This window comes from Streptomyces sp. NPDC034049, from assembly GCF_055575575.1.
Genome location: NZ_JBVISJ010000011.1, coordinates 1 through 115,343 on the forward strand (window position 1 = coordinate 1; position 115,343 = coordinate 115,343).

A 115,343-nucleotide genomic window follows, 5' to 3' on the forward strand; every position below is an offset into this window, starting at 1 on the left:
CGCTGTTGAGTTCTCAAGGAACGGACGCTTCCTTTGTACTCACCCAAGCTACTCTCGGGCTTTCCTCCGGGCAGTTTCCCTTCGGTCTTGCGTTTTCGACTCTATCAGATCCTTTTCCGATCCGATTTCCTCGGTGCTTTCCAGGTTTCCGCTTCCGCGTTTCCCTTTCCGGCGGTTCCGACTTTATCAGAGGTTCTGAGTCGGAATTTCCACCCGGTCCGGAGTGGCTCCTGGCGCATCAGTTGCGCCGGGTTCCCCCCTGGGCGGAGCCGTAAACGTACTGGAGCGGGGCGCCCCGATGCAAATCGAGGAGCCCCGCCCCGGAGCAGGCGCTGACGGTCGGTCAGACCTCAACCACCACAGGCAGGATCATCGGCCTGCGGCGGTAGGTGTCGGAGACCCACTTGCCGAGGGTGCGGCGGATGAGTTGCTGCAGCTGGTGGGGCTCGACGACCCCGTCCTGTGCCGACCGCTCCAGGACCTCGGCGATCTTCGGCGCGACCGCGCTGAACGCGGAGTCGTCGATGCCTGAGCCACGGGCCTGGATGTGCGGACCACCGGTGATCTTGCCTGTGGAGGAGTCCACGACGACGAAGACGGAGATGATGCCCTCGTCTCCCAGGATCTTGCGGTCCTTGAGCGCCGGCTCGCCCACGTCACCGACGGAGAGGCCGTCGACGTACACATATCCGGCCTGGACCTTGCCCGAGATCTTGGCCTTGCCCTCGATGAGGTCGACGACCACGCCGTCCTCGGCGATGACGATGCGGTCGTGCGGGACGCCGGTCAGAGCGCCCAGTTCCGCGTTGGCGCGCAGATGGCGCCATTCGCCGTGCACCGGCATCAGGTTCTTCGGGCGGCAGATGTTGTAGAAGTACAGCAGTTCGCCGGCCGAGGCGTGTCCGGAGACGTGGACCTTGGCGTTGCCCTTGTGGACGACGTTGGCGCCCCAGCGGGTCAGGCCGTTGATGACGCGGTAGACCGCGTTCTCGTTGCCGGGGATCAGCGACGAGGCCAGGATCACCGTGTCGCCCTGGACGATGCGGATCTGGTGGTCCCGGTTGGCCATGCGGGACAGGGCCGCCATCGGCTCACCCTGTGATCCCGTGCAGACGAGGACGATCTCGTGGTCCGGGAGGTCGTCGAGCGTCTTGACGTCCACGACCAGGCCCGGCGGGACCTTCAGATAGCCCAGGTCTCTCGCGATGCCCATGTTCCGGACCATCGAGCGGCCGACGAAGGCGACCCGGCGGCCGTACTCGTGGGCGGCGTCGAGGATCTGCTGGATGCGGTGGATGTGGCTGGCGAAGCTGGCCACGATGATCCGCTTCCGGGCGCCGCCGAACACCTGCCGCAGGACGTTGGAGATGTCGCGCTCGGGAGGAACGAACCCCGGCACCTCCGCGTTCGTGGAGTCGGAGAGAAGGAGGTCGATGCCCTCTTCGCTCAGCCGTGCGAACGCGTGGAGATCGGTGAGGCGGTTGTCCAGCGGGAGCTGGTCCATCTTGAAGTCGCCCGTGTGGACCACCATGCCCGCGGGGGTGCGGATGGCCACGGCGAGGGCGTCCGGGATGGAGTGGTTGACCGCGACGAACTCGCAGTCGAAGGGGCCGATGCGCTCGCGGTTCCCCTCGGCCACCTCCAGGGTGTACGGGCGGATGCGGTGCTCCTGGAGCTTCGCCTCGATCAGGGCGAGGGTCAGCTTGGAGCCGATCAGCGGGATGTCGGGCTTCTCGCGCAGCAGATACGGGACAGCGCCGATGTGGTCCTCGTGGCCGTGCGTGAGGACGATGCCCTCGATGTCGTCGAGGCGGTCCCTGACGGACGAGAAGTCCGGCAGGATCAGGTCGATTCCGGGCTGCTCCTCCTCGGGGAAGAGCACCCCGCAGTCGACGATCAGCAGCCGGCCGCCGTATTCGAAGACGGTCATGTTCCGGCCGATCTCGCCCAGGCCCCCCAGGGGGGTGACCCGGAGGCCACCTTCCGGGAGCGGCGGCGGCGGGCCGAGTTCAGGATGCGGATGACTCAAAAGACTCTCCTCACCACGCACGCCACGTACCTCTGTGGCACGTGGCGCGCATGACGTTCGTGCAAAAGCAGTTGTGGATGTGGATGCAGGAGCTTTCGTCCTGCCTATTCAGTTGTGAAGTCTGGTTGTCGCGCGTGGCGAAGTCCGGTGTTAGAGCTGTACCCCGCCGGCACCAAGATCGATCTTGAGCTGGGCCGTCTCCTCGGGCGAAAGTTCCACCATGGGGGCGCGCAGCGGTCCGGCGGGCAGGCCCTGGAGGGTGAGCGCTGCCTTGGTGGTCATCACGCCCTGGGTGCGGAACATGCCGGTGAAGACCGGGAGCAGCTTCTGGTGGATCTCGGTGGCCTTCTGGACGTCACCGGAGGCGTACGCCTCGACGAGGGCGCGCAGCTCGGGGGTGACGACGTGGCCGACGACGGAGACGAAGCCGACCGCGCCGACCGAGAGCAGCGGGAGGTTCAGCATGTCGTCGCCGGAGTACCAGGCGAGGCCGGAGCGGGCGATGGCCCAGCTGGCCCGGCCGAGGTCGCCCTTGGCGTCCTTGTTGGCGACGACGCGCGGGTGCTCGGCGAGCCGGACGATCGTCTCCGTGTCGATCGGGACACCGCTGCGGCCCGGGATGTCGTAGAGCATGACCGGGAGGTTGGCGGCGTCGGCGATCGCCTTGAAGTGGCGGTACAGGCCCTCCTGCGGGGGCTTGTTGTAGTACGGCGTGACGACGAGGAGGCCGTGGGCGCCGACCTTCTCTGCGGCGCGGGCCAGCCCCATGCTGTGGTGGGTGTCGTTGGTGCCGACGCCGGCGATGATGTGGGCGCGGTCGCCGACGGCTTCGAGGACGGCTCGTACCAGGTCCGATTTCTCCGCGTCACTGGTGGTGGGGGACTCGCCGGTGGTGCCGTTGACCACCAGGCCGTCGTTGCCTGCGTCCACCAGATGGGTGGCGAGCCGCTGCGCGCCGTCGAGGTCGAGTGCGCCGTCCGCCGTGAAGGGCGTGACCATGGCGGTGAGGACCCGCCCGAAGGGGGTCTGCGGAGTCGAGGTCGGAGCCATGGGTAACACGCTACTCGCTGCTCAGGACGCGGTCTGCCCTCGGGGGGCAGGAAAAGTCCGGACAAATGCGGAGCCCGGCACTGCCTGCTCGGGGGTTCAAGCAGTGCCGGGTCCGTTTGATCAGGCTAGATGAACTTCTCGAAATGCCGCAATACGGACACTTCGCTCGGCTGACCCGCACATCTGTGCCTGGCCGAAAGTCGACGGTTCGCTACGGCGCGACCCTGCCGTTCGCGTTGAACGCCGCGTGGGTGAGCGGCATGAGCCTCGCCCACTCGGTCTCCATCCGCTCCCCCACCATCTCGATCTCGCGCTGCGGGAAGGACGGGACCCTGGCGAGCTCGTGCTGGGTGCGCAGGCCGAGGAAGTGCATCAGCGAGCGGGCGTTGCAGGTGGCGTACATCGAGGAGAAGAGCCCGACCGGGAGGACCGAGCGGGCCACCTCGCGGGCGACCCCGGCGGCCAGCATCTCCTGGTACGCCTCGTACGCGTAGACGTACGAGTCCTCCATGACCCGCCCGACCAGCTCCTGCTGGGCCTGGGTGCCCTCCACGAAGACGTACTTGCCGGGACGGCCCTCCTGGACGAGCTTGCGGGCCTCGTCCGGGACGTAGAAGACGGGCTGGAGCTCCCGGTACCTCCCGGACTCCTCGTTGTACGACCAGCCCACCCGGTGGCGCATGAACTCGCGGAAGACGAAGATCGGGGCGCTGATGAAGAAGGTCATCGAGTTGTGCTCGAAGGGGCTGCCGTGCCGGTCCCGCATGAGGTAGTTGATGAGGCCCTTGGAGCGCTCGGGGTCCTTCTGCAGCTCCTCCAGGGACTGCTCGCCGGCGGTGGAGACGCGGGCGGCCCAGAGCACGTCCGAGTCGGCGGCGCTGTGCTTCACCAACTCGACGGTGACATCGCTGCGGAAGCTGGGCTTGAGATCGTCGACGGGGGTGTCGGTCACGGCTCGGAGGGTCCTTCCCATGGCTGCTCTCGGGCGGCGCCCACTCTACGGGCCGACACCGACAAGGGGCCCGGATGCCCCGGGTTGCACCCTCTTGTGCCCCCGTTGGACCCCCGCGAGTGGTGGGGCGGGGTCCGGCTCGGTAGCCTCACCCGGCGATAGCTGTGCGTGGATCGAGTGAGGATCAGCCGTGCCCCTGCCCTTCCTGACCGCCGACCGCGCCTTCGACCAGGTGGTGGACGAGGCGCTGCCGTTCGAGGACCGCGACCGCTGGCGGCGTCCCTACCGGCCCGGCCCGTGGCGGGTCGGCGCGGCCGCGCTGCTGCTGCTGCTCGCCTCGTACGTGCTGGTCGCCGCGGTCATCATCGCGGCGGCCGAGACACCGCAGACGGGCGCGATCTGCTTCGGCGGGGCACTGTTCATCATCGGCTGCGCCCTGCGGCTGCTGCGGGTCGGCATCTGGGTGAGCGCACGCGGCGTACGGCAGGTGGGCTTCTTCCGGACCCGTACGGCGTCCTGGGAGGCGAGCGTCTCGGTGCGCACCGTGCAGCAGCCGGTGCGCTGGCTCGGGCTGCCGCGCTCCGTGCAGGGGCAGGCGCTGCTCCTCGTCCGCAGGGACCGTGTGCAGGAGTACGTGACGCCGCTGATGACCACGCACAACGCCGACTTCCTGGCGCGTACGGAGGCCTTCGAGCGGGCGGCCGACATCATCGAGGCGTGGGCTGCGGAGTACGGGCCCGCCGCGTAGTCGCACGCCGAGGTCACCGAAGGGTCGACGACGGCCGTGAGGGGCCGGTCCGCGGGTGCGGACCGGCCCCTCACCGCTGTGCGGAGGTGCGCCGGGTCAGGCGGTCGGCGCCGGTCTGCCGTCGTGGAGGGCGATGGCGCGCTGCATGGCCTTGCGGGCCCGGGGTGTGTCGCGGGCGTCGTGGTAGGCGACGGCGAGCCGGAACCAGGTGCGCCAGTCGTCGGGCGCGTCCTCGGTCTCCGCCTTGCGCTGCGCGAAGACCTCGTCGGCCGAGTCACGGTCGATGCGGCCGCTCGGGGTGCGCTTCAACTCGTCGACGGGGAGGCCCCCTTCGGCGTCGAGTTCGGCGGCGAGCTGGTTGGCCCTGCGGACGAACTGGGTGTTCTTCCAGAGGAACCAGAGACCGATGGCCGGCAGGACGAGCACGGCCACGCCGAAGGCGATCGTGACCGGTGTGCCGGTCTCTATGAGCAGGATCCCGCGGCTGCCGACCAGGACGAAGTAGACGACCAGGACGGCTGCCGTGACGGCGTAGGTGATCTTCGCGCGCATGACGTTCCTTGGTCCTGTCAGCCCAGGTCGAGGAAGTGTTCGAGGCCGAAGGTGAGCCCCGGGGTGGTCACCACGCGGCGGGCGCCGAGCAGGATGCCCGGCATGAAGCTGCTGTGGTGCAGGGAGTCATGACGGACCGTCAGGGTCTCGCCCTCGCCGCCGAGCAGGACCTCCTGGTGGGCGAGGAGGCCCCGGAGACGGACGGCGTGGACGGGGACACCGTCGACGTCGGCGCCCCGCGCGCCCTCCAGGGCCGTGGCCGTGGCGTCCGGCGCCGGGGCGGTGCCGGCCGCGCGGCGGGCCTCGGCGATGAGCTGGGCGGTGCGGGTGGCGGTGCCGCTGGGGGCGTCGACCTTGTTCGGGTGGTGCAGTTCGACGACCTCGACGGACTCGAAGTACGGGGCGGCGATCTGCGCGAACTTCATGGTCAGGACGGCGCCGATGGAGAAGTTGGGCGCGATGAGCACACCGGTCTCCGGAGAGCCGGCCAACCAGCCGTTCAGCTGCGCGAGGCGCTCGTCGGTCCAGCCCGTCGTACCGACGACCGCGTGGATGCCGTGGCGCACGCAGTAGTCGAGGTTGTCCATGACCGAGTCGGGCGTGGTCAGTTCGACGACCACCTGGGCGCCGGTCTCCGCCAGCGTCTCCAGCTTGTCGCCCCGGCTCAGGGCGGCGACCAGCTCCATGTCCTCGGCGGCCTCGACGGCCCGTACGGCCTCGGAGCCGATACGGCCCCGGGCACCGAGGACCGCCACGCGCAGCTTGCTCATTGCTTGGTTCCTTAACTGGGGTTAGGCGACGGCTTCGTGCAGACGGGACGCCTGTTTGTCCTTGAGCGGGCCGATCACCGACAGGGAGGGGCGCCGGCCCAGGATCTCGCGGGCCACGGCACGGATCTCGTCCGGGGTCACCATGGCGATCCGGGTCAGCATCTCGTCGACGGACATCTGCTCGCCCCAGCACAGCTCGCTCTTGCCGATGCGGTTCATGATCGCGCCGGTGTCCTCCAGGCCGAGGACCGTGGAGCCGCGGAGCTGTCCGATGGCGCGCTCGATCTCCTCGTCGGGCAGCCCGTGCTCGGCGACCTGGTCGAGTTCGTCGCGGCAGATCTTGAGCACGTCGTGGACCTGGGACGGGCGGCAGCCGGCGTACACCCCGAAGAGGCCGCAGTCGGCGAAGCCTGACGTGTACGAGTACACGCTGTAGGCGAGGCCGCGCTTCTCCCGGACCTCCTGGAAGAGGCGGGAGGACATGCCGCCGCCCAGTGCGGTGTTGAGGACGCCGAGGGCCCAGCGGCGCTCGTCGGTGCGGGAGAGGCCGGGCATGCCGAGGACGACGTGCGCCTGCTCGGTCTTGCGGCCGATCAGCTCGACACGGCCCGCCGTACGGAGGCTGCGGCTGCCGTGGCGCGGGGCGATCGGGGTGGCGTCGGCGCGGGTGAGGGCGCCGGCGCTCTCGAAGGCGGCACGGACCTGGCGTACGACCTTGTTGTGGTCGATGTTGCCGGCGCAGGCGACCACCAGGTGGGTGGGGTCGTAGTGCTTCTTGTAGAACCGGCGGATGCGGTCGGCGCTGAGGGCGTTGACCGTGTCGACGGTGCCGAGGACCGGGCGGCCGAGCGGGGTGTCGCCGAACATGGTGTGCGCGAACAGGTCGTGCACACAGTCGCCCGGGTCGTCCTCGGTCATCGCGATCTCCTCGAGGATGGCGCCGCGTTCGACGTCGACGTCCTCCTCACGGATGAGCGAGCCGGTGAGCATGTCGCAGACCGTGTCGATGGCCAGCGGCAGGTCGGTGTCGAGCACGCGCGCGTAGTAGCACGTGTACTCCTTTGCCGTGAACGCGTTCATCTCGCCGCCGACCGCGTCGATCGCGGACGATATGTCGAGCGCGCTGCGGCGGGCGGTGCCCTTGAAGAGCAGGTGCTCCAGATAGTGCGTGGCGCCGTTCAGCGCGGGTGTCTCGTCGCGGGAGCCGACGTGCGCCCAGATGCCGAAGGTGGCGGAGCGCACGGACGGCAGGGTCTCGGTGACGATGCGCAGGCCGCCCGGGAGGGTGGTCTTGCGGACCGTGCCGATGCCGTCTCTGCCCTTGATCAGGGTTTGGGTACGGGCGACGGCCCGCGCCTCCGTGGAGGTGCGGGCCGTCGCCTTGGAGCTACGGGACGTCACTTGTCGCCGTCGTCCTTCTTGTCCTCAGAACCGTCCTCGCCCTCGATCACGGGGATCAGGGAGAGCTTGCCGCGGGAGTCGATCTCGGCGATCTCGACCTGGACCTTCGCGCCCACGCCGAGGACGTCCTCGACGTTCTCCACGCGCTTGCCGCCGGCGAGCTTACGGATCTGCGAGATGTGCAGCAGACCGTCCTTGCCCGGGAGTAGCGACACGAACGCACCGAAGGTGGTCGTCTTCACGACCGTGCCCAGGTAGCGCTCGCCGACCTCCGGCATGGTCGGGTTGGCGATGCCGTTGATCGTGGCGCGGGCGGCCTCGGCGGACGGTCCGTCGACCGCGCCGATGTAGATCGTGCCGTCGTCCTCGATCGTGATGTCGGCGCCGGTGTCCTCCTGGATCTGGTTGATCATCTTGCCCTTGGGGCCGATGACCTCGCCGATCTTGTCCACGGGGATCTTGACGGTGATGATCCGCGGGGCGTTCGGGGACATCTCGTCCGGCGTGTCGATCGCTTCCATCATCACGTCGAGGATGTGGAGGCGGGCGTCACGGGCCTGCTTGAGGGCGGCGGCCAGGACGGAGGCCGGGATGCCGTCCAGCTTGGTGTCGAGCTGGAGGGCGGTGACGAACTCCTTGGTGCCGGCGACCTTGAAGTCCATGTCGCCGAAGGCGTCCTCCGCACCGAGGATGTCGGTGAGGGTGACGTAGTGCGTCTCGCCCTCGATCTCCTGGGAGATCAGGCCCATGGCGATACCGGCGACGGGGGCCTTCAGCGGCACACCGGCGTTCAGCAGCGACATGGTGGAGGCGCAGACCGAGCCCATGGAGGTCGAGCCGTTGGAGCTGAGCGCCTCGGACACCTGGCGGATCGCGTAGGGGAACTCCTCGCGCGTCGGCAGGACCGGGACGAGGGCGCGCTCGGCGAGGGCGCCGTGGCCGATCTCGCGGCGCTTCGGGGAGCCGACGCGGCCGGTCTCGCCGGTGGAGTACGGCGGGAAGTTGTAGTTGTGCATGTAGCGCTTGCGGGTCACCGGGGAGAGGGTGTCCAGCTGCTGCTCCATGCGGAGCATGTTGAGGGTGGTGACGCCCAGGATCTGGGTCTCGCCACGCTCGAACACGGCGGAGCCGTGCACACGCGGGATGGCCTCGACCTCGGCGGCGAGCGTACGGATGTCCGTGACGCCGCGGCCGTCGATGCGCTTCTTCTCCTTGATGACGCGCTCACGGACCAGGGACTTGGTCAGCGAGCGGTACGCGGCGGAGATCTCCTTCTCGCGGCCCTCGAACTGCGGGAGCAGCTTCTCGGCGGCGAGCGCCTTGACGCGGTCCAGCTCGGACTCGCGCTCCTGCTTGCCGGCGATGGTGAGCGCCTGGGCGAGCTCGTCCTTGACGGCGGCCGTGAGGGCCTCCAGGACGTCGTCCTGGTAGTCGAGGAAGATCGGGAACTCGCCGGTGGGCTTGGCGGCCTTCGCGGCGAGGTCGGCCTGGGCCTTGCAGAGGACCTTGATGAAGGGCTTCGCGGCGTCCAGACCGGCGGCGACGACCTCCTCGGTCGGCGCCTCGGCGCCGCCCTTGACCAGCTGGATGGTCTTCTCGGTGGCCTCGGCCTCGACCATCATGATCGCGACGTCGCCGTCCTCCAGGGTGCGGCCCGCGACGACCATGTCGAAGACGGCGTCCTCGAGCTCGGAGTGCGTCGGGAAGGCCACCCACTGGCCGTTGATCAGCGCGACGCGGACGCCGCCGATCGGGCCGGAGAAGGGCAGACCCGCCAGCTGCGTGGACGCGGAGGCGGCGTTGATCGCCACGACGTCGTACAGGTGGTCGGGGTTGAGCGCCATGATCGTGGCGACGACCTGGATCTCGTTGCGCAGGCCCTTCTTGAAGGACGGGCGCAGCGGGCGGTCGATGAGGCGGCAGGTGAGGATGGCGTCCTCGGAGGGACGGCCCTCACGGCGGAAGAAGCTGCCGGGGATCTTGCCGGCGGCGTACATCCGCTCCTCGACGTCCACCGTGAGGGGGAAGAAGTCGAGCTGGTCCTTGGGGTTCTTGGAGGCGGTGGTGGCCGACAGCACCATGGTGTCGTCGTCCAGGTACGCGACGGCGGAGCCGGCGGCCTGCTTGGCCAGACGGCCCGTCTCGAAGCGGATGGTGCGGGTGCCGAAGGAACCGTTGTCGATGACGGCCTCGGCGTAGTGGGTCTCGTTCTCCACTAGCAAATTCTCCTCGTCTTCGTCCCTGGTCCCGCCCGTGTGGCAGGGGGACGGTGGCGGAGAAGCGCGCCGTCTGGTGCGGGCCGGTCTTCGATCGAAGCCCTCGGGGGTCGCAATTCCCCGGGGGCCACTACCGAGGACCGGCGGCGGCGAGGTGCGCTTCTCCTCGTTCGGTGTGTGCGTGGAACGCCCGTGCCCGGGCGTCCTCACGCTGTGTCGTGCCTCTTGCGTTGTGCTACCACACTACAAAGGGGTGGTGACACTCCGCACGTTCCCGCCCGTACGTCCCGCGTACGGCGGGGCCGCGCGCCCCCTTCCGGCGTGATCGCGCCGGGGGCCGGCGGGCGCCGTGCGGATGCGTACAGCAAAGGGAGCGGTCCCCATTCTCCCGGGAACCGCTCCCCTGCACGGCGTCCTACTTGGCGCCCGCCGCACCGCGGCGGATGCCGAGGCGGTCGACCAGCGCACGGAAGCGCTGGATGTCCTTCTTGGCGAGGTACTGCAGCAGACGGCGACGCTGACCGACCAGGATCAGCAGACCACGGCGGGAGTGGTGGTCGTGCTTGTGGGTCTTGAGGTGCTCGGTCAGGTCCGAGATACGGCGGGAAAGCATCGCGACCTGGACCTCGGGGGAGCCGGTGTCGCCCTCCTTGGTACCGAACTCGCTGATGATCTGCTTCTTCGTAGCGGCGTCGAGCGACACGCGATACTCCTCATGAGTCTCATTGATGCCACCGAGTGCCCCTGGTCTGCTTCTCAGGGGGGCTTACGTGACTCTGGTGGCGGGATCCGTCGGCGCGGTCTCCGGATCCCCTCAGGGAGCCCGGGTGCGAACACAGACGGCCGCAGCAAGGGTACCAGGCTGGTGGGACGCTCTCGGCCGTGCGGTCGGGCCCCCTCAGCCGGTCAGCGACCGGACCGTCGTGAGGACGCCCAGGACCGCCAGGCACAGCGGGACCAGGGTGAGCAGAACGAACGCCTCGGCGATGTCGAGGAGGCGGCCCCAGAAGGGGGAGAGTCCCTTCTGGGGGATGATCAGGCCGATCGCGGTGAGCAGCGCGGCTCCCGCGGCGACGGCGGCCGTGAGCCAGATGGTGCGGAGGTCCAGGGCCCCCCGGTCGTCGTGGAGCACGAACTCGGTGAGGGCCTCCGCCGGCGGGTTCAGCGCGAGCCCGGCCAGCAGGAGCGCGAGGGCCGCGACACCGGCGACGAGGGCGCAGACCACCTGCGAGGTGTAGCGGAACAGACGGGCCCGGATCAGCATGGCGAGACCGGCGGCGAGGCCCAGCAGCTGACCCCACAGGTCGTCGGAGAAACCGAGCACGGCGGTGGAGGCGACCACCACGACGGACGTGCCGCCGACGAGGCCCAGCAGCATCTCGTGTCCGCGCCGGGCCTGTGCGGCGATGCGCTCGGCGTCGAGGGGTTCGGTGTCCGGGCCCTGGGCAGGGTCCGGGTCGAAGTCCTCGTACGTGGCGGAGCGCGGCGAGGCGTAACCGATCGGCAGCCGCGCGAAGCGGGCGGACAGGCCGGGGAGGAAGGCGACCAGGCCGATGGCGAGCGGGGCGCACACCGCGGCGATGTCGGTGGCGGAACCCCCGGTGACGATCGCGACGAAGGTGGCCACGGCGCCGACCGCCGCCGCGAAGGTGCTGGCCACGAACACGGCGTCGCCGCCCGGGGCGAGCGCGACGAGGGCGACGGACGCGACCAGCACCGCCACGCAGCCGAGCATGAACTGGAGCCTGCCCGGCCCGTGTCCGTCCGCCGGGCCGACGATCGCGGAGCCCGCGAGGAGGAGCAGGGGCAGAGCCGCGAGGCCCATGGCCGCCGCGGCGACGCGATCGCCGTACACCCGTGTGCGTACGGCGGCGAACGCGGTCAGGAGCACGCCGAGGACGCCCGCGACGATGCCGGGCGGGCCGCTCATGTCGTGGCGGACCGGGTCCGCCTGCCGGAGCAGGAAGGCGACGAGCAGCAGGAGCAGGGCGCCGCCGATCAGTCCGGCGACGCGCAGCACGTCGTCGCTCCACAGACGGCGGTCGCGGACGACCGCGGAGGCGACCGCGTCGGAGACGTCGTCGTGGACGGCGGGTGGCAGCGACTCGGCGAAGGGGCGCAGGCTCAGGACCTCGCCGTCGAGCACCCGTTCGTCGGCCAGTGAACGGGCGCCGTCGAGAGCGGTGCCGTCACGGCGCACGAGGTGGTATCCGGTGGGGGTGCCGACCGGCTGTGTCTGGCCCGTCAGCCGCAGGATCTCCGGGTAGATGTCGGCGATGGTGATGTCCACCGGGAGGGCGACGTCGATACGGCTGTCGGGGTGCCACGAGCCGGCGTACGGTCCGCAGGACCGGCCTGAGGCAGCGCGACGCGCAGCTGTATCTGCACCCCTCTCCCGAGCAGTTGTGGTCGGTGGTCGCCGAGGGCAGCCGCGTGTGGGAGCGCCGTGTCGGGGACGCGGACTTCGGGCAGGCGCGGATCGGCCTGGGCCCACAGCAGTTGGCCTCTCCCCTGGTGGCTCCCGAGACCGCACCCGTGGACGAGCTGGAACCCCTGTGCGCCGGCGCCATGCAGCGCTTCCTCGCCGTGCACGGACAGCTGGACGGGCTGCCGGTCGCCGTGTCGATGCGCGCCTTCTACCACGTGACGGTGTCCGGCGAACCGCAGAGCGTTGAGGCCTCGGCGCGCGCCCTGGTCGCCCAGCTCACCACCCTCCACTCCCCCGACGATCTGCTGCTGGCCGTGGTCGCCGCCCCGAACGCGGTCGGCCGCTGGGACTGGACCAAGTGGCTGCCGCACAGCCAGTTGACGGGGCAGTTCGACGGCGCCGGCACCCGGCGGCTGTTCGGTGACGACCTCGGCGAACTGGAGCAGTTGCTGTCGGCCCGCCTCGAAGGCCGCCCCCGCTTCAGCCGGGACGGCCAGCCGGTGCTGGACCAGCCGCACATCGTGGTGGTGCTCGACGGTGGCATCGTTCCGCCGACCTCGGCCTTCGCGGCAGCCGAGGGCCTCCAGGGCGTGACGATCGTCGAGGTGGTCCCGGGCGAGCTCGACCAGCCCCGCGGTGGCCTCTCCATCGTCGTACGACCGGACCGGCTGTTGCTGGACGCCGGTGCCGACGTCGTCTACGAGGGCACGCCCGACGGACTGTCCCTGCCCGCGGCCGAGGCCCTCGCCCGGCAGCTCGCCCCCCTGCGCATGGGCGGCGGGAACGACGACGAACCGCTGCTCGCCAACCTGGACTTCACCGATCTGCTCGGCCTCGGCGACGCCGCCTCCGTGGAGGTCACCCGCACCTGGCGGCCGCGGTCGACGCCGGAGCGGCTGCGGGTGCCCATCGGGGTCGGCGAGGACGGCCGGCCCGGTGATGCTGGACCTCAAGGAGGCAGCGCAGGACGGTATGGGCCCGCACGGCCTGTGCGTGGGCGCGACCGGATCCGGCAAGTCGGAGCTGCTGCGCACCCTGGTGCTGGGTCTCGCGGTCACCCACTCCTCCGAGACACTGAACTTCGTCCTCGCGGACTTCAAGGGCGGCGCCACCTTCGCCGGCATGTCCCAGATGCCGCACGTCGCCGCCGTCATCACCAACCTCTCCGACGACCTGACCCTCGTCGACCGCATGGGCGACGCGATCCGCGGCGAACTCCAGCGCCGTCAGGAACTGCTGCGCTCGGCGGGCAACCACGCGGGCATCCACGGCTACGAGAAGGCGCGGGCCGCCGGCGCGCCGCTGGAGCCGCTGGCCTCGCTCGTCCTCGTGATCGACGAGTTCAGCGAACTCCTCACGGCCAAGCCCGACTTCATCGACATGTTCATCCAGATCGGCCGCATCGGCCGCTCCCTGGGGGTGCATCTGCTGCTCGCCTCGCAGCGCCTGGAGGAGGGCCGGCTGCGCGGGCTGGACACGTACCTGTCGTACCGCATCGGCCTGCGGACCTTCTCTGCCGCGGAGTCGCGGGCCGCGCTGGGGGTTCCGGACGCCTACCACCTGCCGTCCGTGCCCGGTTCCGGGTATCTGAAGTTCGGTACGGACGAGATGACCCGCTTCAAGGCGGCGTATGTGTCCGGTGCGTACCGAGCCGCCGGCCCGGAGGTCTGTCGGACCTGCCGCACGTCGGCGGGGTCGCCTCCCGGCTGGACCCCGAGCGGGTCCGCCGTACGGTCGCGGAGGTGGCGGGCATCCTCAACCGCCGCGAGCAGCTGTTCCGCACGAACGGCATCGACTCCATCGGCACGTACCGTCGCAGGCGCGCGGCGGGCGAACTGCCCGGCGAGGCCTGGGGCGACGTCTTCCTGGTCATCGACGGCTGGGGCCACTTCAAGGGCGACTACGAGGGTCTCGAAGGCATCGTCCACGACATCGCGGGGCGCGGACTCGGCTACGGCATCCATGTCGTCCTCTCCGCCTCGCGCTACATGGAGGTGCGGTCCGCACTCAAGGACCAGATCCTGGGCCGGCTGGAGCTGCGCCTCGGTGATGTCATGGACTCCGAGTTCGACCGCAGGGTGGCGGCGAACGTCCCGGCGGGCGTGCCGGGCCGTGGTCAGGTGGCGGAGAAGTTGCACTTCATGACGGCGCTGCCGCGTATCGACTCCTCCTCGGACGCGGAAGGTCTGTCGGATGCCACGGCCCAGCTGGTGCGGGCGGTCGAGGGCAACTGGCAGGGCCCCGCGGCCCCGACGGTCCGTCTGCTGCCGCGCAGGCTGCCGGCCGATCAGCTGCCCAAGGGCTTCGAGTTCCCGCAGCACGGCATCGCGATCGGCATCGACGAGGCAAACCTCGAACCGGTGTTCATCGACTTCGACACGGACCCCTTCTTCCTGGTCTTCGGGGAGAGCGAGTCCGGCAAGACGAACCTGCTGCGGCTGATCGCGAAGCAGATCGCCGAGCGGTACACGCCCTCGGAGGCCCGGATCGTCGTCGGTGACTACCGCAGGACGATGCTGGAGGCGGTCTCCGAGGACCATTTGCTGGAGTACGCGCCGATGGCGTCCGCGATGGACGTCCACATGGATGCCATTCGGCAGTTCATGGAGATGCACGCGCCCAAGCCCGACATCACCCCGCGGCAGTTGCGTGACCGCAGCTGGTGGAGCGGTCCGCAGCTGTTCGTCATCGTCGACGACTACGAACTGGTCGCCACGAACTCCGGGAACCCGCTGTCGGGCCTCGTGGAGCATCTGCCCTTCGCGCGTGACGTGGGCGTCAAGTTCATCATCGCCCGCAATGCGGCGGGGGCGCCGCGCCGGACACCGGGAAGTCCTTCGACAGCCTGTACGGCGTGAACCCCCAGATGGCACTGGACATCCAGCACGACGCCATGAAGGACTTCAAGAAGCGCGTCGACGACCTGCTGATCGTGCTGGGCAAGTCCGAAGCCTCTCCCGACAAGGTCGGCCAGGACCGCCTCACCCGTGCCCAGCTGGGGTCCGCCGACTTCAAGGAAGCACAGTTCCTCTACGAGTCGTACGCCATCGTCCACGACGAGTTGGAGAACCTCTCGAAGGCGCTCAGCGCGCAGATCGAGGGAGTGGGGCTGGCCGTGCACGCGTCCCGGGTGGGCTTCGAGAATCTGGACGAGGACATCAAGGCGCGGATGTGGGCGGTCAACGCGGAGGTCGACAAGTACTACGACGTCGACCGGGATCCGTACGCGCGGCGCCAGGACAAGCCGGTCGCTGAGATCTCCGAAGAGGAGAAGGGCCTGTAATGAGCGAGCAGCCCGCGCGCAGACAACCCATGCCCCAGCACACCGACTTCGAGTCGATGACCCACGCCCAGCTGGTGGCCATGCTCAACTCGGCGAACTCCGAGAGCGCCTACGATCTCGCCGCCAAGCTCTCCAGGGCCGCCTCGACGATCACCAAGATCGGCGACGACCTGATGACGTACGTCAAGGGCCTGGAGTGGCAGGGCGAGGCCGGCGACACCTTCCGCGAGTAGGGTGGGCAGACGGCGAGCGCCACGCTGCATCTCGGTGAGTACGCCGAGGTGGCCTCCCGGTGGATGGGCATCGTGTCCCAGGCGATCGCGGAGGCGAAGGCGGTCATGCCGGACACCTCCGAGACCACGGCCGCGCAGGCGGACCTGCGGACCGCGGAGAAGTCCCTCGCGGCGACGAAGGAGCCCGGCGCCCGCAACGACCCCGACGCCCGGAAACTGGCCCAGACCGCCCAGTCCGACGCGACAGCGGCACAGGGCCGCATCGACGCGGCCCGGTACGAGGCGGCCCAGCAGATGCGGAAGCTGGCGCAGACTTATCAGCAGTCGGCTGCGCAGGTTAATGGGGTGGAGCCGCCTACGTTTGTGCCGCCAGCAAAGAGCATGAACCGTGGTGAGTGGACGGGCGGTGGTAATCAGTACGAATCGACCACTTCTCTGTCCGGTGGAAGTGGCAACGGAACAGGTTCACCCACTGCTTCTGGTCTCAACGGCCGCGAACGCGAATCCACTTCGCAGTCGACCCCAACTGTGCCGGGCAAGGAACGGATTTCTCGTTCTGAGCCGGTCACCATGGGTCTTGACGGCCTGAACACTCTCCCGAAATCCCCAGGGCCAGACCTCACCCAGCCTCCGGTTATCCCTGGCGGGTCAGAGCGTCCCGACACACGTCTTCCCTCGCAACCGGTCGGGATCCCGCCCTTCAACGACAGGACCGGCACTGGGCCAAATACCCCGGGCCGCGTTCCGTCGGCCACTCGCGCACCGTTCCAGCCGGGTCAGGGCATGGCCAACGGCAGTGCTCGCTTGCCGCGCGAGACCGGAATCGTGGGGGGACGCCCTGTGCCCCCTACCTCAGGCCGTCCGACCGGGGCCCTCCCGAGGGGGACCGTCATCGGCGAAGGCACGCAGGGGCATACGGCGATGGGGCGTGGTCTCACTCCTGGCATGCCTGCCGGAAGCAATTCAGGTGCCAGGCACAGCAATGGTGTATCCACTGGCCGACGTCTGGCGTCGGAGACCGACGGAATGTTCGGCAACCGTCCGAACCAGCCTGGCAATGGCGGATCCCGTCCTTTCACCCCAGGAGAATCGGAGCTCACTCGGCATGCCGGTAATACCTCACCTGCACAGGGGTCCACGCAGCGCCCCAACGGCACAGCTGCGCACGCGGCCAGTTCGTCATCACCACGACGCGACCCCCGTCACAGCGATCGACCCGACTATCTGACCGAGGACGAGGAGACCTGGCAGCGCGGCAATCGTCGCCCGCTGCCACCAGTTGTGGACTGACTTCTCGTTCGGTTGCGACCCTGGAAGGCACATGCGAACCATCAGTAAGCAGATGGCGCGACCCGCGTCGGTAGTCGCAGGTGCCCTCGGACTGCTGCTGGTGGGTATCACCCCAACTCCTGCGCATGCCGACTCAATTCGCTCCCGGCAGTGGCACCTGGATGCCATGCAGGCCGACGAGATGTGGAAGATCAGCACCGGGCGGGGCATAACCGTTGCTGTCATCGACTCCGGAGTCGATGACAGTTTGGCCGACCTCAAAGGCCAGGTCCTTGACGGTAAGAACCACTCGAAGCAGTCCGGAGACGAAAAAACCGACCTTGAAGGGCATGGCACTGGCGTAGCCGCGCTCATCGCGGCCACGGGCGCGCGCGGGGAGCTCAACGGCTCCTACGGCCTCGCACCAGGGGTGCAGATCCTCCCCATCCGCATGAGGTACGCCACCGAAGACTGGGGAAAGGCGGATACAAACGCCGAGTACTCCAGAAAGATGACAGAGGCGATCCGATTCGCGGCAGACTCCAAAGCTCAGATCATCAACATTTCCATGGCCAGTGAAAACAGTCCGGGGACGCAGAACGTCGGGACGCCGGAACTCGCTGCAGCTGTGAAGTACGCCCTCACCAAGGGCAAAATTGATCTTCGCCGGTGTCGGAAACCGCGGAGACAAAGACAACCAGCCTATGTACCCAGCAGCCACACCTGGTGTCATCGGTGTGGGAGCCATCAATGAGGCACTTGACCGCAGCTCTTTCTCCCAGTGGGGATCGCAGGTGGACATCGCTGCCCCTGAGGATGGTCCATGCGTGCCTAGGCGGAACTCAGGTCTGCAACTCCGACGGAACCAGCGACGCCACCGCCATCGCCTCGGCATCCGCCGCCCTCATCTGGTCGAAACACCCGACCTGGACGAACAACCAGGTCCTGCGTGTCCTGATCAACACGATGAAGGGCAACAAGGAGAAGTGGACCTGGAACAACGCGACCGGTTACGGCATGGTTCGTCCTCGTATCGCGCTACAGAACCCTGGCGACCCCGGACCCGCCGACGAGTATCCGCTGCCCGACCTCGCTGCGGCTGCTTCGGCCTCTCCTTCGACCGAGGAAACGACGCCTGACGGCCCCTCTGGGGATAACAAGGCAGAAGAAGTGGCAGATGGCCCTAAGACCACCACAGCTGCCCCAAGCGATGGCAATGCGACCCTATGGATCGGTCTAGGCATAGGAGCCGTTGCTTTGCTAAGCACGGCCATTTCCGTCACCCTGATTCGCGCCCGGCGTAAACACCCAACGGCACCCACGGCACCAACACTGGCACCCATGTACACGCAACCGGCCCAGTTCCCCCACCAGACACACGGAGCTTACGGGCCGCCGCAGCGAACCGCGGACTCCCCCTACGGCTACGGACAACCACCCGGGCAAGGTCCGTCCTCCTGAACTCGTCAGCCCCAAGCAGCCATCAACCGTCCAGTCAACAAGCAACTGCCGTCAGCGAAGAGGTCTCCGCGTCCTTCGAATGCGACGATTGCCCGCTTCACGCCGCAGTGCGGCTGGTCTGGCTTCAGGTTGCCGACTCGGGGCTACGCGGGTTCCAGCACGGGCTTCGTGGGAAGCCCGCCGTTCTTCTCGCAGCGCAGTTCTTTGGCCATGGCCAGCGAGACGGAGTGGGCTACGGTCGCGTAGGCATTCCTCAACGCCTTGATGTCACCCTCGGGTTCATGAAATGGATCCCGGTGCTCCACGCCGATCTCGATGTGGGCCTCATCGGACGAGCCACCCAGCTTGTCGCTCTTGCACGCGAACTGGACGTACGCCTTGTCCGCCGCTGTCAGGGCCCGCTCCCCCATCTTCAGCACGGTGAACTCCGAGGCGGGGGTGCCCGTCGCAGCGGTGTCGACCCGCCTCCAAGTGATTCTGAGGTCGAAATCCGGCGTGTCGGTTGGCGTGTAAACACGGCAGACGTCCCCGCGATACTCGTTGGGGTCATAGAACGTCTCGACAATGGTCGTCGCGGCTCGCGCGATGGTGTACCTCTCTGCCGAGGCCTCGAACCGCGACGACCCCGTGATCACCTTCAGTGCCTTGGACGCGTCGGCGGACATGGCGTCGCCACCGCAGAGTTGTGTCCCCGCAACGACCTTGTAATCGTCCGGAACTCCGTTCTCGTCCCCGTCCCCTCCACAACCCGTGACCCCGAGAAACAACGAGCCGGCCACGGCCGCGGAGAGGATTCCCCCGCGTACTGACCTACGACTGATCACTGTCCGCATCCTTAGGTGTCCTCGGCCCTCCACAGGCCTCAACCGGTCTCCGGGTCGTGGCCTTGCTGGTTCTCCCGGTCGTTGCCGACTGCGTAACCGAGCAGCATCGATTCGCGGAGGTCCTGTGCGACATCGCTGTGGGGGTCCACGCTGTTGTGCCGCAGGAAAGCATCCATCGGGACCTCCGCCATACTCTCACCGGCGGAGTAGATCTCGTCTTTCTCGTCGTCGGTGAGGTCCTCCATCTTCCCCTTGTGCTCATCCACCGATTTCTCGGACATGTCGCCGACCACCTGACCGATGACCTGTTCGGCAGCGCCGGCGGCGGTATCCGTCGCCAGCGGGATGAGCACAGCGGCCGTGCCCACGGCCGCCGTCGCGGGCAGGAAGGCGACGCCCGCCGCGATGCCCACCGCGGCCCCGAACTGGACCCAGCCCGCTCGCTTGGCGACCGCCTTCTCGTAGTCCTCGTGGGTCTTGAGGTTCGTCGCCTCCACCTGGTCCGCCCGGGACTGGTCGAGCATTCCCTGCACCTCGGCACCCACGCGCACGGTCGCCCTGGCAGCGCCCTCCTTGATCCCGTCCGAACCCACTGTCCCTTCCAGCACACTGCGGGTGTAGACCTGCTCCGCGGCCGAGACCGTCGCGTAGGCATCCGGATGCTGACCCAGGGTGCTGAGGAATCCCCGGACGATACTCCGCCCGTGACCGTCCACAGTGTCCGCGAAGTTGAGGTGGCCCTCCGGGTTCTTGCCCGGGGCGAACACACTCTCCGGGTCGTTCTTGTCCAAGGCCCAGTTGATGTCGTCGATGTAGCCGCCGCCCATCACGCCCAGGCTGTCGGCCAACGCCTCGTGGTGCTCCTTCAGCAGGCCGGGGTCCGCACCGTACTTCTCCATGACCTTCTGCATGACCGCGGCGTTGTCCGCGTCCCGCACCACGCCGGCGTCCGGGTGTCCGGCCGGATAGCCGAGGGTCGCTGCCTCCAAGGCGTGGACAAGGGCGTCAGGCATCTGGTCGAGAGACGCCTTGTGCTCGTCAACCGAGTTGACGTCGGGGAAGGACTCCCACTTCTCATTGCCGAAGAAGTCGAAGTAGTTGTCGATCGCCTGGCCGTCCTTGTCCTTCCCGAGGTCGGCCGTGGCACCGTGGTTGACCGTGCCGTCCTCGTTGTACGCGGTCGGGGTGTCGGTGAAGAACTTTTTCGCCGCGTCCGGACTGTTGCCGAGCGCTTCCAGCATGGCGGTGGCCGGATCGTAGCCCGCCCCGTTCACTCCGGAGGGGTTGAACGGGTTCTTGAACGGACTGTTCACCACCTTGTTCTCGGCGAACATGTACGGGTCCTTCGCGTGCAACTGCGCCACGTGTTCGGCGATCGGGTTGAGGAACTTCGCGTCGTAGTTCCCGTACCGCATGATCCCGCCGAGCAGCTGGTATCCGAACGGACCGCCGTAGTCGTGCTTGGACAGCGGAATGCGCTCGGTACCCATCTTGCGGAGTTCCGGCCCCCACTTGTCGGTGAATTCCTTGTCGTGGGAGGCGGTGGCCAGGTTGAGGCCGAGGTTCTCCTGGAGCTGCTGGACGTCCTTGAGGCGCTGCGAGTCGACCTTTCCCAACTCGTACGTGTCCGTGGAGAGCTGGCCGAAGAACGCCAGCGACTTCTCGGGGCCGAGCTTCTCGTAGAAGCCCTTGGAGAATTCCAGCGACCTACTGTTGTCCTTCAGCAGTTCGTTGAGCTGCTGAAGTTCGGAGTGTGTGAGGTCCCGGCCCTTGCCCGCCAGAGCGGCGGCGCGGGCGGCTTCCTCCTGGTCCAGCTTCGTGTACGTCGGAGCGCTGAAGTCTTTGCGGTCGGTGACATTGGCCTGAAGGGCGTTTCTGAGGGCGACGTCGGTGTCGTTGCAGTTATCGACAATGAGGTCGATCCTCTCCTGCCACGACTCGATGTTCCGCTGCTCCTCCCGTAGAAGATCGCTGTAGTCGGGGTCGTGCCGCGCCGCGGGGATCTGGGACAACGGGTTTTTCGCCGTGACCTTGCCACTGCCGTCCACCCGGATGCCGGCCGCAGGCCCCTCGTGGTCCCGGATGTTGATCAGGTCGTCCTTGGCCTTCTTGATGGCCGCGTGACCCTCTTCCAGGATCTGCTTCACGCCCTTGGCCTCGGCCGCGGCGTCCGCGAACTCCTTGGCCGCCTTACCGATGAACGCCTTGGTGACCCCTGCGTTGACGCCCGCCCAAGAGGCCTTGTCCGCCTTTGCCTTCATCCCGTCGGTAGCGTCCGTGGCGAGGGTGTCCAGCTTCTTCGCCATCTCCGACCAGTCGTCGACGGCGGCCTTCAGCTTCGCCACCGGGGCGTCGATGATGTCCTCGTACTTCAGCAAAGCGTGCGCTCCCCCGAGCCCTATTTCATGTATTCCGTGAGGGCGGATACCCGGGTCAGATCTCCCACGATCTTCACCTCGTCCTTGGCGTGCTGGGCCTTGCTGTAATCGAGGTGATTCGAGATCTGCGCGCAGGCATCCAGCAGGGTCCTCAGGTGGGTCTGCCAGTAGTCATGCACCTTCAGCACGGCCGAACCGCTCACGAAGTTCCCGTTGGTCAGCGCTATCGCCGCGTCGAACGTGGCGGGACGGGCCATGTCGCCCTCCTTCGCCAGTCGACCCAACAGGTCATACGCGTCATTGCCGATAGCGCCGAGGTCGTCCCGGTTGACCACCAGGTCTTTCCCGCCACCACCTTGGCCGCCTTCGGCCGTAACGCTGTTGATCTGCACGGCGGTCCGCTCGGCCGCCGCCGCGCGCAGCTCGGCCCATTTCTGCTCGAACGTCATGAATTCCTCAACTCCCTACAGGCAGGCCGCCTCGCCGTACTCACACGGCCATCAACACGGGGGAGGCAGCGCATCCCGCTGTCTCCCCCGGCCCTCAGCCGTGTATCAGCCCATCAGCATGCGGATGCGCTTCGCGCCGTCCAGGTCGGTGCCCTGGTAGCCGACGACCGACCTGTCCAAGAGGCTGGCGATCAGGTGGAGTTGCTGGGTCATGGCCTGCATCTCGGTGGTGTTCTTGCGCTGGATGTCTCCGTACGCCGTCTTCGCCTCGCCCTCCCAGGTCTCGGCGACGCGCTTCACCTCCTGCATCAGCGCTTCCAGCTCCTGCGTCAGGTCCGTGGCCGTCTTGCGGACGTCGCTCGCGGCCTGGGTGACCGTGGCGTAGTTGATCGCTGTGCGGTCGAAACCGGTGCTCATCGTGGGACCTCCGTGGCTCAGGCGAGGCTGGTGATGCGGTCGGTGGTGTACGTCTGGCCCCTCGTGCCGGCGTCCGCCTGGGCCTGGGACTCCGCGGAGTTGTCGACCTTCCGGATCTCCGCGATGCGCTCCTGCTCATGCTCGTCGAACCCGTTGACGGCCATGCGCATGACCTCTTCCAGGTCGACGAGGTTGTCCTGGAGCTTCTTCAGGTGCACGTTCACCTCACGCTGCACCTTGTCGTACTCCTGGCTCGCCGCGCCCTGCCAGCCGCCCTGGATCATGTCCACCACGGTGTTGAGCGACGACACACGACGACTCACCTCGACGTGGAAGTTCTGGATCTTGTTGGCCAGCGCTCGGATCTGATCGTTCTCGCGTTTCTGGTCCGGGGTCTCGCTCGCAGGTTCTCCGCCCTCCTCTTGATGTGACGGCGGTACCGGCCGCCGTGACGCGTCCATCGAGGCCGGACGCCCGGATGGTCCAGGTGGGCAAGGATCACCGCGATCACCGCGCGAAGCGCGGCCACAGTGCGACACCGCCCCCGTGCGGTACCACCCACGTGATACCGCGAGCCACTCCAGTCACCTGACATGACGCTTCCAACTGCAAAGTCGTAACGGGGCAGTTCACGCACGGTACGAGGGACGAGCCGTTCTCCTGACCGGAGCCGTAGCGGAGACTCAGGTCGCCGACACCGGGTGACATGAGGATCGCGGGCTGTGACACGGCGCAGTTCCGTTTGTCGGTCACGGGTGTGCCACCGCGCAAGTACTGTGAGTCCGTAGCTCGTTCGTACGTCGGGAAGGGACCTCGCCGTCATGGCCGATGGGCTGGACAGGGATGCCGAGAAGGCACTCAAGGAACGCAAAGAGCGCGAGAAGGACGAGCTGTACGCGCTCGACATCTCGGGGGTGGAGTGGCACAGCGCACCGGGTACCGAGGAGCACGAGGAGCGGGTGGAGATCGCCTATCTGCCCGAGGGCGCCGTGGCCATGAGGTCGTCGCTCGACCCTGACACCGTGCTGCGGTACACCGAGGCCGAATGGCGGGCCTTCGTGCTCGGGGCGCGGGACGGGGAGTTCGATCTGGAGCCGGCGCCGCACGACGGCGGGCTCGATCAGCAAAACGCCGACGCGCCCCACTGAGCCGCGTCGCCCAGGTCCCACGGCTTCATACGTTCTCGCCGCGACGCCTGCGGCGCAGATCGCGCAGGACGACCGCTGTGCCGGCGATGACCGTGACCACGGCCGCGGCGAGGCCGAGGGCGTAGGTGGCGTAGCGCTCGTCGCGTTCCTGGGGGGTCTCGGCGAGCGAGAAGCGGGCGGTGTCGGGGGCCGGAGCCCTGGACACTCCGGGGTCCAGGGTCGGCGACGAGGGCGGGTCGGCCACGTCCGAGTGCTGGACGGCGCGGACCGGGTCGACGACTCCCCAGCCGACGAAGTTGTCGTGGCCGTTGACGGAGCGGTTCGGCCGTCTGCTCGATCCGGGTCACGATCTGCGCGGTCGACCAGTCCCGGTGCTTCTCCTTGAGGAGCGCGGCGACCCCGGCGACGAACGGGGCGGAGAAACTGGTGCCGTTGTCCGTGCACTGGCCGCCGCCCGGGACCGTGGACACGATGTCGACGCCCGGGGCCGCCACGCCCACGAACGCGCCCGCCTGGGAGAAGGACGCCCGCTCGTTGTTGCGGTCGGAGGACGCCACCGCGAGGACGCCGGGGAAGGCGGCCGGGTAGGTGTTCTTGTAGGTGCCGTCGAGGCCGTCGTTGCCCGCGGAGGCGACCACGACGACGTCGCGCTCGATGGCGGCGCGGACCGCCTGTGCGAGCCTGGACGTGCCGGACAGGGGCTTGGTCGTGTCCTGGGAGACGTTGATGACGTCGGCGCCCCGGGAGACGGCGTGGGTGATCGCCTCCGCCATGGAGTCCGAGTCGCCGCTGTTCTCGGCGTCGTTCTGGCGGATCGGGATGATCGTGGCGTTCGGGGCCAGGCCCACGAAGCCCGTGCCGTCGTGCGGCCGCGCCGCGATGATGCCCGCGACCTTCGTCCCGTGTCCCTCCCGGTCGTTCGTGGGGTCGGCGCCCTTGCCCCCGGCGAGGAGGTCACGGCCGGCCGCCTTGTCGACAGCCCCCTTCAGCTGGGGGTTCCGGTCGTCGACTCCGGTGTCGATGACAGCCACCCGGATGCCCTTGCCCTTGTCGGTGTCCTGCCAGAGTTCGTCGAGGAGCGCGCGTTGCAGCGCCCAGGGCGTGCCCTTGATCTGCTCGGCCGGGAACGTGCACGCGCCGCTGCCGTCGAGCCGCACGCCCGCGTCGGACGTACGGCTCGACCGCACGCCCGCGTCGGACGTTCCTCGCGCCTCAGGGCCGGCCGCCTCCGGTCCGGCCCCGGGCGCGGCGGTGCTCAGCACCGTCAGCAGTGCGGCCACGGCCGGCAGAGTGGTCTTCTTCGGCGACACGGTGTACGTCGCTCCCGTCCTTGTGTGCTGTGGAGCCGCTGCGGGTGGGTGGTGCGCAGGCGCTCGCGTTCACGAACCCTGCGGCTGGCGGGCGCTGTTGGTGTCCAGGCGGGGGCCCTTGGCCAGGAACTCCGACCAGACCAGGGGGACCTTCGCCGGCCGGACGTTCTCGTAGCCGAGCTTCACCTGGGCCTCGCTGGGCTCCGGTGTCCCGTCCGACGTCCTCTTCTTGCCGTCCACACCGACGCCGGACCGCTCGCTGTCGCTGTCGCCGTTCGCCTGGACGGCGTACCTCAGCCCGGTGTCCGTCACCAGGAAGAGCGATCCGGAGTCGCTGTCGGTGCCCTGGATCTGGGTGTAGAGCAGTCCCGTACCCGGGGTGACGTACGTGCTCGTGCCGCCTGCGGCGATCTCGGCGGGGTACTCGGTGCCCGTCCAGGTCCGGAGCGTGGTGCCGTTGTCGTCGTCGACGCCGCTCAGGACGTTGCACACGGTGTCGCGACCCGAGTCCGCGGAAGCCGAGTTGACCATGGAGGCGCGCCGCGTCGGCCAGTCCGACGGCTGACCGGCGAAGGGCGTTCCGTCGGCGGTGAAGTCCTGGAGGCCCACCTTGGACGCCTCGCCGTTCATGTCGAGGACGGCGGACTGCGGCGAGTTGATGAGCAGCCAGGCGGTGAACGCGCTGACGGGCTTCACCTCACCCGGCAGCACGACGTAGTACTTCTCGCCCTCGCCCGTCTCCGTCACGAGGACCATGCCGACCCTGTTCTCCTCGGCGGAGAGCTGCCCCCGCACCCCGGCGGGAGAACCGACTCCGGCCGGGAGTCGGGGGAACGAGATCGGGTCGCCCCGGTGCAGGGTCCCGATCCACTCCTTGGTGACGAGCTGTGGCTGCTTGGAGCCGACGAGCGTCTCCGTCAGCTTCTGGTTCTCCTCGTCCGTCGCCTCGCCCGCGACGGGATACGCCTTCCCGGCGGCGTCCACCAGATAGCGTTCCCCGGCGCGGGTCCTGACGTACAGCACCTCGCCGCCGCAGAGACGTTCGGAGCCGTCCGTCCTGCGCACATCCCGGTCGGCTAGGACGAACGTCGCCTCCTGAACCGTGCTGCCCTTGCCGCCGGGCTGCTCGCAGACCGCCCAACGCTTGGCCGTGCCCGCCTCGTCGGGGGTCGGCAGCCGGTCCGGTGCGTAGGGGATGCCGAGGATCGGGCCACGGGGCGGCTTGCCGAGTCGAGGATCTTGTCGCTGATCTGGACGACCTGGTAGTCGGCGCCGTTCATCAGCAGTCGGGCGGAGGCCAGGTTGAGGACCGGGTGGAGGCGGGTGGTCCCGTCCGTCTTGAGGACGACATAGCGCGTCGTGGACTGCTTGCCCACGATGACCCGGGTGCCCGGGGTGTTCCAGTCCTTGGGCGCGGTGGGCTGGAACATGCCCCAGGCGCCGAACACTCCCAGCACGAGGGCACCGGCGATCAGACTGGGCACGACCGCCCGCAGCGGTCTGGGGGCGCCCTCCTCCGAGCCCCAGGGCGACTGCTGGAGAAAGGCCGCGAGAGTGCGTCGCTTCGCGAACGTGTAGGCGTTGAGCTCATCCCGCCGTGATGCCATGAGTGCCTGTGTCTCCCCGTACCGCGCCCGGGGGCCGTCACCTCCGCCCTCCGCTGTCAGACCGGCCCCTACTATGCCCGTTGGGCCGTCGCGCGCGTGGGGCGGGTAGGGTGCCTTCCACATCGAGGCCGCTGCGAGTGGGTCGTTTCAGGTGACTACGGTGGGTTTGCAGCAATGGCTTCCGCAAGCCGGGCGCGATCACGATCGCGTGCACCAGCGGCCGATGCGCGTGCCGTTGCCACCGGCTCGCCCCCGTCGCCGTCCGTGCTCTCGCCTACGCCGTCCTCCTCCCCGTCCGCGTCCTCGTCTTCGGTGCTCTCCTCCCCGTCCGCGTCCTCGTCTTCGGTGACGCCGGCGGCCGGTCCGTTCGCACCGCATCTCAAGTCCGGTCGCGCCCGCGGTGGAGTGCGACCCGACATTGCGGACCTACGCGTACGGCGGACGGGACCGGCGGAGCGTCGGGATCATCGGGGACGGGACCTTCGTCAGCGCGGTGTTGCAGGTGGAGGCGGACGCGACGGCGCTACGGGCCGATCGGAGCCGCCAGCCGTTGCCGCTGGGCCTGGTACGGGACGCGCTGGAGGTGGACGGGATCCGGTTGGAGGGGCGCAGATCGTGCTGCACACCCAGCCGGCCCCCGCGATCCACCTGCCCCAGCAGTCGGTGGCCGTCAGCAACTATGCGCCCTTGCAGGCCCGGACGGGCACGCCGGCGATACGGATCACCTGGATCGCGCTGAAGCTCGACCCGGAACTCTGCCCGGAGGCCGTGGCGGCGCGCGGAGGCGGGCTGTCGGGGTCACAGAAGTGTGTGGTGCGGGTCGCGGACCATCTGGCCAGCCGGCTGACCGGTGCCGGGTTCCGCACGACCGTGCTCGACGAGCAGGAACTGATCTCCGCCGTCGCCACCTCGGCCTGCGCCAACCCCCTGGTGACGGCCGAGGCGGGGCGGACGGAGACCCCGCAGCGGCGCACCGAGGAGTCCAGTCGCAACTGGCGGTGCGACAACCGACGGCACACGACGTACTGGGTGCGCCGATGGCCGCAGTTGGGTGGTCGAGGGCCGTCGCTGCCGCAGTTCGTGGGGCAGTTGACGGCGCTGCCGGCGCTCGCCACCACCTTCAGTCTGACCCTGGCGCGCGGAGTGCGGCAGGAGATGGCCGTCACCGGGCACGTACGGGTGACGGGACGCAGCGACGACGAACTCGTCGCCGCCCGGCGGGCGTTGGAGCACGCCGCACGGCAGGCCGGAGCCGGGCTCGCACGGCTCGACCGGGAACAGTTGCCGGGGGTCCTCGCCACACTGCCCCTCGGAGGTGTCCGCCGATGAGCACGACCGGTACGGGCCCGTACGCACCCGACTCCGCCGCCGCGGCCCCCGGTTCGGGTGCCCCGGGGCCAGCCTCCCCTGAACCCTCCGTGGGTGAGCGGGTGCGCGAACGGCTGCGTGCCGGGTCCGGGCTGATCGGGCCCCGGCACGGACGGCACGCCCTGTCGGCCGAGCAGTTCGACTCGCTCGCGCTGCCCGTCGGGGACGACGGCGTCGTCATCGGCGTCGACTCCGAGAACCGGCCCGCCGTCCTCGGGATCAACCGGCCCACTCCCTACGACGTCGTCCTGATCGGCGGACTGTGGACCGCCCAGGTGCTCGCCCTGCGCGCGGCGGCCACGGGGGCACGGGTCGCCGTGGAGACCGGGAGGGCGCAGGCCTGGATGCAGCTGGTGCACGCCATGGGCGGCGGACAGAACGGCCTGGCCGTGTACGACGTCGGGCGGGTTCCGCCGCAGGGTGCGTCGGCCGGCGGTCCCGTGCTCGTCGTGCGTGACTGCGGTATGCGTCCGCCACGCGGCCGGGTCGTCGCCGGCCCCTGGCAGGCCGTGCTGACCCTGCTGCCGTACCTCAGCCCGGTCGCCCCACGGCTCATCCGGCAGGCCCGGCTCGTCGGTGTGCAGCGGGTCTCGCCCGACGAGGCGGCGGAACTGGGGCGCACCATGGCTCTTCCCCGGACGGACGTCGAGGCGCTGCCGACGCTCGCCGACGGTGTCACCCTCTGGTGCGCCGACCGCGACCGGCAGTATGTGATGACCCAGCCGACCGACGCCGAGACAGGCCTGTTGGGCACGCCTCGGCGAATGGACTGACAGCCGCGGCCACGGTTCGGAGACGGACTGTTGTCGGTTTGGTCTCCCTCCCCTTTCGCGCCGTTCACCTTCAATGACCCTTTTGTGCGCACTCGTTGGGGATGTGGCGCCATCTCAGGGCAGGGTGTGACGGAGCGGGCGGGCGCGGAGGGGTGGACGGGCCTGCCGTCGTCGCGCTCGTGGTGATTAGGCTGGGACCGGGGGCGCGCATCACGACGTCACGACGACACGGCTCGAACGACCAGAACGGTCGGCCCCGGCACGCTTTGAGGGCGCTCGACCACACCAGGAGGAATTGTGAACAGCGATCGGGACGGGATCCGCGGGGGCTGGGCCACACCCGGCGATGACCAGTCCGACGCGGAGTCCGCCGTCGAGGCGACGGGCGAGTTCACCATCGACTACGCGCCGCCCGCCTGGTACACGCAGAACGCCTCGCCGTCGGGAGGGCCGGCTTCAGGACCGGATACGGGTACGGATCCCCATGCTGGGGCGGGGACGGAACCCGGGTCCCCGCCGGCCGCGGGGGGCGTTCCGGGTGGTGCGCATCCCGCCCCGCCATGGCCGCCGGTGGCTGCCGCGCCCGAGGCCGGTGCGGAGAGCGGGGACATCGAGAGTGGCGCGACCATGCGGATCTCCGCCGCCGCGTTGAAGCGGGAGATCTCGGGCGCAGGTGCGGTCGAGGGTGGCTCGACCGAGTCTGCGGGTGCGGGTGGTGGTGCTGGTGGCGAGGCCGGTACGACCGCCGCTGTTCCTGAGGTCGCCGGGCAGGGTGTGGGTGCCCCCGCGCAGCCCGCAGAGGCTTCCGCCGCCGAGGCGGGGCAGGGTGCGCAGGGCGTCGCCGCTCAGGACGGCGACGGTGGCGCTGCCGCCCCTGCGGACGGTACGGCTGCCGTGGCTGCGTCCGGCGAGGCCGGATCCGGGGCCGAGCCGGCTGGGGCCGAACCGTCCGTCGTCGACAGCACCCCGGACTCCGCTCCCGGCGGGAACGAGCCGACGGGAGCGATCCCTCAGGATGCCGTGTCGCAGCAGGGCGCCGCCCCGCAGGAGGCCGATGGGCATGGCCCCGTCTCGCAGGGCGCCGCCCCGCAGAACGCCGCGCCCCAGGGTGATGACGCATCTCAGAACGCCGCAGCGCAGGACGCTTCGCCCCAGAGCGCGACGACCGACGACGTCCCCATCGACGACGCCGCGCCCTCGGTCGCAGTGCCTGAGTCGGGTACGCCTCAGTCCGCGCCGCAGACCGGTGTGCCCCAGGACACCCCGCCCGCTCCGGACGCCCCCGGTGGCGCACCTCAAGGGGCCTCCGCCTGGACTCCCCCGCCGGTGCCCCACAGTGCGATTCCGCCGCTGCCGCCCGAGTTCCAGCTCGCGGCGCCCGTCGCGCCCGCGCCGGCGGCGCAGTGGCCGCCGTCCGTGCCGTCGGCCGAAGCGGCGCAGGTGGCTCCCGGGACGCCGGAACAGCAGGCTGCGCCCGCGCAGGGGGGACAGCCGGCCGTGCCTCCGCAGCAGCCGGTTCACCCGCAGGCTCCGCAGGGTGCCCCTGCGGAGTGGGGCGCGCCGATCGACGCCGCGCCCGGCGCGCCCGTCGGACCGCCCCCCGCAGCTGCCGTTTCTGCGCCCGGCGAGCCCGCCGCCCCTGGCGTGGCCGGTGCGCCGGAGGTGCCCGTCGCCTCACACGCACCCGACGCGCCGGGAACGCCTGGAACGCCCGGCGCCGACAGCACTCCGAGCGTGCCCGTCACAACGGGCACCCCCGACCCCACCGGTACCCCCGGTTCCTCCGCTGCCCCCACGGCGCCCGCGGCACCCCCGGCTCCCATCGTGCCCGCCTCTCCCGACGCGCCCCACGCCCCGGTCTCCCCGGGCCCGACACCTCCGCAGGGGCAACCGGCGGCGCCCCCACAGGACTCCGGCCTCCCCTCCCCGGCCGGTTACGGCTTCCCGCCCGCGGGCGCGCCCGTGCCTCCGCAGGCACCCATCCCCCAGCAGAGCGGCTACGACTTCCCCCAACCCCCGGCCCAGCCCGGCCACCCGGGACAGCCGGTCGCCCCCCAGCCCTCCGCGCCGCAGCCCACCCCCGGTTACGGCTTCCCGCCCGCCGGCGCGCCCGTGCCTCCGCAGGCACCCATCCCCCAGCAGAGCGGCTACGGCTTCCCCCAACCCCCGGCCCAGCCCGGCCACCCGGGACAGGCAGGACAACCGGGACAGCCGGAGCAGCAGGGGGCTCCCGTCGCCCCCGTACCTCAGCAGCAGGGCTACGGCTTTCCTCCAGGGGCGCCCCAGCCCCCAACCCCCCAGCCCGGCTACGGGTTCCCGCCCACCGGAGTCCCGGGCGCTCCGGCGCCGACCCCGCCCGGGCCGCCCAACTTCCCCGCGCCGCAAGGCGGTTACGGATTCCCCCAGCCCCCGGCCCAGCCGGGTCAACCCGGTCAACCCGGTCAGCCGGGCCACCCCGGTCAGCCCCACGCCCCCTTCCCCGGGCAGCCCGGAGGCTCTGGACAGCCCGGAGGCCCCGGGCAGCCCGCACACTCCGGCCAGCCGGAGCACCCCGGTCATCCGGAGTACCCCGGTCACGCCGGCCAGCCCGGCGGGCAACCCCAGCCTCCCGCCCCCGTCGACCCCCGCACCGGCGCCGCCTGGCCGCAGCCCGTGCAGCACGACCACCGTCAGCCCACCAACCCGGGTGTGGCACCGCTCGGTTACACGGCCGCGGTGGAGTTGTCGTCCGACCGGCTGCTGAACAGCAAGAAGCAGAAGGCGAAGAGCAGCCGTCCGGCCTCGGGCGGCGGGCTGTTCAAGCTGGGCGGCAAGAAGGAGGAGGCCGAGCGGCAGCGGAAGCTGGAGCTGATCAGGACGCCGGTGCTGTCCTGCTACCGCATCGCGGTCATCAGCCTCAAGGGCGGCGTCGGCAAGACGACGACCACCACGGCCCTCGGCTCGACCCTCGCCACCGAGCGGCAGGACAAGATCCTCGCGATCGACGCCAACCCGGACGCCGGCACGCTCGGCCGTCGGGTGCGGCGCGAGACCGGGGCGACCATCCGCGACCTCGTCCAGGCGATCCCGTACCTCAACTCGTACATGGACATCCGGCGGTTCACCTCGCAGGCGGCCTCCGGACTGGAGATCATCGCCAACGACGTGGATCCCGCCGTCTCCACGACGTTCAACGACGAGGACTACCGGCGCGCGATCGACATCCTCGGCAAGCAGTACCCGATCATCCTCACGGACTCGGGCACCGGTCTGCTCTACAGCGCGATGCGCGGCGTGCTCGACCTCGCCGATCAGCTGATCATCATCTCGACCCCGTCCGTGGACGGTGCGAGCAGCGCCAGTACGACGCTGGACTGGCTCTCCGCGCACGGCTACCAGGACCTGGTGGCCCGTTCCCTCACGGTCATCTCGGGGGTGCGTGAGACCGGCAAGATGATCAAGGTGGACGACATCGTCTCCCACTTCGAGACGCGCTGCCGGGGTGTCGTCGTCGTTCCGTTCGACGAACACCTCTCCGCGGGCGCCGAGTTGGACCTCGACATGATGCGGCCGAAGGTGCGGGAGGCGTACTTCACGCTCGCCGCGATGGTCGCCGAGGACATCGCCCGTCATCAGCAGTCGCACGGCCTGTGGACGTCGGACGGCAACCCGCCGCCGGTCGTCGCCCCGCCGATGCCGGGTCAGCAGACACCCGGACAGCAGGCACCCGGTCAGCAGCCGTACCAGCCGCACTATCCGCAACAGCAGAATCCGCAACATCCGCAGCAGGGGCAGCAGCCGTACCCCGGTCAGCCCTACCCGGGGCAGCCGACCCCCGGCCAGGCCCCCCAGCTTTACGGCCAGCCCGGCCAGCCCGGCCAGCCCGCACCCGGGCAGCCGTACCCGCCGCAGGGTCCGCCCCAGCAGTAGCCCGCGCGGCAGCCGAGGCAGCCGACGGCACGACCGAGGCCCGTGTCCGTTCACGATTCGTGAACGGACACGGGCCTCGGTCCGGCAGAGCTACCGGGGCCGCTTCCCCTCGTCGCCACCGTCGTACGCGCCGATCAGCTCGCGGCACCTCTTCACGTCCTCGGCCATCGCCACCAGGAGCGCCTCCAGCGAGTCGAACTTCGCCTGGCCGCGCACGAAGGCGAGGAAGTCGACGGCGACATGGAGGCCGTAGAGGTCGAGGCCGACGCGGTCGATGGCGTACGCCTCGACCGTGCGCTCGGTGCCGTCGAACTGCGGGTTCGTGCCGACGGAGATCGCGGCGGGCATGGCCTCGCCCTCGACGTGCAGCCAGCCCGCGTAGACGCCGTCGGCGGGGATCGCGGTGTGCGGGAGGGTCTCGACGTTGGCCGTCGGGAAGCCCAGTTCGCGGCCGCGCTGGGCGCCGCGCACGACGACGCCCTCGACGCGGTGGGGGCGGCCGAGGATCTCGCGCGCACCCTCGACATCGCCCTCGCCGACCAGCTGCCGGGTCAGGGTCGAGGAGAACGGCTGGCCGCCGCCCGCCTCGCCGGTGACGAACAGGTCGACGACCTCGACCTCGAAGTCGTACGTCTTGCCCTGCTCGGCCAGGAACGCCACGTCCCCGGCGGCCTTGTGGCCGAAGCGGAAGTTGGGGCCCTCGACGACGGCCTTGGCGTGCAGCTTGTCCACCAGCACCTTGACGACGAAGTCGGCCGGAGAGAGCCGCGAGAACTCCGTCGTGAAGGGCAGGATCAGGACAGCGTCCACACCCAGCTCGGCCATCAGTTCGGCGCGGCGGTGGTGCGGCGCGAGCAGCGGAGGGTGCGTACCGGGGCGCACGACCTCGCTGGGGTGCGGGTCGAACGTGACGGCGACGGTGGGAACACCCAGCTCACGCGCGCGTTCCACGGCGTGGCTGAGGATCAGCTGGTGCCCGCGGTGCACCCCGTCGTAGGAACCGATGGTGACGACGCTGCGCCCCCAGTCCTCGGGGATGTCCTCCAAGCCACGCCAGCGCTGCACTGTGACCGCTCCTCGTCGAACCCGTGTCCGTATTGACGCCTTACCTTGCGCAGGTCTAAGGGTGCCATGCCCGATGCTCTCCGCCCGCATCGGCATCCGGGCTGTGACCCGGAGCACGGATCCCGACCCGCGCCCCCGGTGCGCGCCTCCCTCCTCACGCGGGCACCCGCACCCCCGGCACACCCGCCAGGTTCTCGATCATCCGGCGGGTACTGGGACCCACCACCGCCGCCCACTCCTGGGGCGTACCGGTGAGCCAGCCGGCCACCAGCTCCGCGAAACCGGGCACGTGACGGGCCAGATCGACGAGCGCCCAGTCGAATCGGGTGGCCCCTTCGGGTGTGCGGACGAGCAGCAGACCGATGCGGTGGACGAGCAACCGGACGGCCGTGCCCTCCCTCGGATCCGCCGTACGGACGGTGCCTGCGGTGCTTGCGGCGCCTACGGCGGCTGGGGTGCCCGCTGTGCCTGCCGTATGCGCGACGACCGCTCGCAGCAGCGCGTCGAGGACGGACGGGTCCCGCTCGGTCGCCATCAGCAGGTCGAGCAGTTCGCGCCGCAGCGGGCCGGAGACGGAGGTGCCGGGCTCGGCGAAGACCGCCGCGAGGGCCGCGCGCACCTGGACGGGGCCATCGACGATAAGGCCGCTGACCAGCGGGAACAGTACGGCGCGGGTGCCTGGGCCGTGTTCCAGTCGGCGGTCGACGTACACGGCGACGTGCCCGGCCACCTCGGGGCGCAGTGCGACGACCTCCCGTACGAGGGTGGTGACGCGGCGGGCGAGGCCGGGGGTGGTGACCTCGGCGAGCGTACGCAGGGCCTCCCCGTCCGGGCCCTCGGCGCCCTCCGCTCTTTCCGCGCCCGGCGAGCGCAGCCGTGCGCGGAAGGCGTCCAGGACCGGATCGGGGTGGGTGGCGAGAGCGGTGACGACGGCGCTCGCGGGCAGCTGCGGGTCACCGGCCGCGAACCGTTCCAGCGCTTGCGGCAGATACCGCGACCTGGTCAGCGGATCCCGTACGAGCAGGGCGAGGGCGCCGCTGTGCAGGGTGACGTCGCAGGGGCGGCCCAACAGGGCGAACGCCGCGTGGCGCAGGAGCGCGCGGTCGGCCTCCGTGCGCACGTGCGGCGCGGTCCGCAGCCCGTACGCGAGCGCCGCGACGCGCCGGGCCGGACGCTCGTCGTGCGCCCATCGGCCGACGGCCCGGCACACCGCCGAGGGCTCCTCCTCGGACAGCACGGCGAGGAGTTCGTCGCCGCGGCGGTGTGCGCTGTCGACGAGCGCCTCGGTCAGGTCGTCCAGGGCGCACCGGCGATGGGTGTGCAGCAGGGCCTGCGCGGCCGTCGCCACGGTGGCGTCCGGGGTCGCGACCAGCGGGGTGTCGTCCAGGAACCAGCGGGTGAGCAGCGGCTGTACGGCGACGGGGGCGGCCGCCAGCAGCCGGGAGACCGCGTCCAGATAGCGAGGTCCCTCGTCGGTGGCCGGGTCGGCGACGACCAGGCGTCGCAGCAGGTCGAACCGTTCCGCCTCGGGCAGGGGCAGCGCGGCCCAGAAGTCCGGGCCGAACTCGGGCGGCACACCCCGGCCCTGGGCACGCCAGGCGCCGATCCGCTCGGTGAGGAACCGCAGCACCCGGGTGTACGGCGTCGCGTCGGGCACCTGGAGCAGGACCTCGGACAGGAGGCGGGTGCCCCACCAGGTGGGGTCGTCCGGGGCGGGGGCGCCCGGGGGCAGCAGGGCGTCCAGCGCGTCGAGCAACTCCTCCAGGCGTCCGGCGAGTTCGGTGGGGCCCTGTTGCCCGCCGAGGAGGAGCAGGGCGTGGACGACGGGGCCGATGCGGTGGCGGGGCACCGGGAGGTTGCGGGTGGCGCGGCGGGCCTGCCTGCGGACGCGGGCCTCCGAGGGCATGGTGCCCCAGCCGCGCCGTGACTCGGCCTGGGCGACCCAGCCGCGGTGCACGAGGGCGTGCAGGGCTGCGTCGAGGTCCAGGTGTGCGCCCTGGATCCAGTCGGCGAGTTCCTCGTGGGCGAAGCGGTAGCCGTCGCCGGCCGGGACGAGGAGGCCCTCGGTGAGCACGGCCGAAGCCCAGCCGGTGGTGCCGCCGAGCCGCCGACCCGGCACGGGTCCCCACGGGAACACGGCCTCGAACGCCGCCCGGTCCAGTTCCCCCTGCCCGGGGCCGAGACAGCGCCGGGCAGCCTCGTGCACCTGCCCGGCCACCTGCGCCGCCAGCCGCCGCACGCCGGCCCCTCGCACCCCGTTCACAGCGGCGAGCCGCACGGCGACGCGCAGACACATGAGATCCAGATAGGCCGCCAGCACCTCGTCCCTGCCGGGGCGGGGGGAGGGAGTAGGGGGCGGGGTCGTGCCGGGGGTGCAGGAGGGGGAGGAGGGTCCGGTCGGGTCGGAGGAGTACGGCCCCGGGCCGGTGGGCGGCGCCGTCTGGCCGGACGGGTGGCTACCGGTGCCTGGTCCCCCGGGAGCGGACGGAGCGGAGGCACCGCCCGCTGCGGGGTCGGCCGTGGCGGTGTGCCTGGCCGAAGGGCCCCCGGCGTCTGCGTGCGCGGTACGGACCCAGTGGTTGCCGGGTTCGCCGCCCGGGCCCTGGGCGTCGTCCGGACCCGGGACCACCCGGCCGTACTGTCCCTGCCCCTGCCCCTGGCCCTGCTGCTCCGGCCGCCCCCCACCGTCCGGCCACTCCGTGTGCGGCGCCCAGCCGTCCCGGCCCGGACGCTCAGCTCCCCAGCCGTGCCGCCTCTGCTCCTCCTGACCCCCACGACCGCCCGAGACCCCGCCCTCCGGCCCCGGACCGCACCAGCCCCGGCCCTCCGGCTCCCGGCCGCCGGGGCCTTGGTTCTCCTGCCCGGGGCCGCCCGGCACCCGGTTCTCCGGCTCTGTCTCGGGCCGGCTTGACCGAGCGGTCCCTGCCGCGTGCTCCTCGGGTGGGCCGGCGGGGGCGCCATCCTCGCCGGGGTGGCCCTTCGAGGGGTGCGGCAGGGCCGCTCGGATCTCGGACAGGAGGCGCAGGGTGAGGGGGTGCCGGGCGTCCGCGGCGGTGAGCGCGTCCTCCGGGATCCCGTACCGCAGGCGAGCCCGCCGGGCCTCGCTCTCCGTCAGGTCGCCCAGGCGCACACACGCCGGCAGCTGCCCCTCCGCGCCAGGAGCCTCCCCGTACAGCAGCTCCGCAGGAAAGTGCGCCCCGGCCCGCTCCCAGTACTCGGATCGGCAGGCCACCACGAGTCGCGCCCCGTGCGCCCGCAACCACTCGGCCGTCCCCGCGGTCCACTCGGCCAGCCGGTGCGCGAGCGTCGGCGGCATCTCCTCGGGCCCGTCGAGCAGCAACAGCAGCGGCCGCCCCGCCTCCTCCGCGAGCCGCGCGAGCCGCTCCGGCCGGATGTCGCCCAACTCGCCCTGATAGCGCCCGGGCAGACACGGCCGCCCGATCCCGGCCGCCGAATGGACCTGATCCTGGGCATCGCCCGAGGAGCCGTCGCCGCCGCAAGCACCCGCGGAAGCGGCGAAGGCGGCCGAGAAGTCCGACGCGGCGCCCCCGCCCGCCGCTCCGGCACCGGCACCCGCACCCGTCGGCGACCCGACAGACCCCGGCGACCCGACCGCCCCGGCGGCCCAGCTCGCGTCAGCGGGGCCGCCGGGGCGGTCGGCTGCCCGGTCGCCCCCTCCCCACCCGCCGACCTCCTGCGCGTCCGGCGAAGTGGACCCATCCCTCGCCGCCCACTCCGGCACATCCGACGCCTCCCCGCCGCCGACAGGCCCGCCGAGTCCTGCCGTCGACGATGCCGACGCGGACGCCGCCACGATCCGTCCCGCCCGTTCCAGCGCGCGGCAGGCCGCGTCGGCCACGGAGGTGTCGTCGCAGAGGAGGTCGGCGCCTCGGAGCCAGAGGGTCGGGGCGGGGGCCGGGCCCCTGCCCCGACGGGCGGCGAGGGCGGCCAGTTCCGTCGTACGGCCGCTGCCGGGCGGGCCGACGAGGCCGAGAACGGTGGCGGGGCCCTCGGAGAAGGCGGTGAACTCCCGTACGACATCGACTCGTTCGACGGGCTCGGCACCGGCCGCCGCCACTGCCCCCGCACCCGCCCCCGGCCCGTCCGAGCCGACCGTCGTGGCCGTGAGCTCCAGCACCCCCGCCAGGTTCAGATCCGTCCCGTACGCCGGTACGGTCGCCGCGTTGCGTGCGAGCAGCTCGGCCAGCGGCCGCTCGACGCGCCATCCGCGCAGGGGCACGGCGAAGCCGGTCGCCCGGTGCTGTGCCTCCAGGGCCGTGCCGAGGACGCCCACGACGGCGCCCGTGGTCATGTCGAGCACGGGCCCCCCGGCCGCGCCGCCGCCCAGCCTCAGCGCCTCGCTGCCGGCGGTGCCGATCGCCAACTCCAGGGCGCCGCGCAGCAGATGGAAACCGTCGGTCGCGGTGTACGTGACGTCCGTCGTGCCCAGCACCCGTGCCTCGCGCCAGCCGCCGGCCGCGATACGGACGTACGCGCCCGTCTCGACCTCCTCCCGCAGGGCGAAGGGCAGCGGGTCCACGCACAGCCCCTGGGTGCGGATGAGCGCGAGATCGAGGGCGGGCAGGGGGGTGACCTCGTCGGACGTCACCACGCAGACACGGTCGCCGGTGGCGCGCACCACGATGCGGGCCAGGCCGTCCACCGCCTCGTGGCTGGTGACGACCGTGCCGTGGTGGTCGGCGACGAAGCCCGTGCCGCGTGGTCGTCCCGCCAGATCGCCGACCCGCACCAGGACTTCGTCCCGCGCCGCCCGGCGGCCGTCGTCGGTTGCCCGACGGCCCCGTACCGCCATGTCCTGACCTCCCCGTCGTACCTGTGTTCCGACGGTAGGCACGTGAAGATCAGCGGAACAGATCGCGCGGCGAACGCGCCCCCTTCCGCTCCCTCGGTTCACTCCGAGCGCCTGCACGAAGGGGTGAATAGGCCCGGGCGGATGGATACACCTCTGGGTGGGGGAACCGAGGGGGGACCGTGGAGCGGCGGGAACAGCGACCCCGTGACCGCCGCTCCACGCTCCGCTGGGTGGGGCCGTGGGGCGCCGGGCGCCTGCGGCACCGGCCCGGCCAGGGGCTGCGCCCCTGCCCCCCGCCTGACAACTCGGGTGGTTGCGCTGGGTTCGCGGGTGCGGGTCGTGCGTGGCTGATCGCGCAGTTCCCCGCGCCCCTGAAAAACCCGCAGCGCCCCTCGCCCCTGAAGGACCCGCAGTCCCCCGCGCCCCTCAAAAATCCGCAGTTCCCCGCGCCTCTGAAAAGCCCGCAGCCCCCTCACCCGGAAAGCCAGCAGAGCCCCGCGCACTCAAACGCCCGCAGAGCCCCCTGGGACCCAGCCGGAAGTCAGCCGAAGACGGCCAGGCTCTTCGCCTTGCCCTTGTGGCTTTCCACCAGGGCCAGGAAGCGGCCCGTGGGGTCGAAGACCGCTGTCGCGCCGCGGGCCGTGTACTCCTCGGGCATGTCCAGGCGGACGCCGTTCAGCAGGAGTCGGGCGCGCTTGTCGTCCACGTCCCAGCGGGGGAACGCGGCCGCGGCGGCCTCGGCGACCGGCATGACGGTCAGCTCCTGCTGGAGCTGGTCCAGGGTCCGCGCGGAGTCCAGCTTGTACGGGCCCACACGCGTCCGGCGCAGCGCGGTCAGGTGGCCGCCGACGCCCAGGCCGGCGCCCAGATCGCGGGCGAGGGCGCGGATGTACGTCCCGGAGGAGCACACCACCGAGACCACGAGGTCGAGCACCGGGGTGCCGTCCTCGGCGACGGCCTCGCGGACGTCGTACACGGCGAAGGAGGAGACGGTGACGGGCCGGGCGGGGATCTCGAAGTCCTCGCCGTCGCGGGCCCGTTTGTACGACCGGACGCCGTCGATCTTGATGGCGCTGACCTTGGACGGCACCTGCATGATCTGGCCGGTCAGCTCGGCCACACCGGCGTCGACCGCGTCCCGGGTGACCTTCGACGCGTCGACCGACGCCGTGATCTCGCCCTCGGCGTCGTCGGTGACCGTCGTCTGTCCGAGCCGGATGGTGCCGAGGTACTCCTTCTCCGTGAGCGCGAGGTGACCGAGCAGCTTGGTCGCCTTCTCCACCCCTAGGACGAGCACTCCGGTGGCCATCGGGTCGAGCGTCCCCGCGTGCCCGACCCGTCGGGTCCGGGCGATGCCCCGCATCTTGGCGACGACATCGTGCGAAGTGAAGCCCGACGGCTTGTCGACGATGACAAGGCCGTCGGGCGTGGTGTTCTTCTGGCGCTGCTGGGTCATTCGGCGGCGGCATCCTCGTCGGCGTCGTCCTCGGCGTCGTCGCCCGGCTTGCGGTAGGGGTCGGCCTCACCGGCGTACCTGGCGCCCGACGCGCTCTCGCGGACGGCGGCATCCGAGGCCCGCGCCTTGTCGAGGAGGTCGTCGATGGTCTTGGCGGTGTCCGGGAGGGCGTCGGCCACGAAGGTGAGGATGGGCGTGAACTTCACCCCGGCGGCCCGGCCGACCTCGGAACGGAGGATGCCCTTGGCGCTCTCCAGCCCCGCGGCGGCGGCCGCCCGCTCCTCGTCGTCCCCGTACACCGTGTAGAAGACGGTCGCCTCCCGCAGGTCCCCGGTCACCCGGGTGTCCGTGATGGTGACGTGTGAGCCGAGCCGCGGGTCCTTGATCCCGCGCAGCAGCTTCTGGGCCACCACCTCTCGGATGAGGTCCGCCAGCCTCTTGGCACGCGCGTTGTCGGCCACTGGTCCGTCTCCTAGCTCGTTCTGCGTGACTACTGCTTTTCAACTGTCCCCGGGCCGCCGGTTCAGTCGTCGTCGCCGTGCAGGCGGCGTCGTACCGACAGCAGCTCCACCTCGGGACGTCCGGCGACCAGCCGCTCGCAGCGGTCCAGTACGTCGGTCAGGTGCCCCGTGTCACCGGACACCACCGCCAGGCCGATCACGGCCCTGCGGTGCAGATCCATGTGGTCGACCTCCGCCACGCTCACCGCGAACTTGCGGTGCAGCTCGGCCACGATCGGGCGGACGACGGAGCGCTTCTCCTTCAGCGACCGGACGTCGCCGAGGAGGAGATCGAAGGACAGAGTCCCCACGTACATGTGTGTATCCGGTTCACCCGCCGGTACGGGATCGATGGCCCGCCCGTAGCCGGGCGGGAACATCAGAACCGTACAACGAACCTCGCGGGGGCTCGATCGCTTTTAGGGGCGCGGGGAACGGCGCGAAAGGGGCTCTGGGGGGCGAAGCCCCCCAGGAACGGCCACACCGGCCGGGGGCACCGAATGGCACCCCCGGCCGGCATGAACCGGCGGCTGTTACGACCGCGGCTTCTCGCGCATCTCGTACGTCGCGATGACGTCGTCGACCTTGATGTCGTTGAAGTTTCCGAGGTTGATACCACCCTCGAAGCCTTCGCGGATCTCGGTGACGTCGTCCTTGAAGCGACGCAGACCGGAGATGGTGAGGTTCTCCGCGATGACCTTGCCGTCGCGGACCAGGCGCGCCTTGGTGTTGCGCTTGACCTCGCCCGAGCGGACCAGGACACCGGCGATGTTGCCCAGCTTGGACGACTTGAAGACCTCGCGGATCTCCGCCGTGCCGAGCTCGACCTCCTCGTACTCCGGCTTGAGCATGCCCTTGAGGGCCGCCTCGATCTCCTCGATGGCCTGGTAGATCACCGAGTAGTACCGGACGTCCACGCCCTCGCGCTCGGCCATCTGCGCGGCACGACCGGCCGCGCGGACGTTGAAGCCGATCACGATGGCGTCGGAGCCCATCGCCAGGTCGATGTCCGACTCCGTGACCGCACCGACGCCGCGGTGCAGGACGCGGATGTCGACCTCTTCGCCGACGTCGAGCTGGAGCAGCGAGGACTCGAGGGCCTCCACCGAACCGGACGCGTCGCCCTTGATGATGAGGTTGAGTTCCTGCACCAGACCGGCCTTGAGCGCCTCGTCCAGGTTCTCCAGGGAGAACCGGACGCCACGCCGGGCGAAGTTGGCGTTGCGCTCGCGCGCCGCCCGCTTCTCGGCGATCTGACGGGCCGTACGGTCCTCGTCGACGACCAGGAAGTTGTCGCCGGCGCCCGGGACGTTGGTGAGACCCAGGACCAGGACGGGGGTCGACGGACCCGCTTCCTCGACGTTGTTGCCGTTGTCGTCGAGCATCGCCCGGACTCGGCCGTACGCGTCGCCGACCACCATCGTGTCGCCGATGCGCAGCGTGCCGCGCTGGACCAGGACCGTCGAGACGGCACCGCGGCCACGGTCGAGGTGGGACTCGATCGCGATGCCCTGCGCGTCCTGCTCCGGGTTGGCCCGCAGGTCGAGCGAGGCGTCCGCGGTCAGGACCACGGCCTCCAGCAGGGAGTCGATGTTCAGCCCCTGCTTGGCGGAGATGTCGACGAACATCGTGTCGCCGCCGTACTCCTCGGCCACCAGGCCGTACTCGGTCAGCTGACCGCGCACCTTGGTCGGGTCCGCGCCCTCGACGTCGATCTTGTTGACCGCGACGACGATCGGGACGTCGGCCGCCTTGGCGTGGTTGAGCGCCTCGACCGTCTGCGGCATGACGCCGTCGTTGGCCGCGACGACCAGGATCGCGATGTCGGTCGACTTCGCACCGCGGGCACGCATGGCGGTGAACGCCTCGTGACCCGGGGTGTCGATGAAGGTGATCCTGCGCTCTTCGTCGTTGACCTGGGTGGCGACCTGGTACGCACCGATGTGCTGCGTGATACCGCCGGCCTCGCCCGCGACGACGTTCGTCTTGCGGATGGTGTCCAGCAGTCGGGTCTTACCGTGGTCGACGTGACCCATGACGGTCACGACCGGCGGACGCGCGACGAGGAACTCCTCGCCACCCTCGTCCTCGCCGAACTCGATGTCGAAGGACTCGAGCAGCTCGCGGTCCTCCTCCTCCGGGCTGACGATCTCGACGACGTAGTTCATCTCGCCGGCGAGCAGCTGGAGGGTCTCGTCGGAGACGGACTGCGTGGCAGTGACCATCTCGCCGAGGTTCATCATCACGGCGACGAGCGACGCCGGGTTGGCGTTGATCTTCTCCGCGAAGTCGGTGAGGGACGCACCGCGCGACAGGCGGACGGACTGTCCGTTGCCGCGAGGCAGCATCACGCCGCCGACCGACGGGGCCTGCATGGCCTCGTACTCCTGGCGCCTCTGCCGCTTCGACTTGCGACCGCGACGCGCGGGACCGCCGGGACGGCCGAAGGCGCCCTGCGTGCCACCACGGGCACCCGGACCGCCGGGACGGCCACCGAAGCCGGGACGGCCACCGCCGCCGGCACCCGGACCGCCGGGACGACCGGCGAAGCCGCCGCCGCCACCGGGAGCACCGGGACGACCGGCGAAGCCGCCGCCACCGCCGCCACCCGGACGACCGGCGAAGCCGCCGCCACCCGGACGACCGGCGCCGCCACCGGGACGACCGCCGCCACCGGGACCGCGGCCACCGGGGCCACCGCCACCGGGACGCGGGCCGGCAGCCGGACGCTGCGGCATCATGCCGGGGTTCGGACGGGGGCCACCGGGGCCACCGCCGGGACGGGGACCGCCGCCCTGCGGACGGGGCATGCCGCCCGGGGTCGGACGGGCGCCGCCCGGAGCCTGCGGACGGGGACCGCCGCCGGCACCCTGCGGACGGGGCGCCTGGCCGGGAGCCGCGGGACGCGGACCGCCCTGGGCACCGCCGGGACCGCCCTGGCCGCCGGGACGCGGGGCGCCGCCGGGACGGGGGCCCTGCGGGCGACCCATGCCGGTGGAGCCACCGGAGGTGAAGGGGTTGTTACCGGGACGCGGACCCGCGGGGCGGGCACCGCCCGGCTTGGGCGCGCCGGCACCGCCGGGACGCTGGCCGCCGGGGCGCGGGGCCTGGCCGCCACGCTCCTGGCCACGGTCCTGGCCGGGACCACCCGGACGCTGCTGGCCACCCGGACGCGGCGCACCAGGGCCGGGACGAGCGCCCGGACGCGGAGACGACGAGGGGGCGGCCGGAGCCGACGGGGGCGCCGACGGGGGCGCCTGGAACTCGGGCACGCTCGGGGCCGGGGAGGCCGGAGCGGGCTTCGGCGCCGGCGGCTTGGGACCGGGCGTCGGGCGCGGACCCGGGGCCGGAGCGGCGGGCCGCTCGGCGGCGGGCGGCTTCGGCGCGGCCGGGCCGGGACGAGGCGCGGCCGGACGTGCGGCCTGCGCGGGAGAGGGGGCCGCCGGACGGGCCGGGGCGGCCTTGCGCGGCGCGGGCTTGCCGCCGCCGCTGCCCTGCTGGAGGGCGTCTGTCAGTTTACGGACAACGGGCGCCTCGATCGTCGAGGACGCCGAACGGACGAATTCACCGAGTTCTTGGAGCTTGGCCATGACGACCTTGCTCTCAACCCCGAACTCCTTGGCGAGTTCGTATACCCGGACCTTAGCCACTTCGCTCCTTTTTAGGTCCGGGTGTGTCCGGACCGTCGCTACTTCATGGGCGTACTCATCGCGTGCTCATCGAGTGCTCATCGCAATCTCGACCTACTTCCAACTCGCGGGGTACCAGGGCCGCACGGAGGCTCCGTGCGACACGTCTTACGGTGTTGCCTGCTCGGCAACTGTTGTCTGCTCCACGTATCGGCGCAACGCCTTTGTGTCGAGCGCTCCCGGGGCGCGCAGCGCCCGCGTGAACGCCCGGCGGCGTACGCCCAGGTCGAGACAGACCTGAACGGGGTGTACGTACGCACCCCGGCCGGGCAGCGTACCGCGAGGATCGGGGACGCATTCGCCCTCGATCGCCACGACGCGCAGCAGTTCGGTCTTGGCCGCTCGCTGCCTGCACCCCACACAGGTGCGTTCAGGGCATGCGCGGGCACGCGTCCGGCCAGACACTGCTAAGTCTACCTCCCCGCAGCGACCTCACCCCTTTGGGGCAAGAATCGAACAGTTGCCGCGCATATAACTGACGTGATCTAAGCGACCTGCGGCTTGGATCTATTCCCTGCCGACCGCGACGCCTACTGCGGCGCCTGCTCCGACGGCTGTTCGGTGTCCGGCCGGATGTCGATCCGCCAGCCGGTGAGACGGGCGGCGAGGCGGGCGTTCTGGCCCTCCTTGCCGATCGCCAGCGACAGCTGGTAGTCGGGCACCGTCACCCGCGCGGAGCGGGCCGCGAGGTCCACCACGTCGACCTTGGAGACCCGGGCCGGGGAGAGCGCGTTCGCCACCATCTCGGCCGGGTCGTCCGACCAGTCGACGATGTCGATCTTCTCACCGTTCAGCTCGCCCATGACATTGCGCACCCGGCCGCCCATCGGGCCGATGCAGGCGCCCTTGGCGTTCAGGCCGCTGCGGGTGGAGCGGACGGCGATCTTCGTGCGGTGCCCCGCCTCGCGCGCGATGGCGGCGATCTCGACGGACCCGTCGGCGATCTCCGGCACTTCGAGGGCGAAGAGCTTCTTCACCAGATTGGGGTGGGTGCGGGAGAGCGTCACGGACGGACCGCGCACACCCTTCGCCACCCGCACGACGTACGACCTGAGCCGCATGCCGTGCTGGTAGGTCTCGCCGGGGACCTGCTCCTGCACGGGCAGGATGGCCTCCAGCTTGCCGATGTCGACGAGCACGTTCTTCGGGTCGCGGCCCTGCTGGACCACACCGGTGACGATGTCGCCCTCGCGTCCGGCGTACTCGCCGAGCGTGGCGTCGTCCTCGGCGTCCCGCAGTCGCTGCAGGATCACCTGTTTGGCGGTGGTGGCGGCGATGCGCCCGAAGTCCGACGGGGTGTCGTCGAACGCGCGCGCCTCCTGCCCCTCCTCCAGGTCCTCGGGGTCCTCCTTCGCCCACACGGTCACATGGCCGGTCTCCCGGTTGAGCTCCACGCGCGCGTGGCGGCGGCTTCCCTCGGTGCGGTGGTAGGCGATGAGGAGGGCCGCCTCGATCGCCTCGACGAGCAGGTCGAAGGAGATCTCCTTCTCCCGCACCAAGCCCCTGAGGGCACTCATGTCGATGTCCACGGCTACGCCTCCTCCTCTTCCTTCATGTCCTTCTTGTCCTTGCGGTTGAATTCGACCTGGACGCGGGCCCTGTCGATCTCCGCGAAGGCGAGTCGGCGGGTGGTGGCCTTGCGGCCCTTCACGCCGGGCACTTCGAGGTCGAGGCCGTCGTCGTCCACGGTCAGGATCCTGGCGATGAGTTCCCCGTCCTCGCGGAGCGCGAACTTCACCAGACGGTCCACGGCACGGCGGTAGTGACGGTGCTCGGTGAGGGCGCGCTCGGCGCCCGGCGTACCGACTTCCAGGGTGTACTCCGCCTGGCCCATCGCGTCCGTCTCGTCCAGCTTGGCCGAGAGGGCGCGGCTGACGTCGGCGACGGCGTCCAGATCCGCGCCCTCGTCCGAGTCGACGACCACCCGCAGCACCCGCTTGCGTCCGACCGAGTCCACTGCGATCTCTTCGAGATCCAGGCCCTGGGAGCGTACGAGCGGTTCCAGCAGTTCTCGCAGCCTCTCGCTCTGGGTGGTGCTCATCCGGGTGACTCCTCGGCCGCGTGTGCTGTTGTGGGTAGGGCGCGTGTCAGGTCAAAGGGTAGCCGCTCCGCTGGGGTGTTGCCGTCCACGAGTTCCCCGCGCCCCTGGGGCAGGTCCTAGCGGGGTACAGCGCGTTTCACGGGTACGGTGATCGCACCGCTTCTTTGTTCGTACGACCCCTCGAGGACGTCTGCTGTGTCGTTCAGCCTGTCGTCGCGTGCCCTGTCGGGGCCGCGCAGAAGGAGTTTGCTCGTCGGGACCGCCGGTGCGGGGCTGCTCGCGGGGTGCTCGTCCGGGGGTGAGGGGTCCGCCGGCGGGGGCGACGCGTCGCGGGTGGAGCGGGCACGCGCGCGGGTGGCGCGGGACAGCGAGGGGCTCGTGGAGCGGTACGACCGAGCGATCGCCGCCCATCCGGATCTGGCCGCGCTGCTTTCGCCGCTGCGGGCGGAGGTCGTACGGCACGCCGAGGTGTTCGGGGGCGCGAAGGGCGCGGGCAGGGCGGGCGCGGGTGAGGCGAGCCCTTCCTCGTCCGGTTCGCCCTCCTCTCCTTCCTCCTCCCCCTCCGCATCGGCTTCGCCCGACCCGGTGCCGGAGGACCCCGGGGCGGCCCTCACGGAGCTGGCCGCCGCCGAGCGGGCGCTCGCCGACAAGCGGGCCAAGGCGTTGCTGGAGGTGCCGGGCGAGGTGGCACGGCTCATGGCGTCGGTGGCGGCGGCGGGTGCGGGACACGCGTACGTGTTGACGGAGGGTGCGAAGTGAGCAGCGGGGAGCTGAAGGCGGTACAGGCGGCGCTCGGGGCCGAGCACGCCGCCGTGTACGGCTACGGCGTCGTCGGCGGGAAGATCGGCGAGGCGCGCCTGCGCGAGGCGCGGGAGGCGTACGACGCGCACCGGGCCCGCCGGGACACGCTCACCCGGGCCGTGCGGGACCTGGGCGGCAGGCCCGCCGTGGCGTCCGCCGGGTACGCGTTGCCCTTCCAGGTCGTCGATTCCGACTCCGCCGTGCGGCTCGCGGCGGAGCTGGAGGAACGCGTGGCCGGGGTGTACTCGGATCTCGTACGGGCTGCCGAGGGCGACCGGCGTGCCACGGCCGCCGAGGCGCTGCGGGAGGCGGCGGTGCGGGCGGTGCGGTGGCGGGGCACGAGCGTAGCCTTCCCTGGTCTCGCCGAGCGGACGGCCGCGGCCGGCCCGTCGGCGACACCGCACACCTGATCAGCTCCGGAAGGGAAACGACTCGCCCATGGCGCGCATGGCTTTCGAGGACTTCGAACCGCCGCAGCGGCTGGTGCGAGCACTCGCCGAGACCCGACGACCGGACGGCCGTGACGGGATCGGCGAGTGGCTGGAAAGGCTCCCCGAACTGGCCCGACAGGCCGTGGATCTACGCGAGTTGAGCGTCGAACGGGTACAGGCCCCGGGTGGCCGGAGCAGTCTGGTGCTGCTGGTGCGGCTCATCGACGGCACGCCCGCCGTGCTCAAGCTGGCGCCCGAGCGGGCCCGGCCGGAGAGCGAGCGGGCCGCGCTCGCGCACTGGGACGGGCGGGGCGCCGTCCAGTTGCTGAACCCCGGCGACAGTCACGGTGTGCTGCTGCTGGAGCGGCTGCGCCCCGATCTGTCGGTGCGGTCGCTGCCCGAGGCGAAGGCGCTGCTGGAGGCCGCGGCGACCCTGCGACGGCTGTGGATCGAGCCGCCGGAGGCGCATGTCTTCGAGACCGTGGCCGAGCGGACGGGCCGGCAGTCGGAGGCCCTGCGGGCGGGCGCCGAGGCGGACTCCGAGGTGCGGGGGCTGGTCGACGCCGCTCTCGGGGTTCGTGCGGAGCTGCTGGACTCCGCGCCCGAGGAGCGGTTGCTGCACGGGACGTTCCGGCAGAGCAAGGTGCTGGCCGGGGAGCGGCTGCCGTGGCTGGCGGTGGGGCCGGACCCGGTGGTGGGCGAGTGCGCGTTCGACCTGGCCCGGCTGGTCCGGGACCGGGTGGAGGACATGATCGCCTCGCCCTCGGGAGCGGCTATCACTCGGCGGCGGGTGAAGAAGCTGGCCGAGTCGCTGGATGTGGACCAGGAGCGGTTGCGGGGGTGGACGTTGTTCCGGGCCGTGGAGTCGGGGGTGCGGGCCCGGCGGGTGGGACGGCCGCGGGACGCGGAGTTGTTGTTGGAGTTCGCCGGATGGCTCTAGCTCCGCCGAGGACGTGGGCCGCGGGTTGCCGCGACGGCGTCGTGCTCCCCGGTCGTCCTGACCGTTCCCCTCCGTAGTGGCGTGCGGTCACGTCCTACGGTGGGGGAACGGTCCGAGAGAAGTCGGTGAGGCGGCCCGACGCCCCACCGAACTCTCCGAGAGGTTGCTCAAGCCGTCAGGCGGGCGATCGCCTCGTCGACCGTCAGCTCCTCGCGCTCACCGGTACGGCGGTCCTTCAGCTCCAGGACGCCCTCGGCGGAGCGGCGGCCGGCGACCAGGATCTTCGGTACGCCGATCAGTTCGGAGTCGGTGAACTTCACGCCCGGGGAGACACCCGCGCGGTCGTCGACCAGGACGCGGAGGCCGGCGGCCCGCAGCTTCTCGGAGACGTCGAGGGCCAGTTCGGTCTGGAGGGCCTTGCCCGCCGCGACGACGTGGACGTCGGCCGGGGCGACCTCGGCGGGCCAGCACAGGCCCTTGTCGTCGGCGGACTGCTCGGCGAGGGCGGCGACCGCGCGGGAGACCCCGATGCCGTACGAGCCCATGGTGACGCGGACGGGCTTGCCGTTCTGGCCGAGGACGTCGAGCTTGAGGGCGTCGGCGTACTTGCGGCCGAGCTGGAAGATGTGGCCGATCTCGATGGCGCGGTCCAGCTTGAGGCCGGTGCCGCACTTCGGGCAGGGGTCGCCCTCCTGGACCACGACGACGTCGACGTACTCGGCGACCTCGAAGTCCCGGCCCGCGACGACGTTCCTGGCGTGCGTGCCCGGCTTGTTGGCGCCGGTGATCCAGGCGGTGCCGGGGGCGACGCGCGGGTCGGCGATGTACGTGACCTTCTCGCCGAGGCCCTGTGGGCCGACATAGCCGCGGACCAGGTCGGGACGGCCGGCGAAGTCCGCCTCGGTGACCATCTCGACGGCCGCCGGGGCGAAGTGCGCCTCGACCTTGCCCAGGTCGACCTCGCGGTCGCCGGGGACGCCGACGGCGACGATCTCACCGTCGACCTTGACGAGGAGGTTCTTCAGGGTGGCGGAGGCCTCGACGCCGAGGTACGCGGCGAGGCTCTCGATGGTCGGGGTGTCCGGGGTCGGGATCTCCTCCAGGGCGGGCACGCCGTCGGCGTCCACCGGCTTCAGCTCGAAGGTGATGGCCTCGGTGTTGGCCGCGAAGTCGCACGCCGGGCAGTCCGCGAAGGTGTCCTCGCCGGCGCCGGCCGGGGCGAGGAACTCCTCCGACTTCGAGCCGCCCATCGCGCCCGCCGTGGCGGCGCAGATGCGGTAGTCGAGGCCCAGGCGCTCGAACACCTTCTGGTACGCCTGGCGGTGCAGGGCGTACGACTGGGCGAGGCCCTCGTCCTCGGTGTCGAAGGAGTACGAGTCCTTCATCAGGAACTCACGGCCGCGCAGGATGCCGGCCCGGGGACGGGCCTCGTCGCGGAACTTCGTCTGGATCTGGTAGAGGATCACCGGCAGGTCCTTGTAGGAGGACGCCTGGTCCTTCACGATCAGCGTGAAGATCTCCTCGTGAGTGGGGCCGAGGAGGTAGTCGCCGCCCTTGCGGTCCTGGAGACGGAACAGCTCGGGGCCGTACTCGTCCCAGCGGCCGGTCGCCTCGTACGGCTCCTTCGGCAGCAGCGCGGGGAGCAGCACCTCCTGGGCGCCGATCGCGTCCATCTCCTCGCGGACGATGCGCTCCACGTTGGCGAGGACCTTCTTGCCGAGCGGCAGCCAGGTCCACACGCCGGCCGCCGTGCGGCGGACGTATCCGGCGCGGACGAGGAGCTTGTGGCTGAGGACCTCGGCGTCCGCGGGGTCGTCGCGCAGCGTCTTCGCCATCAACTGGGACATGCGCTGGACCGGTGCGTTCGCCATGGTTGTCGTACTCCTGCCGGGGTTTGGTTGATGGCAGGAGGTTAGCCGGGGGGCGGGTGCCCGTGGAAATCCGGTGGTGGCGGTGGGGGTGGCGGGCCGGCTACCGGCGGCGCAGGGGCAGGGGGGCGCCCATCACCGCGTACGGCTTGGGGGCGCTGGGGAAGACGACCCGGCGGGCCAGGTCGGTGTAGCCGAGGGAGTGGTACAGGCCGCGGGCCGGACTGTCGACGTCGATCGCGGAGAGGATCGAACGGGGTTCGACGGCGCTGTCGGTGATGGTGGTGATGAGGGCGCGGCCGACGCCGCGGTTCTGGTGGCGGGGGTGGACGTGCAGTTCGGTGATGACGAAGGAGTCGTCCAGCCAGTGGTCGTGGCCGAGGGCGCGGAGGTAGGGCTCGACGACGGTGGACCACCAGTGGGTGCGGTCGTTGGGCATGCCGTAGACGAAGCCGACGAGACGGCCTCCGACCGTGGCCCCCAGTGCGCGGGCCCCCGGGTACGTCATGTGGCGGAGGACGATCTGGCGGCGGACGGCGACCTCGTCGGGGCCCAGGCCGAAGGCCACGGCTTGGACGGCTAGGGCCTCGTCTACGTGGGCGGAGAGGTCCAGGGGGCCGATGACGAGGCTCATGTTGCGGATGCTACAGGGGGGTTCGGGTTGTCTGCGGGGTGCGGGTTGGATGTGGCCGGCCGCGCCCACGCGGCGGAGCCGCATATCAACACAGCCCCGCGCCCCTTCAGGGCGCGTTCCTGGCCCGGCGCTCAGAATCGAGCCTTCCTCAGCCGATCCCTCAGAACAGGACGCTCATGAAGGCGCCCACCTCTTGGAAGCCCACCCTCTGGTACGTGCGCCGTGCCGCCGTGTTGAAGTCGTTGACGTAGAGGCTGACCAACGGGGCCACGTCGGCGAGGGCGTAGCGGAGGACCGCTGCCATGCCGGGGGCCGCGAGGCCCTGGCCACGGTAGTCGGGGGCGACCCAGACGCCCTGGATCTGGCAGGCCTGGGGGGTGGCGGCGCCGATCTCGGCCTTGAAGACGACGCGGCCGTCGGCGTCGAGGCGGGCGAAGGAGCGGCCGGAGCCGACGAGTTCGGCGACCCGGGCCTGGTAGAGGAGGCCGCCGTCGCCGGCCAGCGGGGAGACGCCCACCTCCTCGGTGAACATCGCGACGCACGCCGGCATGATCGTCTCCATCTCGTCCTTGCGGATCCGGCGGACGTACGGGTCGGGCGTGACCTCGGCGGGGTCGGGCAGCCGGTCGGTGACCATGAGGGGCTGGTGCGAGCGGACCTCGCGGGCCGGGCCCCAGCTGGGTTCGAGGAGGCGCCAGAGCTGGGCGGTGGGTTCGGCGGGGCCGACGACCGAGGAGCAGCGGCGGCCGGCCCGGCGCGCGCGGTCGGCGAAGGCGCGCACGGCGCGGGGGGTGGCGCAGATGGGGACGAGGTTGGCGCCGGCGTAGCAGAGGGAGGTCAGGGCGCCGTCCTCGTACCAGCCCCACATCTCGCCGCCCAGCCGCCATGGGTCCAGCCCGGCGACCTGGACACGGGAGGTCACGAAGGCGTTCGCGACCGGGTCTCGGTCCAGGACGGCGAGTGCGGCGTCCAGGTCACTCGGTTCGAGGACCCTGGTGGTGGTCTGGGTCAACACGTGCGGGGGCCTCACCCTGGGGTCTGCGCTGGTCTCCGCACGATACCCTGCCGGGCTGTACGGGGGCGCCCCGGAACTCGGGGGCTCCTGTGCGCGGGCGGGTGCGGGTGCGTCGTGGCCTGTCGCGCAGGTCCCCGCGCCCCTGAAGACGGCCCTGCCGGGCCGATCTTCAGAAGACGCCGAGTCCTCCTCAGCCCGCCACCGCCACCGTCGGTTCGCCGGAGGTCACTCCGTCCGCTTCCATCTGTTCGGCGATCTTCATCGCCTCCTCGATGAGGGTCTCCACGATCTTGGACTCGGGGACGGTCTTGATGACCTCGCCCTTGACGAAGATCTGGCCCTTGCCGTTGCCGGAGGCGACGCCGAGGTCGGCCTCGCGGGCCTCGCCGGGGCCGTTGACGACGCAGCCCATGACGGCGACGCGGAGGGGGACCTCCATGCCGGTGAGGCCTGCGGTGACCTCTTCGGCGAGCTTGTAGACGTCGACCTGGGCGCGGCCGCAGGAGGGGCAGGAGACGATCTCCAGGCGGCGGGGCTTGAGGTTCAGCGACTCCAGGATCTGGTTGCCGACCTTGATCTCCTCGACCGGCGGGGCCGAGAGGGAGACGCGGATCGTGTCGCCGATGCCCTCGGAGAGGAGCGCGCCGAAGGCGACGGCCGACTTGATGGTGCCCTGGAAGGCGGGGCCCGCCTCGGTGACGCCGAGGTGGAGGGGGTAGTCGCACTGGGCGGCGAGCTGGCGGTAGGCGTTGACCATGACGACCGGGTCGTTGTGCTTGACCGAGATCTTGATGTCGCGGAAGCCGTGCTCCTCGAAGAGGGAGGCCTCCCAGAGGGCGGACTCGACCAGCGCCTCGGGGGTGGCCTTGCCGTACTTCTGCAGGAGGCGGCGGTCCAGGGAGCCGGCGTTGACACCGATCCGGATCGGGGTGCCGTGGTCGTTCGCCGCCTGGGCGATCTCCTTGACCTTGTCGTCGAACTGCTTGATGTTGCCGGGGTTGACGCGGACGGCGGCGCAGCCGGCCTCGATCGCGGCGAAGACGTACTTCGGCTGGAAGTGGATGTCGGCGATGACCGGGATCTGTGACTTCCTGGCGATCACCGGGAGGGCGTCGGCGTCGTCCTGCGTGGGGCAGGCGACGCGGACGATCTGGCAGCCGGAGGCCGTGAGTTCGGCGATCTGCTGGAGCGTGGCGCCGATGTCGGACGTACGGGTGGTGGTCATCGACTGGACCGACACCGGGGCGTCTCCACCGACGGCCACGGACCCGACCTGGATCTGCCGGCTCTTCCGGCGCTCGGCGAGCTTGGTCGGAACGGACGGCATGCCGAGAGAAATCGCAGTCATCTGCTGTGCAACCCCAAGTTGTGGATCAGGATCGGGTCCCGGTACGGGCGGGCTCCAGGCTTCGAGATTACGGCACCGGCAGGCTCCCGAGCACATCACCGTCCCCGGCGGCCGGGCTCCACCGTGTGAGTGTGCCCGGCCGTCGTGAACGTCGGGTGGCTACGAGATGCGCACCGGGTTCACGAGGTCCGCGATCAGGACCAGGAGGGTGAAGCAGACGAAGATGCCGGCCACGACGTAGGCGACGGGCATCAGCTTCGCCACGTCGAACGGGCCGGGGTCGGGCCGGCGGAGCACCTTCGCCGCGGTCCGGCGCAGCGACTCCCACAGGGCGCCCGCGATGTGGCCGCCGTCGAGCGGCAGGAGCGGGAGCATGTTGAACAGGAAGAGGGAGAGGTTGAAGCCGGCCAGCAGGATGAGGAAGCTGGCGAGCTGCTGGGTGGCGGGGATGTCCATGGTGAAGATCTCGCCGCCGACGCGGGCCGCGCCGACCACGCCCATGGGCGAGTCGGCCTCGCGCTCGCCGTCGCCGAAGGTGGCGTCCCACAGGGCGGGGACCTTGGCGGGCAGGGAGAGCAGGGACTCGACGCCGTTCTCCATCATGTCGCCCATGCGGTCGACCGACTCGCCGAAGGAGAGCGGGACGATGCCGGAGGCGGGGGTGAAGCCGAACCAGCCGGCGGAGACGTACTTGTCGGCGACGTAGCCGCCGTTGCCGTCGGTCTTGCTGACCTGGTTCTCCACCAACGTGGCGGTGAGGTCGAGCCGCTTGCCGTCGCGGTCGACGGTGACGGTGACCTGCTTGCCGGGGTTGGAGCGGATGTCGGACTGCAGGGCGGCCCAGTCGTCGACGGGCTCCCCGTCGAAGGCGACGATCTTGTCGCCGGGCTTCAGGCCCGCGGCCTTGGCGGGGGCCTCCTCGTCGCCGGACCGGCACTTGGAGCGGTTCTCGCTGGCCTCGATGACGCAGTCCGAGACCTTGCTGACCGTGGTGGTCTGGGTCTGGGCGCCGAAGGTCATCATCACGCCGACGAAGATCACGACGGCCAGGATCAGGTTCATGAAGGGGCCGGCGAACATGACGATGACGCGCTTCCAAGGCTTGCGCGTGTAGAACAGGCGCTTCTCGTCGCCGGGCTGGAGCTCCTCGAAGGAGGCCGCGCGGGCGTCCTCGATCATCACGCGCCACGGGGAGGTCGAGCGGCTCTCGATGCGGCCGTCCTCGCCGGGCGGGATCATGCCGATCATGCGGATGTAGCCGCCGAGCGGGATCGCCTTGACGCCGTACTCGGTCTCGCCCTTCTTCTTCGACCAGATCGTGGGGCCGAAGCCCACCATGAACTGGGGCACGCGGACGCCGAAGAGCTTGGCGGTCGAGAAGTGGCCCAGCTCGTGCCACGCGATCGAGAACGCCAGGCCGATCACGAAGACCACTATGCCGAGGATGAACATCAGGGTCGTCATGCACGGGCCTCCGCGGTCGTCCGCTCGGTGGGTTTGCCTGTCGAGGTGGTCGAGGTGGTCAGTTCACGGGCCCTGGCGCGCGCCCAGGTCTCCGCTTCGAGGACGTCCGCCACGGTCAGGGAAGTTCCCGCGGCGGGGGTGCCGTGCTCCTCGACGACCCGCGTGACGGTCTCCATGATCGCGTCGAACCGGAGGCCCCCGTGCAGGAACGCGTCGACGCACTCCTCGTTCGCCGCATTGAACACCGCCGGGGCGGTGCCCGCGAGCTCTCCCACGTGCCGGGCGAGCCCGACCGATGGGAACGCCTCGTCGTCGAGGGGGAAGAACTCCCAGGTGTACGCCTTGGTCCAGTCGAAGGCGGGCGCCGCGTCGGGGACGCGCTGCGGCCAGCCGAGGCCGATGGCGATGGGCCCGCGCATGTCGGGGGGCGTCGCCTGGGCCATCGTCGATCCGTCCGTGAACTCAACCATCGAGTGGACATACGACTGGGGGTGCACGACGACCTCAATGCGGTCGAAGGGAATGTCGTAGAGGAGGTGCGCCTCGATGACCTCCAGGCCCTTGTTGACGAGGGTCGCGGAGTTCACGGTGATGACCGGGCCCATGGCCCAGGTGGGGTGCGCGAGCGCCTCGGCGGGCGTCACATCGGCCAGCTCCGCCTTCGTACGGCCGCGGAAGGGGCCCCCGGAGGCGGTGACGACGAGCTTGCGCACATCGGCGCGGGTGCCGGAGGCGAGGGCCTGGAAGAGGGCGGCGTGCTCGGAGTCGACCGGGATGATCTGGCCCGGCTTCGCCACGGCCTTCACCAGCGGGCCGCCGACGATGAGCGACTCCTTGTTGGCGAGCGCGAGGGTGCGTCCCGCCTCCAGGGCGGCGAGGGTCGGGGCGAGGCCGATGGAGCCGGTGATGCCGTTGAGCACGGTGTGGCAGTCGGAGGCGGCGAGGTGGGTGGCGGCGTCCGGGCCGGCGAGGATCTCGGGCAGCGGCTCCCCGGCGCCGTACACCGTGGCCAGGGCCTCACGCAGGGCCGGTACGACGTCCTCGCGGGCGACGGCGACGGTCCGCACGCGCAGGCGGTGTGCCTGCTCGGCCAGCAGCTCCACCCTCCCTCCGGCGGCGGAGAGCCCGGTGACGCGGAAGCGGTCCGGGTTGCGCAGGACGAGGTCGATGGCCTGGGTGCCGATCGATCCGGTCGATCCGAGGATCACTGCGTCCCGTACGCCGTCGACCGGGTCGTAGACAAGATGCGGATCGGCGAGAGGGGCTGGACTGTCGCTCATCCCCCCATTGTGGCCGCATCCGGTCCCCGTCAGGACCGCGCGTCCCCCTGATGACCCGCTTCGTGCCGTCTGTGATTGACGGTGCCGTTTCTCCGTTTGTGAAGCACGCGTGAAGAAGGGGTGATATGACTTCTGACCTGTTGATCCGATTGTCGGATCAACCGACGTGAACGAGGACCCTGGGGGGACCCATGCACAAGCGCATACGCGCTGCCCTGCCCGCGCTCGCCGGAGCGGTGGCCCTGACCGGCACGCTGCTCAGCAGCCCGGCCGAGGCCGCGGGCGGGGTGATCATCTACCGCGTGTACTTCGACAGCCCGGGCAAGGACACGCGGTCCACCACGAGCCTCAACGGCGAGTGGGTGCAGATCAAGAACACGAGCTCCTCGGCGATCTCGCTGAAGGGCTGGGTGCTGAAGGACCTCGACAACCACAAGTACACGTTCCCGAACATCAAGATCGGGGCGAAGAAGTACATCAAGGTCCGCACGGGGTCGGGGACGGACACGAGCGCGACCAAGTACCAGAACCGCAAGGCCTACGTCTGGAACAACACCAGCGACACGGCGAAGCTGACGAAGGCGAACGGGTCGAAGGTGGATTCCTGTTCGTGGACGACGCGGGACGCCAGCGACAAGTACTGCTAGGGACGAGGACAGCATCCGGGCTACTTGACCAGCCGGAAGGCGGGGTGCCCGACCCAGGCCCGGAGGAACTCCGCCGTTCCCAGCGCCATCCAGTCCGCGAGCCCCAACACCCCTGGAAGGCCGGCGACGGCCGACTCCTGCCCGTCCAGCAACTCGGCTTTGGCCACGCCCCCGATGACGTCCATGACAGCGGCGGTCAGCAGGGCGGTGGCCACGTGATCGATCTCGCGATTGCAGCAGGCGCTGACATTGACGGCATGAGTCGGCCTGAAGCCGAGGAGGGCCTCCACCTCTGGCTCCTCCGCGTGCTCAGCCTCGAAGATGCTCTCGTCGCCGACGCCCGGCCCCATGAAGTAGACCAGGAAGGGCCGGTCCCAGTCCTCGCGCTGCGGATTGAACCCCACCAGGGCCGTGAGCTCCGCGTTCGCGCAGGCGTTGCCGAGGAGTGGACGTGAGAACGGCTTTCGCCGGTCCTCCTCTCGCCTGTCCTCGACGCCCAGTCGCCCCGCGGGCACGTTGACGTCGAAGAACCCGGGCCGTTTCTCCGCGAAGCGGGAGGAGAGTCCCACCATCAACGCGCGGAACTCCCGCAGCTGAGCCGGGGAGAGCGGCTCCGCCAAATCGATCACCAACGTCGGACCAGACATGCTGGGAGCCTAGTTCCTGGGGGTACAGCGGACTGTCGTCAGGCAGGGCGGGGCCGGCCGCGCCCGCGCGGCGGAGCCGCATGTCAGCACAGTCCCGCGCCCCTGGAAGGGGCGCGGGGAACTCGTGCGGCAGGTCAGCGGATGCGGCGGTGGACGTTCTCCTTCTCGGTCTCGCCCGGTGTCGCGTCCGCGATCCACGGGCCCTCGCCCGAGGGGTCGATGACGCCCTGCTCCAGCCACTCGTAGGCGCCGCCCAGGACGCCCTTGACCACCTTGTGGTCGATGTCGTCGGTGTTGGTCCACAGACGGCCGAAGAGTTCCTCGACGCGGATGCGGGACTGCCGGCAGAAGGTGTCGGCCAGTTGGTAGGCCTCGCGGCCGTGGTCGGTGGTGGTGCGGAGCAGTTCCGCGCGCACGACGGCCGCGCTCATCGCGAAGAGTTCGGCGCCGATGTCGACGATCCGGCCCAGGAAGCCCTGCTTGGTCTCCATCCGGCCCTGCCAGCGGGACATGGCGTAGAAGGTGGAGCGGGCGAGCTTGCGGGCGCCCCGCTCGACGTAACGCAGGTGGGTGGCGAGGTCGGGGTGGCCCGCCGGGTGGAAGTCGCCATAGGTGCGCGGGAGTTGGCCCGGTCCCGCGACCAGCTTGGGCAGCCACTTGGCGTAGAAGACGCCCGCGTTCGCGCCCGCCTTCGCCTTGTCGGTGAGGGACTTCTCCGGGTCGATGAGGTCGCCGGCCACGGTGAGGTGGGCGTCGACGGCCTCGCGGGCGATCAGCAGGTGCATGATCTCCGTGGAGCCCTCGAAGATCCGGTTGATGCGCAGGTCGCGCAGCATCTGCTCGGCGGGGACGGCCCGTTCGCCGCGGGCCCGCAGGGAGTCGGCGGTCTCGAAGCCGCGGCCGCCGCGGATCTGGACCAGCTCGTCGGCGATCTTCCAGCCCATCTCGGAGGCGAAGAGTTTCGCGAGGGCGCCCTCGATACGGATGTCGTTGCGGTCCTCGTCGGCCATCTGCGAGGACAGGTCCAGCACCGCTTCCAGGGCGAAGGTGGTCGCCGCGATGAAGGAGATCTTCTGACCGACCGCCTCGTGGTGGGCGACCGGCTTGCCCCACTGCTCACGGGCCGCCGACCACTCACGGGCGATCTTCAGGCACCACTTGCCGGCGGCCACGCAGGACGCGGGCAGGGAGAGACGGCCCGTGTTGAGGGTGGTCAGGGCGATCTTCAGGCCCGCTCCCTCGGGGCCGATGCGGTGCGCGGCGGGGACCCGGACCTGGTGGAAGCGGGTGACGCCGTTCTCGATGCCGCGCAGGCCCATGAAGGCGTTGCGGTTCTCGACGGTGACGCCGGGCGAGTCGGTCTCCACGACGAAGGCGGTGATCCCGCCCTTGTGGCCGTCCGACCTGGGCACGCGCGCCATCACGACCAGGAGGTCGGCGACCACCCCGTTGGTGGTCCAGAGCTTCACGCCGTCGAGGATGTAGTCGTCGCCGTCCGGCACCGCCGAGGTGGCCAGCCGGGCCGGGTCGGAGCCGACGTCGGGCTCGGTGAGGAGGAAGGCGCTGATGTCGGTGCGGGCGCAGCGCGGGAGGAACTTCTCCTTCTGCTCGGGGGTGCCGAACAGTTTCAGCGGCTGCGGTACGCCGATCGACTGATGCGCCGAGAGCAGCACACCGATGGCCGGGCTGGCCGAGCCGACCAGGGCCAGGGCCTTGTTGTAGTACACCTGGGTGAGGCCGAGACCGCCGTACTTGGGGTCGATCTTCATGCCGAGGGCGCCGAGTTCCTTGAGACCGTTGATCACCTCGTCGGGGATCCGGGCCTCGCGTTCGATCAGGGCGCCGTCGACCTTCGTCTCGCAGAAGGCGCGGAGCTTGGTCAGGAACTGCTCGCCGCGCCGGACGGCCTCGTCGGTGGGCAGCGGGTGGGGGTGGATCAGGTCGAGGCGGAACCGGCCCAGGAACAGTTCCTTGGCGAAGCTGGGCTTGCGCCAGGCCTGCTCGCGGGCGGCCTCCGCCACCTGGCGGGCCTCACGTTCCGTGACGACGGGCTTCTTGAGGGGTGGGGCGGACATGAGGGTCACCTCGCCGCGAATCGGGATCTTGTACCGGATGGGTACCTGAATGGTTACCGATGGGTGCTACTCGATCGTTGGTACCCGATCCGGACCGACCCCGCCACCCCTCGCGCGGACGATCGGCTCCCTTCCGCGCCCTCCCGCATCCCTTCGCGCCGTCCCCCATACCTGCGAGCCCTCCCGCATCCCTGCGAGCCCCTCCGCGCCCGCGCTCAGCCGATGTTCACCGAGTACGCCTTGGTGTCCAGGCGCCCGGTCCCCTTGAAGACCTCGGTGCCCGCCTCGATGCCGGAGACGTACTTGTCGTCGCTCAGCAGCTTGCGGCGGACGAGGGCCTGGGTGAAGTCGTCCAGGTTCAGGTCCGCCTTGGTGGTGTTGGAGCGGCGGACGAAGGAGAACACCTTCCAGCCGATGTCACCGGTGTAGATGTCCCACATGGCCCCGCCGAGGCTGACGCTCCCGTACTTGGTGCCGAGCGGGCCCGCGCCGCCCTGCCGGTTGAGCCAGATCATGACCTCGTCGGTGGGCTGGTCCTGCCAGTCGGCGGTGTTCTTGGTGTGCAGCCACAGGTCGTAGGCGACGTTCATGGTGCCGGGGTTCGAGCTGACCGAGAACTCCCAGCTGGTCCGCACCGGCTTGCGGTCGCCGACCCGGAGGGGCAGCTGGGTGGCCGCCTTGTCGACCTTCCAGCCCCAGTGCCAGCCGAGCACGCTGCTCGCGTACGACTTGACGTCGTGGTCCTTGCCCGCCCCGCTGTTGGCCAGGCTGTAGCTGGTGCCCCACGAGATCGTCGAGCCCGAGCGGGAGTTGTCCCAGACGCACTGGGTGCCGGTGGCCTTCTCGCGGTTCCAGACGTTGTTGTTCACGTAGTACTTGCCGAGCGTGATCGTGTCGAAGTCCGTGCACTTCCTGGCCTCCTCCCCCGCCATCGCCACGGTCACGGAGGCCCCGACCGCGAGCGCGGTGACGACGGCCGCGCCGATCTTGGCCGTACGGGTCAGGCGAGGACGACGGTGTTGCATGGCGGTTCCTTCCGGGGGCGACGCGGTTACGGGTGCTGGTCGCCGCCGCACCCTCGGAAAGTTGCCTCCGAGTTCTAAACTGGGGGCGACAAGAGCGCCCTGAAGGGGCGCGGGGAACTGCGCGAGATGCCCCACGGACCCGCAGTCGCACCCCACACACCCCCACCACCCCTGAGGCGCCCGGCGAATAATCGAAGCGCTTCGACAACCTATGGACACCCATCCACCGCCGAGCTACTGTCGAGCCACCCTCACTCGCCCTTGTTCAGAGACAGCGCGCTGTCGAAGCGCTTAAACACGCTTGGAGAGCTGGATGGTCACCCTCGCCGAGGTCGCCCAGCACGCCGGAGTCTCGGCGAGCACGGTGAGCTATGTCCTCAGCGGCAAGCGGTCCATCTCCGCCGGCACCCGGCAGCGGGTCGAACGGAGCATCCAGGAGCTCGGCTACCACCCGAACGCGGGGGCCCGCGCCCTGGCGAGCAACAGGTCGAACATCGTCGCCCTGATGGTCCCGCTGCGCACCGACATGTACGTCCCGGTGATGATGGAGATCGCCATCGCGGTGGCCACCACGGCCCGTACGTACGGCTACGACGTGCTGCTGCTCACCGGTGAGGAGGGCCCGGACGCGGTGCGCCGGGTCACGGGCAGCGGGCTCGCCGACGCGATGATCCTGATGGACGTGGAGCTCGACGACGAGCGGCTGCCGCTGCTGCGCGGCACCGACCAGCCGTCGGTGCTCATCGGACTGCCGGCCGACACCAGCGGCCTGACCTGCGTCGACCTCGACTTCGGGGCGACCGGCGCGCTGTGCGTGGAGCATCTGGCGATGCTCGGCCACCGCGACATCGCCGTCATCGGCGAGGCACCCGCGGTGTACGAGCGGCACACCGGGTTCGCCGAGCGCACCCTCGACGGACTGCGTTCGCGCGCCAGGGAGCTGGGCCTGCGCGTGCTGCACCGCCCCTGCGAGGGCGGTTACGACGCGATGGCCGCGACCCTGGCCCGGATCTTCGACGAACGGCCCGGCACCACGGGGGTCGTCGTGCAGAACGAGTCCGCGGTGGAGCCGCTGCTCGCGCTGCTGCGGCAGCAGGGGCGCGCGGTGCCGGAGGACGTCTCGGTGATCGCGGTCTGCCCCGACCAGGTCGCCGTGCAGGCCTCGGTGCGGTTGACGTCCGTCGCCATCCCCGCCCAGGAGATGGGCCGCCGGGCCGTGGAGCAGCTGGTCGCCAAGCTGGAGGGCCGGGACACCGACGAAGTGGTGCTCCTCGCCCCCGAGTTGACGGTCCGCGCGAGCACGGGGCCGCTGTCCCCCACCGGCTGAGCCGACGTCGTAGTTCCCCTTCCGCTTCCTCCTTCGCTCCGCCTGCCTTTCCTCACTCCTCCCTTCCAGGAGACCTCTCGTGAATCAGCCTGCCGAGAACCAGACCCCGACGGGCGCGGTCAGCCTCGCCCAGTCCTCCCCCACCGTCGGCACGTTCCGTGAGCGGGACGGTGCCCTGGAGTGGAGCGGACGTCAGGAGACCCTGCGGATCGAGCCCTGGGGGCCGGACGCGGTCCGGGTCCGCGCCCGCCTCGGCGGCCCGGTCCTCGACGGGCTGCCGGGCGCCCTGCTCGACGAGGCCGAGTCCACCGAGAGCAGCGTCAAGATCGAGGACGGGCTGGGACGGCTGATCGTCGGCGCGCTGACCGTCGAGGTGAACGCGGAGGGCCTGATCCGCTACTGCCGCACGGCCGACGGCGGCGAGCTGCTGTCGGAGGCCCGCGCCCACTTCTGGTGGCCCGGCCCACGCCTCTACACGGCCGTCGGCAACGGCTACCACCGCCTGGAGCAGCGCTTCGCCGCGTACGACGACGAGAAGCTGTACGGCCTCGGTCAGCATCAGCACGGGCGGCTCGACCAGAAGGGGCTGGTGCTGGACCTGGTGCAGCGCAACGCGGAGGTCGGCATCCCGGTGCTCACCTCCAGCCGCGGCTACACCCTGCTGTGGAACAACCCGGCGATCGGCCGCGTCGAGCTGGCCGGCAACGGCACCCGCTGGGTCGCGGACTCGGCCCGGCAGATCGACTACTGGATCACCGCGGGCGATCCGGCCGAGGCGCAGCGCCGCTACAGCGCGGCGACCGGCCGTACGCCGATGTTGCCCCAGTGGGCGGCCGGGTTCTGGCAGTGCAAGCTGCGCTACCGCACCCAGGACGAACTCCTCGCCGTGGCCCGGGAGTACAAGCGGCGGGGCCTGCCCATCGACGTCATCGTGTGCGACTTCTTCCACTGGACGCATCTGGGCGAGTGGAAGTTCGACCTCGCCGAGTGGCCCGATCCGGCGGCCATGGTCCGTGAACTGGACGAGCTGGGCATCAAGTTGGTGGTGTCGGTGTGGCCGTCGGTGTCGCCGCTGAGCGAGAACCACCCCGTGATGGAGCAGCGCGGGTACTTCATCGGGACGCAGTACGGCCCGATGGCGCACGCCGACTGGCCGGACAAGGAGGTCGCGTCCACAGTCCAGGTGGCCTTCTACGACGCGACGAACCCGGAGGCCCGGGAGTTCGTGTGGTCGCGGGTGAAGGAGAACTACCTGGACCGGTACGGCATCAACGCGTTCTGGCTGGACGCCTGCGAGCCGGAGCTCAAGCCGGGCTTCCAGGAGAACCTGCGGTACTGGGCGGGGCCCGGTCTGGAGGTCGGCAACATCTATCCGGCCGAGAGCGCGCGCACCTTCTACGAGGGGCTGCGGGCGGCCGGCGAGGAGGAGATCGTCTCCCTCAACCGTTCGGCGTGGGCGGGCAGTCAGCGGTGGGGGGCCGCCCTGTGGTCCGGTGACATCGGGACGGACTTCCCGACGCTGCGGCGGCAGATCGCGGCGGGGCTCAACACGGCGCTGTCCGGCATCCCGTGGTGGAACACGGACATCGGCGGCTTCCACGGGGGCGACCCCGACGATCCGGCGTACCGCGAGGTGATGGTCCGCTGGTTCCAGTTCGGGGCGTTCTCGCCGCTGATGCGGCTGCACGGGTTCCGGGAGCCCGGGATGCCGCTGGGGCCGGACATGACCGGTGGGCCCAACGAGGTGTGGTCGTACGGTGAGGAGGCCGGGGCGATCCTGGAGGAGTATCTGCGGCTGCGGGAGCGGTTGAAGCCGTATGTGCTGCGGGTGATGCGGGAGGCCCACGAGGAGGGGCTGCCGGTGATGCGGCCGCTGTTCCTGGAGTTCCCCGAGGACGAGCGGGCCTGGTCCGTGGACGACGCGTATCTGTTCGGGCGGGATGTGCTGGTGGCGCCGGTGCTGGAGGCGGGGGCACGGCGGTGGACGGCCTACCTTCCGGCGGGGGCGCGGTGGACGGACGCGTGGACCGGGGAGACGTACGAGGGGGGCACGTCGGTGACCGTCGACGCGCCGCTGGAGCGGATCCCGGTGTTCCTGCGGGACGGGGCGTCCCTGCCGATCGCCGGGTAGCGCGCCTGTGGGGGCGCGGTCGCGTGCGGGGGCGACGCCGGGGACAGCGGCCCGGCGGCCCGGTCTACGCTATGGCGCCACGGCCATCCCATGATCCTCAGGGGGTGTGCGCGACCTCCGAGCGAGTGGAGATGACAGAGGATGAGCAGCCGTACGGGAGACTCCCGCGCAGTACGCGGGGGACGGCCCGGTCGTGGGCGCGGGCCCGCGCGCAGACCGGTTCATCGGACGCGTACGACGATACGGACCACCGGCGGGTACGCCGGGTCCGGCGGGTACGTGGAGGTGCCGAGGGCGGCGCCGGCGCCCTCGGAGCCGGTGGCCCCCCGGGGATTCCTGCCGGGGCCCGCGCGGCACATCGCGGTGTGGAGCGCGCTCACCCTGCTGGTGACGGGTGTCGTCTACGTGGGCGTGTGGATCTGTGTGACGTTCCAGACGGCGGTCACGCCCCTGCTGATCGCGCTGCTCGGCACGGCGCTGCTCGGCCCGTTGTACCGGCGGCTGGTGGCGATGCGGTTCAACAAGTCCCTCGCCGCGGGGCTGACCTGCGCGGCCGTGCTCGTGGTGATGGGCGGGGCCGCGTACATCGTGGTGGCCGCGCTGATCGACACCGGTGACCAGATCATCTCCTCGCTCAGGAACGCGGCGAAGTCGCTCAGCGCCGAGTTCGGGCCGGCCGGGACGTCGTTGGACGATCTCGCGAAGAACGCCAAGGAGCTGCTGTCGAAGTTCGGCGGCACCGCGGCCTCCGGGGTGCTCACCGGGGTCAGCGCGGTCAGTGGGTTCGTGGCCAGCGCGGTCCTGGCGATGCTGTTGATGTTCTTCTTCCTGCGGGACTCCGACCGGGCGGTCGCCTCCCTGCACTCGCTCGCGCCGCGCGGCAGCGGTGACACCCTGGAGGTGATGGCCCGGCGCGCGTTCCGGGCGATCGAGGGCTATATGCGCGGGACGACGCTCATCGCCTTCATCGACGGCGCCCTGATCGCCGTCGGCCTGCTGATCCTCCAGGTGCCGGGGGCCGTGGGGCTCGGCGCGCTGGTGTTCGTCGGCGCGTACATCCCGTATCTCGGCGCGTTCCTCTCCGGCGCGGTGGCGATCCTCGTCGCGTTCGCGGACCGCGGTCTGGTGACGGCGCTGTGGGCGGTCGGGGTCGTCTTCGCGGTGCAGCTGATCGAGGGGAACGTGCTGCAGCCGATGATCCACAGCCGGACCGTGCAGATGCACCCGGCGGCGATCCTGCTGGCCCTGACGGCGGGCGCCTCCATCGCCGGCATCCTCGGCATGCTCCTGGCGGTGCCGCTGGTCGCGGCGGCCACGGGGGTGCTGTCGGAGCTGCGGACACGGTACGGGGACGGGCAGGGGGCGACCGTCCCGGCGGAGTAGGCGTACGCGACGGTCCCGGGGCCCGCGTCGTGCCCCGGGGCCGTCGGCGGACGCACGGCGACACGATCCGGGGACCACTCCCCGTTTCCGATTATGCTGGGGGCCCCAGCCGGTCCGACGAGACGCGCGCCGTCCGTCGCTCCCCCGGAAAGGACACCCCTGTGCCCTCCACGCCGTCGGCCCTCGCCCTGGCCAACCTCTTGCTCCGGCCCACGCTCCGTTCCCGTCGCGATCCGGACCGGGTCCTCGCGCGGATCCTCGACCGGGCCGGGTGGGCGGAGGGCGACGAGGAGTTCGTGGACGGCTTCCGGTTCCTGCTGCGGCAGTGGGCGCGGGACACGGGCCTGTCCCCGGTCGGCTGGCAGTCGGCGCAGGCCCACGCCCGCCGGCATCTCACCAACCGGGCCCGGATCCGGCGGCTGATCGCCGAGAACCCGGCCATCGAGGAGGAGCCCGTCGAGCGCCCGGTGTTCGTGGTGGGGCTGCCGCGCACGGCCACCACGCTCACCCACGGCGTCCTCTCCCTCTCGGACGACCATCGCTGCCCACGGCTGTGGGAGTTGCTCGCTCCCGGTCTCGAACCGTCGCCCGAGCAGCGGCGGAAGGCGATCACGTCGGCGCGCCGGATGCTCGACGGCACCCATCGGCTCGCTCCGCGCTTCCGCGAGATCCACCCCATGACCGCCGAGGGCCCCGAGGAGGACACGTTCCTGCTGCCGCACGCCCTGGTGCCGCTGTCCCAGGCCCAGCTGCCGCGCTACCACGCCTGGCACTTCGAGCGGGACTTCGTCCCCGACTACCGCCACCTCAAGCAGGCCTTCCAGGTGCTCCAGTACGGCCGCCCGCGCCGCCGCTGGATCCTGAAGTCCCCCTTCCACACCGGCAATCTCGACGCCCTGCTCTCCGTGTTCCCGGACGCCACGCTGGTGTGGACGCACCGTGATCCGGTGACCGCCGTCGCCTCGTTCTGCAGCCTGGTCGAGGTGGGCATGGCCCTCTCCCGCCGGACGGTCGACCCGCACCACCTCGGCGCCACCTGGCTCGACCTGCTGAGCCGGTCGGTGCGGCGGGGCCTCGCCGCCCGTGCCGGGCTCCCCCGCGACACGGTGGTCGACGTGCCGTACTCCTCGCTCGGCACCGACCCGGCCGCGGGCGCCCCGAAGCTGTACGAGGCCATCGGCGCCCGCTGGACCGAGGCCGACGCCGCGCGGCTCCCGGCGGCCGCCACCCACTCCAGGGGCAGCCGGCCGCACCACTACGACCTGGCCCGCTACGGTCTGACCCGCGAGGGCGTCGAGGCCGAGTTCACGGAGTACAACGCGCTGCGGGCCGAGGTCGACCGGGCCTGAGGCCCCGGACGCGCCGGACCCCGGCCACCAGGCGGGGGCGGCTCCCCCCACCGGCGGCCGAGGTCGGGTGTGGGTGCTAGCCCACGACCCGGCCGACCTCGATCCGGTCGATGTTCGGCGCCCAGGCGCCCGGGTTGCCGAGGACGACCTTGTTGGCCCCCTTCTTCAGGTCGACGGGGACGCCCACGGTCCAGTAGTCGTCCCAGCCCCAGGTGTTCTTGAAGGTGACCGTGCGCGGTGCGCCGTCCCCGACGGTGATGTCCGCCGTGCGGGACATGATGTCGGTGTTGTAGGCGTGGCCGTTGTCGCGGCGGTCGTTGTGCGCGTAGTGGACGACGAGGACGTAGCGGCCCGGGGTGGGGGCGTCCACCGTGAACTCGGCGGTGGAGTCCGCGCCGTTGCCGAGCCAGCCGATGTACGAACCGGCCGAGGCGTGGGGGGAGTCGACGAGCCTGGCCCCGCCGGCGAGCGTGGCCGTGGCGCCCTCGTAGTTCAGGGTCCCGGTGGTCGAGCCGGCGCCCGTGACGTCGAGGGAGCGGACGGCGGTGTGCTTGGCGGTCGCGGTGATCCGGTTGTTGCCCGCGACCAGGTAGAGCCGCAGCGGCCGGTCGGGCACCGCCGCCACCGACTGGCCGTGCAGGGCGAGCGTCACCGGCGCCGACGCCCGGGGCACCACCCGGTAGTAGCCGTCGCGCGGGGCGTACACGTCGAAGACCGCCTTGTCGCCGGGGCGCAGCACGAGCGCGCCCATGCCGACACCGGCCGAGGAGGAGTAGTCGTACGACGGCTTCCCGCTGATGTCCGCGAGCGTGGCCTCGTAGGAGGCGGCGGGCTCGGCGGTGCGGGCGGTGAGGTCGATCCGGTCGAGGGTGACCTCGGTGTCGCCCTTGGCCAGGGTCAGCCGGTGGGTGCCCGCGGTGAGCCGGACGGTGAGGTCCTTCTTGGCGCGGTAGGTCCAGTTCTCGGTGGAGGGATAGGTGACCGTGACCGGCTCACCGCCGTCGACGGAGAGTTTCTGGGTGGCCGGGGTGCCGGACTGGTTGCCGTAGAGGATCGCCAGGTCGTAGGTGCCGTCCTTCGGGACGGACACGGTGAAGTCGACCTTGCTGCCGGGCTGGTTGAGCGAGCCGACGTCCTTGGTGCCGGAGGCGGCGTAGCCGTTGGCGTTGCTGACTGTGCCCTGGGTGTAGACCTTGCCGTCGGTGATGGCGGCGTCCTCGGCCTCGTAGGAGGCGGTCCAGGGGACGGAGGGCGCGGTGGGGGTGCCGGTGCCGCCAGGGGTGAGGACGACGCGGTAGGCCGACATCTTGTGCAGGCCGCGCAGCGGGACGGTCACCGTGCCGTCCCCGGCGATCCGCACCTTGGTACGGGACAGGACGCGCGGGGCGGCGTGCTGGCCCTCGTAACCGGACCAGGCGGCCTCGGCGACGGTCGCGGTGACCGTGCGTCCGAAGAGGGAGCGGGGGACCTTCCGGAGCACGACGTCGGTGTCGCCGGCGGAGCCACCGAGGATGACCTGGGCCTGGCGGCGGGCGGTGTCGAGGGAGGCGAGGCCCTGGAGGGTGTCGATCGTGTCGGCCTGCGGCGGGGTGACCCTGACGGTGTCGCCGGTCAGGCCCGCGTACCAACGGAACAGCCACCAGCCGCCGTTGGGGATGTTGGAGCGGACGACGTTGCCGTCCATGTTGCCGGCCGCGTCCCAGTAGGCCTGGTTGGCGTACACCTTGTTGCGCTCGAACATCGAGACCCACTGGACGAGTTGGCCCGGGACGGAGAGGTCGCGGCGGTTGGCGTACTCGTCGATGTTGATCTTCAGGGGCTTGATGCCCAACTGCCGCTCGATGTAACGGTAGTTGTCGTAGTGGCCCTGGAAGTCGCGCAGCGATCCGGAGCCCAGCTCGTGCCAGGTCATGATCTGTGGCAGGACGTTCTCGCGCTGGGCGAAGGCGAGGAAGTCGGTGATCAGGCGGGTGTGGTAGGCGGCCTCGTTGGGGCCGGCGATCCGGGCGTCGGGGTCGATGGCGCGGATGCGCTGGTAGACCGTCTTCCAGTCGCGGAAGAAACGGTCGCGGTTGATCTCGTACTGCGCCTGGTCGGCGACGTCGAGCTTGTACCAGATCTGGTCGGGCTCGTTGAACGGGATGTAGACGAAGCGGTCGCCGTTCGGGTCCGCCGACACCTCCTTGACGATCTTGTCGACCTTGGGGAGGTAGTCGTCGATGCCGAGGTCCTCGTAGGGCCACTTGGCGTAGATGTCCTGCATCATCACGTTGATCTCGCCGCCGCCGTTGCGGAAGAACGACTTGGAGACGGTGAGCGCGTCGCCGTTGGGGTGCTGGGCACCGCCCTCCGGCTTCTGCGAGATGCTGGTGATCTTCAGCGGCGCGAGGGCCGCGTCGCTGGGCACCCCGTCGTCGCTGAGCCCGTACAGCGCACCGTTGGCGCCGCGCATCACCGGGCCCTCGGAGGCGGAGAGGTCGACGGTGAGGCGCTGTGGGTCGGCGGCCGCTGCCGCTGCCGATCCGGTGGCGGGGAGGGTGCTGCCTGCCATGGCGGTGACTCCAAGTAGTGCTGTGAGCAAGGCGGTTCTGGTACGGGATCTCATGGAAGTGCTCGTACCGGTGTGGGGGCTCACGCTGCTGGACCTCCGGTCATTTGACGGCTCCACTGGTGATTCCGGACACGATCTTTCGCTGGCCGACGAGGAAGACGGCGACCATCGGCAGGCTCATCACCACGACGTACGCGAAGACGAGATGCCAGTTGTTGAGGTAGAGCTGGGCGCTCGCGACCTTGTAGAGGTTGAGCGGGAGGGTGGCCCGGTCGCCGCCGCCGAGGACGAAGAAGGCGTAGAAGACGTCGCTCCAGGCGTAGAGCATCACCATGATCGTCGCAGTGGCGATGACCGGCCGGAGGAGCGGGAGGACGATCCGCGCGAAGATCCGCAGCGGCTTCGCGCCGTCGATGCGGGCCGCCTCCTCCAGTTCCATCGGGATGGCGCGGATGAAGCCCGTCATGAAGAAGATCGACGTGGAGAGGTACATCCCGGTGTACACGGCGATCATCCCGGGCCGGGTGCCCGCCAGACCGAGCTGCCGCAGCTCCATCACGACGGTGATGACCGCGGGCGGCAGCAGCAGCCCGCTGATGCACAGCGCGTACGCCGCCGACACCAGCCTTGACTTGCGGCGGGCGAAGACCCAGGCGGCGCCCGCGCCGAGGACCAGCACGAGGACCACCGAAGGGACCACGACCAGCAGGGAGTTGAGGAGGCCGCGCAGCATCTCGCCCTGGGCGACGGCGTCCTCGTAGTTGGCGCCGGGCTGCCAGTGCGCCGGCGCGTCCAGGTTCGGCCTGATGGCCTCGGCCTGCGGCTTGGCGGAGGTGACGAGGACCAGCCACAGGGGGACGCCGACGGCGAGCCCGGCGAGGAGCAGAACCAGGGCCGGGCGGCCGTAGCGCCACAGCACCGCGCTCACAGCACCTGCTCCCTTCGGCGCAACCCGATGACCAGCGGAATCGCGACGGCCACCACGATCAGGAAGAGGACGAGGCTCATCGCCGAGGCCTGTGCGTACAGGCCCTGTCCGAAGATCCGGAACATGTAGATGTTGAACACCTCGGTGGAGGCGGCCGGACCGCCGCCGGTGGTGGCCTGCACGATGTCGAAGGTGTTCATCGAGCCGATGAGCGCCGTGGTGACGTTGAAGGTGAGGGCGGGGGCCAGCATCGGCCAGCGCACCGACCAGAAGGTCCGCCAGGGGCCGGCCCCGTCCATCCGCGCGGCCTCCAGCATGTCGCCGGGGATGCCCTTGAGCCCCGCCAGATAGATCAGCATCGACAGGCCCATCCACTTCCAGCCGTGGATGAGGGTGACCACGACGAGGGTCCACGTCGTCGAACCCAGCCAGGGAATGTCGGTGCCCAGGACCGCGTTGACGGCGCCGTCCTGGTCGAGGAGCGCCTGGAAGACGTACCCGGTGGCGAGGGCCGAGATGAGCACCGGCAGGAAGAAGACCGCGCGGAAGAACCGGTTGAAGCGGGTGTCGTCCTCCAGCAGCAGCGCCAGCCCCAGCCCGAAGGCGTTCTGGAAGACGGCCGCGAGCAGCGCGTAGAGCAGGGTGGTGCGGATCGCGCGGACGAGGGTGCCGTCGTCGGCGATGGTCGTGAAGGTGTCGAGGCCGGTGAAGGCGATGTCCGGGTGGTACGAGGACCAGTTGGTGAACGGGTAGTAGAAGTTGAGCAGGTTGGGCACCAGGAAGAAGCCCGCGAAGACGACGATCGCGGGGAGCGCGAACCACCAGGGGTGGTGCACGGCGGCGCGGGGCAGCCGCCCAGCCTTCCGGGATGCGCCTCTCATGGGCGCCTGTGCGCGTGTACGTACGGCCGTGTCCGCCATCGGTGAGCCCTGTCTCCCGCCCGCTAGAAACCGGGTGCGCCCTGGGCCTTGGCCACCTGCGCGAACTGGTCCTGGATGGCCTGGGCGACCTGCTGCGGGCTCTTCTTGTCGAAGAGCATGTCGGCGAGGTAGAGGTGTGTGTCCGGGGCGACGATCGCCTTGGCCTGGAAGACGCCGATGGCCGTGGGCAGGGCGGCGACCTGAGCCTTCGACGCCTCGGGGAGTCCGTCCGGGGTGGGCACGGAGGGCTGCACGGACGGGATCTTCATCGCCTTGATGTAGTCCGGGTAGTCGGGGCCGAGCCAGAAGGCGAGGAACTGCCGGGCCGCGTTCTGCCGCTTCTCGTCACCGGTGCGGAAGGCGACGACACCGTTGGTCTGGTCGGGCGAGTACAGGCCGGTGGCCGCCGAGTTGGCGACCGGGAACCAGCCGATCCTCCTGTCGATCTCCGCCGTGGAGTACTTGGCCTGCAACTGGCTCTGGAAGGAGGTGACGTTGAGGACCATGCCGGCCTCGCCCTTCCACAGGGCGTCGGCCTGCCCGGTGAAGGTGCCCGTCCGGTAGTTCTTCTGGGCGAGCCCCGCGTCGAGCAGCTTCTCCTTGTACTTCTTGATCGCGCCGACCACGACCGGGTCGGTCCACTTCTTCTTGTTCGCGTTGAGGTCCGCCCACCACTGCTTGTCGAGGTCGGTGAGCTGCACCTGCATCTGCCACTGGAGAGGCCACTTGTCGCCGCCGGCCTCGTAGAAGCCGGCCGCGTCGGTGCCGTCGACGACCTGGTGGCCGAGGGCGAGCAGTTCGTCGTAGGACTTCGGGAAGTCCTTCTCGGCGATGCCGGCCTTCTTGAAGACGTCCTTGTTGTAGTAGACGCCGAGCATGGCGGGGCTGGTGACGACGGCCGCGTACCGCTTGCCGTCGATGACGCCGAGCGACTTCTCCGTGTCGCCGAGCTTGGAGACCCACTTCTCGCCGTCGAGGGTGAGCAGGTTCTGCTGCGGCTGGACGAACGGGAGCGTGGAGACGGACGGCTGCCAGAACATCAGGTCGGGGCGGTCGCCGGAGGCCAGCTTGGTCGGCACGTTCGACTCGTAGGGGTCCGGGATCGCCTGCGTCTCCACCTCGGCGCCGGTGGCCTTCTCGAAGGCGTCGATGACCTGCCGGGGCGCGCCGACCGTGTTCTGCGCGGTCCACATGGTCAGCTTCACACCGTCGAGCCGGGCGGTGGGATCGACGGCCGTCCGCCCGGTGTCCGAGTCCGCGCCGGAGGCCCCGGCCGTGGGGTCACTGCACGCGGTGGCGGCCAGGCCGAGGGCACATATGAGGGCCAGCGTCGGGAGAGCTCTTGTTTTCATCACGTGCCTTTCGAGAACAACAGGTGGTTCAGGGCAGGGCAGGATGCGGAACAGCTGTGCGCGGGCGGGGAGTTCGGGCGGAGTGCCAGTGGACTTTCGAGGGGCGACTCGGGAGGCGACCGGAGGTCAAGGCTTCGCGGGCGGGGGCCCGACGCTCTCCCGCACCACCAGTTCCGGTACGGAGACGGGGTGCGGGGCGATCTGCGCGGACTCCTCGACCACCCCGTGCAGCAGGGCGAACGCGGCCCGTCCGAGGCCGGTGAAGTCCAGGCGCACCGTCGTGAGGGACGGGGTCAGATAGGCGGAGTGCGGGGCGTCGTCGAACCCGGCGACGCTGACCTCGCCGGGCACGGACCGGCCGGCCTCGTGGAGCGCGCGCAGCACACCGAGCGCGAGGTCGTCGTTGCCGCAGAGGATCGCGGTGACCGACGGGTCCCCGGCCAGCCGGAGGCCGGCCGCGTGCCCGCCCGCCGGGCCCCAACTCCCCTGCACCGAACGGGGTTCGGGCGCGCCGGCCTCCTTGAGCGCCTGCCGCCAGCCGGTGGTACGTGCGCTGGTCCGCCGGGTGCTGGACGGGATCGCGACATAGTGCACGGTCTCGTGGCCGAGCGCGAGGAGGTGCCGGGTCGCCTCGTAGGCGGCCGCGCGGTCGTCGGTCCACACCCAGGGGCGGTCGCCGTCGGGCGGGGCCGCGGGCGTCTCCACCACTCCCACGACCGGCAGGGCGGCGGGCACGGCTCCGAGCGCCGCGACACCGGCCGGATCGTAGGCGATCACGATGAGACCGCCGCCCGCGTCCGCCGCCCGCTGCACCTCGGCGGCGACCGCCGCCTCGTCCGCCGACTCCAGGACACCGATGCCGACCGCGTACGACGCCGCCCGCGCCGCCTCCTCCACGCCCTGGAGGATCGAGGCGTAGCCGTAGTGCGTGGTGTTCGCGGTCAGGACGGTCACGGCCCGGCTGCGCCCGCTGGCCAGGGCGAGCGCGGTGGCGTTGCGCCGGAAGCCCAGCTCGTCGATGGCCGCCATCACCCGTTCCCGTGTCGACGGCTTGACGCTCGGGTGGTCGTTGATCACCCGCGAGACCGTCTGGTACGAGACCCCGGCGGCGGTCGCGACGTCCCGGATGCTCGCCGGGCGCCTTGTGTGACCGGTCACATTCATGCCAGGATTGTGACCGGTCACACAGCGGGCGTCAAGAGAACGTAACGCCGGATTCACGCGGGCGCCTCCGGCTGCGGGCGCGCGGACGGGGTGGTCGGGGACGACTTCGGCGGCTGGGCCTCGGGCGGCTGGGGGCGGCTTGAGGCAAGGTGGCTCGGGACGGCCGCAGCGGCTCAGGGCTTCTCACGGGACGGGACGACCGGCAGCAGCTCCGGGGCCGCCGAGGTGGCTCGCTGGACGACTCGGGACGGCCAGGACGGCCAGGACGGCTCAGGAGGGGAAGCGACGTGGACTCGGGTGCGAGTGACTTCGGCGAAGGCGGTCCGGTGGGTGGTGTGGCAGGTGGGCCGCAGGGTGGGGCGGTTGGCGGCGTGGCAGGTGGGCCGGTGGACGGTCCGGCAGGTGGGCCGCAGGGCGATGCGGTGGATGGTGTGACAGGCGGGCCGATGGACGGTCCGACAGGTGGGCCGCAGGGCGATGCGGTGGATGGTGTGACAGGCGGGCCGGCCGGTGGCGATCGCCTGGGCGCGTCCTTCACCTGGGGGCATCCGGGTGTCGAGAGCGTCTTCGCGACGGCCTCCGACGGGACGCTGCGGCTGGTGCGGCTCGGACCCTCCGGCGACACCGTGGAGGTCGAGACCGCGCTGCCGCTCATCGAGTTGACCGCCTTCGGGCACGGCAGTGGCTGGTCCGGGCCGCGGTTCACGGGGACGGCGTTCGGGGCACGGCTCGTGTACCGGGGGCACCGGGGTGACACGGGGGCGGGTGACGGCGACCGTGTCGCCGACGGTGACGCGTGGACGCGGTTGACCGTCGAACTCCACGATCCCGACACCGGGTTGACCGCGTTCGTCGAGCTGTCCTCCCCCGCCGGGGTCGCCGTCCTCCGCTCCCGGGTGCGGCTGCGCAACGACGGGGCCGAGCCTCTCGTCGTGCAGTCCGTCAGCAGCCTTCTCCTCGGCGGGCTGCCCTCCCCCGACCTCCTGGACGTGCACCGGGCCCGCAACGACTGGCTCGCGGAGTGCCGTTGGTACGCCGAACCGCTGCGGGCGACGGTCGCCGACATCAACGTCGGCGCCCATCAGCACGACAGCAGGGCGGCGCTCGCCCTCACCGGACGCGGGAGTTGGCCCAGTGACGGGCATCTGGCGATGGGGGCGCTCTCGGAGCGAGGCGGGGACCGGGCCTGGGTCTGGCAGGTGGAGTCGCCGGCCGGTTGGCGCTGGGACCTGGGGGAACGCGAGCACGGCACGTATCTCGCGCTGAACGGGCCCACGGACGCGGAGCACCAGTGGCGGGTGCGGCTCGCACCGGGCGACGCCTTCACGACCGTGGCGGCGGCGCTCGCTCTCGGGGCGCGGCGCGGTTCGGGGCTCGACGACGCGTGGGCGGCGCTGACCGCGTACCGCCGTGCCGTCCGCCGTCCCCATCCCGACCACGACACACTTCCGGTCGTCTTCAACGACTACATGAACACGCTGATGGGCGACCCGACCACCGCGAAGCTGCTGCCGCTGATCGACGCGGCGGCGGACGCGGGCGCGGAGTACTTCTGCATCGACTCCGGCTGGTACGACGACACGGTGGACGGCGGCTGGTGGGACGGCGTCGGCGCATGGCTGCCGTCGGCGCGCCGGTTTCCGCCAAGAGGTGTGGAGGGCGAGGCTGCGGCGGAGGCGGGGGAGAACGGAACTGCGGCCGGGGCCGGAACCGAACCCGAGGCCGGAGCAGCCACCCCCTCCGACGGCGGGATCCGGGCCGTGCTGGACCGGATCCGGGAGCGCGGGATGGTGCCCGGGCTCTGGCTGGAGCCCGAGGTCGTCGGCGTGCGCAGCGCGGTCGCGGCAGAGCTGCCGCCGGAGGCCTTCTTCCAGCGCGACGGGGTGCGGCTGACCGAGCAGGGCCGTCACCAGCTCGACCTGCGCCACCCGGCGGCCCGCGCCCACCTCGACAAGACGGTGGACCGCATCGTCGGGGACTGGGGCGTGGGGTACCTCAAGCTCGACTACAACATCGTGGTCGACCCCGGCACGACCGCGCCGGGCGACCTCTCCCCCGGCGCCGGCCTCCTGGGTCACGCCCACGCCTACCTGGACTGGCTCTCCGACGTCCTCGACCGCTACCCGCACCTCGTCGTCGAGAACTGCGCCTCCGGCGGGATGCGGATGGACGGCGCCACCCTGGCCGTGACCCAGCTCCAGTCCACCAGCGACCAGCAGGACCCCCTCCGCTACCCGCCGATCGCCGCCGCCGCGCCCACGGCGGTCCCCCCGGAACAGGGCGCCGTGTGGGCCTATCCGCAGCCCGAGTACGAGGACGACCTGATCGCCTTCACCCTCGGCGGCGCCCTCCTCGGCCGTATCCATCTCTCGGGACACCTGAACCGCATGACGGAGGCTCAGCTCGGGCTCGTGCGCGAGGCGGTGGGCACGTACAAGGCGATCCGGGGCGACCTGGCCCGGTCCGTGCCGTTCTGGCCGCTCGGCCTGCCGGGCTGGACCGACGAGTGGCTGGCTCTGGGGATGCGGGCGCCGGACGGACGCGGACCGACGTACGTGTCCGTATGGCGGCGAGGCGGGGAGCCCGAAGTGCGGTTTCCCGTCCGGCACTTGGCGGACACGGTCCTCCCCGTGCGCGCGGAGTTCCTGCATCCGTCCACGGCGCGGACGGACTCGGCGGCCTCCTGGGACCCCACCACCTGCGAACTGCGGGTGTCGGTGCCACGCACCCCCGGCGTGCTGCTGATCCGTCTGACCCCGGAGGACCGGACCGGGGCCTAGGACGATCCGAGCCGGTGCCGCGTGGGGGCGGCACCGGCTCGGACTCGTACGCGGAGCAGCTACGGCGGCCTGTCGGCCACCGCAGGTCAGCTGCTGCTGACCGTCAGGTTGTTGGTGACGAAGTCCAGGCCGCCGGAGGACGAGGTGATCTCGAACCCGAACTGCACGTCGCCGATGGTCTCGTTGCCCATCCAGCCCTTGGTGTCCTTGATCCACTTGAGGATGGGGAGGATCTGGACGGTGCCGGAGCTCGAGTCCGAGGTGCGCAGGAACGAGAAGACCTCGTTGGCGCCGTTGCTGCCCTTGTAGACGCTCCAGGTGTGACCGCCGAGCGTCACATTGCCCTGTGCGGTGCCGAGCGGACCGACGGCCCCGTTGTAGTTGACCCAGAGCATGATCTCGTAGTCGTAGTCCGTGTCCCAGATGTCGTACGAGGTGTTGTACGCGCCCGAGGACGGGACGGTGACGTTGTAGCTGCTGTTCAGCGAGCCGAGCGAGGTGATCGTCTTGTTGATCACCTTCTTGGAGTCGGGGTACGACTTGATGCCGCCGGTGTTGGGGTGGTTGGCCCAGACTCCCCAGTTGGTACCGGAGTTGGCCCAGATGCACTGGCTGCCGGCGCCGGAGCCCCAGATGTTGTTGTAGAGCGTGTAGCCGTTCAGGCTGGTGTTGCCCCACTGGTCGCAGGAGTTCCAGACGGCGGCCGAGGCGGGGGCGGAGGCGAGGCCGATCGTGGCGCCCAGCGCGAGCGCCGGGGCGAGCAGGGCCTTGCCGATCCGGCCCAGGGTGCGGGTGCGTACTGCCATGGGTGTCGGTTCCTTCCATGGGTGGGGGGAGGTGCGGGGTGGGGAGCTACCGCGGCCTCGCGGTGAGGACGCGGTCTTCTCCGGCGACGAGGCCGACCGCTGCCGGCGTTCGTGCGACCGGGGCCGGGCAGTGCCGACGTCCGGCCGAACGCCGCGCGCGTCCCGCCGCCGGAGAAAGTCATGGGCACGGCTTCAGTACCGCCACGCCGTACCGGCCGAGCGTCAGCGATCCGGTGACGGTCGTTTCCGTCAGCAGGTCACGGTGGGTGCCGGGTACGTCGACGGTGATCTCGTCGCGGCCGTGGTTGAGCACGAACAGCGCCTCGCCGCGCCGTACCGCCTCGACCCCGGCGGGCAGTCCGTCGAGGACCGGCCGTACCCCGGCGTCGGCCGCGATCCGCCCCAGCAGGTGGCGCAGTTCGTCCGGTTCGGGCAGCGTGGAGACGTACCAGGCGCGGCCCTTCCGCAGCACCGCCGGCAGGCCGTCGAGTTCGCCGCCCTTGTAGGGGACGACCTCGTCGGCGTCCGCCGCCTCGATCTCCTCGGACCACAGCGTCCCCCGGAAGACACCGCGGGCGCCGTCGCACTCGACCTCCTCCCCCGCGTCCAGCGGCCACCACTCGTGCAGGGTGCGGATGCCGAAGAGGTCGCGGAGCCGGGCGTCCATGCCGCCGGGGCGCACCCGGTCGTCCTCGTCGGCGACGCCGGTCAGGAAGCCGCTGACGAGGGTGCCGCCGCCTCGTACGTACGCGAGGAGGTTGTCGACGGCCGCGTCCGTGAGCAGGTAGAGCTGCGGGACGACGACGAGCCGATGGGCGGAGAGGTCGTGCTCGGGGTGGGCGAAGGCCGTGGTGAGGTTCGCCTCCCACAGGGCGCGGTGCCAGGAGCGTACGACCTCGGGGAGATCCACCTCGGACGAGAGCCGGCCGTCGTGGGCGCCGGCCCACCAGGAGTTCCAGTCGAACAGCACGGCGATCTCGGCGTCGAGGTGCCGGCCCGTCACCTCCGGTGCGACGACGGCGAGTTCGCGGCCGAGCCGCTTCACCTCCTGGTAGGTACGGCCCTGTTCGCCCGCGTGACCGACCATGCCGGAGTGGAACTTCTCCGCGCCCTGCCGGGACTGCCGCCACTGGAAGTAGCAGACGGCGTCTGCCCCCCGGGCGACGGCCTGGAAGGACCACAGACGGTTGAGCCCCCGGGGTTTGGGATGGTTGACGCCGCGCCAGTTGACGGGTCCGGCGGCCTGCTCCATCAGCATCCACGGGCCGCCGCCCGCCTGGGAGCGGGTCATGTCCTGCACCAGGGCGCCGTGCTGCGCGCCGAGCGGATCACGCGGGTCGGGGTAGATGTCGACCGAGACGACGTCCTCCTCCTCGGCCCACCGCCACGCGTCCTGGCCCACCCACATCGGCATGAAGTTGGTGGTGACCGGCAGGTGGGGGGTGTGCCGGCGGACGATGTCGCGCTCCATGACGTAGCACTCCAGGAGCATGTCGCTCGTGAAGCGTTTGAAGTCGAGCACATGGACCGGGTTCTTCATGTAGTGGGCACGGCGCGGCGGCAGGATCTCGTGCCAGCCGTCGTAGCCCTGGCTCCAGAAGGCGGTTCCCCAGGCCTCGTTGAGTGCGTCGAGGGTCCCGTACTTCCGTTCCAGCCATGCCCGGAACGTCCTCGCGGCCTCGTCGCCCCAGTCGTAGGTGCAGTACTCGTTGTTGATGTGCCACATCGTGAGGGCCGGGTGGTCGCCGTAGCGGGCGGCGAGATCCTCGGTGATGGCGGCGGCGTGACGGCGGTACACGTCGCTGGAGTGCGAGAAGTGCTGCCGGGAGCCCCACCACTCGATCTGGCCGTTCTCGTCGCGCGGGAGGGTCTCGGGGTGCAGGCGTCCCAGCCACGGTGGCGGGGAGGAGGTGGGGGTGGCGAGGACGACGCCGACGCCTGCTGCGTGCAGCAGGTCCATCAACCGGTCCAGCCAGCCGAACTCCCGCGCCCCGGGCCGGGGTTCGATCCTCGCCCAGGAGAAGACGCCGACGGTGACGGAGTTGACGCCCGCCTCCCTCATCAGGCGTACGTCCTCGTGCCACGTCTCCTCGGGCCACTGCTCGGGGTTGTAGTCGCCGCCGAAGAGGACGCGGCCCCGGGTGGCGTCGGCCAGGGACGGGCCCGTCCGCTCCGGCATCAGACCGGCTCCCCGTACTGGATGCCGCGCCCGTTCGTGGCCAGGTACACCCGGCCGTACACGCGCGGGTCGCCGACGACGACCTCGCCGGTCCAGCCCCACTGGTGGGCGTCGTCGTTGATCCGGGTCCAGGTCTTCGCGCCGTCGTCGGAGCGGAGGACGGCGGTGCCGGTCCCCGTCGAGCCGACCTGGTAGATCGCCGGGTAGTCGGCGCCGGCGGCGGCCTTGCCGAAGCCGAGGGTGTGCGAGGCCCGGCAGCTGTCGACCTTCACGAAGGTGACCCCCGCGTCGGTGGACCGGTACAGCCCGTTGTCCTTCACGCTCAGCCACAGGTCCCCGCCGCGTCCGGGGGCCGCGACCAGCTTGAACTGGCTGTCCCCCCGCGGCAGTCCGGTCGCGCGGGCCGCGAAGGACGCGCCGCCGTCCGTGCTGGCGTACAGCGTGCCCGCGTCGGTGTCGAAGGCGTAGAAGCGCGTCCGGTCGACCGGGTCGGCGACCGGCGTGGCGCCCTTCGGGAAGGAGGGGATCTCGGTCCAGGTCGCGCCGTGGTCGGCGGAGCGGTGGGCCGGGTACTTGGTGCCGTCCCAGTGCACGAAGGACCACAGCAGCACACTGCCGTCGGCGTTGACGGCGATCGGCCCCGGTGCGTTCTTGGCGATGTCGGGCTGGGCCGCGAAGGGGGCCCAGGTCCTGCCGCCGTCCTCCGAGTGGGCGCCGTTGCCGTGGTCGCCCCAGCCGGTGCGGACCACGTACGAGGGCTTCGCCGAGGCCTGCGCGAGTCCCGTCGACGACCCGAACACCGGGTTCGACGCCATACCGCGCGACGGGGACGCCGTGAGGCGTTCGTGGTACATCGTGCCGATGTCACCGGATCCGCTCAGCAGATGCGCCTGCCCGACCGGAGGCGAGATCAGCTGGCGCACGGACGTCTCCTCCAGCCCCCGGGTCTGCGGCGCCCAGTGCTTCAGGTCCCGGGTGCCGTAGAGGGTCGCGCCGGTGCCGTACACGAGGTGCTGGGAGTCGTACGGGTCGAGGGCGAGCGCCTGGATCCACCAGCCGAACTTCGGTGTGTCGGCCCCCCACTTGAGATAGGGGGTCTCGGACACGTCGAGGACGGCGGAGTCCTTGAGGGACGTCCAGGTGCGGCCGCCGTCCGTGGACCGGAACAGGGTGTCGATCTCGGCCCAGCGGTTGTTGGTGGACACGACGACCGTGCCCGGGCGGCGGGCGTCGACGTCGACCCCGCCGTAGCCGAAGGTGTCGCTGCCGCCGTCGGTCGTGGTGCCGCCCGGCTTCACCGGGGTCACCTCGGTCCAGGTGCCGGTGGTGGTGCGCAGCTTGTGCACACTGCCGTCGGACTGGCCGTTGGGGCCGGGGGCGTCGGCGTACGTCACATACAGCTCACGGGTGTGCCGGTCGTACGCGGCGCGGATCGGGACCTTGGCGGAGGTGCCGCTCGGCTGGCCGGGGACGGCCTCCCAGGTGGTGCCTTCGGTCGTGCGGTAGAGGTTCTTGGTGGTGCCGTCGCCGTCGCCCCAGCCGACGTAGAGGGTACGGCCCGCGGCGACGAGGAGGGTGACTCCCTGCCCGGTGCTGCTCGGGGTCGCCGGGAAGCCGGTCGCGGGCGCCCAGGTGGCGCCCCGGTCCGTCGATCTGAGCAGGCCCTCGTGCCGGGTGCCCAGCCACAGGGTGTCGCTGTCGCGCGGGTCGACGAGGAGACGCTCGCCCGTGCCCCGGCCGTCCTCGTTGGCGCCGAGCTTGACGGTGAGGTCGCTGCGGGCCCAGGTGGCGCCGCGGTCGTCGGAGCGCAGGATCGCGCCGTTGCCGGCCCAGGGCTGGGCGTAAGTGCCGAGGGCGAGGTAGACCCGGTCCGGGTGGGCGGGGTCGAGGGCGATGGCCTCCACGCCGAGGAGGTTCCAGTCGTCCCAGCCGAGGTGGTCCGCCAGCGGGATCCAGCGGGCCTTGCGGTCGTCCCAGCGGTAGGCGCCGCCGATGTCGGTACGGGCGTAGGCGAGACCGCGCCTGGCCGGGTGGAAGAGGACGCCGGTGACGAATCCGGTGCCGCCGATCACCGCGTTGCGCCAGCGGTAGCCTCCGGCGGCTCTGCCGGTTCGGGCCTCGGCGTGGGGCTCCGCGTGGGGCTCCGCCGCGTGGGCCGGGGTGCCGAGGGTGGGGAGCGCCGTGAGGGCTGCGGTGGTTGTGGTCGCGGCGAGTACGGTGCGGCGGGTGGGGCGGGAGGTGGGGTGGGGGGTGTGCATGGCAAACCTCGTTCGTACGGTGTGTGGGTGGGCGCCTGATGACTCGGGGGGGGCGGTGCGATGGCGAGTGCGGCGCGGTGGGGGTTCTCGCGCAGTTCCCCGCGCCCCTGAAAAAGCAGGGGCTGCGCCCCGTGCTTTTCGGCCCGAAGGGCCGGAGGCCCTTTAGGAGCGCGGGGAACTGCGCGAGAAGCACCGCCGGGCCCGCAGCCGCCGACGAACCCGAACCCCCGGGTCCATGGGCGCCCCGGTCAACCCTTGACCGCGCCGGTCAGCATCCCCTTCTTGAAGTGCTTCTGGACGAAGGGGGAGAGCACGGCGACAGGCAGCAGGGCCATGACCATGACCGCCATCTGGATGGCCAGCGGTGAGAGTTGGCCAGTGTTGATCTGGGCGGAGAGGCCGACCGGGCGTTCCTGTTTCTGGACGAGTTGGATCATGACGTTCTGTAGCGGCATCATGTCCTGGTCGGTGAGGTAGATGGAGGCGTTGAACCAGGCGCTCCAGTAGCCGACCGCGTAGAAGAGGGCGATGACCGCGAGGACCGCACGGGAGAGCGGCATCACGATCTGCCACAGGATGCGCCAGTCGCCGGCCCCGTCGATGCGGGCGCTGTCGATGAGTTCCTGCGAGATGCCCATGAAGAACGCGCGCAGGACCAGGATGTTGAAGACGCTCACCGCGCTGGGGAGGATCAGGGCGAGGTAGGTGTCGGTGAGGCCGAGGCCCTGGACCAGGAGATACGTGGGGATGAGGCCCGCGCCGAAGAACATCGTCGCGAGCAGGGTCATCAGGATCCAGCGGTGGCCGAGCGAGCCGACGCGGGAGAGGCCGTAGGCGCACAGGACCGAGACGGTCATGCTGAACAGGGTGCCGACGAGGGTGATGCCGACACTGACCAGGGCGGCCCGCTGGACCTGGCCGCCGCTGAGGAGTTCCTGGTAGGCGATGAAGGTGACGCCCTTGGGGACGACGACCAGACCGCCCGCGTCGTCGATGGTCTTCTTCGTCTGGAGGCTGGTGACGATGACGATCCACAGGGGGAAGAGGATCACGAAGCAGGCGAAGCCCAAGGCGATGCCCTTGCCCGCGAGTCCCGCCTTCGCGGGTTCCTCCTCCCAGACCGGGCGGGGCGGTGCGGCCCAGCGGCTCGGCCTCGGTGCCGTCGGCCGCCCGTCGGCCTGCCCGGCGGTCCTGGCCGTCTCGTCGACGAGTGCGCTCATTTCTTGTACACCCCCTGCTCACCCATGAGATGGGCGACCTTGTTGGCGGTCAGGACCAGCGCGAGGCCGACCACGCCCTTGATGAGTCCCGCCGCGGCGGCGTAGCTGAAGTCCTGGTTGCGGATGCCGTTCCACCACACGTAGGTGTCGAGGACGTCGGAGGCGTCGACGCCCACCGCCTGCCGTTGCAGAAGCAGTTGTTCGAATCCGACGGTGAGGGCGTCGCCGACCCGCAGCACCAGCAGCAGGGCGATCACCGGGCGCAGGGCGGGCAGGGTGATGTGCCACATGCGCCGCCAGCGCCCGGCGCCGTCCATCGCTGCGGCCTCGTACAGGTCGTGGGAGACGGAGGAGAGCGCGGCGAGGAAGACGATGATGCCCCAGCCGGCGTCCTTCCAGATCATCTCCACCGTGACCAGGTACTTGAAGATCTCCGGGTTGGTCATCAGGTCGAAGCCGTCGTAGCCGTGTTGGCGGAGCGTCTGCGCGATGACGCCGGCCCCGCCGAAGATCTGCATGAACACGGTGACGACGAGGACCCAGGAGAAGAAGTGCGGCAGGTACATGATCGCCTGGGCGACCGCCCGGATCCGGGGCCTGACGATGCTGTTGATGAGCAGCGCCAGCAGGATCGGGATGGGGAAGAACAGCACGAGCTGGAGGAAGAACAGCACGAAGGTGTTCTGCACCGCGTGCCAGAAGGCCGAGTCCGCGAAGATTCGTTCGAACTGCTCGACGCCGACCCAGGGGCTCTGGAAGATGGCGATGAAGCCGTTCTCGCTGAGGTACGGGTCGTAGTCCTGGAAGGCGACCACATTGCCGAGAATCGGTATGTAGTTGAAGACCAGGATCAGCAGGACGGCCGGCAGCGTCATCAGGATCAGCGTGCGGTCGCGCCGGAATCTGAGGCGAAGGCCCAGCCTGCCCGCGCGTGCGTCTCCCCCGGACGGGGGGCGGGCGCTGGACCCGGCGTCGTCGGACGCCACCGGGGTCGTCTCGGGGTTCTTGGCCCCGGCCCTCGCCCGGGGCACCGTGCTGTGGGACACGGCCTTCTCCTCGCCTCGGCCCCGGGTCAGTTCGCCGAACCGGTGTCGTCGAGCAGCTTCTTGTACCAGTCGCGCAGACCGTCGCCGCCCTTGCTCTTCCAGTCGGAGACCGCCTGCTGGACGTCGCTGATCTTCTTGCGCCCGCGTACCACGTCGTCCTCCAACTGCTCGAAGTTGTCGGCGAGGTTGGCCCAGCGGTTGGGCTCGGTGACGGTCAGACCGAAGAACGAGGTCTTCTTGGTGAAGGCGCCCATGCGCTGCATCCACTCGACCATGCCCTTGGTGACCTCGGGGAAGTCGGGGTAGGCGGTGTACGGCGCCGGGTTGCCGGTGTAGTCGTAGGCGCCGTTGACCTCGTTGACGCCCGCGGTGGTCTTGACCGGCAGGCCCTTCTTCATGTCGTAGTCCGTGCCCTCGACGCCGTAGGAGGTGAGCATGAACTCCTTGGTGCCGTAGGGCGCGGCGCAGTAGTTGGCGAGGGCGAGGAAGTCCTTGATCTGCTGCTCGGTCGCCTTCTTGCTGACGAAGGTGAAAATGTTGGCGGGCTGCACCGCCCACAGGCTGGGGTCGCCGCCGTCGGGGCCGAAGATGTCGAACGCGGCCATGTCGAAGTCGGACTTCTGGGTGGCCTGTTCGGAGACCGAACCCCACCAGGCGGAGATGTTGCCGTTGAAGACGAGGGACTGACCGGCGGTGAACCGGTTCCTGGCGTCGCCGCCCGCCTTGCCGGAGACCGCGTCCGGGTGGACCACCTTGGCCGCGTAGAGCTTGCGCGTCCACTCCAGCGCTTCGAGGTACTCCTCGGTCTCGACGCGGTTGACCAGTTTGCCGTCGACCATGTTCCACCACAGCGCCTTGTCGCTGCCGGGGAAGACGCCGAAGACGTTGAACGCCGTCCACTTCATGTCGTCGCAGGCCCACACCTTCGCCTTGGCGTCGGTGGCCTCCTTCGCCCAGGAGAGGAACTCGTCGGGGCTCGTCGGGACGCTGTAGCCCTTCTTCGCGAAGATGTCCTTGCGGTACATCGGCGCGATGTCCGTGACGTACGGGGCGGGCATCGGCACCGCGCGCAACTGGCCCCCGAAGATGCCGCGCTGCCAGGCCTCGGAGGGGACGGCCGCGAGGTTCGGGTATGCCTTGACCTTGTCGCCGGAGAGGTAGGGGCCGAGATCGGCGAACTTGGCGTTGATGGCGCTCGGTATCTTGCCCATCAGGTTCCAGCCGGGGACCACGACGACGTCCGGGATGTCGCTGGAGGCGAGGACCGCGCCGAGCTTCTGGTCGTAGGTGACGCCGTCCTGGTTCTGCCAGGTGACCTCTACGCCGACGGCCGCGTTCATCGCCGAGTAGTACGGGTTGTCGCCCTTGGGCGGAGTGCCCCAGAACGGGGACATGATCTTGAGCTTGCCGCCACTGCCGAGCTTCTTCGGGACCGAGGTCTTCAGGTCGGCGGTCGCGATCGCCTTGGTGAAGCCGGCGGGCGCGCCGTTCTTCGCCGGGATGTCGGGCGCCACCACGTTCGACGCGACGAACGCGGGAAGGAGCTTCTTCGCGTCCTTGCCCGACGTCGTGCCCTCCTTGCGGCCCTCCTGCGAGCCGCCGCAGGCGGACAGCAGTGGCACGCCCCCCGCCACTACGGCGGTGGCGACCGCCGTGGAGGCGAGGAAGCTTCTCCGGCTGGGCGCGGCGGAGGTGGCGGAGTTCGGCGTCATTGCGTCAACCCTTCATGGCGCACACCAGGACACCCGGCGGTGGCCGTCGGCTGCGGTGTCTGAGTGGAACTGGCTGTGCTGAAGCGGTGAACCCTCGAGCGGCGGAGGGAGGTGAGCACGCGAAGCGATTCCCTCCACAGTCGAAGCGCTTCGATGTTGCTGCGAGGTTAAGTGAACGACCGGGGGTGCACAAGGGTCGATTCCCAGATTCCTCGGCGGTGCGGGCGACCGGAACAACCCCCTCCGACCTTCGATATCTCAGCCTGTATGACGGTGAGGAAACGGATCCGTTGCGCCTTGGTCTCTTGACACCCACCCCACGGTCGAATGAGCATCGAAGCGCTTCGAAAGCGCCTCGCCGCTCCACCGCAAAGGGATGCCCAACGTGACCGCACAGACGACGCCCACGCCGCCTTTCCGCGATCCGCAGCTGCCGCTCGCGAAGCGCATCGACGATCTGCTCCAGCGGCTCACCCTGGACGAGCGGATCGCGTTCCTGCACCAGTTCGCCCCCGCCGTCGACCGACTCGGGGTGGCCGCCTTCCGCACCGGCCAGGAGGCCCTGCACGGCGTGGCCTGGATGGGCCCCGCGACGGTCTTCCCGCAGGCGGTGGGCCTCGGCGCGACCTGGAACGAGGACCTCGTCCGCCGCGTCGGCGAGGCGGTCTCCACCGAGGTCCGCGCGATGCGGGCCCACGACGACCGGGTCGGCCTCAACGTCTGGTCCCCCACGGTCAATCTGCTGCGCCACCCGCTGTGGGGCCGCAACGAGGAGGGCTACTCCGAGGACCCGAAGCTGACCTCGGCGATCGCCACCGCCTACACCCGCGGCCTGCGCGGCGACCACCCCACGTACTGGCGCACGGCCCCCGTGCTCAAGCACTGGCTGGCGCACAACAACGAGACCGACCGCTCCACCACCTCCTCCTCGGTCCGCCCGCGCGTCCTGCACGAGTACGACCTGCGCGCCTTCCGCGAGACCGTCGAGGCGGGGGCCGTCGCCGGCGTCATGCCCGCGTACAACCTGGTCAACGGCCGCCCCAACCACGTCTCGCCCTATCTGGCCGAGCATCTGCGGCGCTGGACCGACGAGCACCTGCTGGTCTGCTCGGACGCGGGCGCGCCGTCGAACCTCGTCGACTCCGAGCACTACTTCGCCACCCACGAGGAGGCGACCGCCGCCTCGCTGCGCGCCGGGGTCGACAGCTTCACCGACCACGGCACGGAGAGCTCGACGATGACCGGCCGTATCAAGGGCGCCCTGGACAAGGGCCTGTTGACCGAGGACGACATCGACGAGGCGGTCCGCCGCCAGCTCTCGGTCCGCTTCCGCCTCGGCGAGTTCGACGGCGACGCCGACCCGTACGCCGGGCTCACGGACTTCGACACCCCGGCCCACCGGGACCTCGCGCGGGAGGCCGCCGAGCAGGCGGTCGTCCTGCTGAAGAACGAGGGCGACCTGCTGCCGCTCGCGACCGACACCCGCGTCGCCGTCGTGGGGCTGCTCGCCGACGAGTGCAAACTCGACTGGTACAGCGGCACCCTCCTGCACCGCTCCACCCCGCTCGAAGGGCTGTACGACCGCTTCGGCGCCGAGCGCGTGGCGTTCGCGGAGGGCGTGGACCGCGTACGGCTGCGGGCGCTGTCCACCGGCGCGTTCGTCTGCGTGCCCGAGGCCGCCGAGGCCGACGACGAGGTACGGGGCGCGGAGGGCGCCCTCGACCCGGCGCTCCTGGCCGGCCGTACGGACCTGCCGCCGCTCACCACCGACCCGGACGGCACCGAACTGGCCCTCGTCGACTGGGGCGAGGGTGTCCTCACCTTCCGCGCCCCCGACGGCCGTTACCTCTCGGTCGCCGAGGACGGGTACCTGCGCGCGTCGGCGGATCAGCCGGGCGGCTGGATCGTCCAGGAGACGTTCAGCCTGGAGCCCTCCGGATCCCACGGGAACGGTCACCTCCTCAAGCACACGGGGACGGGCCGGTACGTCACTGTCGGCACCGACGGGGTGAAGGTTGCCGACGAGAATCCGGAAATCTTCGAGCTCATGGTGGTCCAGCCCGGCGAGGAGGCCGTCACCAGGGTCGCCGCCGAGGCCGACGTGGTCCTCGTCGTCGCGGGCAATGACCCGCACATCAACGGCCGCGAGACCGAGGACCGCACCGGACTCGCGCTCCCCGCCCACCAGGAGCGCCTGCTGCGCGCGGCCCGCGCCGCCAACCCGAACACCGTGCTGGTGCTGGTCTCGGCCTATCCGTACGCGGTCGACCCCGCCGACCTGCCCGCCGTCCTGTGGACCGCGCACGGCGGCCAGGCCGCCGGCACCGCCCTCGCCCGTGTCGTCGCCGGCGACGTCTCCCCCGCCGGCCGCCTCCCGCAGACCTGGTACGCCTCCGACGCGGACCTCCCCGGCCTCCTCGACTACGACGTGATCGGCGCCCGTCAGACGTACCTCTACTTCGAGGGCACCCCGCTCTTCCCGTTCGGCCACGGCCTGTCGTACACGGAGTTCGCGTACGGAAACCTGGTCGCCCACCCGGGCGATGACGCCCTGACGGTCTCCTTCACCGTCACCAACACGGGAGCGGTGACCGCCGACGAGGTCGCCCAGCTGTACGTCCGCGCCGCGGACCCGTCGGTCCCCCGCCCCCACCGCGAACTGGCCGGCCACCGCCGGATCACCCTCGCCCCCGGCGACTCGACTGAGCTGACCTTCCGGCTCCCGCTGTCCGCCCTGGAGTTCTGGGACGTGGCCCACGGCACCTGGCACCTGGAGCCCGGCGCGTACGAACTCCTCGCCGGCGCGTCGAGCGAGGACATCCGCCTCCGTACGACCGTCACCGTCGAGGGCGAGCCCGTGGCTCCGCGCCCGGTCGTCACGCACGGCCTGGACGCGGCGGACTTCGACGAACAGCGTGGCACGGAGATCGTCGACCGCACCAAGGTGTCGGGCGACGCCGTGACTCCGACGGACGGCGGCTCCGGTGAACTGCTCTTCCGGAACTGCGACTTCGGCGCGGGGATCACATCCGTCGAGGTGGAGGTGTCCGGGTCGGGCACCGTCGAGTTCTCCCTGGCCGGCGGCCCGGTCCTCGCGACACTGACCCCGGAGCGCCCCACCGGCGACCCGTACGCCTACACCACGCCGCGCACCGGCGTGACGGCCGCCGGTGTGCACGATGTCCGTCTGAGGCTGCGCGGCCCACTGCGGCTGGCGCATGTCGGCTTCTCCGGTTGAGGGTCCGGAAGCAGGCCGACACACAGAAGGGGCCCGGCACCGGAAGGCATCGGTGCCGGGCCCCTTCATCCCGGGATCTGCCCCCAGGTTACCTGAAAACGATTGTCAGAAGCTAGGGGTGGGGCGGGGTGATCTCAGTGGTGCGTCAGAGCTGGATCCCCGTCAGGACCATGACCCGCTCGTAGGTGTAGTCGTCCATCGCGAACTTCACGCCCTCGCGCCCCACTCCGGACTGCTTCACGCCGCCGTAGGGCATCTGGTCGGCCCGATAGGACGGCACGTCGCCGATGATCACGCCGCCGACCTCCAGCGCGCGGTGGGCGCGGAAGGCGGTCTGCAGGTCGTGGGTGAAGACGCCCGCCTGGAGGCCGTACTTGGAGTCGTTGACGGCGGCGAAGGCCTCGGCCTCGCCGTCCACCTTGCGTACGGTGAGGACGGGCCCGAAGACCTCCTCGCAGGAGACGGTCACGTCGGCGGGCACGTCGGCCAGGACCGTCGGCGCGTACGTGGCGCCGTCGCGCTTGCCGCCGGTGAGGAGGGTGGCCCCGGCGTCGACCGCCTCCTGGACCCACGCCTCGACCCGCTGGGCGGCGTTCTCGTCGACCAGCGGCCCGACGTCGGTGGCGCCGTCGGACGGATCACCGGTCACCTGGGCCTCGACCGCGGCGACGATGCGCGGCAGCAGCCGCTCGTACACGGACGCGTCCGCGATCACCCGCTGCACGGAGATGCAGGACTGGCCGCCCTGGTAGTTCGAGAAGGTCGCGATGCGGGTCGCGGCCCAGTCGAGGTCCTCGTCGCTCGCGTAGTCGGCCAGCACGACGGCCGCGCCGTTGCCGCCCAGCTCCAGGGTGCAGTGCTTGCGCGGCACCGAGTCCATGATCGCGTAGCCGACCTTCTCGGAGCCAGTGAAGGAGATCACGGGCAGCCGCTCGTCCTGGACGAGGGCGGGCATGCGGTCGTTGGCGACCGGAAGGATGCTCCAGGAGCCGGCGGGAAGGACGGTCCCCGCCGCCGCGCCGGTGGCGCTCGCCGTGTGGGCCTCGGCCTCGGCGAGCAGCTCTCCGATGATCAGACCGGAGAGGGGGGTGGCCGGGGCGGGCTTCAGGATGATCGGCACGCCGGCCGCGATCGCCGGGGCGATCTTGTGGGCGCAGAGGTTGAGCGGGAAGTTGAAGGGCGCGATACCGAGGACGGCGCCCTTGGGGAAGCGGCGCGTGAGGGCGAGGCGGCCCTGACCGCCGAGGTCGGTGTCGAGCCGCTGCGCCTCGCCGCTGTTGAACCGCCGGGCCTCCTCGGCCGCGAACCGGAACACCGACACGGCCCGGCCGACCTCGCCGCGCGCCCACTTGATCGGCTTGCCGTTCTCGGCGGAGATCAGCTGCGCGATCTCCTCGGTCCGCTCGACCAGACGCCTGCTGACCCGGTCCAGGACCGCGGCCCGCACGTGCGCCGGCGTCGCCGCGAACTCCTCCCGCACGGCGTACGCGGCGGCCACGGCCTCTTCGACCTGCTCGTCCGTCGGCACACTCACCCTGCCGACCGACCGGCCGTCCCAGGGCGACGTCACATCGAGCGTGGTCTCACCGCTGGCCTGACGACCGGCGAGCCAGAAGGCGTGAGTGGCGGTCATAGTCGTTTCCCGGCCCTTCGATAAATGACACTTCGACTTCCGCTCCACGGTAGGGCCGACACGGCCGGGGGTCGCTTGTCCGGCACGTATGAGAACGGCCGGGGGTTGCGCCAGTTTGGACGGGTGGGGGGCGGACGGCTTCGGACGGACGGGAAGAGCAAGCGGGGCCCCTGGGGGCACCTCTCCGTCGAGCCGGCTGCGACGATTCCCTCGTGCCCTATGACCTTGCCGTATGGGCCGGTGCGCGCCCGCTCGACGACGACCGAGCGGGCGCGGTCCACGACGAGCCCTACGAGCGCCACCTCGATTCGGACGACGATGTCGAGCCGCCGGCTCCGCCCATCGCGGCCTACGTCGAGGCGCTCCTGGAGCGCTACCCGGACGACACCGACGGCGACACCGCCCGGGCGTCCCCGCCGGTCGTCAGCGAGGCCGCGGGGCCTTTCTTGTACCTGCTCATGTCCTACGGCAGGGCCGAGGAGGTCTCCGACCACGCCGCTTCGCCGGCACGCGCGCACGGGCTCGTCCGCTACGCCCCGCAGGGAGAACGCCTGCTGACGTGAGCCGCCCGTGCGGTGCCGCACTCGGGCTCAGGCCAGGGCCGCGACCAGCAGGACGAAGGCGGCGACGATGACGGCCACGCGGGCGTAGTGGAAGCGGTCCCAGCGGGTCGCCTGCTGTTTCCAGTCCTCGGGGCGGTTCTCGGGCGTCCAGGTCCTGCCCCGGTTGTTGATCGGGACGAGCAGCAGCAACGACATGATCACGCTGACGATCAGCAGCCCGCCCGCGGTGACCAAGAGGCCCGTGCCGTCATGCTGCCGTCCGGCGACGGCCCAGACCCCGACGAGCACCAGCGAGGTGATGTACCAGACCGGCATCACCGCGCCCAGCATCCGCCCCCCGTGGGCACGGCCGAGCACCACGCTGTCGTCGGGGAGCGCGTTGAGGATCGGGTTGATGACGAAGGCGACCGAGAACTCCACCCCCACCATCAGTCCGGTGACCACGATGGTGAACACCGCGAGTGCGTCGAGCATGACGAGCCCTCCAAGAATCTAGCGCCGCTAGCTGATGAGGCAACGCTAGTACTACTGCCGCTCGATTGTCTAGCAGTGCTAGAATCGAGTCATGTCGGTACAGGAACGCAAGGAGCGCGAGCGGGCGGCCCGCGAGCGCCTCATCGTGGCCACGGCCCGGGAACTCGCCGAGCAGCAGGGCTGGGACGCGGTCACCACCCGTCGGCTCGCCGAGCGCATCGAATACAGCCAGCCCGTCCTCTACAGCCACTTCCGCGGGAAGCGCGAGATCATCGGAGCCGTCGCCCTGGAGGGCGCCGCCGAGATGGCAGCGGCACTACGGGCCGCGACCTCCGCCGCCGACGGCCCCCGCGCCCGGGTCACCGCCCTGGCCCGCGTCTACCTCGACTTCGCCGAACGCAATCCGGCGGTCTACGACGCCATGTTCCAGCTCGACGGCGGCCTGGCGTTCGCGCAGGAGGACACCCCCGAGCCGCTGAAGGACGCCTTCGCCGCCCTGCTGGAGAACCTCAGCGAGGTCGCCGGGGAGGGGGTCCACCCGGCGCTCTTCACCGAGATGTTCTGGGCGGCCCTGCACGGCCTGGCCACCCTCACCCGGGCGCGACGCCTCCCCCCGGAGGACACCGGACGCAGGGTGGAGCTGCTGGTGGACCGACTCGCCATGTTCTGACGGCCGCCGGGCCCCCGGCGGCCACACGGCCGCGGCGCGGGGGAACGCGACCTACCCCTGCCGCGACCTATCCCTTGCCGCGGCCCACCCCCTGCCGCGGCCAACTCCCCACCGCGGCCTACTCCCCCGCCGCGGCCGTCGCCTTCAGCGCCAGCCACAGCTCCATCCGTACGTCCGGATCGTCCAGGGACCGGCCGAGGATCTCCTCCACCCGGCGCATCCGGTACCGCAGCGTGTGCCGGTGCACCCCCAGATCCGCCGCGGCCGCGTCCCACTGTCCATGGCGCGACAACCACGCCCGCAGCGAGGCGACCAGATCACCCCGCCCCGTCGCGTCGTGCTCCCGCAGCGGGCGGAGCAGGCTGTCGGCGAAGGCCCGCACGGCGTCGTCCCCGAGCAGCGGCAGCACCGACCCCGCCGCCAGCTCCTCGTGCTCGACCAGACAACGGCCCCGGCGCCGGGCCACGGACAGCGCCTGCTCGGCCTGCTTGTACGCCGCGGCGGCCGCGATCGGCCCGGCGGGCGCGGACAGCCCGACGACGAGCTCCTCCTCCTCGACCGGACCACCGGCGCCAGCGGAGCCGGACACCCCGGCCCCGGCGGACGACCCACCGGCGGACACCGGATCCCGCCCCGCCGCCCTGGCCGTCTCCAACGCCACCGCGAAGTCCCCGCACGCGGCGACCGCCGCACCCCCGTCCACGGCGAGCACCACGAGCCGCTCCCCGTCGGGCACCACGAGCACCGCTTCCCCGGCACGCGCCGCGGCCGCCTCCACCACCTCGACGAGCTGCCCGAGCAGTTCCCCGCCCGAGTCACCCCCGACGGCCCCGCCCGCCGAGACCCGTACGACGTCGGCGGCCACGCCCGCAGCCGCACCCCCCGCCCCGGAGGCACGGGCCCCTTCCCTGCCCCCGCCCCCGCCGGCGACCGCGGTCCGAGCCCCTTCCCCGGTCACCCCCTCCACGGCCCCCGCGGTACTCACCGCACCCACCGCCCCTTCCACCCGCGCCCGCGCGGCCGAAGCCGACGCCGCCTCCGCGAGGATCAGCCGGAACGGGGCGTCCAGGAGGTCGCCGTACAGATCCCCGGCGACGGCGCGCGCGTGGTCGCACTCCCCGGCCAGCAGCATGCGCAGCACCGCCGCGCCGATCCGCTGCTCGGCGGCGTACAACGGGCGCGACCGTTCCGTCGTGAGGGTGAGGAGGGCGATCGCGGAGTGGACGGCGTACCGCTCGGCCGTCCCGAGGGCCGCCGCCGTGCCGACGGCGAGGGCGGCGCGGGCCCGGCGGCCGGTGCCGAGGGAGTGCAGTTCGACGCGGTCCTCGCCGCCGACGACCGCGCTGGCCGGAGCGGGCCGGTCCCGCAGCCGTTCGACGTCGGCGACGAGCCGCCCGGCCCGCCGCTCCGCCCACTCCGGCGCCACCGCGACGACCGCGCCGGAGGCGTCGTACAGCGCCGCCCACCCGTCGACCTGCCCGGCGAGCGCGCCCAGCAGCCCTTCGGGTCCGGCGGTCAACGCCTGTCGGGTGAGTTCCCGCTGCGCGGCGAACCCCGCCGTCACCGCCCGGTACTGCTCGGCGGCGATCGCGGCCGACACCGCCTTGCTGATGGCCAGGAAGGGCGTACGCCGGGGCACTTCCAGGAGGGGCAGCCCCTCCCCCGCGGCCGCGTCGACGAGCGCCTGCGGGATGGCCTCGTAGTGCACCCCGACGGCGAACCCGAGCCCCACGACCCCGGCCCCCACGAGCCTGCGCACATAGCGCCGCATCGCCTCCGGATCCTCCGCGTCCAGCTTCAACGCGGTGATCAGCAGCAGCTCCCCGCCCTCCATGTACGGCACGGGGTCGGCCAGCTCACTGGCGTGCGCCCAGCGCACCGGCACGTCCAGGCGGTCCTCGCCCGCCCGCACGGTCAGCTTGAGCGCGGAGTGGTGGACGAGCGAGGCGAGCGTCGGGGGCATGGGACCTTCAGGTCGACGTCGGAGGCGGAGGGAAGGGCGGCCGAGGGACGGGCCACGCCTCTTGGCCGCCGCGTATGAACGGCCTGTCCCGATTCTGCCTCACCGTACGATCACAAGTCCCACGCACCGCACACCCAATGGCTCAAATCGAACGGCGCTCCGACGGCCCGGCGCGAGCCCGGGCCTCCTCGCACCCGGGCCCGTCCCGCTCAGCCCCGCAGGTCCACCAGCAGCGGCGGCGCGTGCTCGCCCCGTACGTTCGTCAGCGACAGCACCGCGTGCCCCGGCGGCACCCCGTGCGCCAGTTCGGACGCCGACCACCGCTCCCGCTCCACCTGCCGTACGGTCACGGCCCGCGCGGTGGGGGCGTGGCCGGTCATGACCCGGCGCAGCGCGTGCCAGGCCTTGCCCGCCGGGGAGTCGGCGATGATCTGCCGGTCGGTGACGTCCCGGGCCTCGGTCCACTCCTTGCCCCACACCTCGGCGAAGTCCTGCCCGTCCCACGGGGTGAGCCCGGACAGCGCCATCCGGCAGCCGGTGGCGCCGAGGAGCGGGCCGCGCAACGGCCGGGGCACGTCGTCGAGGGTGCGCAGGGTGAGGACCGCCCCCGCGTTGGTGGACCGCAGCCGCTGGATGCCACGTACGGCCTCCGGCGTGACGACACCCGTGGCGTCGTCCAGCACGAGACAGGCGAACAGCGAGCGGTCCTCCCGGACCGCGACGCTCGCGGTGAACTGCGCGAGCACCAGCCGCGCCAGGATGCGCGAGGCGTCGGCGTGACCGCGCTCGGGGAGGTCGATCCGGACCCGTACGGGGTGGTCGAGGGCCCGCAGGGAGAAGGGCCGGGACTGGCCGGAGGTGTCGAAGAACCCGGCGAAGGCGGGCCGGTCGAGCAGGGCGACCCGGTCCGCCAGGACGCCCCCGAGATCCCCGGGGTGCCCGAGCTGGCGTTCGCGCGCGTCCAGCTCCCGCAGCAGCGACTCCTGCCCGGCGTCCTGGAGGGCCTCGCGCAGCTCGCCCAGCGGGCCGGGGGCGCCGTCCAGCAGCTGGCGCAGCTGCGGTACCGACGGGAACCGTCCGTGCACCGCCTTGAACGGGCCGAGCAGCTGGGCTAGGACCGTGGTGGAGCGGCGGCTGTCGCCGCCGGGGTGCGGGTCGGTGAGATCACCGACGAGCGCCTCGGCGAGGACGGCCGCGGCCTCGTCGGGATCGGTGGTCCCGCCGTAGAGGTCGAGGTCGTACACGGACTCCGGGTTACCGATCCGCACGACGACGTCGTACGCGTCGGCGGGCCCCAGCCCCGCCCCGGCCGCCCCCACGACCACCACGGCGGCCCGCCCGGCGAGCGCGTGCAGACACAGCGACTCGGCGACGGGCCAGACGACGCTGCCGGTCTTGCCCGACCCGGCGGGCCCGACGGCCAGCAGGGACGTGCCGAGCAGTTCGGGGCCCAGGGCGAGGCCCGTGCCGCGGTAGGCGTACGGGTTGCGCGGGTCGTCGACGGTGCCGCCCAGGCGGACCTGCCCGGTGACCAGGTCGTGCCTGGCGAGCCGGGCGGGCAGGTCACGCTCTCCGGAGGGGTGCAGGCACGCGGCCGCCCCGTCCTTCAGCACGGCGCCGGTGAACGTCGCCAGGCTGTGCCGGCCGCTGCGCACGCCCTGCCACGCCCGCATGATCCGCGCGTGGTCCACGTCCCGCATCAGCCCGGCCCCCGCCTCGGCCACCAGCCGCTCGGCCGCCTCCCCGGCCCCGGCCTCCCGAAGCTGGTTCCACTGGGCGGGGTCGTCCTGGGGAGCTGGAGTCGCCGGCTCAGGTTGCCGCGCGTGGAAGCGTGGAGCGACGAATCGGCGCCACACCTCGCCCCAGCGGCCGAGGCGGGCCACTGCCAGCAGGATCATCAGTGCGACGAGCAGCTCATAACCGCGATACAGGATGAATGTGCCGACCTGACCTCCCGCTCCCGAGCCGCCCTGCCAGGAGTCAGGGGCGATCAGGTCGAGCGGGATCCACCACCAGTAGCCGAGATAGCCGTTCTGCAGGAGCGACCAGACGAGCCAGCCCACCAGAAAAGCGATCAGCGCGCCTCCGAGAAGCTGTCGTTTCGGGATCTCGTCGGGCTCTTCATCGGGGCGCGGGGTGTGCCCGAACCGCCACACTCCGGGTGCCGCGTCCGGTCGCGGTGCCCGCAGCCAGGCGAGGAACGCAGAGCCGTCCGGCATGGGAGGTGCTCCCGGTGCACGCGCCGGCCGGGGGGGCATCGTCGGCATCTCCGGCGACCCCGCCGGACGCGGCACAGGATTCGCATGTGTCCCCCGCGCGTCCCGCGTCCCGTCGCTGTTCATCGCGCTTGCCCCCTGACCAGCCGTTCCGTCCACCATCAGCGAGCCAATCTAACGCTCCCGCATGGGGAGTTCACCGTTTACGCGGCCGGGCGAACCCGTGGGCTCACCGTATTACGCGGCCGGGCGCACACCCGTGCCACCGTTCCTCCATGTCCAACCCGGACAAGACGAACACCCGACAACGCCCACATGGAGCATGCCCACCCACCGGCCCCCGCCCTAGCCTGCGAGAACAGAGACAAGCCGTCCGCACCACTCCAGGAGCCCCACATGAGCGCACTTCCCCAGGAGCGCCGCGTAGTCACCGCCATCCCCGGACCGAAGTCCCAGGAACTGCAGGCTCGTCGTGTCGCCGCCGTCGCGGCGGGCGTGGGGTCGGTGCTGCCCGTGTTCACCGCGCGCGCGGGCGGCGGCATCATCGAGGACGTCGACGGCAACCGGCTGATCGACTTCGGCTCGGGCATCGCCGTCACCAGCGTCGGCGCGAGCGCGGAGGCCGTGGTCCGCCGGGCGACCGCCCAGCTCCAGGACTTCACGCACACCTGTTTCATGGTCACCCCGTACGAGGGCTACGTCGCGGTCGCCGAGGCCCTCGCCGAACTCACCCCGGGTGACCACGCCAAGAAGTCCGCGCTGTTCAACAGCGGCGCCGAGGCCGTCGAGAACGCGGTGAAGATCGCCCGGTCGTACACCAAGCGGCAGGCCGTCGTCGTGTTCGACCACGGCTACCACGGCCGCACCAACCTCACGATGGCGCTGACGGCGAAGAACATGCCGTACAAGCACGGCTTCGGCCCGTTCGCGCCCGAGGTGTACCGCGTGCCCGTGGCGTACGGCTACCGCTGGCCGACCGGCCCGGAGAACGCGGGCCCGGAGGCCGCCGCGCAGGCGATCGACCAGATCGCCAAGCAGGTCGGCGCGGAGAACGTGGCCGCGATCATCATCGAGCCGGTGCTCGGCGAGGGCGGCTTCATCGAGCCGGCCAAGGGCTTCCTGCCCGCGATCCGCGAGTTCGCCTCCGCCAACGGCATCGTCTTCGTCGCCGACGAGATCCAGTCCGGCTTCTGCCGCACCGGCCAGTGGTTCGCGTGCGAGGACGAGGGCATCGTCCCGGACCTGATCACCACCGCCAAGGGCATCGCCGGCGGTCTCCCGCTCGCCGCCGTCACCGGCCGCGCGGAGATCATGGACGCGGCGCACGCGGGCGGCCTCGGCGGCACCTACGGCGGCAACCCCGTCGCCTGCGCGGGCGCCCTCGGCTCGATCGAGACGATGAAGGAGCTCGACCTCAACGCCCGGGCCAAGGCCATCGAGGCGACGATGAAGGCGCGGCTCACCGCCATGGCCGAGAAGTTCGACGTCATCGGCGACATCCGCGGCCGCGGCGCCATGATCGCCATCGAGCTGGTCAAGGACCGTACGACGAAGGAGCCGAACCCGGAGGCGACCGCCGCGCTGGCCAAGGCCTGCCACCAGGAGGGGCTGCTGGTCCTGACCTGTGGCACCTACGGCAACGTCCTGCGCTTCCTGCCGCCGCTCGTGATCGGCGACGACCTCCTCGACGAGGGCCTCGACATCATCGAGCAGGCGTTCACCCGTATCTGACACACGTCCGGGACCACCGGACGGGCGTGCGAGGGCCCCGTTTCGCGGGGCGCTCGCATACGGAACCCCCCATCCGTCCCCGACGTCCCACGCTTCCCGGAACCGGAATCCGCCGCCGGATTCCGGTCCCTGTGGACAAGCGTCAGAGCACGTGAAGAAGGTGTGCAAGGTGCATGTCGGGTCACGATTGCGCCTGTCGTCGACGCCTTCCCTGTCGTAGGTTCTGATGCAGATGAGAGATACACCCCGCCCACAGGGGACTGTGGGTGACACCGGGTCGGGGCCTCCCCAGCTTCGCCCTGGTCGTGCCCTCGCGCACACACCCGGAGCTTCCGGCTCCGGATCTCCTCACCGATCGGATGGCCGCCCGCCCCAAACCCCCCGGGGCGTGCGGCACACCGATCAGGACGGCCGTCCTCGAACCACCCCCCCTGTTCGAGGACGGCCGACCACCCCCTCCGGTCGCAGCGCCGCCCTCCTCCTTCTCGGCGGCGCCCCGGCCCTCCTCTTCGCGCTGATCACCTGGCAGGTCCTCGCGCGCGGCCCGCTGGCCCGCCTGGACGAACGCCTCAGCGACTCCCTCGTCCACCGGGGCGCCCCCACCCGGTTCCTCGCCGACCTCGGCAACATCACGGTCGCCGTCCCTGTTCTCGCCGGGGTGCTCCTGTTCGTCGCGTGGCGCACGCGCGCCACCGGTCGGGACCACTGGTGGCGGCCGTCCGCCGCCGCGGCCCTCCTCATGGCCCTGGTGCCCCTGTGGGTCGTCCCGCTGAAGGAGCTCATCGCCCGGTCCGGCCCGCCGGTCATGGGCCCGGGCACGGGTTTCTACCCCTCCGGCCACACCGCGACCGCCGCCGTCGCGTACGGCGGCGCCGTGCTGCTCCTGCTGCCCTGGCTGCGCGGCGTGCTCGCGCGCCGCGCGGTCGTCGTCCTCGCGGTCGTCGTGAACATCGGGGTCGGCTTCGGCCTGGTGCGCCAGGGCTACCACTGGCCGCTCGACGTGGTGGCGAGCTGGTGCGTGTGCGCGCTGCTGCTCTCCTCGCTGTGGTTCCTGGTGCGGCGCCGTCCCGGATGACGTGCGCGGTCCGTTCGGCGTGCGAAGTCCGTTCGGCGTGCGAAGTCCGTTCGGCGTGCGCGGGTTCGGTCCGACGTCCGCGTCGGCCGCACGGGCGACCGACGAGAGCGCGGTGCGGCCGGGGGACGGCCGCTCGTCACCCGACGGGACGGTGGGCCCCGGCTACCGATCCTCGTCCCGCGCCAGGTTCGCCGCCGCCTCGTGCATCGCCAGTTCGAGGAGCGCCGGGTCGGTGAGGGTGCCGCTGCCGTCCGGCGGGACCAGCCAGCGGACGCCGCCGGTCTGTCGGCCCGGATACGGCACCACGATCCAGGTGCCGCCGCCCGCGCTGCGCACCCCGGTGCCCAGCCACCGGGTCGCCGTGCCCGGCGGGACGAAGAACCCCATGCGGTCGTCGCCGAAGTCGACGAGCACGGGCCCCGGTTGATCGATGATGCGGGTCAGGACGTCGAGCGTGGGATAGCCGAGTTCGCCCGGCAGGATCAGCACGTCCCAGGCCCTGCCGGCCGGAAGCAGGGCGACCCCCAGGGGGTTGCGCTCCCACTCCCAGCGGCAGGCCTCGGGATCCGGTGACACGGATGCCAGCCACTCGACCGCCGTCTTGGCCCCAGTCATGACAGGGACCTTCCTCTCTCTAGAGCTCCTGCGGACGCGGTTTCGCGTCAGGAGCACAGACAGAGATTCCGGCCGGGCATTACGCGGGTTCCGACCACTTCTTGGTGGTGAAGGGGTAACCCGGTCCGACAGGGCGTACGCCTGTTGATCACATGTGCGCCCGCACGCCCCGTCGGCCACGGTGCCGGGTGCTCACTCCGTCAGCTGTCGAAGCCCAGCCCCAGCCTGTCCATGGCCTTCAGCCACAGGTTGCGGCGGCCCGCGCGGGAGTCGGCCCGGGCCAGGGACCACTTGGTGAGGGCGATACCGGTCCAGGCGAACGGCTCCGGCGGGAAGGGCAGCGGCTTCCTGCGCACCATCTCCAGCTCGGTGCGCTCCGTGCGCTCCCCCGCGAGGAGGTCCAGCATGACGTCCGCGCCGAACCGCGTGGCGCCCACGCCCAGCCCGGTGTAGCCGGCCGCGTAGGCGACTCTGCCCTGGTGGGCGGTGCCGAAGAACGCGGAGAAGCGGGAGCAGGTGTCGATGGCGCCACCCCAGGCGTGGGTGAAGCGGACGCCCTCCAGCTGCGGGAAACAGGTGAAGAAGTGCCCGGCGAGCTTGGCGTACGTCTCCGGCCGGTCGTCGTACTCGGCGCGCATACGTCCGCCGTACGGGTAGACCGCGTCGTAGCCGCCCCAGAGGATCCGGTTGTCGGCGCTGAGCCGGAAGTAGTGGAACTGGTTGGCCGAGTCCCCGAGCCCCTGCCGGTTCTTCCAGCCGATCGACGCCAGCTGGTCGGCACTGAGCGGTTCGGTCATCAGGGCGTAGTCGTAGACGGGGACGGTGTACGCGCGGACGCGCTTGACCAGGCTGGGGAAGATGTTGGTGCCGAGCGCCACCTGCCGGCTGCGGACCTGGCCGTAGGGGGTACGGACGGCCATCCCGGTGCCGTAAGCCTTCAGGTTCAGCGCGGGCGTGTGCTCGTAGACCCGGACGCCGAGGTTCAGACAGGCCCGCTTGAGGCCCCAGGCGAGTTTGGCGGGGTGCAGCATGGCGACGCCCCGGCGGTCGTACAGGCCGGCCTCGAAGGTGGGTGAGGCGACCTGGTCGCGGACGGCGTCGGCGTCCAGGAACTCGATGCCGTCGGCGAGGCCCTTGCGGGCGAGTTCGTCGTACCAGTCTCGCAGCTCCCAGGCCTGGTACGTCTCGGTGGCGACATCGATCTCGCCGGTGCGTTCGAAGTCGCAGTCCAGGTCGTGCCGGGCGACCGCCGCCTCGATCTCGTCGAGGTTGCGGGCGCCCAGTTCCTCCAGCCTGTGGATCTCGTCCGGCCAGCGGGCGAGGCCGTTGGCCAGGCCGTGGGTGAGCGAGGCGGCGCAGAAGCCGCCGTTGCGGCCGGAGGCGGCCCAGCCCACCTCGCGGCCTTCCAGCAGGACGACGTCCCGTCCCGGGTCGCGCTCCTTGGCGTTCAGCGCGGTCCACAGTCCGCTGTAGCCACCGCCGACGACCAGCAGGTCGCAGGTCTCGGCGCCGGTGAGCGCGGGCTCGGGGTGGGGCTTGCCGGGGTCTTCGAGCCAGTACGGGACCGGCTGTGCGTCGGAGAGAGACTTTGTCCAGCGGTTCATGGCGCTCGGGGCCATGATTTCAACTCCCTACAGAGTCGTCGAAACGAGCGGCATTCATGCCTTCTGCCGCTTTCTGCGATTTCCGATGGCCATTCCGGCCACCACGAACAGCACGGCGACCAGGAACATGGCCGTACCGATGACATTGATCTGGACGGGTGTGCCGCGTTGTGCCGAACCCCAGACGAACATGGGGAAGGTGACGGTCGAACCCGCGTTGAAATTCGTGATGATGAAATCGTCGAAGGAGAGCGCGAAGGCGAGCAGCGCGCCCGCCGCTATTCCGGGTGCGGCGATCGGCAGGGTGACCCGGACGAAGGTCTGCACGGGCCCGGCGTAGAGATCGCGCGCGGCCTCCTCCAGCCTCGGGTCCATCGACATCACCCGCGCCTTGACGGCGACCACGACGAAGCTGAGGCAGAACATGATGTGCGCGATGAGGATCGTCCAGAACCCCAGCTGCGCACCCAGATTGAGGAACAGGGTGAGCAGCGAGGCGGCCATCACGACCTCGGGCATCGCCATCGGCAGGAAGATCAGCGAGTTGACGGCGCCGCGCGCCCGGAAGCGGTACCGCACCAGCGCGAAGGCGATCATCGTGCCGAGGGCGGTGGCGCCGAGGGTCGCCCAGGCGGCCAGCTGGAGGCTGAGCGAGAGCGAGCCGCAGAGATCGGCGACACCGCACGGATCGGTCCAGGCGGCCGTGGAGAATTCCTGCCACTCGTAGTTGAAACGGCCCTTCGGCTGATTGAAGGAGAAGACCGTGACGACGATGTTCGGGAGCAGGAGATATCCGAGCGTCAGAAGTCCCGCGAGGACGACGAGTCGGCGCTTGAGCCAGTTGACGAAGGTCATTTAGACCAGGTCCTCCGTCCCGGACTTGCGGATGTAGACCGTGACCATGAGGAGGATCGCGGCCATGAGGATGAAGGAGAGCGCCGCCGCCGTCGGATAGTCGAGGATGCGCAGGAACTGGCTCTGGATGACATTGCCGATCATCTGGGTGTTGGTGGAGCCCAGGAGTTCGGCGTTCACGTAGTCGCCGCTGGCCGGGATGAAGGTCAGCAGGGTGCCGGAGACGACGCCCGGCATGGAGAGCGGGAAGGTGACCTTGCGGAACGTGGTGAACGGTCGGGCGTACAGGTCGCCGGCCGCCTCGTGGAGCCGTCCGTCGATGCGTTCGAGGGAGGTGTAGAGCGGCAGGATCATGAACGGCAGGAAGTTGTACGTGAGGCCGCAGACCACGGCGAGCGGGGTGGCCAGCACCCGGTCCCCGGCGGTGAGGCCGAGCCAGCTGGTGACGTCGAGGACGTGCAGCGAGTTGAGGGCGCCGACGACCGGGCCGCCGTCCGAGAGGATCGTCTTCCAGGCGAGGGTGCGGATCAGGAAGCTGGTGAAGAAGGGCGCTATCACCAGGATCAGGATCAGATTGCGCCAGCGGCCGGCCCGGAAGGCGATCAGATACGCCAGCGGATAGCCGAGCAGCAGGCACAGGACGGTCGCCGTGCCGGCGTAGAGCACCGAGCGCAGGGCTTGCGGGTAGTACTCGCTCAGCGCGTCCCAGTAGGTCGCGACGTGCCAGGTGACCCGGTAGCCCTCCTCCAGGGAGCCCGTCTGCACGGATGTGGAGGCCTGGTAGACCATCGGCATCGCGAAGAAGACCAGCAGCCAGATCAGCCCGGGCGCGAGCAGCAGGTACGGCGTCCGACGGCCCCTCTTGCGGGGCGGCTTCCCGGTGGCCGGGACGGGCGCGAGGGGCGGTGGCGCCTCGGCTTCGGTGAGGGTCGACATCAGGCGGCCGCCCCTTCGTCCACGCCGGCGTCCACGCCCGCGTCGATGTCCTGGGCGGCATCCAGCCCGAACGTGTGCGCGGGGCTCCAGTGCAGGACGACCTCGGCGCCCGGGACGAGCCGGGTGTCGCGGTCGATGTTCTGGACGTAGACCTCGAACTCGGGACAGACCGAGCAGTCGATCACGTACTGCGTGGAGACGCCGATGAAACTGGTGGCGGTGATCCGGCCGGTGACGCGGTTGCGGCCGGCCGGGATCTCCCCGGCGTCGTCGGCGTGGGTGAGGGTGATCTTCTCGGGGCGTACGCCGACGAGGACCTTGCCGCCGGTCCGGGCGGGCGCGGAACAGCGCGTCTCCGGGAGGACGAGCTGGTGGGCGCCCGCCTTGAGGACGATCTCGCCGCCGCTCCTGGAGTCGACCTCGGCCTCGATGAGGTTGGAGGTGCCGAGGAAGTTGGCGACGAAGGTGGTCCGCGGGTTCTCGTACAGGTCGGTGGGCGAGCCGAGTTGCTCGACGCGGCCGCCGTTCATCACGGCGACCGTGTCGGCCATGGTCATGGCCTCCTCCTGGTCGTGCGTGACATGGATGAACGTGATGCCGACCTCGGTCTGGATGCGCTTGAGCTCCAGCTGCATCTGGCGGCGCAGCTTGAGGTCGAGGGCGCCGAGGGGCTCGTCGAGGAGGAGCACCCTGGGGTGGTTGATCAGGGCGCGGGCGACGGCGACGCGCTGCTGCTGGCCGCCGGAGAGCTGGTGCGGCTTCTTGCGGGCCTGCTCGCCGAGCTGGACCAGTTCCAGCATCTCCTCGACCTGCTTCTTCACGCTTCTGATGCCGCGCCGGCGCAGACCGAAGGCGACGTTCTCGAAGATGTCGAGGTGGGGGAAGAGGGCGTACGACTGGAAGACCGTGTTCACCGGCCGTTTGTAGGGGGGCAGGTTCGTCACGTCCTGGTCGCCGAGCCGGACGCTTCCGCAGGAAGGTTCCTCCAGGCCGGCGATCATGCGCAGCGTGGTGGTCTTGCCGCAGCCGGAGGCACCGAGCAGGGCGAAGAAGGAACCTTCCGGCACGGTCAGGTCGAGCGGATGCACGGCGGTGAAGGAGCCGTAGGTCTTGCCGATCCCGGAGAGGCGGACGTCGCCGCTGCCGCCGCCGACCGCGTTCTTGCTGCTCTTCTTGCTGGTCATCGTCCTCGTCACGCCCCTGTCAGCTTCGCGAACTTCTCTTCGTACGCCGTCTCTTCCTTCTGGCCGAGGGAGCGGAAGGCATGGGACTTGGCCGCCATGGCGGCGTCGGGAATGATCAGCGGGTTGTTCGCCGCCTCCGGGTCGATCCTGGCCAGTTCCGCCTTCACCCCGTCGACGGGGCACACGTAGTTGATGTACGCGGCGAGTTCGGCGGCCGGCTTCGGCTCGTAGTAGTAGTCGATGAGCCGTTCGGCGTTGGTCTTGTGCCGGGCCCTGTTCGGGATCAGCAGGTTGTCGGTCGAGGTCATGTAGCCGCTGTCGGGGATGACGAAGTCGACGTCCGGGGAGTCGGCCTTGAGCTGGACGACGTCACCGGCCCACGCGATACAGGCCGCGAGGTCGCCCTTGGTCAGGTCCGAGGTGTAGTCGTTGCCGGTGAAGCGGCGTATCTGGCCCTTGTCGACGGCCTTCTGGAGGCGGGCGATCGCCGCGTCGTAGTCGTCGTCGGAGAACTTCGCCGGGTCCTTGCCCATGTCGAGCAGGGTCATCCCGATGCTGTCGCGCATCTCGGAGAGGAAGCCGATGCGCCCCTTCAGCTTGGGATTGTCGAGCATGTCGGAGACGGACCGCACCTCCTGCCCGTCCAGGGCCTTCCTGTTGAAGGCGATGACGGTCGAGATGCCCTGCCAGGGGTACGAGTAGGCCCGCCCCGGGTCCCAGTCCGGGCTGCGGAACTGCTGGGAGAGGTTCATGAAGGCGTGCGGCAGGTTGGAGGGGTCGAGCTTCTGGACCCATCCGAAGCGGATCAGCCGGGCGGCGAGCCAGTCGGTGACGCAGATGAGGTCGCGTCCGGTGTCCTGGCCCGCGGCGAGCTGCGGCTTGATCTTGCCGAAGAACTCGACGTTGTCGTTGATGTCCTCGGTGTAGTCGACCTTGATGCCGGTGCGCCGGGTGAACTGGTCCAGGCTGGGATGGCGCTTGCCGCTGTCGTCGACGTCCATGTAGTCGGTCCAGTTGGAGAAGTTGACCTCCTTCTCCTTGGCCGAGTGGTCCTCGGACGAGCCGCCCGAGGTGCTCTTCGCCGCGGGGATGCCGCAGGCGCTCAGCGCCCCGAGCCCGCCGGCCACGAGTGCGCCGCCCGTTCCGGCGCGCAGCAGTGAACGACGGCTGAGTGCGGCCCTGCCGGCGGTGAGGCTGCGCGGCACGGCGGCCGCCCGGGCCGGCGAGAGGCGGTCGGGCTCGTACTGCTCCATGCGCGTGGTGCCCTTTCGGACGTGCCCTTTCGGGAGGGTGGGCGGGGAACGGCCGGGGTCGGACGGCCGGTCCCCAAGCTGACTAGCGGTCCCCGAAGATCGTGCGGTGCCAGTCCTTTCTGGCGATCGCCGTATTGTCGAACATGACGTGCTTGATCTGCGTGTACTCCTCGAACGAGTACGCGGACATGTCCTTGCCGAAGCCGGACGCCTTGTAGCCGCCGTGCGGCATCTCGCTGATGATCGGGATGTGGTCGTTGACCCATACGCACCCGGCCTCGATCTCCCGGGTGGCGCGGCCCGCGCGGTAGACGTCCCGGCTCCAGGCGGAGGCGGCGAGCCCGTACGGGGTGTCGTTGGCGAGGCGGATGCCCTCGTCGTCGCCGTCGAACGGCAGGACCACGAGCACGGGGCCGAAGATCTCCGACTGGACGATCTCGCTGTCCTGCGCGGCGTCCGCGATCAGGGTGGGCCGGTAGTACGCGCCGTTCTCCAGCTCACCCCCGGGTGCCGCACCGCCGGTGACCACGCGCGCGTACGCGCGTGCCCGCTCGACGAACCCGGCGACCCGGTCGCGCTGGGCGTGCGAGATCAGCGGGCCGAGGTCGGTGCCCGGGGCGAAGGGGTCGCCGAGCCGGACGGTCTCCATCAGGGCTGCCGTCCGCGCGACGAACTCCTCGTAGAGGGGCCGCTGCACGTACGCGCGCGTGGCGGCCGTGCAGTCCTGGCCGGTGTTGATGAGGGCGCCCGCGACCGCGCCGTGGACGGCGGCCTCCAGGTCGGCGTCGTCGAAGACGACGAAGGGCGCCTTGCCGCCGAGCTCCAGATGGATGCGCTTGAGGGTGGCGGTGGCGATCTCCGCGACGCGTCTGCCGACGGCCGTGGATCCGGTGAAGGAGGTCATGACCACGTCGGGATGGCCGACGAGGTGCTCACCGGCCTCCCTGCCCGTGCCGGTGACGATGTTGATCACCCCGTCGGGGAGGCCGGCGTCCGTGGCGGCCTGCGCGAAGAGCAGCGAGGTGAGCGGGGTCAGCTCGGCGGGCTTCAGCACGATCGTGTTGCCCGCGGCGATCGCCGGGAGGATCTTCCAGGCGGCCATCTGGAGCGGATAGTTCCAGGGCGCGACGGACCCGACGACCCCGAGGGGCTCACGGCGTACGTACGAGGTGTGGTCCCCGGAGTACTCGCCGGCCGACTGGCCCTGGAGGTGGCGGGCGGCGCCCGCGAAGAAGGCGGTGTTGTCGATGGTGCCGGGCACGTCGAACTCGCGCGTCAGCTTGAGCGGCTTGCCGCATTGCAGGGACTCGGCCCGCGCGAACTCCTCCGCCCGGTCGGCCAGGACGGCGGCGAAGCGGTGCAGCGCGTCCGACCGCTCGCCGGGCGTGGCCGCCGCCCAGCCGGGGAACGCCGCGCGGGCGGCGGCGACGGCCGCGTCCACGTCGTCGGGGCCGGCCAGCTCGTAGGTGAGGACCTCGTCGCCGGTCGCGGGGTCGACGACCGTGTGGGTACGGCCCGACGTGCCCTTGGCCGGGCGGCCGGCGACGAACTGCGCGCCGACCGCGAAGCGGTCCTGTGCGGGGAATCGGTCCGGGGTGGCGGTGCCCGGGTTCTGCATGTCGCTCTCCTCCGCCGGTGCCCCCTCTGTCCTCGGGGAGGGTGGCGTAGCTCCAGCTCGATTTGAGTGCCGATCCTGACAGAGCTGGGCGGCACCAACAAGTGATTCCGTTGTTGCCTTTTGGTTACGCGACGGAATCTGTCGACCAGGTGTCCAGTCGGCACAGGAAATCGAGGACGGTGTGTCAGTGGTGCCTGCCAGACTCGTCGGCATGGAGAAGATCGATTCTTGGGACACGCTGACGGAAGCGGTCCGCGCGGGGGCGAGGGTCAAGTACCTGCACTTCTGGGGGCACCGCCCCCTGCCGGACGGCCGGATCGGTGCGAGCTGTCTGAGCCAGTGGTGGCCGTCGCCGTTCACGGTGGACGGCGTGGAGTACGCGACGGCCGAGCACTGGATGATGGCCGCCAAGGCCCGGCTGTTCGGGGATCCGGAGGCGCAGCGCGAGGCCGTGGCCGCGCCGACCCCCGCCCAGGCCAAGAAGGTCGGGCGGCTGGTGCGCGGCTTCGACGACGCCGTGTGGGAGCGGGAGCGCTTCGGCATCGTCGTCGAGGGCAGCTTCCACAAGTTCGCCGCCCATGCCGACCTGCGGGCGTTCCTCCTGGGCACGGTCGGCCGGGTGCTCGTCGAGGCCAGCCCCGTCGACCGGGTCTGGGGCATCGGCCTCGCGGCGGACGACGAGCGCGCGATGGACCCCGCGCGATGGCGGGGTCCCAATCTGCTGGGCTTCGCGCTGATGGCGGCCCGGGAGCGCCTGTCGAGCGGGGTCGAGGTGTGAGCGCGGGCCGTGGATGAGGCGAGGGGGGCGGTCCGCGGCGGGTGCGTGGTGGCTGGTCTCGCCGGTCCCCCGCCTCCCTCGGGGCGCTACACGCCGGCTTCCGCCCTCGGCAGCGCCAGGGACAGGGACGTGGAGTAGCTGTCGTCGAAGGGGTCGGTGTCCGAGTCGTAGCCGTCGCTCTCGGCCGCCAGGACGAGGAGGACGATGAAGCCGATGCCGAGCAGGATGCCGACGACTCCGCAGATGATCCCGGCCAGCGCGTGCCCCGGGTTCGTCGCCTCGCCCCGGCGCGCCTTGGCCCGCCCGATGAAGCCGAAGATCATGGCCATGACCCCCAGCAGGATCGCGAGCGGCCACAGGCAGAAGAACACGGCCGCGCAGATGCCGAGCACCATCGCCGCGATCCCCATGCCGTTGCTCGGCGGCGGCGCCGCGAGGGGCCAGGCGTAGCCCGCGCCCGGAGCGGGGTAGCCGGCGCCGGGCTGCGCGTGGACGCCCGGGTACGCGGGGGACGGGGAGTAGCCGTACGGGATCTGCCCTGGACCCTCGGGACCGATGGGCGGAGGGGGTACGGCAGCGCCCGGGGCCGCGTAGGGCGCGGAGGCCGCGGGCGGCGGGTAGGACGCGTGAGGTGCGCCGGTCGCGGGCGGCGCGAACGGGTGGGCGGCGGGAGTGGGCGCCGTCGCGGGCTGCTGGGCACCCGGGGGTGCGAACGCGCCGGGACCCGCCCAGGGCTGCGGCGCGGGGGTCGGCGTGTGCGCGGGGCCGCCATGGGCCGGGGTGTCGGCCAGTGCGGCCCAGGGGTCGTACGGAGCCTGGGGTGCGGGGGCGGACGCGACTGTCGGGCTCTGCGCGGCCGTCGGGCTGGGCGCGGTCGGTTTGTCGAGGGCGACCGTCGGCGTCGGTGTCACCGCGGGTGCCTCGGCGAGCGTCGGGGACGGTATCGCGTCCCGGGGCTGCGGGGCGGCGTCCGGCGCGGTCGGCAGGGGTACGCCCTCGGCCACCGTCAGCAGTTCGGCACCGCCGCCCGGCGCCGACGGCGCGGCGTCCTCGGTGACCGTCGGCAGCGCCGCACCGTCCACCACCGTCGGCGGCACGGCATCGTCGATCATCGTCGGCAGCTCGGCGCCGTCGACCACCGTCAGCGGGGCCGCGTCATCGGTCACCGTCGGGAGGGTGGCGCCGTCGACCACGGTCGGCGACAGCGCGGCGTCGCCCTGCGGAGGCGCCCATGCCCCCGGCGGTGGAGTGGTCGGTGTGTCCGGAATCGGTGCCTCGTCGGCCGGCATGAGCGCTCCCCCTGTGACGTTCCGTGCCGTTCTGCGTCGTCTTCTCCGACGTACGCGATCAGCTGTACGTTCGGTCATGCTAAGGCCCGGGGATCGAAGAGCGGACGGCCGCCTACGATGATCTCCGAGTCATCGATCAGCCGATCACCCGCGCCCCCCGCAGCAGTCCATGGCTCGGGGCGGACGCCGTTCCCGGGGAGGAACCTTGACCGACCACCGCACCGCGCAGGGCGTGCCCCTGAGCCCCGCCGTCGCCGACACCGCCGCCGCTTCCGGCTCCCGCGATCTGCACGCCTTCATCGCCGGTCTGCCGAAGGCCGAACTGCATGTGCACCACGTCGGCTCCGCCTCCCCCCGTATCGTCTCGGAACTGGCCGCCCGCCACCCCGACTCCCAGGTGCCCACGGACCCCGAGGCGCTCGCGGACTACTTCTCGTTCACGGACTTCGCCCACTTCATCCAGGTGTATCTGTCCGTCGTCGACCTGATCCGCACCCCGGAGGACGTCCGTCTGCTGACGTTCGAGGTGGCGCGGGACCTCGCCCGCCAGCAGGTGCGCTACGCCGAGCTGACCGTCACGCCGTACTCCTCCACCCGTCGCGGGATCGAGGAGCGGGCCTTCATGGACGCGATCGAGGACGCCCGGAAGGCGGCGGAGGCCGAGTTCGGGACCGTACTGCGGTGGTGCTTCGACATTCCCGGCGAGGCGGGACAGGCCGCGGCCGACGAGACCCTACGGCTCGCCACCGAGGACCGGCTGCGGCCGGAGGGGCTGGTGTCCTTCGGTCTCGGCGGACCCGAGGTCGGCGTGCCGAGGCCGCAGTTCAAGCCGCACTTCGACCGGGCGATCGCGGCCGGGCTGCACTCCGTGCCGCACGCCGGCGAGACCACGGGGCCCGAGACGATCTGGGACGCGCTCAACGAACTGCGCGCGGAGCGCATCGGCCACGGCACCAGCGCCGCCCGCGACCCGAAGCTGCTGGCCCATCTCGCCGAGCGGCGGATCGCCCTGGAGGTCTGCCCGACCTCGAACATAGCGACCCGCGCGGTCCGCACCCTCGACGAGCACCCCATCGGGGAGTTCGTCCGGGCCGGTGTGCTGGTCACCGTCAACTCCGACGACCCGCCGATGTTCGGCACCGACCTGAACACCGAGTACGCGGTCGCCGCGCGCCTCCTCGACCTCGACGAGCAGGGCGTGGCCGCGCTCGCGAAGAACGCCGTGGAGGCGTCCTTCCTCGACGAGCCCGGCAAGGCCCGGGTGACCGCCGAGATCGACACCTACACCTCGGCCTGGCTGACCCCCTGATCCGATCGGGACCGGAAACCACCACCATGCGCACCGTGACCGCCGTCGCCCATCGCGGCGCCCCCTACCGCCACCGTGAGAACACGCTCGACTCCCTGCGGGCCGGGCTCGAACTCGGGGCGGACGCCGTCGAGTTCGACGTCCGGACGACCCGTGACGGGGTACCGGTCCTGCTCCACGACGCGACGCTCAACCGGCTCTGGGAGGTGGACCGGCCGCTGGCCGCGCTCTCCGCCGCGGAGCTGCGCGGGCTGACGGCCGAGGGGGTGCCGACGCTGGCCGACGCGCTGCACGCCACCGAGGGCAGCCGCGTGATGGTGGACCTGCCGGGGGCGGTCGACCCCCGGGCGGTGCGGCAGATCCTCGGCGTCGTACGCGAGTGCGACGCCGAGGACCGTGTCTACTACAGCGCCGACCCGCGGACCGTGCTCGCCGTCCGCGCCGCCGCCCCTGCGGCCGAACTCGCCCTCACCTGGAAGACCTCCGCTCCGCCGCGCCCCGCCCTCCTCGACGCCATCCGTCCGCGCTGGCTGAACTACCGCTTCGGCCTCCTCACCCGCCCCCTGGCGGACCGCGTCCACCGGGACGGCTACCTCCTGTCCGCCTGGACCCCGGACACCCGGCGCTCCATGCGCCGCCTGCTGTCCTGGGGCGTCGACTCGATCACCACCAACCGCGTCGACGCCCTGTGCACGCTCAGGGCCACGGGCAACGGGCGACCGGCCCTCTGAGGGAGCGCGGGGCCTGCCCGATCGGCCCCCACCCGCACGCACGCGCCCGCTACACCTCGGACCGCTGTGCCACGGTCGCCGCGTCCGTCGGCTTCTCGCGGGTGACGTACTGCGGCACCGGCGCCGAGTCCTTGCCGTCGTCGCGCACGAGGCCGTAGCGGATGGCCCCCCGATCGGGGCCGACGGTGATGTCCTCGGTGACGGCGTCCCAGGTGGAGGGCGCCACGGTGATGCCGTAGTCGGCGCCGCGTTCGTTCTGGGTGAGGGTGACCGTGCCGTCGAGGTAGAAGTACTCGTTCTGCCACATCTGCTGGGTGCCGTCGGGCAGGACGGTGTAGCCGGTGTCGGGGCCGCCCATGCCCGAGGTCCTGCCGTCGGCGGAGGTCGGGTCGTCCATGCGGCGGCCGCCGCCCGAGGCGACGTGGAAGAGCTTGCCGTCGAGGCCGGTCCAGGCCGGCATGACCAGACCTCCCGCCCGGTACTGGGGCGAGATCTGCCAGCGGACCAGGACATAGCCCCGGCCCGTGAACGTCACCTGCTCGCCCCGATGGTTCATCACGGTCCGCGCCCCGCCGCTGCTGGTGACGCCCGACTCGGGCCGGCGCGGGAGGGCGGCGGGCGGGGTGTCCGGGTCCGGTGCCTCGTCCGCCACGTCGACGACGGTGCCGTACAGGTCTTTCGGAGCCTTCTTCTTCGTCGCCGACGGGGAGGCCGAGGGCGAGGGGGACGAGGAGGGCGACGAGGAGGGCGACGAGGCGCGGGGCGCCGGGGCCGCGGGTCCACGGGCCGTGCTCATCGCCGACGGGGCCGCCTGCGCGGGCCGGTCGGCCGGGGGCTGCGTCACGACGTACGCGCCCCCGGCGACGATCGTCGCGCCGGCCGAGACCGCGACGACCGGCTTGGTGAGGGCGCCGATCACCTTGGCGGACCAGCCCACGGAGGCGGTCGCGGCGGTCGCCGCCGCGGCCGTCTTGCCGCCGAACGCCAGGGACAGGGTGAACCCGACGGGCACCGGAACGAGGGCGAGCCCGACGAGAAGGCGTTCGGCGGGGACGACGACCTCGCCGGTGCGGCCGTGGCCGTCGCAGCGGGCGCAGCCGCGGATGTGCCGGGCGATGCGCTTGCGCCACACCGAGTCGGGTTGCCCGCTCCAGCGGGCGGTGACCCGGCCGAGGTCGGAGCAGGAGGAGTCGAGGGCGCGCACGATGCCGCGCGCGGTCTCCAGCCGGGCCTTCATCCGCTGGACGCGGACGGCGGCGTGCTGCCGGCTGATGCCGACGGCGGCGGCGAGTTCGCGCCGGGTGAGTTCACCGGCGACCTCCAGCCACCACAGCGACAGCAGCTGCCGGTCCTCGTCGTCGAGCCAGCGGACCGCTTCCGCGACCTCCTTGCGCTGCCCCTCCAACTGGAGCCGCAGCACGGTCAGTTCGGCGAAGTCGGCGGCGCCGTGGGCATCGTGGTCGTCGAACTGGTCGGCGGTGCGGCGGCGCGCCCGGTCCCGTATCTGCCGCATGGCGATCGCGACCAGCCAGGAACGGAAGCTGTCCGGATCGCGCAGCGTGCCGAGGTTGTCGACGGCGCGCAGCATCGTCTCCTGCACGACGTCGTCGACGTCGGCGTGACCGTTGAGGGCCCGGCCGACGATGTTGTAGACGAGCGGCAGCCAGCCCTCGACCAGCTCGTCGAGGGCGCGTCGGTCCCCCGCCTGCGCGGCCGCGATGGTGGACCGCCACTGCCGCCCGTCCACGTACGTCCCCTTCGGTCCCGCTGGGCTCACCCTGTTCACTCGGCTGTGTTCCGTACCTTCTCAGCCATCGTCCCGACCTGGGGAATCTCCGAGGCGGAGATCACACCACGCACACTGCTCATACGGCTCGCTCCTGCATGTGGGGAGACAGGGGGGCTACGGAGACGGTGTGGAGGCGGCCGGGATAACAGTTTTCCGGTCCCACCCGCCGGTGAGGGCCTCCAGCCGCTTGATCCGCTGTCGTACGACGTACAGCGGGATCACTCCGAAGACCCCGAACGACATGTCGATCACGGTCCACCAGAAGGGGATGTCCCGGATCGGCCCGCAGATCAGGGCCAGCGGGACGATCCCCGCGCAGGCGATCATGCCGAACTCGATGACCCAGATGTTGCGGACCGGGTCGCGGTAGGGGCCGTAGAACGACACCGCGATCACCAGGTGCGCGAAGGCCAGCCAGTCCGTGCCGTACAGGAGGAACGGGTACTCGGCGTCGGCTTCGTCGAGCCCCGCCCGTACCCGCTCGATCCACTCGACGAGCGTCGGCAGGTGGTCGCCGACGGACCACGACCGCAGCAACTCCTCGGTCCAGCGCAGCTCGTGGACCAGCGGGAAGGCGGTGGCGCCGCTCAGCACCAGACAGACGACGAAGAAGACCAGCCACGCACGGATGCCCTTCAACAGGGCGGCTCTGTCGCTCATGGGGTGAGCGTACGCCCCCACTTGAACGCGTTCAAAAGTGGGGGCCCGGCAGTCGCCGGGCCCCTCGGGAACGCGACGGACCCTCAGCCTCCGGGGATCGAGCGGATCGCGGCGATGTCGAACTGCAGGCGCACCTTCTCGCTCACCATGGCGCCGCCCTCCGCGAGCCGCTGGTTGTAGGTGAGGCCCCATTCGGAACGATTGATGGTGGTGGTCCCGTCGAAGCCGACCCGCTCGTATCCGAACGGGTCCATGACGTGCCCTATGTAGGTGAGTTCCAGATCGACGGGGCGGGTGATGCTCTTGATCGTGAGTTCACCGGCCATGCGGTAGACATCGTTGCCGACGAGACGCACCGCCGTACTGACGAAGCGCATACGCGGATAAGTCGCGGCATCCAGGAAATCGCGACCCATCAGATGAGCGTCGCGTTGTTCCACTCCGGTGTCGACGGACGTGGTGGACAGCACTATCTCGGCGCGTGAACGCGAGGGATCACGACCGTCGAAATAGAGCCGGCTCTGATACTCGGTGAACGCCCCACGCACGGTCGTGACCAGGGCGTGCCGGACGGAGAAACCGATACGGCTGTGCGCCGCGTCGATCATCCATTCGCCGGTCAGCATCGCGAGAGCGGGGTCGGACATGCCGTCGGGAGCGAATGCCGCTGACTCGTGGGGGAGTTGTGCGGCTGTGGGGGCTGCCGGGCGGCGCAGGGACGCAGCACGGGTGAACAGGTTCATGATTCACGTAACTACGGCACGACGGGATGGGCCGCAACCCTCCGCCGGCGAATCCATCAGGTCCGCATCGACGGCGAAAGGCTGATAAAACGCCACCGCGCGGCAGACAATTGCACGATCTCCACAAGGCCCCCACGAATTTCCCGCCGCAATTCGTCCCGGAAACGGCCTGAAGCGAATCGGGGCCGTCCGGGAATCAGGTCGTGCTCTTCGGCAGCAGGCCACGGGCAAAGGTGTCCCGGGCGGCTGCCAGATGCCGCCCGGCCCGCGCGAGCGAGATCTCGTGGTGGCCGGGGAACAGCGCGTCCACGTGGAGCGCCGCCGGCCTGTCCGGAGTGGCGGCGCGCTCGCTCGCGACGGTACGCAGGACCACTCCGCCGCCGAGGTCGATCTCCTCGCCGTCGGCCACGGCCTCGACCTGGGGGCAGGGGGCGAAGGTGTGGTCGGCCGGGTAGTACCCGGACGCCTTTCCCCTTTCCAGACCGACCCCCGCCTCGTCGCCCGCCGCGATCCACCCCGTGGCCTCGGCGCCGACCGGCGCCCGCAGTCCGGGCAGCCGTTCGGCGAGCGCGGCGGCTCCGCCGCGTGGTCGGCGTGGCCGTGGGTGAGCAGCAGACGGCCGGGTCGGCGCCGGTGACACGCACGGCGCGCACGCTGCGCTACGGCGGACCGGCCGGCCCCGGCCTCCACGAGCACGCTGTGCCGGGCGCCCCGCACCAGGTGGACATGACCGTCCAGCGGGTCGCTGAGATCGAATCCGTACGCCCTGCCGGCGACGAGCGTGACATGGTCGGTCAGCCGCATGACGGCCCTCCGGCGTTCGATGCCGACGGGGACGACGAGGCCCTCCCCCCGCCCTCCTCAACGCCGACCCACCCCGCGAGGTGACCCTCCGGCCCCCGGAGCCCTCCCGGTCTCCCGGCGCCCCCGGCACGCTCCCCGCCCTCCCCGGCGCCCCCGGGCGCGCCCTGCCACTCCCTCCGCGCCCCGGGCGCG

The 115,343-nt window shown here is 71.0% G+C and carries 85 protein-coding genes and 8 pseudogenes; 29 read left to right on the forward strand and 64 right to left on the reverse strand.

Going from position 1 to position 115,343, the window contains the following annotated elements:
* Nucleotides 1-343: 343 nt before the first annotated feature.
* The 3 genes from ACZ52C_RS28280 to thyX form a co-directional block, all read right to left on the reverse strand.
* Nucleotides 344-2,029 (reverse strand): ribonuclease J, encoded by a 1,686-nt coding sequence (locus tag ACZ52C_RS28280; protein ID WP_469077419.1) that lies wholly within the window; start codon nt 2,027-2,029, stop codon nt 344-346.
* Between the two features lie 150 nt (nt 2,030-2,179).
* A complete protein-coding gene (gene dapA, locus ACZ52C_RS28285) occupies nt 2,180-3,079 on the reverse strand; it encodes a 4-hydroxy-tetrahydrodipicolinate synthase (RefSeq protein ID WP_469077420.1) in 900 nt (299 codons plus the stop codon).
* 211 nt (nt 3,080-3,290) lie between these two features.
* Nucleotides 3,291-4,031, reverse strand: coding sequence for an FAD-dependent thymidylate synthase (gene thyX, locus ACZ52C_RS28290; RefSeq protein ID WP_469077421.1), 741 nt, complete (start codon nt 4,029-4,031; stop codon nt 3,291-3,293).
* A gap of 190 nt (nt 4,032-4,221) precedes the next feature.
* Between thyX and ACZ52C_RS28295 the strand changes: the two genes are divergently transcribed.
* Nucleotides 4,222-4,779: a hypothetical protein gene (locus tag ACZ52C_RS28295; RefSeq protein WP_469077422.1), complete on the forward strand. Its 558-nt coding sequence runs from the start codon at nt 4,222-4,224 to the stop codon at nt 4,777-4,779.
* A gap of 96 nt (nt 4,780-4,875) precedes the next feature.
* Here the strand turns inward: ACZ52C_RS28295 and ACZ52C_RS28300 are convergent, their stop codons facing one another.
* The 6 genes from ACZ52C_RS28300 to eccD form a co-directional block, all read right to left on the reverse strand.
* Nucleotides 4,876-5,331 (reverse strand): tetratricopeptide repeat protein, encoded by a 456-nt coding sequence (locus tag ACZ52C_RS28300; RefSeq protein WP_469077423.1) that lies wholly within the window; start codon nt 5,329-5,331, stop codon nt 4,876-4,878.
* Between the two features lie 17 nt (nt 5,332-5,348).
* Nucleotides 5,349-6,101: a 4-hydroxy-tetrahydrodipicolinate reductase gene (gene dapB / locus ACZ52C_RS28305; protein ID WP_469077424.1), complete on the reverse strand. Its 753-nt coding sequence runs from the start codon at nt 6,099-6,101 to the stop codon at nt 5,349-5,351.
* Nucleotides 6,102-6,122: 21 nt separating this feature from the next.
* A complete protein-coding gene (locus ACZ52C_RS28310; RefSeq protein WP_469077425.1) occupies nt 6,123-7,502 on the reverse strand; it encodes a M16 family metallopeptidase in 1,380 nt (459 codons plus the stop codon).
* On the reverse strand, nt 7,499-9,718 hold the full coding sequence (locus ACZ52C_RS28315) for a polyribonucleotide nucleotidyltransferase (protein WP_469077426.1): 2,220 nt from the start codon (nt 9,716-9,718) through the stop codon (nt 7,499-7,501). Before ACZ52C_RS28315 ends, ACZ52C_RS28310 begins: the two co-directional genes overlap by 4 nt.
* 415 nt (nt 9,719-10,133) lie before the next feature.
* Complete coding sequence (gene rpsO / locus ACZ52C_RS28320; protein WP_030041128.1) at nt 10,134-10,421, reverse strand: 30S ribosomal protein S15; 288 nt, start codon at nt 10,419-10,421, stop codon at nt 10,134-10,136.
* A 195-nt stretch (nt 10,422-10,616) separates the two neighbouring features.
* Nucleotides 10,617-12,008: a type VII secretion integral membrane protein EccD gene (gene eccD, locus ACZ52C_RS28325; protein ID WP_469077427.1), complete on the reverse strand. Its 1,392-nt coding sequence runs from the start codon at nt 12,006-12,008 to the stop codon at nt 10,617-10,619.
* Nucleotides 12,009-12,016: 8 nt separating this feature from the next.
* Between eccD and eccCa the strand changes: the two are divergent.
* The 6 genes and pseudogenes from eccCa to ACZ52C_RS28355 all read left to right on the forward strand — a co-directional run.
* Nucleotides 12,017-14,965: pseudogene (gene eccCa / locus ACZ52C_RS28330) on the forward strand (type VII secretion protein EccCa); the annotation flags it as partial.
* A gap of 35 nt (nt 14,966-15,000) precedes the next feature.
* Nucleotides 15,001-15,429, forward strand: a complete 429-nt coding sequence (locus ACZ52C_RS28335) for a hypothetical protein (protein ID WP_469077428.1) — start codon at nt 15,001-15,003, stop codon at nt 15,427-15,429.
* Nucleotides 15,429-15,662, forward strand: coding sequence for a hypothetical protein (locus ACZ52C_RS28340; RefSeq protein WP_469077429.1), 234 nt, complete (start codon nt 15,429-15,431; stop codon nt 15,660-15,662). Before ACZ52C_RS28335 ends, ACZ52C_RS28340 begins: the two co-directional genes overlap by 1 nt.
* 1,471 nt (nt 15,663-17,133) lie before the next feature.
* Nucleotides 17,134-17,520: pseudogene (locus tag ACZ52C_RS28345) on the forward strand (S8 family serine peptidase); the annotation flags it as partial.
* 115 nt (nt 17,521-17,635) lie between these two features.
* A pseudogene (locus tag ACZ52C_RS28350) lies at nt 17,636-17,683 on the forward strand (hypothetical protein); the annotation flags it as partial.
* Between the two features lie 64 nt (nt 17,684-17,747).
* Nucleotides 17,748-18,392, forward strand: coding sequence for a S8 family serine peptidase (locus ACZ52C_RS28355; RefSeq protein WP_469077598.1), 645 nt, complete (start codon nt 17,748-17,750; stop codon nt 18,390-18,392).
* 143 nt (nt 18,393-18,535) lie between these two features.
* Here the strand turns inward: ACZ52C_RS28355 and ACZ52C_RS28360 are convergent, their stop codons facing one another.
* The 5 genes from ACZ52C_RS28360 to ACZ52C_RS28380 all read right to left on the reverse strand — a co-directional run bounded on the left by ACZ52C_RS28360 (nt 18,536) and on the right by ACZ52C_RS28380 (nt 22,921).
* Nucleotides 18,536-19,225 carry a hypothetical protein gene (locus ACZ52C_RS28360; protein ID WP_469077430.1) on the reverse strand — a complete coding sequence of 230 codons (690 nt, stop codon included), beginning with the start codon at nt 19,223-19,225 and terminating at the stop codon, nt 18,536-18,538.
* Nucleotides 19,226-19,254: 29 nt separating this feature from the next.
* A complete protein-coding gene (locus ACZ52C_RS28365) occupies nt 19,255-21,594 on the reverse strand; it encodes a hypothetical protein (RefSeq protein ID WP_469077431.1) in 2,340 nt (779 codons plus the stop codon).
* A gap of 20 nt (nt 21,595-21,614) precedes the next feature.
* A complete protein-coding gene (locus ACZ52C_RS28370) occupies nt 21,615-22,043 on the reverse strand; it encodes a hypothetical protein (RefSeq protein ID WP_469077432.1) in 429 nt (142 codons plus the stop codon).
* Between the two features lie 105 nt (nt 22,044-22,148).
* On the reverse strand, nt 22,149-22,460 hold the full coding sequence (locus ACZ52C_RS28375; protein WP_469077433.1) for a WXG100 family type VII secretion target: 312 nt from the start codon (nt 22,458-22,460) through the stop codon (nt 22,149-22,151).
* 17 nt (nt 22,461-22,477) lie between these two features.
* Nucleotides 22,478-22,921 carry a WXG100 family type VII secretion target gene (locus ACZ52C_RS28380; RefSeq protein ID WP_469077434.1) on the reverse strand — a complete coding sequence of 148 codons (444 nt, stop codon included), beginning with the start codon at nt 22,919-22,921 and terminating at the stop codon, nt 22,478-22,480.
* A 360-nt stretch (nt 22,922-23,281) separates the two neighbouring features.
* Between ACZ52C_RS28380 and ACZ52C_RS28385 the strand changes: the two genes are divergently transcribed.
* Nucleotides 23,282-23,608, forward strand: a complete 327-nt coding sequence (locus tag ACZ52C_RS28385; protein WP_469077435.1) for a DUF397 domain-containing protein — start codon at nt 23,282-23,284, stop codon at nt 23,606-23,608.
* A 25-nt stretch (nt 23,609-23,633) separates the two neighbouring features.
* Here the strand turns inward: ACZ52C_RS28385 and mycP are convergent.
* Both mycP and eccB read right to left on the reverse strand, forming a co-directional pair.
* A pseudogene (gene mycP, locus ACZ52C_RS28390) lies at nt 23,634-24,918 on the reverse strand (type VII secretion-associated serine protease mycosin).
* A gap of 69 nt (nt 24,919-24,987) precedes the next feature.
* Nucleotides 24,988-26,525, reverse strand: a pseudogene (eccB, locus tag ACZ52C_RS28395) (type VII secretion protein EccB).
* A 388-nt stretch (nt 26,526-26,913) separates the two neighbouring features.
* Here eccB and eccE point away from each other — a divergent pair.
* The 3 genes and pseudogenes from eccE to ACZ52C_RS28410 all read left to right on the forward strand — a co-directional run.
* A pseudogene (eccE, locus tag ACZ52C_RS28400) lies at nt 26,914-27,854 on the forward strand (type VII secretion protein EccE); the annotation flags it as partial.
* Nucleotides 27,851-28,666, forward strand: coding sequence for a hypothetical protein (locus ACZ52C_RS28405; RefSeq protein WP_469077436.1), 816 nt, complete (start codon nt 27,851-27,853; stop codon nt 28,664-28,666). The pseudogene eccE and the gene ACZ52C_RS28405, both read left to right, overlap by 4 nt.
* Nucleotides 28,667-28,963: 297 nt before the next feature.
* A pseudogene (locus tag ACZ52C_RS28410) lies at nt 28,964-29,092 on the forward strand (SCO5717 family growth-regulating ATPase); the annotation flags it as partial.
* Between the two features lie 30 nt (nt 29,093-29,122).
* Here the strand turns inward: ACZ52C_RS28410 and ACZ52C_RS28415 are convergent.
* A complete protein-coding gene (locus ACZ52C_RS28415; protein WP_469077609.1) occupies nt 29,123-29,728 on the reverse strand; it encodes a hypothetical protein in 606 nt (201 codons plus the stop codon).
* On the opposite strand from ACZ52C_RS28415, the gene ACZ52C_RS28420 reads away from it, so the two are divergent.
* Nucleotides 29,687-32,575: a MinD/ParA family ATP-binding protein gene (locus tag ACZ52C_RS28420; RefSeq protein WP_469077599.1), complete on the forward strand. Its 2,889-nt coding sequence runs from the start codon at nt 29,687-29,689 to the stop codon at nt 32,573-32,575. The two genes, ACZ52C_RS28415 and ACZ52C_RS28420, sit on opposite strands and share 42 nt — an antisense overlap.
* Before the next feature lie 90 nt (nt 32,576-32,665).
* Here the strand turns inward: ACZ52C_RS28420 and ACZ52C_RS28425 are convergent, their stop codons facing one another.
* The 9 genes from ACZ52C_RS28425 to rimP all read right to left on the reverse strand — a co-directional run bounded on the left by ACZ52C_RS28425 (nt 32,666) and on the right by rimP (nt 46,139).
* On the reverse strand, nt 32,666-33,640 hold the full coding sequence (locus ACZ52C_RS28425; RefSeq protein ID WP_469077437.1) for a bifunctional riboflavin kinase/FAD synthetase: 975 nt from the start codon (nt 33,638-33,640) through the stop codon (nt 32,666-32,668).
* A gap of 154 nt (nt 33,641-33,794) precedes the next feature.
* Entirely contained in the window at nt 33,795-38,453 is a 4,659-nt protein-coding gene (locus ACZ52C_RS28430) for a trypsin-like peptidase domain-containing protein (RefSeq protein WP_469077438.1), read from the reverse strand.
* 541 nt (nt 38,454-38,994) lie between these two features.
* A complete protein-coding gene (gene truB, locus ACZ52C_RS28435; protein WP_469077439.1) occupies nt 38,995-39,909 on the reverse strand; it encodes a tRNA pseudouridine(55) synthase TruB in 915 nt (304 codons plus the stop codon).
* A complete protein-coding gene (rbfA, locus tag ACZ52C_RS28440; RefSeq protein WP_469077440.1) occupies nt 39,906-40,370 on the reverse strand; it encodes a 30S ribosome-binding factor RbfA in 465 nt (154 codons plus the stop codon). The genes truB and rbfA overlap by 4 nt, the downstream gene beginning before the upstream one ends.
* A gap of 62 nt (nt 40,371-40,432) precedes the next feature.
* Nucleotides 40,433-40,726, reverse strand: coding sequence for a DUF503 domain-containing protein (locus ACZ52C_RS28445; RefSeq protein WP_013000329.1), 294 nt, complete (start codon nt 40,724-40,726; stop codon nt 40,433-40,435).
* A gap of 216 nt (nt 40,727-40,942) precedes the next feature.
* Nucleotides 40,943-44,059, reverse strand: a complete 3,117-nt coding sequence (gene infB, locus ACZ52C_RS28450; RefSeq protein ID WP_469077441.1) for a translation initiation factor IF-2 — start codon at nt 44,057-44,059, stop codon at nt 40,943-40,945.
* Between the two features lie 147 nt (nt 44,060-44,206).
* On the reverse strand, nt 44,207-44,503 hold the full coding sequence (locus tag ACZ52C_RS28455) for a YlxR family protein (RefSeq protein ID WP_469077442.1): 297 nt from the start codon (nt 44,501-44,503) through the stop codon (nt 44,207-44,209).
* Between the two features lie 125 nt (nt 44,504-44,628).
* Nucleotides 44,629-45,627, reverse strand: coding sequence for a transcription termination factor NusA (gene nusA, locus ACZ52C_RS28460; RefSeq protein WP_045561383.1), 999 nt, complete (start codon nt 45,625-45,627; stop codon nt 44,629-44,631).
* Nucleotides 45,628-45,629: 2 nt separating this feature from the next.
* Complete coding sequence (gene rimP, locus ACZ52C_RS28465; protein ID WP_469077443.1) at nt 45,630-46,139, reverse strand: ribosome maturation factor RimP; 510 nt, start codon at nt 46,137-46,139, stop codon at nt 45,630-45,632.
* Nucleotides 46,140-46,385: 246 nt separating this feature from the next.
* On the opposite strand from rimP, the gene ACZ52C_RS28470 reads away from it, so the two are divergent.
* Genes ACZ52C_RS28470 through ACZ52C_RS28480 form a run of 3 tightly spaced genes read left to right on the forward strand, consistent with a single transcriptional unit; the run spans nt 46,386 to nt 48,311 of the window.
* Entirely contained in the window at nt 46,386-46,898 is a 513-nt protein-coding gene (locus tag ACZ52C_RS28470; protein ID WP_469077444.1) for a hypothetical protein, read from the forward strand.
* A complete protein-coding gene (locus ACZ52C_RS28475; protein ID WP_469077445.1) occupies nt 46,895-47,350 on the forward strand; it encodes a ferritin-like domain-containing protein in 456 nt (151 codons plus the stop codon). The genes ACZ52C_RS28470 and ACZ52C_RS28475 overlap by 4 nt, the downstream gene beginning before the upstream one ends.
* A 28-nt stretch (nt 47,351-47,378) precedes the next feature.
* Complete coding sequence (locus ACZ52C_RS28480) at nt 47,379-48,311, forward strand: aminoglycoside phosphotransferase family protein (RefSeq protein WP_469077446.1); 933 nt, start codon at nt 47,379-47,381, stop codon at nt 48,309-48,311.
* 167 nt (nt 48,312-48,478) lie between these two features.
* Here ACZ52C_RS28480 and ACZ52C_RS28485 read toward each other — a convergent pair whose 3' ends face one another.
* The 6 genes from ACZ52C_RS28485 to dxr form a co-directional block, all read right to left on the reverse strand.
* Nucleotides 48,479-50,182 (reverse strand): proline--tRNA ligase, encoded by a 1,704-nt coding sequence (locus ACZ52C_RS28485; protein ID WP_319109082.1) that lies wholly within the window; start codon nt 50,180-50,182, stop codon nt 48,479-48,481.
* A 100-nt stretch (nt 50,183-50,282) separates the two neighbouring features.
* Complete coding sequence (locus ACZ52C_RS28490) at nt 50,283-50,813, reverse strand: GNAT family N-acetyltransferase (protein ID WP_469077447.1); 531 nt, start codon at nt 50,811-50,813, stop codon at nt 50,283-50,285.
* Between the two features lie 160 nt (nt 50,814-50,973).
* Complete coding sequence (locus tag ACZ52C_RS28495; protein WP_469077448.1) at nt 50,974-51,828, reverse strand: GNAT family N-acetyltransferase; 855 nt, start codon at nt 51,826-51,828, stop codon at nt 50,974-50,976.
* A 190-nt stretch (nt 51,829-52,018) separates the two neighbouring features.
* Entirely contained in the window at nt 52,019-53,176 is a 1,158-nt protein-coding gene (gene ispG, locus ACZ52C_RS28500) for a flavodoxin-dependent (E)-4-hydroxy-3-methylbut-2-enyl-diphosphate synthase (protein ID WP_086800535.1), read from the reverse strand.
* 159 nt (nt 53,177-53,335) lie between these two features.
* Nucleotides 53,336-54,640: a M50 family metallopeptidase gene (locus tag ACZ52C_RS28505; protein WP_469077449.1), complete on the reverse strand. Its 1,305-nt coding sequence runs from the start codon at nt 54,638-54,640 to the stop codon at nt 53,336-53,338.
* Nucleotides 54,637-55,920 carry a 1-deoxy-D-xylulose-5-phosphate reductoisomerase gene (gene dxr / locus ACZ52C_RS28510; RefSeq protein WP_469077450.1) on the reverse strand — a complete coding sequence of 428 codons (1,284 nt, stop codon included), beginning with the start codon at nt 55,918-55,920 and terminating at the stop codon, nt 54,637-54,639. Before dxr ends, ACZ52C_RS28505 begins: the two co-directional genes overlap by 4 nt.
* 191 nt (nt 55,921-56,111) lie before the next feature.
* Here dxr and ACZ52C_RS28515 point away from each other — a divergent pair, with 191 nt between their 5' ends.
* Nucleotides 56,112-56,567 (forward strand): lamin tail domain-containing protein, encoded by a 456-nt coding sequence (locus ACZ52C_RS28515; RefSeq protein WP_469077451.1) that lies wholly within the window; start codon nt 56,112-56,114, stop codon nt 56,565-56,567.
* A gap of 20 nt (nt 56,568-56,587) precedes the next feature.
* Here the strand turns inward: ACZ52C_RS28515 and ACZ52C_RS28520 are convergent, their stop codons facing one another.
* The 3 genes from ACZ52C_RS28520 to ACZ52C_RS28530 form a co-directional block, all read right to left on the reverse strand.
* Complete coding sequence (locus ACZ52C_RS28520; RefSeq protein WP_469077452.1) at nt 56,588-57,214, reverse strand: DUF6368 family protein; 627 nt, start codon at nt 57,212-57,214, stop codon at nt 56,588-56,590.
* Nucleotides 57,215-57,348: 134 nt separating this feature from the next.
* On the reverse strand, nt 57,349-59,289 hold the full coding sequence (locus tag ACZ52C_RS28525) for an acyl-CoA dehydrogenase family protein (protein WP_469077453.1): 1,941 nt from the start codon (nt 59,287-59,289) through the stop codon (nt 57,349-57,351).
* A 215-nt stretch (nt 59,290-59,504) separates the two neighbouring features.
* Nucleotides 59,505-60,314: a GH12 family glycosyl hydrolase domain-containing protein gene (locus ACZ52C_RS28530; RefSeq protein ID WP_469077454.1), complete on the reverse strand. Its 810-nt coding sequence runs from the start codon at nt 60,312-60,314 to the stop codon at nt 59,505-59,507.
* 313 nt (nt 60,315-60,627) lie between these two features.
* On the opposite strand from ACZ52C_RS28530, the gene ACZ52C_RS28535 reads away from it, so the two are divergent.
* The 4 genes from ACZ52C_RS28535 (at nt 60,628) to ACZ52C_RS28550 (ending at nt 66,504) form a co-directional block, all read left to right on the forward strand.
* Complete coding sequence (locus ACZ52C_RS28535; RefSeq protein WP_469077455.1) at nt 60,628-61,641, forward strand: LacI family DNA-binding transcriptional regulator; 1,014 nt, start codon at nt 60,628-60,630, stop codon at nt 61,639-61,641.
* Between the two features lie 79 nt (nt 61,642-61,720).
* On the forward strand, nt 61,721-63,772 hold the full coding sequence (locus ACZ52C_RS28540) for a glycoside hydrolase family 31 protein (protein WP_469077456.1): 2,052 nt from the start codon (nt 61,721-61,723) through the stop codon (nt 63,770-63,772).
* Nucleotides 63,773-64,090: 318 nt separating this feature from the next.
* Nucleotides 64,091-65,155, forward strand: a complete 1,065-nt coding sequence (locus ACZ52C_RS28545; RefSeq protein WP_469077457.1) for an AI-2E family transporter — start codon at nt 64,091-64,093, stop codon at nt 65,153-65,155.
* Nucleotides 65,156-65,316: 161 nt separating this feature from the next.
* Nucleotides 65,317-66,504: a sulfotransferase family protein gene (locus tag ACZ52C_RS28550; protein ID WP_469077458.1), complete on the forward strand. Its 1,188-nt coding sequence runs from the start codon at nt 65,317-65,319 to the stop codon at nt 66,502-66,504.
* A gap of 76 nt (nt 66,505-66,580) precedes the next feature.
* On the opposite strand, the gene ACZ52C_RS28555 is transcribed toward ACZ52C_RS28550, so the two are convergent.
* The 6 genes from ACZ52C_RS28555 to ACZ52C_RS28580 form a co-directional block, all read right to left on the reverse strand.
* Nucleotides 66,581-69,055, reverse strand: coding sequence for a carbohydrate-binding protein (locus ACZ52C_RS28555; RefSeq protein WP_469077459.1), 2,475 nt, complete (start codon nt 69,053-69,055; stop codon nt 66,581-66,583).
* Nucleotides 69,056-69,155: 100 nt separating this feature from the next.
* Nucleotides 69,156-69,983: a carbohydrate ABC transporter permease gene (locus tag ACZ52C_RS28560; protein WP_469077460.1), complete on the reverse strand. Its 828-nt coding sequence runs from the start codon at nt 69,981-69,983 to the stop codon at nt 69,156-69,158.
* Nucleotides 69,980-70,903 (reverse strand): carbohydrate ABC transporter permease, encoded by a 924-nt coding sequence (locus ACZ52C_RS28565; protein ID WP_469077461.1) that lies wholly within the window; start codon nt 70,901-70,903, stop codon nt 69,980-69,982. Before ACZ52C_RS28565 ends, ACZ52C_RS28560 begins: the two co-directional genes overlap by 4 nt.
* 23 nt (nt 70,904-70,926) lie before the next feature.
* Nucleotides 70,927-72,255: an ABC transporter substrate-binding protein gene (locus tag ACZ52C_RS28570; RefSeq protein WP_469077462.1), complete on the reverse strand. Its 1,329-nt coding sequence runs from the start codon at nt 72,253-72,255 to the stop codon at nt 70,927-70,929.
* A 126-nt stretch (nt 72,256-72,381) separates the two neighbouring features.
* Nucleotides 72,382-73,419 carry a LacI family DNA-binding transcriptional regulator gene (locus tag ACZ52C_RS28575; protein ID WP_469077463.1) on the reverse strand — a complete coding sequence of 346 codons (1,038 nt, stop codon included), beginning with the start codon at nt 73,417-73,419 and terminating at the stop codon, nt 72,382-72,384.
* Nucleotides 73,420-73,592: 173 nt separating this feature from the next.
* The gene (locus tag ACZ52C_RS28580; RefSeq protein ID WP_469077610.1) at nt 73,593-73,967 is read right to left on the reverse strand and encodes a hypothetical protein; all 375 of its coding nucleotides are present in this window, start codon (nt 73,965-73,967) and stop codon (nt 73,593-73,595) included.
* On the opposite strand from ACZ52C_RS28580, the gene ACZ52C_RS28585 reads away from it, so the two are divergent.
* Nucleotides 73,866-76,199 (forward strand): glycoside hydrolase family 36 protein, encoded by a 2,334-nt coding sequence (locus tag ACZ52C_RS28585; RefSeq protein ID WP_469077464.1) that lies wholly within the window; start codon nt 73,866-73,868, stop codon nt 76,197-76,199. The two genes, ACZ52C_RS28580 and ACZ52C_RS28585, sit on opposite strands and share 102 nt — an antisense overlap.
* Nucleotides 76,200-76,285: 86 nt before the next feature.
* Here the strand turns inward: ACZ52C_RS28585 and ACZ52C_RS28590 are convergent, their stop codons facing one another.
* The 6 genes from ACZ52C_RS28590 to ACZ52C_RS28615 all read right to left on the reverse strand — a co-directional run bounded on the left by ACZ52C_RS28590 (nt 76,286) and on the right by ACZ52C_RS28615 (nt 85,420).
* A complete protein-coding gene (locus tag ACZ52C_RS28590) occupies nt 76,286-77,005 on the reverse strand; it encodes a glycoside hydrolase family 12 protein (RefSeq protein ID WP_469077465.1) in 720 nt (239 codons plus the stop codon).
* A 178-nt stretch (nt 77,006-77,183) separates the two neighbouring features.
* Nucleotides 77,184-79,184, reverse strand: coding sequence for a beta-galactosidase (locus ACZ52C_RS28595; protein WP_469077466.1), 2,001 nt, complete (start codon nt 79,182-79,184; stop codon nt 77,184-77,186).
* The gene (locus tag ACZ52C_RS28600; protein ID WP_469077467.1) at nt 79,184-81,442 is read right to left on the reverse strand and encodes a 1,4-beta-glucanase; all 2,259 of its coding nucleotides are present in this window, start codon (nt 81,440-81,442) and stop codon (nt 79,184-79,186) included. Before ACZ52C_RS28600 ends, ACZ52C_RS28595 begins: the two co-directional genes overlap by 1 nt.
* 248 nt (nt 81,443-81,690) lie before the next feature.
* Nucleotides 81,691-82,662: a carbohydrate ABC transporter permease gene (locus ACZ52C_RS28605; protein ID WP_469077468.1), complete on the reverse strand. Its 972-nt coding sequence runs from the start codon at nt 82,660-82,662 to the stop codon at nt 81,691-81,693.
* The gene (locus ACZ52C_RS28610) at nt 82,659-83,708 is read right to left on the reverse strand and encodes an ABC transporter permease (protein ID WP_469077469.1); all 1,050 of its coding nucleotides are present in this window, start codon (nt 83,706-83,708) and stop codon (nt 82,659-82,661) included. The genes ACZ52C_RS28605 and ACZ52C_RS28610 overlap by 4 nt, the downstream gene beginning before the upstream one ends.
* Nucleotides 83,709-83,734: 26 nt before the next feature.
* Nucleotides 83,735-85,420 (reverse strand): type 2 periplasmic-binding domain-containing protein, encoded by a 1,686-nt coding sequence (locus tag ACZ52C_RS28615; protein WP_469077470.1) that lies wholly within the window; start codon nt 85,418-85,420, stop codon nt 83,735-83,737.
* Nucleotides 85,421-85,805: 385 nt separating this feature from the next.
* Between ACZ52C_RS28615 and ACZ52C_RS28620 the strand changes: the two genes are divergently transcribed.
* Nucleotides 85,806-88,658, forward strand: a complete 2,853-nt coding sequence (locus ACZ52C_RS28620) for a glycoside hydrolase family 3 C-terminal domain-containing protein (RefSeq protein WP_469077471.1) — start codon at nt 85,806-85,808, stop codon at nt 88,656-88,658.
* Between the two features lie 145 nt (nt 88,659-88,803).
* On the opposite strand, the gene ACZ52C_RS28625 is transcribed toward ACZ52C_RS28620, so the two are convergent.
* A complete protein-coding gene (locus ACZ52C_RS28625; RefSeq protein ID WP_469077472.1) occupies nt 88,804-90,291 on the reverse strand; it encodes an aldehyde dehydrogenase family protein in 1,488 nt (495 codons plus the stop codon).
* A 212-nt stretch (nt 90,292-90,503) separates the two neighbouring features.
* Between ACZ52C_RS28625 and ACZ52C_RS28630 the strand changes: the two genes are divergently transcribed.
* Nucleotides 90,504-90,854, forward strand: coding sequence for a hypothetical protein (locus ACZ52C_RS28630; protein WP_469077473.1), 351 nt, complete (start codon nt 90,504-90,506; stop codon nt 90,852-90,854).
* A gap of 27 nt (nt 90,855-90,881) precedes the next feature.
* Here ACZ52C_RS28630 and ACZ52C_RS28635 read toward each other — a convergent pair whose 3' ends face one another.
* The gene (locus ACZ52C_RS28635) at nt 90,882-91,328 is read right to left on the reverse strand and encodes an anthrone oxygenase family protein (RefSeq protein ID WP_469077474.1); all 447 of its coding nucleotides are present in this window, start codon (nt 91,326-91,328) and stop codon (nt 90,882-90,884) included.
* A 91-nt stretch (nt 91,329-91,419) separates the two neighbouring features.
* Here ACZ52C_RS28635 and ACZ52C_RS28640 point away from each other — a divergent pair, with 91 nt between their 5' ends.
* Nucleotides 91,420-91,998 (forward strand): TetR/AcrR family transcriptional regulator, encoded by a 579-nt coding sequence (locus tag ACZ52C_RS28640; RefSeq protein ID WP_469077475.1) that lies wholly within the window; start codon nt 91,420-91,422, stop codon nt 91,996-91,998.
* 118 nt (nt 91,999-92,116) lie between these two features.
* On the opposite strand, the gene ACZ52C_RS28645 is transcribed toward ACZ52C_RS28640, so the two are convergent.
* Entirely contained in the window at nt 92,117-93,961 is a 1,845-nt protein-coding gene (locus ACZ52C_RS28645; protein ID WP_469077476.1) for a PucR family transcriptional regulator, read from the reverse strand.
* Between the two features lie 209 nt (nt 93,962-94,170).
* A complete protein-coding gene (locus ACZ52C_RS28650) occupies nt 94,171-96,303 on the reverse strand; it encodes an ATP-binding protein (RefSeq protein ID WP_469077477.1) in 2,133 nt (710 codons plus the stop codon).
* A 270-nt stretch (nt 96,304-96,573) separates the two neighbouring features.
* Between ACZ52C_RS28650 and gabT the strand changes: the two genes are divergently transcribed.
* Together gabT and ACZ52C_RS28660 are read left to right on the forward strand one after the other, a co-directional pair.
* Entirely contained in the window at nt 96,574-97,908 is a 1,335-nt protein-coding gene (gene gabT / locus ACZ52C_RS28655) for a 4-aminobutyrate--2-oxoglutarate transaminase (RefSeq protein WP_469077478.1), read from the forward strand.
* A 388-nt stretch (nt 97,909-98,296) separates the two neighbouring features.
* A complete protein-coding gene (locus tag ACZ52C_RS28660; RefSeq protein ID WP_469077479.1) occupies nt 98,297-98,983 on the forward strand; it encodes a phosphatase PAP2 family protein in 687 nt (228 codons plus the stop codon).
* A 162-nt stretch (nt 98,984-99,145) separates the two neighbouring features.
* Here the strand turns inward: ACZ52C_RS28660 and ACZ52C_RS28665 are convergent, their stop codons facing one another.
* From ACZ52C_RS28665 to ACZ52C_RS28695, 7 genes are all read right to left on the reverse strand, one after another.
* A complete protein-coding gene (locus tag ACZ52C_RS28665) occupies nt 99,146-99,598 on the reverse strand; it encodes a hypothetical protein (RefSeq protein ID WP_045561419.1) in 453 nt (150 codons plus the stop codon).
* A 200-nt stretch (nt 99,599-99,798) separates the two neighbouring features.
* Complete coding sequence (locus tag ACZ52C_RS28670; RefSeq protein WP_469077480.1) at nt 99,799-101,217, reverse strand: NAD(P)/FAD-dependent oxidoreductase; 1,419 nt, start codon at nt 101,215-101,217, stop codon at nt 99,799-99,801.
* A 39-nt stretch (nt 101,218-101,256) separates the two neighbouring features.
* Nucleotides 101,257-102,057: an ABC transporter permease gene (locus ACZ52C_RS28675; protein WP_469077481.1), complete on the reverse strand. Its 801-nt coding sequence runs from the start codon at nt 102,055-102,057 to the stop codon at nt 101,257-101,259.
* Nucleotides 102,058-102,993, reverse strand: coding sequence for an ABC transporter permease (locus ACZ52C_RS28680; RefSeq protein ID WP_469077482.1), 936 nt, complete (start codon nt 102,991-102,993; stop codon nt 102,058-102,060).
* Entirely contained in the window at nt 102,993-104,177 is a 1,185-nt protein-coding gene (locus ACZ52C_RS28685) for an ABC transporter ATP-binding protein (RefSeq protein ID WP_469077483.1), read from the reverse strand. The genes ACZ52C_RS28680 and ACZ52C_RS28685 overlap by 1 nt, the downstream gene beginning before the upstream one ends.
* A gap of 8 nt (nt 104,178-104,185) precedes the next feature.
* Entirely contained in the window at nt 104,186-105,430 is a 1,245-nt protein-coding gene (locus ACZ52C_RS28690; RefSeq protein ID WP_469077484.1) for a polyamine ABC transporter substrate-binding protein, read from the reverse strand.
* A gap of 82 nt (nt 105,431-105,512) precedes the next feature.
* Complete coding sequence (locus ACZ52C_RS28695; RefSeq protein ID WP_469077485.1) at nt 105,513-107,048, reverse strand: gamma-aminobutyraldehyde dehydrogenase; 1,536 nt, start codon at nt 107,046-107,048, stop codon at nt 105,513-105,515.
* A gap of 211 nt (nt 107,049-107,259) precedes the next feature.
* Here ACZ52C_RS28695 and ACZ52C_RS28700 point away from each other — a divergent pair, with 211 nt between their 5' ends.
* A complete protein-coding gene (locus tag ACZ52C_RS28700) occupies nt 107,260-107,826 on the forward strand; it encodes an NADAR family protein (RefSeq protein ID WP_469077486.1) in 567 nt (188 codons plus the stop codon).
* Between the two features lie 86 nt (nt 107,827-107,912).
* Here the strand turns inward: ACZ52C_RS28700 and ACZ52C_RS28705 are convergent, their stop codons facing one another.
* Nucleotides 107,913-109,115 (reverse strand): DUF4190 domain-containing protein, encoded by a 1,203-nt coding sequence (locus tag ACZ52C_RS28705; protein WP_469077487.1) that lies wholly within the window; start codon nt 109,113-109,115, stop codon nt 107,913-107,915.
* A gap of 205 nt (nt 109,116-109,320) precedes the next feature.
* Between ACZ52C_RS28705 and ACZ52C_RS28710 the strand changes: the two genes are divergently transcribed.
* Nucleotides 109,321-110,424 carry an adenosine deaminase gene (locus ACZ52C_RS28710; protein ID WP_469077488.1) on the forward strand — a complete coding sequence of 368 codons (1,104 nt, stop codon included), beginning with the start codon at nt 109,321-109,323 and terminating at the stop codon, nt 110,422-110,424.
* Between the two features lie 26 nt (nt 110,425-110,450).
* Complete coding sequence (locus ACZ52C_RS28715; RefSeq protein WP_469077489.1) at nt 110,451-111,155, forward strand: glycerophosphodiester phosphodiesterase; 705 nt, start codon at nt 110,451-110,453, stop codon at nt 111,153-111,155.
* 49 nt (nt 111,156-111,204) lie between these two features.
* Here the strand turns inward: ACZ52C_RS28715 and ACZ52C_RS28720 are convergent, their stop codons facing one another.
* From ACZ52C_RS28720 to ACZ52C_RS28740, 5 genes and pseudogenes are all read right to left on the reverse strand, one after another.
* On the reverse strand, nt 111,205-112,902 hold the full coding sequence (locus tag ACZ52C_RS28720; RefSeq protein ID WP_469077490.1) for a sigma-70 family RNA polymerase sigma factor: 1,698 nt from the start codon (nt 112,900-112,902) through the stop codon (nt 111,205-111,207).
* A 156-nt stretch (nt 112,903-113,058) separates the two neighbouring features.
* Nucleotides 113,059-113,604, reverse strand: a complete 546-nt coding sequence (locus tag ACZ52C_RS28725; protein WP_060887175.1) for a hypothetical protein — start codon at nt 113,602-113,604, stop codon at nt 113,059-113,061.
* A gap of 83 nt (nt 113,605-113,687) precedes the next feature.
* The gene (locus ACZ52C_RS28730; RefSeq protein ID WP_192365345.1) at nt 113,688-114,347 is read right to left on the reverse strand and encodes a YceI family protein; all 660 of its coding nucleotides are present in this window, start codon (nt 114,345-114,347) and stop codon (nt 113,688-113,690) included.
* Between the two features lie 196 nt (nt 114,348-114,543).
* Complete coding sequence (locus ACZ52C_RS28735; protein ID WP_469077611.1) at nt 114,544-114,987, reverse strand: hypothetical protein; 444 nt, start codon at nt 114,985-114,987, stop codon at nt 114,544-114,546.
* Nucleotides 114,987-115,151, reverse strand: a pseudogene (locus tag ACZ52C_RS28740) (hypothetical protein); the annotation flags it as partial. The pseudogene ACZ52C_RS28740 and the gene ACZ52C_RS28735, both read right to left, overlap by 1 nt.
* Between the last annotated feature and the right edge of the window lie 192 nt (nt 115,152-115,343).

Bases quoted from the DNA above. Each gene is read 5' to 3' on its own strand.
- dapA (WP_469077420.1), bottom strand. From the start codon at position 3,079: ATGGCTCCGACCTCGACTCCGCAGACCCCCTTCGGGCGGGTCCTCACC.
- ACZ52C_RS28300 (WP_469077423.1), bottom strand. From the start codon at position 5,331: ATGCGCGCGAAGATCACCTACGCCGTCACGGCAGCCGTCCTGGTCGTC.
- dapB (WP_469077424.1), bottom strand. From the start codon at position 6,101: ATGAGCAAGCTGCGCGTGGCGGTCCTCGGTGCCCGGGGCCGTATCGGC.
- ACZ52C_RS28340 (WP_469077429.1), top strand. From the start codon at position 15,429: ATGAGCGAGCAGCCCGCGCGCAGACAACCCATGCCCCAGCACACCGAC.
- ACZ52C_RS28355 (WP_469077598.1), top strand. From the start codon at position 17,748: ATGGTCCATGCGTGCCTAGGCGGAACTCAGGTCTGCAACTCCGACGGA.
- ACZ52C_RS28360 (WP_469077430.1), bottom strand. From the start codon at position 19,225: ATGCGGACAGTGATCAGTCGTAGGTCAGTACGCGGGGGAATCCTCTCC.
- ACZ52C_RS28370 (WP_469077432.1), bottom strand. From the start codon at position 22,043: ATGACGTTCGAGCAGAAATGGGCCGAGCTGCGCGCGGCGGCGGCCGAG.
- ACZ52C_RS28375 (WP_469077433.1), bottom strand. From the start codon at position 22,460: ATGAGCACCGGTTTCGACCGCACAGCGATCAACTACGCCACGGTCACC.
- ACZ52C_RS28380 (WP_469077434.1), bottom strand. From the start codon at position 22,921: ATGGACGCGTCACGGCGGCCGGTACCGCCGTCACATCAAGAGGAGGGC.
- ACZ52C_RS28385 (WP_469077435.1), top strand. From the start codon at position 23,282: ATGGCCGATGGGCTGGACAGGGATGCCGAGAAGGCACTCAAGGAACGC.
- ACZ52C_RS28405 (WP_469077436.1), top strand. From the start codon at position 27,851: ATGAGCACGACCGGTACGGGCCCGTACGCACCCGACTCCGCCGCCGCG.
- ACZ52C_RS28415 (WP_469077609.1), bottom strand. From the start codon at position 29,728: ATGCCCATCGGCCTCCTGCGGGGCGGCGCCCTGCTGCGACACGGCATC.
- ACZ52C_RS28430 (WP_469077438.1), bottom strand. From the start codon at position 38,453: ATGGCGGTACGGGGCCGTCGGGCAACCGACGACGGCCGCCGGGCGGCG.
- truB (WP_469077439.1), bottom strand. From the start codon at position 39,909: ATGACCCAGCAGCGCCAGAAGAACACCACGCCCGACGGCCTTGTCATC.
- ACZ52C_RS28445 (WP_013000329.1), bottom strand. From the start codon at position 40,726: ATGTACGTGGGGACTCTGTCCTTCGATCTCCTCCTCGGCGACGTCCGG.
- rimP (WP_469077443.1), bottom strand. From the start codon at position 46,139: ATGAGCACCACCCAGAGCGAGAGGCTGCGAGAACTGCTGGAACCGCTC.
- ACZ52C_RS28480 (WP_469077446.1), top strand. From the start codon at position 47,379: ATGGCGCGCATGGCTTTCGAGGACTTCGAACCGCCGCAGCGGCTGGTG.
- ACZ52C_RS28485 (WP_319109082.1), bottom strand. From the start codon at position 50,182: ATGGCGAACGCACCGGTCCAGCGCATGTCCCAGTTGATGGCGAAGACG.
- ACZ52C_RS28490 (WP_469077447.1), bottom strand. From the start codon at position 50,813: ATGAGCCTCGTCATCGGCCCCCTGGACCTCTCCGCCCACGTAGACGAG.
- ispG (WP_086800535.1), bottom strand. From the start codon at position 53,176: ATGACTGCGATTTCTCTCGGCATGCCGTCCGTTCCGACCAAGCTCGCC.
- ACZ52C_RS28505 (WP_469077449.1), bottom strand. From the start codon at position 54,640: ATGACGACCCTGATGTTCATCCTCGGCATAGTGGTCTTCGTGATCGGC.
- dxr (WP_469077450.1), bottom strand. From the start codon at position 55,920: ATGAGCGACAGTCCAGCCCCTCTCGCCGATCCGCATCTTGTCTACGAC.
- ACZ52C_RS28515 (WP_469077451.1), top strand. From the start codon at position 56,112: ATGCACAAGCGCATACGCGCTGCCCTGCCCGCGCTCGCCGGAGCGGTG.
- ACZ52C_RS28520 (WP_469077452.1), bottom strand. From the start codon at position 57,214: ATGTCTGGTCCGACGTTGGTGATCGATTTGGCGGAGCCGCTCTCCCCG.
- ACZ52C_RS28525 (WP_469077453.1), bottom strand. From the start codon at position 59,289: ATGTCCGCCCCACCCCTCAAGAAGCCCGTCGTCACGGAACGTGAGGCC.
- ACZ52C_RS28530 (WP_469077454.1), bottom strand. From the start codon at position 60,314: ATGCAACACCGTCGTCCTCGCCTGACCCGTACGGCCAAGATCGGCGCG.
- ACZ52C_RS28535 (WP_469077455.1), top strand. From the start codon at position 60,628: ATGGTCACCCTCGCCGAGGTCGCCCAGCACGCCGGAGTCTCGGCGAGC.
- ACZ52C_RS28555 (WP_469077459.1), bottom strand. From the start codon at position 69,055: ATGGCAGGCAGCACCCTCCCCGCCACCGGATCGGCAGCGGCAGCGGCC.
- ACZ52C_RS28565 (WP_469077461.1), bottom strand. From the start codon at position 70,903: ATGGCGGACACGGCCGTACGTACACGCGCACAGGCGCCCATGAGAGGC.
- ACZ52C_RS28570 (WP_469077462.1), bottom strand. From the start codon at position 72,255: ATGAAAACAAGAGCTCTCCCGACGCTGGCCCTCATATGTGCCCTCGGC.
- ACZ52C_RS28575 (WP_469077463.1), bottom strand. From the start codon at position 73,419: ATGAATGTGACCGGTCACACAAGGCGCCCGGCGAGCATCCGGGACGTC.
- ACZ52C_RS28585 (WP_469077464.1), top strand. From the start codon at position 73,866: ATGGACGGTCCGACAGGTGGGCCGCAGGGCGATGCGGTGGATGGTGTG.
- ACZ52C_RS28580 (WP_469077610.1), bottom strand. From the start codon at position 73,967: ATGCCCCCAGGTGAAGGACGCGCCCAGGCGATCGCCACCGGCCGGCCC.
- ACZ52C_RS28590 (WP_469077465.1), bottom strand. From the start codon at position 77,005: ATGGCAGTACGCACCCGCACCCTGGGCCGGATCGGCAAGGCCCTGCTC.
- ACZ52C_RS28595 (WP_469077466.1), bottom strand. From the start codon at position 79,184: ATGCCGGAGCGGACGGGCCCGTCCCTGGCCGACGCCACCCGGGGCCGC.
- ACZ52C_RS28600 (WP_469077467.1), bottom strand. From the start codon at position 81,442: ATGCACACCCCCCACCCCACCTCCCGCCCCACCCGCCGCACCGTACTC.
- ACZ52C_RS28605 (WP_469077468.1), bottom strand. From the start codon at position 82,662: ATGAGCGCACTCGTCGACGAGACGGCCAGGACCGCCGGGCAGGCCGAC.
- ACZ52C_RS28615 (WP_469077470.1), bottom strand. From the start codon at position 85,420: ATGACGCCGAACTCCGCCACCTCCGCCGCGCCCAGCCGGAGAAGCTTC.
- ACZ52C_RS28625 (WP_469077472.1), bottom strand. From the start codon at position 90,291: ATGACCGCCACTCACGCCTTCTGGCTCGCCGGTCGTCAGGCCAGCGGT.
- ACZ52C_RS28635 (WP_469077474.1), bottom strand. From the start codon at position 91,328: ATGCTCGACGCACTCGCGGTGTTCACCATCGTGGTCACCGGACTGATG.
- ACZ52C_RS28640 (WP_469077475.1), top strand. From the start codon at position 91,420: ATGTCGGTACAGGAACGCAAGGAGCGCGAGCGGGCGGCCCGCGAGCGC.
- ACZ52C_RS28645 (WP_469077476.1), bottom strand. From the start codon at position 93,961: ATGCCCCCGACGCTCGCCTCGCTCGTCCACCACTCCGCGCTCAAGCTG.
- ACZ52C_RS28650 (WP_469077477.1), bottom strand. From the start codon at position 96,303: ATGAACAGCGACGGGACGCGGGACGCGCGGGGGACACATGCGAATCCT.
- gabT (WP_469077478.1), top strand. From the start codon at position 96,574: ATGAGCGCACTTCCCCAGGAGCGCCGCGTAGTCACCGCCATCCCCGGA.
- ACZ52C_RS28665 (WP_045561419.1), bottom strand. From the start codon at position 99,598: ATGACTGGGGCCAAGACGGCGGTCGAGTGGCTGGCATCCGTGTCACCG.
- ACZ52C_RS28670 (WP_469077480.1), bottom strand. From the start codon at position 101,217: ATGGCCCCGAGCGCCATGAACCGCTGGACAAAGTCTCTCTCCGACGCA.
- ACZ52C_RS28675 (WP_469077481.1), bottom strand. From the start codon at position 102,057: ATGACCTTCGTCAACTGGCTCAAGCGCCGACTCGTCGTCCTCGCGGGA.
- ACZ52C_RS28680 (WP_469077482.1), bottom strand. From the start codon at position 102,993: ATGTCGACCCTCACCGAAGCCGAGGCGCCACCGCCCCTCGCGCCCGTC.
- ACZ52C_RS28685 (WP_469077483.1), bottom strand. From the start codon at position 104,177: ATGACCAGCAAGAAGAGCAGCAAGAACGCGGTCGGCGGCGGCAGCGGC.
- ACZ52C_RS28690 (WP_469077484.1), bottom strand. From the start codon at position 105,430: ATGGAGCAGTACGAGCCCGACCGCCTCTCGCCGGCCCGGGCGGCCGCC.
- ACZ52C_RS28695 (WP_469077485.1), bottom strand. From the start codon at position 107,048: ATGCAGAACCCGGGCACCGCCACCCCGGACCGATTCCCCGCACAGGAC.
- ACZ52C_RS28700 (WP_469077486.1), top strand. From the start codon at position 107,260: ATGGAGAAGATCGATTCTTGGGACACGCTGACGGAAGCGGTCCGCGCG.
- ACZ52C_RS28705 (WP_469077487.1), bottom strand. From the start codon at position 109,115: ATGCCGGCCGACGAGGCACCGATTCCGGACACACCGACCACTCCACCG.
- ACZ52C_RS28715 (WP_469077489.1), top strand. From the start codon at position 110,451: ATGCGCACCGTGACCGCCGTCGCCCATCGCGGCGCCCCCTACCGCCAC.
- ACZ52C_RS28725 (WP_060887175.1), bottom strand. From the start codon at position 113,604: ATGAGCGACAGAGCCGCCCTGTTGAAGGGCATCCGTGCGTGGCTGGTC.
- ACZ52C_RS28730 (WP_192365345.1), bottom strand. From the start codon at position 114,347: ATGAACCTGTTCACCCGTGCTGCGTCCCTGCGCCGCCCGGCAGCCCCC.